Origin of the sequence: Pandoraea sp. NPDC087047 (assembly GCF_044745225.1) — a bacterium.
In the GTDB taxonomy this organism is placed as follows: domain Bacteria; phylum Pseudomonadota; class Gammaproteobacteria; order Burkholderiales; family Burkholderiaceae; genus Pandoraea.
Map to the genome: position 1 here is coordinate 1 of NZ_JBIUZU010000008.1, position 112,842 is coordinate 112,842.

A 112,842-nucleotide genomic window follows, 5' to 3' on the forward strand; every position below is an offset into this window, starting at 1 on the left:
CGCTGCGACGTCCTTTTTGCCATGCTGCGCGACGGCACTTTTTATCAACCCAAAACTGCCACCAGTGCTTGACGAACTACATAGGGGCACCCCCCCCACAGGTTTCGCCCTTTGGCACACGCCGGAGGGAAGACGCGAAAGCGCGAAGGCGCGACACTTTGCCAGGCAGCGCCTGCACCGCCGGAACCGGCGGGCGGCTGCGCGGGTCTGTAAGGTCTGCGATACTGCGCGAGCAGTGCTGGTCGCGCGGGCCTGCGGCCGCCATGGCCGCTCCCGGATGTCGTGCCAGCGCCTCGCCGATTTCCCCGTGACTTCTCAGTGATTTAGCCGAATTCGATATGCGTACTCCCAAAATCGCTTCCCACGCCCCTGTTGCCACCGGCCTGCTGCGTCGCACGACGCAAGGGCTCGCGCTCGCGGCGGCCATCGGTCTAGCTGCCGTTTCGCAAGGCGCCTGGGCGCATGCGCACATCGCGTCGAGCGAGCCGGCGGCGCAAGCCACCGTCGAAGCCCCAAAGTCGGTGCGCGCGACATTCGATTCGCCGCTCGAAGGCGCGCTCTCGAAGCTCACCGTCGTCGACGCGAAGGGCACGCCGGTCACGCAGGCCAAGCCCGAGCTGGACGCCGCACGCAAGACGCTCACGCTCACTGTCCCCACCCTGGCACCCGGTGAATATCAAGCGAACTGGGTCGCGGTGGCGAGCGACGGCCATCGCACGCAAGGCAGCTTCAAGTTCACCGTGAAGTAATGTCGGCGGACCTGGCTGCCGGGACGTGGCAACCCGCGACGGCGGGGCTGCTCGATCTCGCACTGGCGCTTGCCCTCGGCGTGTGGCTGCTGCGCAGCCCGCACGCCGTGCGACGCGGTCTCACGCTGCGCATGCTCCCGGCGTTCGCGGCAGGGTTGGCCCTGCTCGCGTGGATCGCCTACGTGCTCGCGAGCACCGAAGCGATGACCGGCGCAGACTGGGACAGCACGTCTGCCATGCTCGGCGACGTATGGCTGGTCCTCACGCAATCCCATTTCGGCCGCGCGCAGTGGGTCGCCGGGTTCGGTGCCGCGTTGCTGTGCGCGGGCGCATGGGCCTGGTACGACGCGCGGCGTCGACTGCGCGCGGTCATGCCCGTTGCCGACGATCCCCGCGACCGGCACCATCGTCGCGAGCATTTTCAGGAGCGTTACGCGCGGCGGGTCTACGCGGCAGGCGCTGTCATGCTGGCGCTCGCGCGTGCGAGTACCGGGCATGCGGCCGATGCGTCCGTGCCGTGGCTCGCCATCGGCGTTCATACGCTGCATGTCGCGGCGGCCGCCTCGTGGACGGGCGCGTTGCTGGTCGCGGGATGCGCGATCCCCGGCTGGCGTCACTGGCCGGTCGGCGCGCGTGCCGCCTATGGCGAACGGTTGTCGTCGGTTGCCACGCTGGCGATGCTCGTTGCGCTCGTGACGGGGGCGTTCAACGCGTGGCGTACGCTGGGCGAGAACGCCTCGCTGTGGTTCTCCGACCAGAACGCGCCGTATATGACGTGGCTCGTGACGAAGCTCGTGCTCGTTGCCTGCGCGGCATTGCTGGGCGCGTGGAATCGCTGGCATTTCCTGCCGCGCCTGGCGCTCGACACCGGCCAGACACCGCTCGATACGACCGCCTTCGCGCGCGTGGTCGCCATCGAAGCGCTCGTGCTGGTGATGGTGATGAGTCTTGCGGCCAAGCTCGGTACGACCATGCCGCCGGGGGTCTGACGACGCTCGTCGAATTCGATAGCAAGAAACGGAGCGCAGCATCGCGACCGTCTCCCTACACTGAAGGCAAGTCTTCAACCGTCGGGAGAACCTCACGATGCATCCCCATCCAATGACCGCCAAACGTCCGTCTCAACCACGCAGTGATCCCACCGGCCCGCGTCGTGTTCAGGCCGAGGGTCCGTCCGATTTGCCCGCAGATTTGCCTGCCGATCCGCAGTCCGGCAGCCACACCCGCCCGGCAACGTCCCGCTACGCCACCGACGACGCCAAATGGACTGCCGTCGCCACCCGCGACAAGCAGGCGGACGGCGAATTCTTCTACTCCGTGCGCACGACCGGCGTGTATTGCCGACCGTCCTGCGGCGCCCGCCTCCCGCGGCGTGAAAACGTTGCGTTCCATACGGATATGGCAGCGGCCGAGCTTGCGGGCTTTCGTGCGTGCAAGCGTTGCAAGCCGGGTCAAGGCGCGCTCGACGCGCGTCACGCTGCGCTGATAACGGCCGCCTGCCGTCGCATCGAGACGGCCGAGGTACCGCCCCCGCTCGAAACGCTCGCCGCCGAGGCTGGCCTGAGCCCGCATTACTTCCACCGGCTTTTCCGCTCGGTGACGGGGGTGACGCCGCGGGCTTACGCGAACGCCCGTCGCGCCGAGCGGGTGCGCGATGCGTTGCCCGCAGCGCAGAGCGTCACGTCGGCGTTCTACGACGCCGGCTTCAATTCCAACGGCCGTTTCTACGCCAGCGCAGACGCCCTGCTCGGCATGAAACCTGCGGCGTTCCGCGCGGGCGGCAAGGCCGAATCGATCCGCTTCGCCGTGGCGCAATGCTCGCTCGGTGCGCTGCTGGTCGCTGCGACCTCTCGCGGGCTGTGCGCGATTTCTCTGGGTGACGATCCGGAACCCCTCGTGCGCGAATTGCAGGATCGCTTCCCGAAGGCGGAACTCGTCGGGGCCGATGCCCAGTTCGAGCGCTGGGTTGCGCAGGTCGTTGGCTTCGTCGAATCGCCGCATATCGGCCTGTCGCTCCCGCTCGATGTGCGCGGCACGGCGTTCCAGCAACGCGTGTGGCAAGCGCTGCGCGACGTGCCCGCCGGGCAGACGGCCAGCTATGCACAGATTGCCGAGCGCATCGGATCGCCTCGCGCGGTGCGTGCGGTGGCGCAGGCCTGTGCGTCGAACCGATTGGCGGTGGCGATTCCGTGCCACCGGATCGTGCGCAACGACGGAGCGCTGTCGGGATATCGCTGGGGCGTCGAACGCAAGCGTGCATTGCTCGCGCACGAGCGCGACGGGCATGGCGACGACACCGGCCAGGGGACGCTGTGAGCGCTCGCGTGCAGTCGCTCGATTGGGCGGGACTCGAAGACGAACTCAATGGCTTCGGCGCGGCGCGCATTGCGCATCTGCTAAGTGAGCGCGAATGCGCCGCGCTTTGCGAGATGTATGGGCCGACGAACGGGCGCGCCAGCATCACGCCGACGTCCGCGCTGTTCCGCAGCAGGATCGTGATGGCGCGTCATGGCTTCGGACGAGGCGAGTACCAGTACTTCGCCTATCCGCTGCCATCGCTCGTCGCCGAATTGCGCGAAGGGTTTTACGCACCGCTGCGCGACATTGCGCATCGCTGGCACCAGGCCATGGGCATCGATACGCGCTATCCGCCAACGCACCGCGCCTATCTCGCGCAATGTCACGACGCGGGTCAGCGCCGCCCCACGCCGCTGCTATTGCGTTACGAAGCCGGCGACTACAATTGTCTGCATCAGGACCTCTATGGGGAACACGTCTTCCCGTTGCAGGTGGCCATTCTGCTGTCGCAGCCCGGCGAGGACTTCACGGGGGGCGAGTTTGTGCTCACCGAGCAGCGCCCGCGAATGCAGTCGCGTGCCGAAGTGGTGCCGCTCACGCGCGGCGACGCCGTGGTCTTCGCGGTGCATCACCGTCCGGTGAACGGCACACGCGGTGTGTACCGCGTGACCATGCGCCACGGCGTGAGCCGTGTGCGCAGCGGCCATCGGCACACGCTGGGCGTGATCCTGCACGACGCAACCTGACATCACGTCACATGACGCTAGACCTCTTCGGCAACGACGCCGCCGATAACGAACACGCCAGCCCGTCAGCCGACGAACTCGGACCGGGCGCGCTCGTGCTGCGTGGCTTCGCGCGCTCGCGTCTCGCAGCGTTGCACACGGATATCGACGGGGTGATTGCGCAGGCGCCGTTGCGTCACTGGCTGACGCCGGGCGGCAAGCGGATGTCGGTCGCGATGACCAATTGCGGGGAAGTGGGATGGATCAGCGACAAGATGGGATATCGCTACGGCACGCACGATCCGCTCTCGAAGCAGCCGTGGCCGTCGATGCCGGCCTCGTTCGCCGCACTGGCGCGTGACGCCTCGCAAGCCGCCGGCTATCGGGACTTCTCGCCCGACGCGTGTCTCGTCAACTGCTATACGCTCGATGCACGCCTGACGCTGCACCAGGATCGCGACGAACGCGAGTTGGGGGCGCCCATCGTCTCGGTCTCGCTCGGGTTGCCCGCGACCTTCCTGTGGGGCGGCCTGCAACGCGGCGATCGCACGCGTCGTGTGCGTCTGGAGCCGGGCGACGTTGTCGTGTGGGGCGGTCCCTCGCGCCTCGTCTATCACGGCATTGCGAGCGTCGAAGGCAGCTTCGACGCTCAGGCCGTGCGTTACAACCTCACGTTCCGGCAGGCGCGCTGATCGCGCGGGGCGTCGGCACGCGCCCGCCGTCCTGCTACGCTCAGTACCCGATCGTAAAACGCGCACGCGGGTGCTGATTCTTTTCGAGTTCGTCGACCAGCGCGATAGCGTAGTCTTCCATCGAAATCCAGCTCTTGCCATTGGCGTCGACGAGCAGCGTGTCGCCACCGAGGCGGAACTTGCCCGTGCGCTCGCCCGGCTCGAACAGCGCGGACGGCGACAGGAATGTCCAGTTCAGCGCCGAATCCTTCGGCTCGGCGCGCAGCACTTGCAGGAACACGCGGCCGGCGTTCGCTTCCGGCTTATAGGCTTGCGGGAAATCCGGCGTGTCGACCAGCGCCTTGCCCGGTGCGATCTCCAGACTGCCTGCGCCGCCCACAACGAGCAGACGCGGCACGCCTGCGCGCTTCACCGCGTCGATGAGCCTGGCGGCGTCCATCGTGACGAAGCGCCCGGCGCTGATCACGGCGTCGTGACCGGCGAGCAGCGGCGCGAGGGACGACGGATCGGCAGCGTCGCCCTTGACCACGCTCAGGCCTGACTCGGCCTCGACACGCTCGGGATTGCGGGCGATGCCCGTCACGGTGTGACCACGTTGGAGCAACTCATCGGCAACGCGCGTACCGACGCGGCCGGTGATACCAATCAATGCGACTTTCATCAGGACTCTCCTGGGGGTGAGGGGGAATGCTTGAATTCGGGACTCAGATCGCGCAGCCGTCGGGGCCGCATTGCGGCAACGCACCGGCGCCATCGCCGGGCTTGACGTTCACAGCGCTCGCTGCGAGCAGACGCTCGCGAAGCGCATCGCGCCACGCGTCGGCCTGACCGAGATAGCGCCCCGGCTCGAGACGCGCCAGTTGTCCGTCGATCTCCAGCGCGAACGTGGGGAAGCCGCTGCCGCCAACACGGGCAAGCCACGCGCGGCTGTCGCGGAAATGCGCCATGAGCGTCGCGGCGTCCTGCGCGTCGAAGGCCTTGGCGAAGGCGTCGCGGTCGACGCCAAGGTCCGCCGCGAGGCCAATGAGCACGTCGCGATCGGCAATGCGCTTGCCGTCCACATAGTGCGCGTGTTGCTCGGCGGCGAACATGTCGAGTCCGCGCCCGGCCAGCGCCTGTGCGGCCAGCACGGCGGCCGTGGGCGGCGCCGAGTCGAACACGGCGCTGCCATCGCGCAGCAACCCTTCGAAATAGGCGTCGCCGAACGGTTGCCCCGTCAGCTCGGCAATCCGGTGGTCGTGCGGCATGACGTAATTGCGCAGTTGCGGCGTGACGGGCTGTGCGTTCGGGCCGGTCATCATGCCGCCGCCGTGAAACACGACATCAAGGCCCGCCACATCGCGCGCGGCACGCACGAGGGGCGCGGCGGCGTAGCACCAGCCGCACAGCGGGTCAGCAATGTAATGCAAAGTGGCTTGCGTCATTTCGGGGGGTGTCCTGTGTGATGCAGCGCGATCGCGGGGGCGCAATCGACGCGTTCCATGAGTGCCATCGTAGTCGCGCCACTCGCGCAAAAAAAGCCCATAATGACGATCACTTTGTTGCATCGTTCGAGCAAATCATGGACCGTCTGACGGCAATGCGAGTCTTCACCGAAGTGGCTGAGCGCGGCTCGCTCACGGCGGCGGCACAGCGGCTCGATATGTCGCGGGCGATGGTCTCGCGCTATCTGGCGGAGCTCGAAGCGTGGCTCGGCACGCGTCTGCTGCATCGGACGACCCGCGCGGTCAGCCTCACCGATGCCGGTATCGACGCCCTGCCGCGCTGTCGCGAGATGCTCGGCATCGCCGACGATCTGGCCTGCGCATCGAACGCCGACAGCACGCCGCGCGGTCTGCTGCGCGTGGCGTGCAGCACTTCGCTCGGGCAGGCGTTTCTGGCGGCTGCCGTCACGCGATTCATCGTGCGGCACCCGGGCGTCGCCATCGACCTCGTGGTGGCCGATCGCACCGTCGATCTGGTGGACGAACGCATCGATCTGGCGATTCGTGTCACGTCCGATCCGTCGCCCGGCCTCATCGCCCGAAAACTCGCCACGTGCCATTCCGTCGTCTGCGCCGCCCCGGCCTACCTGCAACGTCACGGCACGCCCGAACGCGCCGAGGATCTGGCGCTGCACAACTGTCTGACGTACACCTACTTCGGCAAGAGTCTCTGGCAATTCACGCACAACGGCGCGCCCCTCGGCGTGCCCGTGGGCGGCAATCTGTCGGCCAATGAAGTGAATGTAGTGTTCGCCGCCACGCTCGCGGGTGCGGGCATTTCCATGCAACCGGTCTACTCGGCGCTGCCGCATCTGCGCGACGGCACCCTGCGCGCCCTGTTGCCGGACTACGTGCCGCGCGAGATGACGGTCTACGGCGTGTACATCTCGCGCAAGCAGATGCCCAGCGCCCTGCGCGCCCTGCTCGACGACCTGGTCGAGCAGTTCCGCACGGGCCTGTTCGAGGACACCGGCTACCCCGGACGTCAGGCCAAGCGCGCCGTCTGATTGACACGTATCGAGACACCCGGCACGCTTGCCGCGTTTCACTATGCGTGACGCTTCGACGATGTCACCGAATCGTCACAATCCCCGAGTAAAAACGTCGTCTGCCTCGCCCGCCCGGGCAAGTTTGACGAATTAGTGTGCCGACGCTGCTTACGGTCCCTGTCCGTCAGTCCTTGCCGAACGGTTGCGGGCGCCCACGCGCGCCCAACTGCCCGACACGTCAAACAAGGACATCATGACGCACGACGCCAAGCCCCAACCTCACGATCCCGCGCTCGATGCGCAGAGCACTCTCGACGACAATCCGTCGGACCCGTCGCGCCGCCGTATCCTCCAGGGTCTGGCCGCCATCGGTGCCGCTGGCGCTGCCGGCGCCACCACGGCGCTGACCGGCTGCGCCGCCGAAGGCGGTGCCGGTGCCCCGACGGCCGTCGCCGCAGGCGGCACCTTCGACGCCCAGCTCAAGGCCAATATCAAGACGGTGGTGGTGATCTATCTCGAGAACCGCAGCTTCAACAACCTGTTCGCCGACTTCCCCGGTCTGGAGAAGCCGCTGTCGAAGGTGGCCGCGTCCGCCTACACGCAGCTCGATCGCGACGGCAAGACGCCGATGTCGCTGCTGCCGCCGATCTTCGACGGTCTGGTGCCGCGCTCGCAGATGATTGGCGGCAAGAAGTACCACATTGCCGAGAAGGACATCGCGCGTCAGCCGAACGCACCGTTCATGCTCAAGGACGCCGAAGGCCAGTTGCTGCCGGCGTCCGTCATCACGCGCGATCTGTGGCATCTGTTCTGGCAGAACCAGATGCAGATCAACGACGGCGCGAACAACCAGTTCGCCGCATGGGCCGACTCGGGCGGTCTGGTGATGGGCTATTACGGCGACACCGCCAAGACGCTCGACATGTACAAGATCGCGCAGCAGTACACGATGTGCGACAACTTCTTCATGGCGGCTTTCGGCGGCTCGTTCCTGAATCACCAGTTCCTCGTGACGGGCCGTCCGCCCGTCTACCCGAACGCCTCGCAAAGCCCCGCCAAGGACAAGATCGCCGTGCTCGCCGACGGCCCGCAAGGTGTGCGTCTGGCCGTGGCGGCAGACTCGCCCGCATCGGCCGCCGACGGCAAACCGAAGTTCGTGCGCGATGGCGCCATCACGCCCGATGACTTCGCGGTGAACACAATGATGCCGGCCTACCAGCCGTCGCCGGTCAAGGCTGCGGCCACGGGCGACATGCGTCTGGCCGATGCGTCGAACCCGGCCACGCTGCCGCCGCAGAACTACGCCACCATTGGCGATCTGCTCTCGGCCAAGGGCGTGTCGTGGGCCTGGTACGCGGGCGCATGGCAGTCGGCGCTCGATCACAAGGGCGGCGCGGACAAGCCGAACTTCCAGTACCACCATCAGCCGTTCAACTACTTCGCACAGTTCGCGCCGGGCACGGCCGCTCGTGAGGAACACCTGCGCGATGGTGGTGAAGGCGACAGCCCGATCTCGAATAAATTCATCGCCGACGCCATTGCCGGCAAGCTGCCCGCAGTCACGTTCTACAAGCCCCAGGGCAACCTGAACCAGCACGCCGGATACTCGGATGTGGAGTCCGGCGATCAGCACGCGGCGAACGTGATCGCGCACCTGATGAAGTCGCCGCAGTGGCAGAACATGATGGTCGTGGTGACGTACGACGAGAACGGCGGCTGGTGGGATCACGTTGCGCCGCCGAAGGGCGACCGCTGGGGTCCGGGCTCGCGTATTCCCGCGATCGTCATCTCGCCGTTCGCCAAGCGCGGCAACGTCGATCACACGTTCTACGACACCACGTCGATCATGCGTTTCGTCACGCGTCTGCACGATCTGCCGACGCTCGAAGGCATCTCGTACCGTAACGCCGCCTTCGCTGCACGCGGTGCGAATCCGCCGGGCGACCTGACGAAGACGCTGTCGTTTGCGTGATGTGGGTGTGATGTTGGCGTGATGCGATGGCGACGCCGTCGCCTCTCGTCGAAGAAGAATGGGCACCCTCGGGTGCCCATTTTTATGGCCGTCGTGCGGTGCCGCGTGCCGGGCTCACGTCTGCTCGTCACGCCTGCTCGTCGAGTTCGTCGGAGCGCAGCAGGAGTTTGTCGAGCAGACGCTCATACACGCGCATTTCGTCGTCAGAGAGCGCTTCGAACAACTGGTCGTAATGCGTGCGTGCGGCGTCGATCACCACGCGCCACATACGCTCGCCTTCTGCGCTCAGCGTCACCTTGACGGCGCGCCCGTCGTGCTCGTCCGGCGCGCGACGCACCAGCCCGCGCGCAACCAGCCCGTCGGCGCCGCGACTCGCCTGGCTCTTGTCCAGATTCGCCCGGCGCGCCAGCTCCGAATTCGACAACGCCCCCGCCGTACCAACCGCCGCCAGCACGCGCGACTCCGCCAGGCTCAGTTGCGCCTCGTCGGCATATGTCTGCGCGATACGCCTGTCGTGCTGCTTCATCAGGCGATGCATCTTGTACGTCAGGAACTGATCGAGCGATTTGTGGGATGGCCGCATTTCAGTGTTTTCCCCTAATCGAAATGGGTCGTTATTTGGTTGCTAACGCAACCTTAGCACACGATAATGGTTGCGTTAGCAACCAACTGCTCGATGACGGCCTCCGTCATTCGCGCGCGGTGCAAGCGTCACCTCCGTGCCGATACGGGATTCGCTGCGCGCGCGTCGAGCGGCTTTTCGGGTGTCGCATCGCCATGCATCAACCAGAGACCACCGCGCGCGCGTCGCTGTATCACGCGTACCGCGTCTATCCTCACTTCGCGCCGCAAGCGCAGTCCGCCGACGTGCCCGTCACCATCGTCGGTGGCGGCCCCATTGGCATGGTCACGGCGCTCGCGCTGGCACGTCATGGCATGCGCTGCGTCGTGTTGCAAGCCGAGCAGCAAGTCTCGGAGGGCAGTCGCGCCATCGTTTTCACGCGCCGCTCGCAGGAAATTCTGCAAGCCGTGGGCGTGGCCGACGCCGTGGTCGCCCACGGCCTGCCCTGGACGAGCGGCAATTCGTACTATCGCGGCCAGCGCGTGTTCCGCATGGAGTCGCCGGTCGATGCCGACGATCGCTTCGCGCCGCTCATCAACTTGCAGCAGAACGTGCTCGAGAGCTATCTGGTGGATGCCATCGCGCGCGAGCCGCGCGTGGAGATTCGCTGGGGCAACAAGCTCGTCGGACTGACGCAGGACGATCAGGGGGTTGCGCTGCACATCGATACGCCCGAGGGCGAGTACACGCAACGCACGCACTGGCTCGTGGCCGCCGACGGCGCGCGCTCGACCGTGCGCACCGCGCTCGGCCTGCGCTTCGAAGGCGCGAGCTACGAAGGCCGCTTCGTAATCGCCGACATCCGCATCGATCTCGATCTGCCGACCGAGCGCCTTGCCTACTTCGCGCCGGACTGGAATCCCGGCAACACGGTGCTCATGCATCGCGAGCCGGGCGGTATCTGGCGCGTGGACTATCAGTTACCCGTCGACGAGAGGTCCGAACACGCCTTGCAGCCGGAGACGATTCGCGAGCGCATCGACGCACAACTCGACATGATGGGTCTGGGCGGCAAACCGTGGGAACTCGATTGGTGCTCGGTGTATTCGGCACGTGCGCTCACGCTGCCCGACTACGTGCACGGGCGCATTCTCTTCGCGGGCGACGCCGCACACCTGCTGCCGATCTTCGGCGTGCGCGGGGCCAACACGGGCTTTCAGGACGCCATCGATCTGGCGTGGAAACTCGCGACGGTGGCCCGCGGTGCCGCGCCGTCGCAATTACTCGCGTCGTACACGCACGATCGCGTGGGCGCAGCGCGCGAGATCATCGCGGAGGCCGGCAAGAGCACTCGCTTCATGACGCCCCCCTCGCATGGCTTTCGTGTCTTGCGCGACGCCGTGCTCGAACTCTCGCTCGATCACGCATTCGTGCGGCCCCTGTTTCACTGGCGCACGTCGCGCGCGCACGACTACCGCGACTCGCCGCTCAACAGTCCGAACGACGACAACGCGACGATGACGGCAGGCCCGAACGCCGGCGCACCGGCGCCCAACGTGAAGCTCGGCGAGAACGACTATCTTTACGATCACCTCGGCGCTGCCTTCCATCTGTTGACGTTCGGCGACGCGCCGCTCAGCGATGTCTTGCGTCAAGAGATCGTGGCGTGGGGCGAGCGAGGTGTGCCGGTCAGGGTCATCGCATTGGCGCTGTCTCGCGGCAGCGTTGCCGGCGTCGACCTCACGTTGCCCGACCCGGCGGGGCACGCTGCGGCGAAGTACGGCGCGGAAGATGGCACGGCGTATCTCGTGCGTCCCGACCATCACGTCTGCGCGCGCTGGCGGCAGCTCGACGCGACACGTCTTGCCGACGCCCTCGCGCAGGCAACGGCCCGCGTTTGAGCCCCGGCCGCAACGTCAGTGTCCACGCCGACACCTACCGGCACGTATTCAAGGAAGCCTCGTCATGACCGCTCAACAAACCGCCATCGCCGGACTCGAAGACATCTACGACACGCTCGCGCTGGCCATCGACGCCGCACCGCAAGACAAGCGCGAGTTGCTGCTCGCCAAAGTCGTCCTGCTGCTTGCTAACGAGCTTCGCGATCCGTCGCGAGCGATCGACCTCATTCGTCAGGCCGCCGGTAGCGTGCCGTCCTGAAGGGCCGATGCGGCGATTCGTGCGGGAAAGGCTGGCACCACGGTCGCTGTTCCGGGCCATAATGCAGGACGTCTCAAACGCCTTCGCGCGAATTAAGGAACCCCCGCCATGCCAGTGACAACACCCGTGGCCGCTCAGGGCCCCACACTCGTCGTTCTCATCGACGCCGATAACGCCGCGCCCGCCATCGTCGAAGGACTGCTTACCGAAGTTGCCAAATATGGCGTGGCGAGCGTGAAACGCATTTACGGCGACTGGACGAAACCGAATCTCGACGGCTGGAAGAAATGTCTGCTCGAATATTCGATTCAGCCGATCCAGCAGTTCCGCTACACCGTGGGCAAGAACGCCACCGACAGCGCCATGATTATCGATGCGATGGATCTGCTCTACACCGGGCGCTTCGACGGCTTCTGCCTCGTCTCCAGCGACAGCGACTTCACACGACTGGCGTCGCGCATCCGCGAGCAGGGACTGATCGTGTACGGCTTCGGTGAGCGCAAGACCCCGCAGCCCTTCGTCACCGCTTGCGACAAGTTCATCTATACGGAATTGCTGCGTCAGGACGACGAGCCCGACGACGATGAAGCCCCGGCACCGCGCAAGCGCCGCAGCGCGACGGAGCTCAAGCGCGACACGCGACTGGTGCGGCTGCTGCGCAACGCCGTCACAGGCGTGTCGGACGAAGACGGCTGGGCCACCCTCGGCGCAATGGGCAGTCACATCGCCAAGCAGGCCCCGGACTTCGACGCACGCAGCTACGGCTTCGGCAAGTTGAGCGATCTGGTGGCGACCATCGGTCTGTTCGACGTGGAGCAGCGCTCGGGCAGCGGCGGCAACAAGGGGATCTGGGTTCGCATCAAGCCGAAGCGCGGCACCTCGGAGACGGGCCGGGCCGCCACGAAACGCAGCGAATGAGCACGCCGCCAACTTTTTTCGAGAAATTCGCGCGAAACGCTTGCCAGCTTCGAAAATTGACCCTATACTCGCGGTCTTTCTAGGCTCGTAGCTCAGCTGGTTAGAGCACCACCTTGACATGGTGGGGGTCGTTGGTTCGAGTCCAATCGAGCCTACCAACGAATAAAGCACAAGGCGTCCCGCGTTTTCGCGTGACGCCTTTTGTTTTTTCCCCGCCGTCTCCACGTCGATTCGATTGACGATGCGCGCCCCCGCGACACGTCCATCGGCGTTACAAAACGACACATCCCCAACACACTGGTAGCACCTCCCGCGCGGGGCCGTCGCTAGACTGGCATCAACGGTTCGACGAAAGGCGCACAGCGACGGTAACGCGCCAGGGCCCTCGCGAATCGATCCGACTCACGGGCTTCATTGCCCACGCGCGCGCAGCCAATCGCATCCCGCACCCGCTGCGAGCGCTCATGGAGGACACCATGAAACGCATTCTGATCGTCGCTGCCCTCGGCGCAGCCGCCGCCATCGCATCGAGCGCCGCATCGGCCCACGTGGACGTTGGCGTGTACCTCGGCGTTCCCGCGCCGGTTGTGGTCGCCCCGCCGGTCTACGTGGCCCCGCAGCCGGTGTATGTGGCGCCGCGCCCGGTGTACGTCGCACCGCAGCCGGTCGTCTACTACGGTCATGATCGGTGGTCGGATTGGCGCGAGCGCCGCTGGGAGGCACGTCACTACGATCGCGGCTGGCACCGCGGCTGGTAACACGACAGCCTGATCCGACGAAGAACGAAGCGGCCCGCCGGTTGGCGTCGGCGGGCTTTTTAAGCGGGAAGCGGCTCCGTCGCTTTCCGCGTTCTTTTATCCGGCGTCCGACTTCCCTCGCGTGCGCCTCATAACATCGACACGTCGCGCAACTCCCGCTTCATCCACGCCACGAACGCCCGTGTGCGCGACGGCAACAACCGCGCATGCGGATAGACGATGTTCACCGGCCGCGCCGGTCCTTCGTAATCCTTCAATACACGCACCAGCCGTGCGTCGGCCAGCGGCCCGGCCACCTGATACGACAGAAAGCAGCCGTAGCCCATGCCGTCGATACACGCCTCGACAGCCGTCAGGCCGTGATTGATTTCGAGATTGCCGTCCACCGCAACGACAAACTCTCGCCCGCCCTCCCAGAACCGCCATTGCCCCAGCCCCCCGGCATGCGAGCGAATGCAGCGCTTGCCGACGAGCTCGCGTGGATGCGTCACCTCACCTTGCTCGGCGATGCACGCCGGACTCGCCACCACCACGCGGCGGATCGCACCGATGCCCTGCGCCACGAGCGTGGAGTCGTCCAGCGGCGAGATCCGGATACCGACGTCGATCCCCTCCTCCCACAGATTCACCACGCGATCGTTGAGCAGCAAACGGCATTTGACCGCCGGATACGCACGCAGAAAGCGATATAACGCGGGCGCCACATGAAGCTGTCCGAAAAGGACGGGGGCGGTGACGACGAGCGTGCCGCTCGGCGCCTCGTGACGTGCAGCGAGCCGGGCCTCGGCCTCGTGCAGCTCACTCAGGATCTGGCGGCAGGTGTCGAGGTATGTGCGCCCCTCTTCGGTGAGTGCAATGCGGCGCGTGGTGCGATTGAGCAGGCGCACGTCGAGCGATGTTTCGAGCGCCGCCAGCGTGCGCACCACCGCCGGGAGCGAGGAATGGAGTACGCGCGCCGCCGCGCTCAGGCTGCCCTGATCGACGATGGCGACGAACGTCTGCATAGCGCGAAGTTTGTCCATGCCGCGCATCATTACTCCGATTTATGGAGCAGTCAAATCAGGATTTCACCATTTATCCGGAAATCGGTCGGATAGAGAATGCATGTATCGCGTGACGGTTCCGACTTCAGGACCGACGCCCATCACTCGCCACCGGAGAGGCCCGATGACCCACCCCACCCACGCCCAAGCCAATGCCGTCGTCCGGCCTGCCCGTCCGATCCGTCTGTATCGTTTCGCGCTGTCGGGCCACTGCCATCGGATCGAGCTGATGCTCAATCTGCTGGATCTGCCTTACGAGAATGTGGACGTCGACCTGGCGACCGGCGAACACCGGCAACCGGCGTTTCTGGCCATCAACGCGTTCGGTCAGGTGCCGGCCATCGACGACGAGGGCGTGGTGCTCTCCGATTCGAACGCGATTCTCGTCTATCTCGCGAGCCGCTACGACGCAAACCACGCATGGCTGCCGCGCGAGCCGCTCGCCGCTGCCAACGTGCAGCGCTGGCTGTCGGTGGCGGCCGGGGATCTGGCGTTCGGTCCGGCCGCAGCGCGCGTGGCGGTAGTGTTCAAGCGGCCCGGCGATACCACCGCGATGATCGAGCGCGCGACGCTGCTGCTCACGCGCATGGAGACGCATCTCGCCGCAGCGCAAGCGTCCCCGTTCCTCACCGGCGCGACACCGACGATTGCCGATATCGCTTGCTACACCTATCTGGCCCACGCGCCCGAAGGGAACGTCTCGCTCCAACCGTATGGCGCCGTGCGAGCGTGGTTGGCGCGCATCGAATCGTTGCCGCGCTTCGTGCCGATGGCGTCGACAGCGTGCGGGCTGAACGCCGCATGAATACCCCCTAACACCAGGCAGACGACCATGAACGCGCCCGAGAATCCCGTCAGACAATCACCGTCGCTTGCCGAGTCGTCGCCATTTCACACAGGCGAGATGGCCGTGCAGACGCTGGCCGGCTCCCGGGAAGCGATGGCGGAAGTCGGGGCGCGAGTCATTCGTCTCGCGATGCCGGATCAGCATCGTCAGTTCTTTGCCCAGTTGCCGTTTCTCGTGATGGGCGCGCTCGACGCGCACGGCCAACCGTGGGCAACGCTGCTGAGCGGCACGCCCGGCTTCGCCCGGTCGCCCGACCCGACGTTGCTGCGCGTGAACGCCCTGCCGCCATCGACCGATCCGCTGCATGGCGCGGTGACGACGGGTGCGTCCATCGGCTTGCTAGGACTGGAGCCGTCGACACGTCGTCGTAACCGGGTCAACGGCACGGTTGGCGAAGTCGATGCGCAGGGCGATTCGCAAGGCTTCACGCTGCACGTCGTGCAGAGCTTCGGGAACTGTCCGCAGTACATCCGCAAGCGCGAAGTTACCCCGCAGACGCACGACGCCCCGCCGCTCGCCGAGCCGTCGCAAACATCGCTCGACGACGATGCGCAATGGCAGATCGCGAGTGCCGACACGTTCTTCATCGCCACGCATTACGCGGGAGAGGGCGCGAGCGCGCGCAGCGCAGGCACCGACGTCTCGCATCGCGGCGGCAAGCCGGGCTTCGTGCGCGTGGAAGATGCCACCACGCTGACGTGGCCCGACTTTCGCGGCAACGCCTTCTTCAACACGCTCGGCAATCTGTATGCGAATCCGCGCGCGGGAGTGGTGTTCGTCGACTTCGCCTCGGGCGACTTTCTGCACATAGCGGGCGATGCCGAGATTCTTTGGCATGACGAAGTGCAAAGCGGCTTCGAAGGCGCTTTGCGGCTCGTTCGTCTGCACGTGCGGGAAGTGCGGCGGGTGCGCAGCGCCCTGCCTGCCGCGTGGCGCGAAGACGAGGCCTCACCCAGCCTCGAACGCACGGGCGCGTGGCCAACGGCTTAGCGACACCCTTGCCCGCCGGAAAGACGGCGTGTACAGTGTGTTCACGCCCGTCGAGTAACGGGCGCCTGATATCCCTTCTTCGATCCATGACTGCTGACTCGTCCATCCGCCTCGCCGTATCGCCGCCGCAACGCGGTGTGGGCGCTCGTCTGCGCGGACGTTTTGCGGCAGTCGCGCCTCCCCCACCCGCCGGTGTGGCACCCCCCGCCGTGGTGGTCGCCGACGCCGTCGTGGTCTGACGCCACCGCTGGCGCGCCGGGTGTCTTCACCTGGCACAACACCTTTTCATCCGAATTTCAGAGTCTGTCCGCCTGTCTGTGCGCGATGCGCCTGACGCGTCGATGTGTCGACGTGTCGTCATGCAACGCAGACAGCGTATGCGATGTCGTTGCGCTGGCGACGTTAGCTACGTCATTTGCGCCACCACTCCGCACAGCAGGCCGGGGACTCCGCTCAGGGGAAGATCGATGCAAGTCGAAAGTCTCGCGTGGCGCCGTCATGGCGCGACGCTCTTGTTTGTTCTGCTATGGAGCGGCGGCGCACTGGCCGCCAAATGGGGGCTGACGCACGCGTCGGCGTTTGCGTTTCTCGTGATCCGCCTTGGCGTGGCGCTCGCGGCGCTTACGTTGATTGCGTTGACGCGCCGTCAATGGTGGCCAGCCGCCGGTACGCGATGGCAAGTCGCCGGCACCGGCGTGTTGCTCATCGGCGGCTATCAGGCAGCGTATCTGCTCGCGCTCGCGAACGGCATCACGCCTGGCGCGCTGGCGACGGTACTGGGCGTGCAGCCGATTCTCACGCTCGTGGCGCTCGAGCGCTCGCATAGCGCACGGCGTCTGCTGGGCCTCGCCGTCGCGCTGGCCGGGCTGGCGCTCGTTGTCGCGCAAAGTCTGATGTCGGCGCGTCTGTCCGCGGCAGGCTCGGTGTGGGCGCTCAGCGCGCTCGGTTGCATGACGCTCGGCACCATCGCACAAAAGGGCTCCCGGCAAACACCGCTCGACGTGCTGCCCCTGCAATACGCGGTCGGCTTGGCGCTGGCGTTGCTCGTCGCGCCCACGCAGCCATGGCATGTCGATGGAACGGCGGGCTTCTGGCTGCCGCTGCTCTACATGGCGCTCGTGATTTCCGTCGGCGCCACGCTGCTGCTCTATCGCATGATCGCCACGGGCAATCTCGTCACGGTCACCAGCCTGTTCTATCTGGTGCCCGTCGTGACGGCGCTGCTCGACTGGGGCATCTTCGGCCACCGCCCCACGGCACTCGCCGTGGCGGGCACCGGTGCGATTCTGCTCGGCCTGCGCCTGGCGCTGCGATAGCGAAGTCACGCGCCATCTCGGCTAAGATTGTCGGTCTCAGGGTGACAATGACGACGCCAGCCGGCCCATTGTCATCCATCACCTTCTTGCGACCGGGACCTTGCCGATGGATCTGCTCGACGACATGCGCATCTTCGTCACCGCCGTGGACGAGATGAGTTTTACCGGTGCAGCGAGGAAGCTTGGGCTGTCGAAGCAGTTCGTGAGCCGCCGGATCTCGTCGCTGGAGCAGGCGCTGGGCGTACGCCTGCTGCTCCGCACGACACGGCGGCTCGCCGTGACCGACCTGGGACGGACCTATTACGAGCGTGCCCGGCGCATTCTCGACGACGTGGAAGCCGCGAACCTCGCGGTGAGCAGTCAAGGGGAGCAGGTGCGCGGCAACTTGCGAGTCTCCGCGCCGATGTCGTTCGGCACGATGTTTCTGGGCTCGGTGATCCCGACGTTTCTCACGTCCTATCCGGACGTCACCGTCGAGCTGGAGTTGAACGACCGTACCGTCGACATCGTCGGCGAAGGCTACGACGTGGCGGTGCGTATCGGCGCGCTGGCCGATTCGTCCCTGATCGCCCGCACGATCGCGCCCATGCGCATGGTCACCTGCGCCAGTCCCCGCTATCTCGAAGCCCACGGCGCGCCACAAACGCCGGAAGACCTGCGCGATCACACGGTGCTGCCTTACGGCCATAGTCAGCGGGTGAGCTGGCACTACTCGCGCGACGGCCGTGCGCTGGAGATCCCGGTTGCCGGCCGTCTTCGCGTGAACAACGGCGAACTGGCGCGCGACGCCGCCATGACCGGGCTCGGGGTGACATGGCTGCCGGTGTTCATCGTCGCACCGGCCTTGCTGGGCGGGCGACTGGTGACGGTGCTCGATGAGTTCGAGCCGGCGCCGTCGTCGATTTATGTCGTCTATCCGCAGCATCGTCAGGCATCGCTCGTAATCCGGGCATTTTCGGATTTCCTGGCGTCGGCGTGCCGTGTGGCGGGCGCGCAGTGGTGATCAGACTTGACCATCCATAGCCCGGACGGGGATACTTGACAGGTTAAAAACCCAGCTTTTTCACGCCGATGACCACGATTCTGCAACACATTCCCATGGGACAACGGGTCGGCATCGCCTTTTCGGGCGGTCTCGACACCAGCGCTGCGCTGCTTTGGATGCGCCAGAAAGGCGCGGTTCCCTACGCTTACACGGCCAATCTGGGTCAGCCGGACGAACCCGACTACGAGGAAATCCCGCGCCGCGCCATGGGTTATGGCGCCGAGAACGCCCGTCTGATCGACTGTCGCGCACAACTCGTGGCCGAAGGCATCGCCGCCCTGCAATCGGGCGCGTTCCACATCTCGACCGCCGGCGTCACGTACTTCAACACCACGCCGATCGGCCGCGCCGTCACGGGCACGATGCTCGTGGCCGCGATGAAGGAAGATGACGTCAATATCTGGGGCGATGGCAGCACGTACAAGGGCAATGACATCGAGCGCTTCTATCGCTACGGTCTCTTGACCAACCCGGGCCTGCAGATCTACAAGCCGTGGCTGGACCAGACGTTCATCGACGAACTCGGCGGCCGCAAGGAAATGTCGGAATTCCTGATCGCCAACGGCTTCGATTACAAGATGTCGGTCGAGAAGGCCTATTCGACGGACTCGAACATGCTGGGCGCGACGCACGAAGCCAAGGATCTCGAGCACCTGAATTCGGGCATCAAGATCGTGCAGCCGATCATGGGCGTGCCGTTCTGGCGCGACGATTGCGCGATCAAGGCCGAAGAAGTCACCGTGCGTTTCGAAGAAGGCCAGCCGGTAGCCCTGAATGGCAAGACGTTCGCCAACGCCGTCGAACTGTTCGAAGAAGCCAACCGCATCGGCGGTCGTCACGGCCTGGGCATGAGCGACCAGATCGAGAACCGCATCATCGAAGCCAAGAGCCGCGGCATCTACGAAGCTCCGGGCCTCGCGCTGCTGTTCATCGCTTACGAGCGTCTCGTGACCGGCATCCACAACGAAGACACCATCGAGCAATACCGCGAAAACGGCCGTCGTCTGGGCCGTCTGCTGTATCAGGGCCGCTGGTTCGACCCGCAAGCGATCATGTTGCGCGAGACGGCACAACGCTGGGTGGCGCGCGCCGTGACTGGCGAAGTGACCATCGAACTGCGCCGCGGCAACGATTACTCGCTGCTGAACACCACCTCGCCTAACCTGACGTACAAGCCCGAGCGCCTGACGATGGAAAAGGGCGATTCGGTCTTCACGCCGCTCGACCGCATCGGCCAGCTCACGATGCGCACGCTCGACATCGTCGACACGCGCGAGAAGCTGATGACGTACGCCAAGGTGGGCCTCCTGACGTCGTCGAGCGACGACGCCCTGCCGCAGCTCGAAGGCAAGAAAGACTAAGTCGGCCACCCAACGTATCGCCCTTCGGGGCGGTGCAGCTGTGTTGTCTGCTGCAACAGGCGGCGCGCCCCGAAAGGAGCGCGCCGCCTTTGTTTTTGGCCTGTCACCATTGACGCGTTAAGATAGCGTCCAAAATATCCTGTATTCCAAAAAGATCCACCTCCCGAACTCGGGGTGCGTGATATTCCGGACTCACCGGGAATCGCGTATGCGACGGAGACCCTGCATTGGTACGACTGATTCTCTTATTGCTCGGCGTTGACTATTTGCGCCGCCGGGCCCGTGCGCTGATCTGGATCGGTGCGATCTTCTTCGCCTTCGGATTGGCCCTGGTCGTCGATGCACTCGACGGCGTGGTGCACTTCCCGATCAAAGTGTTCGCCTGGCTGCTGCTGCTCGAAGGGCTCGCGACGCTCGCCATCGTCGGCATCGGGGTCGGTGGCCAGCGCATCGTGCGCGCCCTCAAGGGCGGCACCTTCACCATCGCGGCGCTGCTGGTCCTTTTCTTCCATCAGTACAACGGCAACTTCTGGCTGTCGATGCTGTTCGGCACCCTGTTCCTCGCCGACGGACTGCTGCAATGCGTGGCCGCGCACGTAGTGCGCTACCCGCGCTGGAAATGGGCGGTGGGGGGCGGCGTGCTGGAGATCGCCGTCGCGATTTTCTTCTATCAGCCGTACCCCACGCACTACGCCGGCACGCTGCCGTACGCCATTGGGCTGGGCCTCATGTTCACCGGCTGGAACGTGCTTGTGCTCGCCATGCGCGCGCGACGCATGCGCGGCGACTTCCGCATCGAACAGATTCTCGGCAGCCCGCAGGAAAAGCGCCGCCTCTGGCGTCAACGTCCTGGCGCGCCGCGTTGGAACGGCCCGCCCACCGATACCGAACCGGCGCTGACGGTGCACGTCTGGACCCCTTCGGGCTCGGCCAAGGCCCCTGCACGACGTCACCCGGTGATCGATCGCTACATCGCCGCCGTCGACAAGAACGGCGTGATCTCGACCGGCCACGCCGCACTGGAGAGTCACGAGGGCGTGTATGTGAGTCTGTATCCCGCCCAAGAGATCGACCGCTCTCCGGACCAATTCGGGCAACTGCTGCGCGCCACCCGCGAGAACGACGTGCCCGGCACGTTCCAGCCGAACTACGCCACAGAGTCGCAGGCCTGGTGCCCGTCTACCGTGAAAGTGCGTATCCGCAACTACAGCCCGCAACAGCTCGCCGTCTTTTGGCAGGCGTACCAGCAGAACCCCACTTACAACCTGACGCACCGCAACTGCTCCAGCAGCGTGGCCAAGGCGCTCGAAGCGGCCATCGAAGGCCGTGTGGGCAAACTGCAAAATGGGGAGGATGCCGGCTGGTGGACATTCGTACGCCTGTGGCTCACGCCTGAACTGTGGGTCGCCGCGCAACTGCGCAAGCGCGCCAAGACAATGGCTTGGACCCCCGGTCTCGTGCTCGACTACGCTCGCGCGGTGAGTATGCTCGTCGATCCGCGTCCGTTCGGCTGGATCACGATGTCTTCGCTGGCAATGCGCCGCATGCGCCGGTCGCGCCGTGCATGGCGTGAAGCCGAGCAACAGGCCGCTGCCCAACAACTGCATGACAACACGGTGCCCGACGCACCGAAGCATTAACGCTGCGTTGATTCGCAACGATCGAGACATTCATAAGGGGACGGTGTAACGTCACCCGTATTGGCCAGAGCAATAGCAACAGGCACCCGGGCAGCGCGCGAGCGCTGCCCGTCCGAGCTTCAGCGGCAACCCCCAATACGAGGACAGTTCAACATGTTCAACCGCCTGTGGCGCTATGTCAGCGCCGCCCTGTTTGCCAGCCTGGTCATCGGACGCGCCGCACACGCGATCACGCCCGAGGCCGCTCCCGTCACCATTCCGCACGGCACCCTCGTCGACCGGCAACCGCTCGACGCCGATCACGGGCTGGCCGAAGCCGGCGAACAATTCCGCATTCGCTACAGCTCGATCGACGGCGTAGACGGCATCGAGGCCCGCGAAGACACCGGCGCCGTGTTTCTGCCCAGAGGACCGACACCGCCCGGCGGCTGGCCAGTCGTGCTCTGGGCGCATGGAACGGTGGGGATCGCCAGCGCCTGTGCCCCGTCGCTCAACGTGCGCAGCCCGCGCGACATTCAGTATCTCGACACCTGGCTCTCGCTCGGCTTCGCGGTGGTTTCCCCCGACTACGCGGGCCTCGGCTCGCAGGGACTCCATCACTATCTGAATTCGCGCGCAGAAGCCTATAGCGTGCTCGACAGCCTGCTGGCCGCACGCAGCGTCTTCCCGTTGCAGAACCGTGTGGTGCTCGTCGGACAATCGCAGGGGGCCCATGCCGCATTCGCGGCGGCGGGCTATCAACCGCAGTACGCGCCCGACGTCAAAGTGATCGCCACCGTGCTGACCGGCACGCCGTATTTCAACGCGCAGACGTCTGCCGGCATGCTGTTCGCGAGTCAGCCCGATCCGGGCGCACCGGACCCGAAGATTCCCTACGCGATGTATATCTTCCTGTCCGCCGCCGACCGCGATCCGTCGTTGCAGGCAGCGAAGTATTTCTCGCCGCAGGCACTGCCCGTCTTGAACGAAGCGCGCACGCTGTGCATCGACACGCTGACCGATCACTCGACGTCTGCCGGGCTGAACGCGGGCAACAGCATGCAGCCCGGCATCCAGAAGCTGCTCGATAGGCAGAGCGCGTCGATGCGCTATCCGACGCTGCGCATCAACCACCCGGTGTTCATCGGTATGGGATCGGAGGACATCGACGTGCCGCTCATCATGCAGCAGGCTTTCGCCCGCGATGTGACCAAGGCGGGCACGACAACGCTGGTGCGCGAGTACGAAGGGCTCAATCACGACGCAACGCTCAATCCGTCGCTTCGCGACTCCGTGCCCTTCCTCCTTCGACTGATGGCTACGGAAAAGCGTGCACACGCACAATAACTAGAGGAATGATTCGGGATTCCGGGAGGCAGCTGGGGAAGAGACGACAGGAACCGCGAGATAAGCCATTGATTCAATGTAAGTTATTCAACGTTGCAAGTACGCAACATGCAGACACTTACGTAAAAATACATATGGTGCGTCGCAACACGACGTCCTATACTGAACTCGTCTCCTCCATGTCTCCTCTTGATATGGATTAAGCCCGCAACGCGCGGGCTTTCTTTTTTTCTACGGTCGAAAAACAGTCTGCCTGCCGGCTCGGCAGGGGCTCCCGGCATCAGTCGATGGCAGCCGCACAAGCGTCCGTCGGCGCGGCCAGCACGCCACCAACGCCCGGAATGATCTTCAGCCCTGCCGATGCTACGCGGCACGGCGCCGCCAGCAGTCCACACCCCGCCACCGACGTCACGAACGGCAGAATCGCGAACAGCGTCCACCAGCGACGCAAATTGCGCGGCGCAGGCTTCGACGTGGGCCGTCCGTCATCGGCGACACCGGACTCGCGAGGGTCGTGTTCGTCCGGTTTCACAAAGCGACGGGCGTGCGAAGTGGCGATGGCCTGACGGCTCATCGTAGAAAGCGTAGTCATGGGGACGTCCTGAGTAGATCCTGAGTAGGGCTAGGTACCGGAAGGCCGGCGGTTCGGGTCAGTCGTTGCAGTCAAAAATCCGATGCGGGAGAGCGCGTGAATGCCGTCCCGGAGATGCCTCAGATGGCGGGCGTCGTGTGGCCGATGTAAGTGAAGCGCGGCACCGGGCCGCTCTCCGTCATCACCGGCGCATTCCAGATGCGTAGCAGCCGGGTGCTCATCGGCAGCCCTTCGCGCGGATAGAGTCGCGTGTAGACGACAACGGGTTCGTCCGTCTCATCCGCCCGTGCAATACCGAGCGCGAGATAGCAATTGCCCTTGTAGTGACGGTAGACACCCGGGCGGAACGCCTCGATTTCCGGCGTGGATTCTGCCGACGGCGCTGGCACATTCGAAAACATCGTCTTTCTTCTCCTGCATTCCTGCATACGACTGCCGGATTCGATCCGGCATGCAAAACCCTCACTAACCCCGCGTCTGCACGCATTCAGCGCGACACGTCAACGCGGCGCTACGATTCCTACGGCCTTCGCCAAGGGGCCAGGCGAGATGCCCGACACCCCCCGGAACGGCTCATCCAGGTTGATGATCAGCGCAACCACCATGCCGATCGCCCCCATGTGGATGGCGATGATGAAGTTACTTTTCCACGAGCCTGCGTAACGGCCATTCATCGCCATGGCCGCGAGCAGGAATAGCGAGATGACCCACCAGAACACACCGGGCACGGTCTTCGTCGCATTCTCGAAGCGCCCCTGCCGCGCCTCTTCCAAGCGATCGAGCAGCGTACGAATCGAGCTCGCACTGTCGTCATGTCGCGCGACAACCCGACGCGTTGCACCGACAAATGCGGTCAGCGCCGCCTCCGTGTCCGGCGAGAGATCCGGGTCTGCGGTGCTCAGCGTCTTCCATTCGGAAGTGACGGCAGACGTCACGTAACTACGCAGGAGCACACGCGCCGATTGCGCGTCGGCGTCTCCCACGGCCTTGAGCTCGCGGTCCAGCCGCCGCACCACGGACGCTTCGTGCAACGCCTGATCATCGGCACGGCCCAGATTCGCGCGCACGTCCGTCAACACGTGCGCGAGCACGAAAACGATGAACGCCAGCAAGCTACCGTGAACCACATCGGCAACCGTGCTCCGTACCTCCGACGGATCGCCCAGCCGGTCGAACAACCAGACACGCGCAAGCCAGGCGACGACAACGGCAAGCACCGCCGTGCCGACCGCCATGCTGACGAGCAAGAGCGCCGTCGGCATCAACGTCATCTGGTCAACCAGCCATTGCATCCCTTTCTCCCCGCAGTCTTTTCAACGCGTCTCAATGGGCGTCGATGCGCTTTTACGAAACCTTCCCGGCGACGGAAAACACAATGATCCGCCGCCGATGCGGCGACTATACCTGATGCACGAAAGACAGCAACTTTAGAAAGTTTCCGCGCCTGACAACGGAAACGCGATGTAAGTTTTCCCGATTCGGCGCGACCCGGCGAAAGCGCGCCATGCGGCGTCAGGACCACGCGTTGCGAAGTTTCCTCGCCACGTCGATATGCACGGTGACGTCACCCGCCGGCCCCCGCGGCACATCGTCCTCGCGCGGCTTCGGGAAGATCTCGTAAAGCGGCAGCATGCGCTCGGAGACGAAGCGGCTGCGTGTGCCGTACACATGACGATCGCCCATGCCCGTTTGTTGATGGACGTAGAAGCGTTGCGGCACGACCAGTTGCAGTGACACTTTCGCGCGCGTCATTGCGACATACAGTAGCCGTCGCTCTTCCTCGATGTCCTCATCGTCGCCTGTGCTCATGTCGGAAGGAATGCAACCGTCGACCACGTTGAGCACATACACCGAGTGCCACTCCTGTCCTTTCGCGCTGTGAATCGTCGACAGAATCAGATAGTCCTCGTCGAGCAGCGGCGGCCCCGATTGCGCACTCGTGGCATCGGGCGGATCGAGCGTCAGCTCGGTCAGAAACTGCTCTCGGGAACCATAGGTGCTCGCAATGCGCGCGAGTTGTTCGAGATCGGCCTGACGCACGGCTGCGTCGTCGAAACGCTGTGCGAGCAGCGGCCCATACCAACGCAGCGCGAGATCCACATCGGCCGGCCATGCGAGACGCGTGTCGTGCAGCGTCATGAAGACGTCGACGAACGCGCGCCACTCGGTCGCAGCGGCGGACGGCGGCTTGAAGTCCGCAAGCACTTGTGCGGGCGTGGCGGATTGGGCCATGGCGTCGAGCACACGCGTTGCACTCACCGGGCCGATGCCGGGAATCAACTGCGCGACGCGGAACCCCGACAACCGGCTCGCGGGGTTATGCGCCCAACGCAGAATCGACAGCATGTCCTTCACGTGCGCCGCTTCGAGAAACTTCAATCCGCCGAACTTCACGAACGGAATGTTGCGGCGCGTGAGTTCCAGCTCAAGCGCCGCGCTATGGCTGCCGGTGCGAAACAACACGGCCTGCTGCATCAACCGCGTACCCGCCTCGCGCTGCTCAAGTACCTGATCGGCGACCCAGCGCGCCTGTCCCGACTCGTCGCTCACATTGACGAGCTGGGGCAGCCGCGTCGATTCCCGGTCCGTCCACAGCGCCTTTGCATAGCGCTCGCTCGACTCGGCGATCACGGCATTGGACGCGTCGAGAATCGGCTGCGTCGAGCGGTAGTTGCGCTCGAGCGTGACCACATGCGCGGGCACCGCAAACTGACCGGGGAAGTCGAGGATGTTACGGATCGTGGCCGCGCGAAAGGCGTAGATCGATTGCGCGTCGTCACCCACCACCGTGAGGCCGCGCCCCTCGGGCTTCATCGAGAGCAGAATCTGCGCCTGAAGCCGATTGGTGTCCTGATACTCGTCGACGAGCACGTGATCGAAACGCGCGTCCAGTTCGCGCGCGAGTTCCGGTGCCCCCATCGTCTCTGCCCAGTACAGCAGCAGATCGTCGTAATCGAGCACGTGTTGCGCTTGCTTTGCGCCGACATAGGCGCCGAAAAGCGTCTTGAGTTGCGCCTCCCACTGCGCGCACCACGGGAAATGCTTTGCAAGCACCTCGGCCAGCGGCGCCTGACTGTTCACCACGCGCGAGTAGATCGACAGACACGTGCCCTTGAGCGGGAAGCGCGATTGCGTGGCGGAGAATCCGAGGTCGTGGCGTACCAGCCCGAGCAGATCCTCCGCGTCGCTGCGGTCGTGGATGGTGAACGCCTCCGACAACCCGATGCGCGGGGCGAACTCGCGCAACAACCGTGCGCCGATGGCGTGGAACGTCCCCGCCCATGGCAGCGATGGCGGCTGCGTCGACGGCAGCCCCAGCACTTTTTGCAGCACAGCGCCCACGCGCCGTTCCATTTCTGCGGCAGCGCGCCGCGAGAACGTGAGCAGCACAATGCGGTTGGGGTCGGCCCCGCGCGCGATCAGGTTCGCTACGCGGTGTGCGAGGGTGCTCGTCTTGCCCGAGCCCGCGCCGGCAATGACAAGCAACGGACCGCCGGGCGAGCCATCGTCACCGACGCCAAAATCGACCGCCTCGCGCTGGCGGTCATTGAGTTCGGCCCACGGATCGCGGGCGGGGGCAGCCGTCTGTTCTGACATGCAAGATAAGGGGAGAACCACGGAAATGCGCAAACTAACGCGCCGATTGCCCGTGGGTACGCTCGAAAAGTACTGTATATTTATACATTATAACGATGGGTTAGACGCCCATCGAGCCCCTTTCAAATTTGAGACGAATCCCTCGCTGTCACCCCGTCGACAGCGTTGCGTCCAGCTTCCCATGACGATCCGCACTGGCACATCGTCCTGGACCGACCCGACGCTTATCGCGTGCGGCCGGTTCTACCCGCCGGGCGTCAAAACGCCCGAGGGGCGCTTGCGCTACTACGCATCGGCGTTCGATCTGGTCGAGGTCGACAGCAGCTACTACCGTCTGCCCGACGCCGCCGTCGCCTGGCGATGGACGCAACGCACGCCGCCGTCGTTTCGCTTTCATATCAAGGCGTTTCGCGCCTTCACCGGACACACGACACCGCTCGCGGCGCTGCCGCGGGACATCGCACAGGCGCTGCGCCCCTCGGACGATCTGCCCGCGAGGCAGGAGACTCAGCTCGCACCGGACGATATTCCCGCCGAGTTGCGTGACGAACTCTGGCGACGTTATCTCGAAGCCATCGAGCCGTTGCGCCAGAGCGGGCAGCTCACCGCCATCCACTTTCAGTTCTCGCCGCGCGTGCAAAACAATCGCGCGGGGCGCGCGCTCGTCTTCGAGACAGCGCAACGGCTCGCGGGCGAGCGTCACGCCGTCGAGTTCCGTCACCGGAGCTGGTTCGACTCGCCGTCGCGCGAAGCCGCCACGCTGGCCATGCTCAGGGAGACGGGCGCGGCGCACACGATCGTCGACAGCCCGGCCGGGTTCGATAACACCGTCCCCGCCGTCTGGGCGACGACACGCGACGACCTCTGTGTCGTGCGTCTGCATGGCCGCAATACTGCGGCGTGGAACCGCCGAGGTCTCGCGGCTTCGTCGGGACGCTTCGACTACGAGTACAGCGAGCGCGAGTTGATCGACATTGCGGCCCGCGTTCAGCGCATCGCTGCGCAAGCCGACGATACGCACGTGCTCTTCAATACCAATTACGAGGACCAGGGCATGAAAAACGCGTCGGAATTTCAACGCGCGCTCAACGATCTGGCTCGCGGCGGAACTTAGCGGTGACGGGTATCGTCGGACGGCGCCGACGGCGGCGGCGAACTTGCCCGAACCGCCTTGCGCCACGCGGGCACATCGGCCAGCCGCGTGCCTTCCGGCACCGCCCCGTGCTTGCTGTGCCCGACGCGCTGCGCGCGGTAGATGCCGGTGTGTCCCGAGCACAGATACGCCAGCACGCATGCGATGGCCGCGTAGCCCCCGATCTGGGGACCGAAGATCTCGATCGCCATCAGCGTCGACGCAATCGGCGTATTCGCCGCCCCGGCGAACACCGCCACGAAGCCGATGCCTGCGAGCACCGCAGCCGGTAACGTCAGCACATGAGACAGCGCGTTGCCCATCGTCGCACCGATGTAGAACAGCGGCGTAACTTCGCCTCCCTTGAACCCCGAGCCGAGCGTGATGACCGTGAAGAACGTCTTGCCGAGGAAGTCGTACCACGGCAGCGACGTGTGGAACGCGTCGACAATGGTCGGGATGCCGAGCCCGAGGTACTGCGGCGTGCCCAGCACCGTGGCCGCAACCGCCACCAGCACGCCGCCCGCAAACGGACGCAGGGGTGCATACCCGATGCAACGCTTCATGAACGCGGACATCGCGTGCGTGGCTTGCGCGAAGACCATTCCGACGAGTCCGCAAAGCACGCCCGCCGCCGCGGCACTGAGCGCCCCCGAGAGCGTCATCGACGCCGCGAACGCCGGGGGCGCAATCGTATAGGGGGTGTGATGCACGCCCCACGCGCGCGTGACGGCGTCTCCCACAAGGGCCGCCACCAGACATGGCAGCAGCGCGTCGTAGCGCAGCCGGCCGATGGCGAGCACCTCCAGCCCGAACACAGCGCCTGCAAGCGGTGTGCCGAAGACCGAGGCGAAACCCGCCGCGATCCCCGACATCAACAGCACACGACGCTGCTCACCGGACAGCCCGAACACATGCGTGAGCTGATCGGCCAGCGCGCCGCCCATTTGCACGGCGGTGCCTTCCCGTCCGGCCGAACCGCCGAAGAGATGCGTCATGACCGTGCCGAAGAGCACGAGCGGCGCCATGCGCAACGGCACCACGCGCTGCGGGTCATGAATTTCGTCGATCAGCAGGTTGTTGCCCGCCTCGACGCGTGCACCGAGCCGCAAATAAAGCCAACCGACCGCGAAACCGGCAACGGGCAGCAGCCAGAGCAGCCAGGGGTGAGCGAGGCGGGTATCGGTCGCGAGATCGAGCGCGACGAGAAACAGCGCCGAGGCGCTGCCGGCCATGACGCCGACGAGCGCCGCAAGCCCGCTCGCATGGGCCGCGCGCGGCAACACGCCGAACAGATCACGCAATGGGGAATCGTGGAACATCTTCATGAGGTTCAAACATCGGGACGAGTGACGCCGTCGACAAATTGCCTGAACACGACAGGAGAGAGATCGAGATTTCGAGGGGACGAGAGAATCGCCCGTTCGCATAGCCCGCAACCTCCCGGCACGCCAGGATCTTGCAGGCATCATCAGCCCCGGGGAGGGGCGGTTTGCGAAACGAACGCCGGAGGTATGCCATCTCCGTAAAGCAGTCGTCATGCTATCAGGAAGCACGCGCACTCACAATGCGTGACATTTTTTGCGCCCAAATACCGAACGGTATCGGCGCATTCCGATAAATCGGCGCTTCCGCGTTCTTGCCCGAGGCACGCCTCTAGAATCGGGGCGTGGCTGAAGGAAGACAACACGGCATGACCTCTTCGGCTTAAGGAGATCCCCACATGGAATTACGGAGCATCATTTGCCCGTCGATGGACGGCATTGCGTTTCTTCGGGCGTGGCTGCCCCCTGCGGTTGCCCACTCATCGCGCTTCTTTTGTCCGTCCAACCTGAGCGATGTCCCGTCTACCGCGCGCGACGTCATCTACGTACACCAGCTTCAAACGCTGCTGATTCACAACGCCCACACAACCGATCCGGACCTGGCCGGTGAGCGAGACGTATGTGCCGAGGAGGTGCTGTCAATCAATGCGTCGACCGAACAGTTCGAGATCGCGGTCGTCACGCCCACGCTGTTCGTGATGCTGTTTGAAACGCCGGAGATATTCAAGACGATCTTCGGCGACCGAGCCACCGAATACCTGCATCTGATGGGGAGCTACGATCCCGAGCGCGCGATTCGCGAGGCGGGCATGACTGTGGCCGACATCATCCGTCATCTGAACGACGCCACGCGCGAACGGCTGCGAGCCACCCCCACTGCGCAGAGAATTCTGGAGCGTATCGCCATACTCGACGCGAAGCCGTTCTCAAATGAAAACGGCGGGGACCATGCCGTGCATCGTCGCCCGCCGCAATTGATACGCTGGGATTAGAACACCGACTGCTTCGCGTCCTTCACCGTCTTCTCGATACGCGCCCCGACCTCCGGGTCGATTTGCTTCCAGTACTCGAACGCGCGCTCCAGCACCGGGCTGCGCACGCCGCCGAGCAGCGCGCCGGACACCGTCTCGACCAGACGCGTGCGTGCCGCGTCGTCGAACACGTGACGCACGAGAGCGCCCGGCTGCGAGAAGTCGTCATCGTCCTTGTGCAGCGTGTAGGCACTGCGCACCATGGCGCCATCCGACTCCCAGCCGTCCTCGGCCGCACCGGTCTGATCGGCGTACGGACGGCCACCGCTGTTCGGCACATACACCGGCGCATTGCCGCTGTGCTCGAACGCCATGTGTCCGTCGAACATGTACGTTTGCACCGGCACCTTTGGACGGTTCACCGGCAGTTGATGGAAGTTCGTGCCGATGCGATTGCGCTGCGCGTCGTTGTACGCGAAGGCGCGACCGAGCAGCATCTTGTCCGGCGACAGGCCAATGCCCGGCACGGTGTTGCCCGGCGAGAACGCGGCCTGCTCGATCTGCGCGAAGAAGTTCTCCGGATTGCGGTTGAGCGTCATCTTGCCCACTTCGATCAGCGGATAGTCCTTATGCGACCACGTCTTCGTCAGGTCGAACGGGTTGAAACGATAGTTTTTCGCATCGGCATACGGCATGACCTGCACCGACATGATCCAGCTCGGATGCTCGCCGCGAACGATGGCGTCGAACAGGTCGCGGCGGTGAAAGTCGGCGTCCTGACCGGACATCTTCGCCGCTTCGGCATTAGAGAAGAACTCCATGCCCTGCTGCGTGTGGAAGTGATACTTCACCCAGAACTTCTCGCCCTTCTCGTTGACCCACATGTAGGTATGCGAACCATAGCCGTTCATATGACGCCAGGTACGCGGCAGCCCACGATCGCCCATCAGATAGGTCACCTGATGCGCCGACTCCGGATTGTTCGTCCAGAAGTCCCATTGCATGTGGTTGTCGCGCAGTCCCGAGTCCGGCAGACGTTTCTGACTGCGGATGAAGTGCGGGAACTTCATCGGGTCACGCACGAAGAAGATCGGCGTGTTGTTGCCGACGAGGTCGTAGTTGCCTTCGTCGGTATAGAACTTGAGGGAGAAGCCGCGCACATCGCGCCAGGTGTCGGGGCTACCGGATTCGCCTGCGACCGTGGAGAAACGCGCGAGCATGTCGACCTTGGCGCCCTTCTGGAACAACGACGCCTTGGTGTAACGGCTCACATCTGCGGTGGTTTCGAAAATGCCGAAGGCGCCTGCGCCCTTGGCGTGAGGTTGACGCTCGGGGACTTTCTCCCGATTGAAGTGCGCCATCTGCTCGAGGAAGTGAACATCGTGCAGCAGGAGAGGGCCGTCCGGGCCGACCGACAGCGTGTTTCGGTCGCTTGCCGCCGGTGCACCTGCCCCGGTTGTCGAACCGGTGTCCAGACGTTCTTTCTCTTTGCTCATATTGACCTCCGACATGAAGGTGGGTGGGGAGAGGGAGAGAATAAGAGTCAGTAATTCCGCAAGTCGTTCAAAGCATAATACAAGACGTCGGGACGCACTCACCGGCATCCGGCGCGTTGAATATTCGTCAACTTGCGATGGGTCCATCGCGACCCGGCCTCGCCCCTTCGCCTCCGCTCCCCCTTCCCAACTGCCAGCGTTACAGCATCGAGAAGCCTCCGTCCACCGCGATTTCGGCGCCGAGCATATAGCGCGACTCGTCGCTCGCCAGGAACATCACAGCACGGGCGATGTCCTCCGGCGCACCGAGGTGTCCCACGGGAATGCGCGACGCGATCTTCTGTTTCCTCTGCTCGATTTGCGCCTGCGTGGCGCCCGCGCGCGCATGAATCGGCGTGTCGATCGCGCCCGGGCTGACCGCGTTCACGCGAATCCTGCGCGCCAGCAGTTCGCTCGACCACGTGCGCGCCAGCGAGCGCACGGCCGCCTTGGACGCCGAGAGCAGCGATAACCCCGGCGGGCCGACCTCATGAAGCCACGACGTATTCAGAATGACCGACGCCCCATCGCGCAACACCGGGGTGACCGCCTGCATCGATAGAAACACGCCTTTCACGTTGATATCCATGAGCGTGCCGTATTGCTCGGGTGTCGTACCGTCGAGCGGCGTTGCGTAAGCCACGCCGGCATTGGCGAAGAAGACGTCAAGCTCGCCGAACCTCTGCTGCACGACATCGCGCATGCGCTGGAGATCGTCGACGTTGCGCACATCCGCACGAATCGGTCACACGTGCTCGCCGAGCGCCGCCCCTGTGGCGTCCAGTTTCACCGCATCGCGCCCGACGATGGCCACGCGCGCGCCCTCCTCCACGAACAAACGCGCCGTCGCCAGACCAATGCCACTTGTCGCGCCGGTGATCAGCGCCGTTTTGCAAGCCGCCATCGATGGACACGGCATCGCGCTCGCACGCAGTGTGCTCGCGCGCGACGACCTCGCGGCGAACCGTCTGGTACGGTTCTACCCCGAGGTCGATTGCTCGTCGCCGCTCGCTTACTACGTGGTGTATCGGGCAGAGTGCGCCACGCTGCCCCGGCTCGCGGCGTTCAGGGAGTGGTTGCAGCAGGAGACCGCCGCCACGCCCGATATGGACACGAACACCATCACGGACATCACGCCGCCAACGCCCGGCACTGGCAAACGACGCGCTCAAAGCAAGCCATCGCAAAGTCGACGGACGCCTCGGAAGTAAAACGTCCCAGGCTGAGCCGCACCGTGCGGCTCGCGGCTTCGCTGTCGAGCCCAATCGCGCTCAACACGTGCGACGGTTGCCCCGACGCCGAATTGCACGCCGATGTCGACGACACCGCCAGATTGCCATTGAGCATGAACGTGAAGAAGCCCGAGTGCTTCACCGTAAGACTGAGCGTATGCGGAATCCGCTGAGCGTTCGCTGCGTTGAGCACCACACCGTCGAGCCCCAGCACGCCATCGAGCAGACGCTGACTCAATTGCGCAATGCGCGCGTTGTCGATCGTCATGCCCTTCATGGCCAGCTCGCACGCCGTGCCCATGCCTACGATCTGATGCGTCGCCAGCGTACCGGAGCGCAGGCCGCGCTCGTGTCCGCCGCCGTGCATCTGCGGCGCAATGCGCGCCATCACGTCCTTGTTCACATACAACGCCCCGATCCCCTTCGGGCCGTACACCTTGTGCGCCGACATCGACAACATGTCGATGCCCATAGCCTTCACGTCGATGGGCGTCTTGCCGAGCGCTTGCGCGGCGTCCACGTGCAGCAGCGCGCCCGCTGCGTGCACCACCTTCGAGATGGCGGCGACATCGGTCAACGTACCGAGTTCGTTGTTCACGAGCATGAGCGACACCAGGCCCGTATCGGGACGCAGCGCTGCCGCAACAACCTCCGGCGTGATCTCGCCGGTTGTCGACGGCGTTACGAACGTGACGGGCACACCGCGCGTCTCCAGACACGCCATCGTGTCGAGAATCGCCTTATGTTCCAGGACACTGGTGATCAGATGCGCTCGCGCCTGCCCGAACTCCGCATAGCCCTTGAGGGCGAGATTGTTCGATTCGGTGGCACCGGACGTCCACACGATCTCGGCCGCATCGGCGCCAATAAGGGCTGCGACCTGCGAGCGCGAGCGCTCCACGAGACGACGCGCACTCACCCCCGCCGCATGCGAGCTAGACGCGGGATTGCCGAAAACACCGTCGACCCCCAGGCATTCGGACATGGCGGCGATCACGGCAGCGTCTGCCGGCGTCGTCGCCGCGTAATCGAAGTAATGGAGTGGTTCGTTATCGCGCATGATCGGCCCTTGCTCAAAAAAGTGCATCGATCCTACGCGCCGCGATCGAGAAAAGGCTTGCGAAATCGCTTATGAGAATGACGTTTAAGGGAAAATTTATCCCAGAAAATAAGTAATTATGAAAATTCCTTCTCGTGGCGATCACTCGTCGCCACGAATCGAAAATCGGACGGTGACGGCGAGTCCGCCGCCGGGCGCCTCGCCCAACGTCACGCGGGCGTGATGCTTGCGGGCGATTTCCTTGACGATGGCCAGCCCGAGCCCGGAACCGTCGACCGCTTGCGCCGTTGCACCGGTGTGTTCGCGACGATAAAAGCGCTCGAACACCGCCTCCCGTTCATGCACGGGAATGCCGGGTCCGTTGTCGATCACCTGAAGCACGGGCGTAGCGCCGCCGGCTTCGTCCTCTACCGAGCCCGCACTTTCCGTGCCGAGCCACGTGCGCACCGTAATGACCGCGCCATCGCCGGCATAGCGAATGGCGTTGTCGATCAGATTGCCGCACAACTCCGCCAGCAACTCGCGTTGTGCGAGTACCTCCACCGGGCCGTCGTGCTCGAATCCGAGATCGATCTGTCGTGCGCGCGCCACCGGCGACCAATCGAGCGTGACGTTGCGCGCCACCTCGTCCAGACGCATCGGCACCATCGCCACAGGCGGTCCCCCCTCTGCCTCCAGCCGCGACAACGAGAGCAACTGACGAACGCTCTTCGCGGCCTGCTTCACCGCGTGGTTGAGTCGCTCGACACGCTCGCGCGCCTGCGCGCTGAGCGACTCTCGCAGCGTCAGTTCGGACTCGGCCTGAATGATCGCCAGCGGCGTCTTGAGTTGATGCGCGGCGTCGGCGAAGAAACGTTGACGCGATGCCTGCATGCGCCCCACGCGTCCCACGTATTGATTGATCGACTCGACGAGCGGCTTGACCTCGGTCGGCAGATCGACGTTGTCGAGCGGCGTCGTGTCGCCCTCCTCTCGCGCGGCGACCTTGGCGGAAAGCCGATTGAGCGGACGCAGGCCGCGTGTCACGCCAAGCCACACGATCGCCAGCGCCAGCACCACCAGCAACACCTCTTGCTGAAGCGCGCCGGTAAGAATCTGCCGGGCGAGCTCGTGACGCGACTCCGTCGTCTCCCCGACCACGATCCACACGACACGCGTCTTCGCATTCGGCACGTCGTGCACCGGCAACTGGAGCGCGCCCATGCGCAGTGTTTCGCCGCGATACGTCGCGTCGTAGAACGCGGTCTGGTATGGCTCCGGCGCGAGCCGTTCAGGCGGCATGGGCAAGTCGTGATAGCCCGTCACGGCGCGTCCTTCGCCCTCGCTTGTTTCAGCGTGCTCTCCAGCGCCTGCGCCCTCACGAATCACGTAGTAGATCTTGCCGCCGCGATCCGACTCGAACATTTCCAGCGCGAGATACGGCAGATTGACCTGCACCTCGCCGTCGATCAGTTGCGTACCCTCGCGAATCGACTTGATCGAGAACTCCAGCGAGCGGTCGAACGCCGAATTGGCCGCGCTCATCGCGCGTTGATAAGTCAGCCAGGTGTCGAGTGCGAGCAGTCCGAGCAGCGGGAACAGCAGCCAGAGCGCCAGTTGGCGGCGAAGATTCGGTTGCAGCATTGGGGGGCGGGTGACGGAAATGGCGGTGGGCAGACGTGAGACGTCCCAATCAACCGGCGGACTGCGCCGCGTTGGCCTTCTCTTCGAGCAGATAGCCCAGCCCGCGCAGCGTGACGATCGCGACGCGACTGCCTTCGAGCTTCTTGCGCAGACGATGGACGTAGATTTCGATGGCGTCCGGATTCACTGACTCGTCGATGCCGAAGAGCTTCTCCGAGAGGGCTTCCTTGTTGATCGCGCGTCCACCGCGCAGGATCAGCACTTCGAGCACGGCGCGCTCGCGTTTGGTCAGCGCGAGCAACGCTCCGTCAAGACGAAAGCTGCGCTCCACGCCGTCGAACACCAGCGGTCCGCAAGCCACATCGGCACTCTCGTGATGCTGCGAGCGACGAATCAGCGCGCGGGCGCGCGCCTCCAGTTCGTCGAGTTCGAACGGCTTGGAAAGATAGTCGTCCGCGCCGAGATTGAGGCCTTTCACTCGGTCTTCGAGCGAGCCGTGCGCGGTGAGGATCAGGACCGGCACACGATTACGACGAGCACGCAGCCTGCGCAGTATCTCGAGGCCATCCAGACGCGGCAGTCCCAAATCGAGAATCACGAGCGAATACTCCTGCGTGCGCAATACATGGTCGGCCGCTTCGCCGTCGTGCATGCAATCGACGGCGAAGTTCGCCTGTGCCAACGCCTCGGAAAGCGATTTGGCCAGACTCGGATTGTCTTCGACTAGCAGGATGCGCATTAGGGAAATCCATGACCCGAAAAAGGGGCTTCAGGCCGGATTCGACACGAAATCGAAAGCGAATTGAAAGTTCCGGCAAATTAACATGCGCCACGCGAAAACGACAAACCCCACTCAAGGGGGCATCCGGAGGACGACATGAAGCAAAAGACAACGCTCGGCGCGACGCTCGCGTGCGCGGCGCTTTTCGCAGCGGCCACGCCCGCAGCACACGCGCAGGTGCCCGCCGGCTATCCGGCGAACTATCAGGCCACCATCGACGGCGCGAAGAAGGAAGGCAAGCTGATCGTGTACTCGGTGACCGACACGGCGCTCGTGCGCCCGCTCATCAAGGATTTCGAGTCGCTGTACGGCATCAAGGTCGAGTACAACGACATGAACAGCACCGAGCTGTACAACCGCTACATCAGCGAGTACGCCGCCAACAGCACCAGCGCCGACGTGCTCTGGAGTTCCGCGATGGACCTCCAGGTCAAGCTCGTGAACGACGGCACCATGGCGAGCTACGAGTCGCCCGAGTCCGCCCACATCCCCCAATGGGCGCAGTACCAGAAGCAGGCCTACGGCACGACGTACGAGCCACTCGCCATCGTCTACAACAAGCGTCTGCTGCCCGCGAACGAAGTGCCGCAAACGCGCATGGAGCTGATCAAGCTGTTGCAGGCGAACCCGGCCAAATTCAAGGGCAAGGTCACGACGTACGACATCGAGAAGTCGGGCGTCGGCTTCAACTATCTGACGCAGGACGCGCGCGTGAACCCGGAAGTGACGTGGGAGCTCGTCGGCGCCATGGGCGCGCTCAACCCGAAACTGCAATCGAGCACGGGCGCGATGATGGAGCGTATCTCGTCGGGCGAAAACCTGATCGGCTACAACATCCTCGGCTCGTACGCATTCGCCAAGGCGAAGAAAGATCCGTCCATCGGCTACGTGTATCCGCGCGACTACACGCAGGTCGTGAGCCGTCTGGTCACGATCTCGAAGAAGGCGAAGAACCCCAACGCGTCGAAGCTGTGGGTCGACTATCTGCTCTCCAAACGCGGCCAGACCCTGCTCGCGAATCAGGCCAACCTGTTCTCGATTCGTGCCGACGTGGATGGCGAGACGTCGATGGCGAACCTCACGCAGCAACTCGGCGCGGCGCTCAAGCCGATTCCGATCGGTGCGGGGCTGCTCGTCTATCTCGATCAGGCGAAGCGTCTCGAATTCCTCAAGCGCTGGCAGCAGTCGATCAAGCGCTGAGCGCGGCGCTACCGAACGCGCTGGCACGCTGAGCTGACACGCCGGGGCGTCCCCTCCCCGGCGTCATCGCATCACCCGCAACACCCTTAAGCCCGGCGGCCGCACGAGCGGCCCGCCTCTCCCCAGGCCTTTCTCGACATGCACCCCGCGCGGTGCAGGGAGACCCTCATGCTGTCGTCTTCTACCGCCAACCGCTCTGCGGCGCCCGCCGGACGTTCCAGCGCCGGTGCGGCGCCCCACGTGGCGTCGCCCTGGCGCGCGCTCGCGGCCACCTCGCGGTGGCTCGTCATTGCCGTGCTTACGATTGCGGTACTGCTGCCGCTGTCGTTCATCGTCTTGCAGAGCCTGCTCTCCGCGCCGTTCTTCGACGCCAGCCGCACCTTCGGCATCGACGGCTACCGCTTCATCTTTACCGACCCCGACTTCTGGTCGGCGGTGAAGAACTCTTTCATCATTGCGTTCGGGATGCTGTTCATCTCGATCCCGTTCGGCGGCATTCTCGCTTTCCTGATGGTGCGCACCGACCTGCCGGGACGCCGCTGGCTCGAACCGCTGCTGCTCACGCCGGTGTTCGTCTCCCCGATGGTGCTCGCGTTCGGTTATGTCGTGGCCGCCGGCCCCGTGGGCTTCTACTCGGTGTGGTTCCGCGAACTCACGGGCCTCGACGCCCCGTGGTCGATCTACTCGGTGCTCGCGATCACCGTGATCGTGGGGCTCACGCACGTGCCGCACGTCTACTTGTACTCGTCGGCCGCGTTGCGCAATCTCGGCTCAGATGTCGAAGAGGCCGCCCGCGTGGCCGGTGCGCGCCCTTTTCGCGTGGCGCTCGACGTCAGCCTGCCGATGACCATGCCCGCCCTGCTGTTTGCCGGCGTGCTGGTGTTCTTCCTCGGCTTCGAAGTCTTCGGCCTGCCACTGGTGCTTGGCGATCCGGAAGGCCACCTCGTGCTCGCCACGTATCTCTACAAGCTCACCAACAAGCTCGGCGTGCCGTCGTATCACCTGATGGCTGCGGTGGCCATGTGCATCGTCGCGATCACGTTCCCGCTCGTGCTGCTGCAACGCCATCTGCTCAAGCGCGCCAACAAGTTCGTCACGGTCAGGGGCAAGGCGGGACGTCAGACGGTGCTGCCGCTGGGCGTGTGGCGCTGGATCGCGCTGGCCATCGTCGCCGCATGGCTGATCGTGACGGTCTTCGTGCCGATCTCGGGCATCGTGCTGCGCTCATTCGTCACGCACTGGGGGGAAGGCGTTGCGCTGGTGGAAGTGCTCACGCTGGAGAACTTCACCGAGCTGTTCGAGCAGGACAACCTCGTGCGCGCCATTCTCAACACGCTGGGTATCGGCGTGATCGGCGGCGCAATGGCCGTGGGCTTCTACTCGCTCGTGGCGTTCGCCGGGCATCGTCGCAACGACTGGGCCGCGAAGCTGCTCGACTACCTCGTGCTGTTGCCGCGCGCCGTGCCGGGCCTGCTCGCCGGTCTGGCGTTCCTGTGGATCTTCCTGTTCGTGCCGGGACTGCGCGAACTGAAGAACTCGATGTGGAGCATCTGGGTGGCCTACACCGTGGTGTGGCTCGCCTACGGCATGCGCCTCATCCAGAGCGCGCTGCTGCAAGTCGGCCCCGAACTGGAAGAAGCGGGCCGCAGCGTCGGCGCCACGCGCAGCCGCGTGAGCCTCGACGTCACGCTGCCGCTCGTGCGCTTCGGTCTGCTCGCCGCATGGCTGCTGATTTTCATGATCTTCGAGCGCGAATACTCGACAGCCGTCTACCTGCTCTCGCCGGGCACGGAAGTCATCGGCTCGCTGCTCGTGTCGCTGTGGGCGACCGGTGCGGTCGATCAGGTCGCGGCGCTCTCTGTCATCAATATCGCGATGGTCGGCGCCGGTCTGGGCGTGGCGTTGCGCTTCGGAGTCAAATTGCATGGATAAGCTCATCGTCGACAACCTCTTCCTGAGCTACGGCGCCAACCCCATCCTCAAGGGCGTGTCGTTCGAACTCAAGGCCGGTGAAGTCGTGTGTCTGCTCGGCGCATCGGGCAGCGGCAAGACCACCTTGCTGCGCGCCGTGGCGGGGCTCGAACAGCCGTCGCAAGGCCGTATTTCGCTCGACGATCAGGTCTTTTTCGACGGCGAGCGCGCCATCGACTGTCCGGTCGAACAGCGCTCGCTCGGTCTGGTGTTCCAGTCGTACGCCCTGTGGCCGCATCGCACCGTGGCAGAGAACGTCGGCTATGGCCTGAAACTGCGCAAAGTGGGGGCTGCCGAGCGGCGCGAACGCGTGCAGAACGCGCTCGACCAGTTGGGCCTCGGCCATCTCGCGCAACGCTTTCCGTTCCAGCTCTCCGGCGGTCAGCAGCAGCGCGTGGCGATTGCCCGGGCACTGGTCTACAACCCGCCCGTCATTTTGCTCGACGAGCCGCTATCCAACCTCGACGCCAAGCTGCGCGAAGAAGCCCGCGCGTGGCTGCGCGAGCTGATCGTCTCGCTCGGACTGTCGGCGCTGTGCGTCACGCACGATCAGACCGAAGCCATGGCGATGTCGGATCGCATTCTGCTGCTGCGCAACGGACGCATCGAGCAGGAAGGCACGCCCGCCGAACTCTACGGCTCGCCGCGCTCGCTCTACACGGCGGAATTCATGGGCAGCAACAATCGGATCGACGCGACGGTGAGCGCGGTCGAGGGCGATCTCGTCACGCTCGCCGGCGACGGCTTCGCGCTGCAAGCCCGCGCCCGCGACACGCTCGCACCGGGCCAGGACGCCCAGGCCGTGATCCGTCTGGAGCGCGTGCAAGTCGCCGACGGCCCGGGCCACAACCGCGTGAACGCACAACTCGTCACATCGATGTACCTCGGCGACCGCTGGGAATACCTGTTCCATTGTGGCTCGCTGCGCTTTCGCGCATTCGGTCACGTGCCGCGCGAGCCGGGCGAGCACTGGGTGGAGTTCCCCGCGAACGATTGCTGGGCGTTTGCGCAATCGCTCGCCTGAGGCAGACCCGGCACCGGTTTTTCACGCGACGCGCGGGCGCTCTCCCGCGCAACACCAAGAGAAACAAAAAGAGAGGAGACAGCAATGAAACGAAGCAGTATCGGTCTGGCCGCGCTGGTCGCAGCCGGGACGCTGGCCGGGCAGGCGCAAGCGCAATCGAACGTCACGGTCTACGGGATCGTCGACGCGGGCGTCGAATATGTGAATCACGCGGCCGACAACGGCGGCGCCATGCGCGCGATCTCCGGTGGCAAGAACACGTCGCGCTTCGGCTTCAAGGGCACGGAAGACCTCGGCGGCGATCTCAAGGCCGTGTTCAACCTGGAGAGCGGCATCAACGTCGTGAACGGCCAGTTCGACGACGGTCCGGGCGCGATCTTCGACCGTCGCGCCACGGTCGGTCTGTCGCACAAGCAGTGGGGGCAGGTCACGCTCGGGCGCACGTTCACCACGACCTACGACTACATGCTCCAGTTCGACCCGATGGGCTACGCACCGAACTACTCGTGGGCGACCAGCTCGACGGCGACCGGCGCGCGCAAGGACGGCCTGTTCTCCCGCTCGGCCAACGCCGTGCGTTACGACGGCGAGTTCAACGGCCTGAAGTTCGGGGCGATGTACGGCTTCGGCAACGTGGCGGACAGCATGAAGACGGCGTCGAAATACGACTTCGCCGTCGGCTACGAGAATGGCCCGCTGGCCCTGGTCGCGACGTATGACCGTCAGAACGGCGCGGGCAGCAGCGTCACACCGGCGGACACGACCGACTACATCCAGGGGATTCATGCGGGCGCCAGCTATCGCTTCGGCGGCGCGAAGGTGATGGCGGGCTATCGCAACTACAAGAAGACCTTCGTGACGGCGGGCACTGCGGCGCTGCGCAGCGACATGTACTGGCTGGGCGCGTCGTACGACTTCACGCCGGCGTTCACGCTGTACGGCGCGCTCTACCATCAGAACATCAAGGACGCGAGCGACGCCGATCCGACGCTCATCTCGCTGCGTGCGCAATACGCGATGTCCAAGCGCACGGCGCTGTACCTGTCCGGTGGCTATGCGTTCGCGAAGCACGGTCAGAAGGTCAGCCTCTCGCGTGACCTGACGGGCGCCGCCGACACGCAGATCGGCATGACGGCAGGCATCCAGCACCGCTTCTGATCCGGACAACCAACCGCTGACGCGTTTCCTCAGCGACGACCCGGTGGTTGCGGGGGTGAACCGCCTGTGCCGGGTCGTCGTGTTTTTCGAGTGTCCTCTCTGGCGTCAGGAGAGGGACTCGATACGCGTGGAATGCGCGTAGACCTGACCGAACCGGTTCGCCAGAAAGTCCGGCAGCGCAATCTGTTCCTGACGCACGAAGCCGCGCTGCGGCAGCAGGCCGGCGAAGAACATGTCGACGGCGGCGCAAATGGCCGACGCCGTCGTGATCTGGATCGCACTGGCGCTGTGACCGTTGTTGCGCTGCGCGAAAATCTTGCGTGCAAACACTTCCTGCGTCAGCACGCCGCCGCGCAGCCCGCTCACCACCACGAAGATGAGCACCACGTCCTGCAAGGTGCTCGGTATCGCCCGCTTGAGAATCGTCTTGATCGTTTCCCGATCGTCCTTCAGACGCAGCTCGTTCAACAGCACCTTCATCAACGCCCCGTGACCCGGATAGCGTACCGACTTGTAGTCGAGATCGCGCACACGTCCCGCCAGCGTCTCGCACAGCGTTCCCAGCCCGCCCGAGGTGTTGAACGCCTCGTACTCCACGCCGTCGAGCGAAAAATGCTCCAGGTCTTCTAGCGGCTGTACGGTGAGCTGCACCCCGTCGCGAATCGCTTCACATGGCTGACAATACTCGTTGATGAGACCGTCGACGCTCCACGTCAGGTTGTATTTCAGCGAATTCGTCGGGTACACCGGGAGTGCGCCAACGCGCATCTTCAACGAATCGACCTGATCGAACGCGGCCGCGAGATGATGCGCCGCGATGGCGATAAAGCCCGGCGCCAGCCCGCATTGCGGCATCAGCGCCGTCGACGCCCCCTCGGCGAGTTGCTCGATCGCGTGCGTTGCAGCAACGTCTTCGGTCAGATCGAAATAGTGGCAGCCCGCCGCCACCGCGGCCGTCGCAGCGCTCGTCGCCATGGTGTATGGCAGCGCATTGACCACCGCATCGAAGCCGGAAACCGCGCGTTGCAGCGAGCCGGTGTCATTGTCCGGGAGTTCGACGAACGCGTGCGAGCACTCGCGCACGACGTCATAGGATCGCGCGTTTCGGTCGAACACCGTCACCCGGTAATCGCCACTGTCGTGCAATAAGCGCGTAATGGTCCGACCAATGTGTCCCGCACCCAGCAAGGCGATCTTTTTCATGTTTTTCCCCATTCAGGAACATCGGTCCCTACATCGCCCAGGCATTCGAGCGATGCGCCAATGATTCAATTCTAGAGAGGGGAATGGATGAAATGTAGCGTGACTTCGTCGAAAAGCCAGCGATTATCGTCATAACGACGGAATCCAAAATCGATATGACGCGACACTTCCGGCGAGGTCGATTGGCGATTCACGAGAGCGAGACAGGCTGAGGGGCGTTTGCCGACGACGTCGAAGATCGCCGCCCCGACCACTGCCGGACTTTGCGACCACTTCGTTTATACGACAGTCATGTGTCATCAAAATGAAATTGACGACATTCGCCGCAAAGTCGTGCGATGCGTTGCAATGGCAATACATCCCACGCGTCTTTTCGTTAATACACCTATGGAATTTCGGCGTCGTTCGATATAGTTCGGCCCGAACCCACGGGGCGCCCGTCCACAGGCGAAGGGTTCGATTTGATCAATAGGTTACCGAAATAGGAATCGACCAATGAAAAAGACGCAACTGGCCGCCGCACTGTGTGGCGCTATCGCAGCCGCAGCAGCAGGTGCTGCACACGCACAAAGCAACGTCTCGCTGTACGGTATTCTCGACGGCGGTCTGTCGTACGTGAGCAACGTCGGCGGCAACAAGAACTTCACGACGGCTGACGGCCTGCAATCCGGCAACCGTTGGGGCCTGAAGGGCTCGGAAGATCTGGGCGGCGGTCTGTCGGCCGTCTTCACCCTGGAGAACGGCTTCAACCTCACGAACGGCGGCCTAGGTCAGGGCAGCCGTGAGTTCGGCCGTCAGGCATTCTTCGGTCTGTCGAGCAAGTCGTTCGGTAGCGTGACCATCGGTCGTCAGTACGACTCCGTGGTCGACTACGTGAGCGGCCTGACCTCGGCCAAGCAATTTGCAACGAAGCTCGGCGCACACGTCGGCGATGTGGACAACCTGTACAACTCGTTCCGCATCAATAATTCGATCAAGTACACGAGCGTCAACTACGCTGGCTTCACGTTCGGCGGCCTGTATGGCTTCTCGAACCAGGCCAACAACGGCTCGGCAGGCACGGGCTTCGCGAACAACCGCGCATGGAGCCTGGGCGCCAGCTACGCCAACGGCCCGTTCAAGTTCGGTATCGGTTACCTGGAAGTCGGTGCACCGAACGGTGCGAACACCGGCGGCGCAGTGTCCGGCGACTACAGCGGCGACTTCTACTCGACCAAGATCGGCTCGACGACGTACGGCGTGGACAAGCAGCGCGTGTTCGCCACGGGCGGCAGCTACAAGTTCGGCCCGGCAAACGTCGGCTTCGTCTACAGCAACACGCAGCTCAAGTACGTGACCGGCACCGGCGCACGTGTGTCGAACTACGAACTGAACGGTACGTACAACCTGACGCCGGCACTGTTGCTGGGCCTGTCGTACACGTACACGGACGCCAGCACGCGTAGCGCCACGCTCGCCGACCTGAGCCCGAAGTACCACCAGGTCAACGCCGCAGTTGACTACCTGCTCTCGAAGCGCACCGACGTGTACCTGGTCGGTATCTATCAGAAGGCAGCAGGCGACGCCACGGGCGCTTCGATCAATGGCGCCGGCGGTGCTTCGAGCACGAAGACCCAGACGGCCGTGATCTCGGGTCTGCGTCACAAGTTCTAAGCACAAACGTCTTCGCGAGACGTGCAATACTGATTTGAGTGCTCCAGTATTTAAGGGAGTCCCGAAAGGGGCTCCTTTTTTTATTGGGATGCGAGCCGCGCCCTATGCGTGAACCAAGTATGCGCCGCGAAATTTAACCTATTCAACACTTGGCGTGGCCTATGCCGGCGGGTCGGCCATCCTGCTCGCGTTGCTTCTCGGCTCCCTGTGGCGTTAGTACCGGACGATGGGGTCGGTATCGGTCCACGCCATCCACTCTCCCAAGGCGGAAGCGTTCTACTGGGTCACGATCATGGTCTCGCAGACACTGGGCACCGCGCTGGGCGACTGGACCGCGGACACTGCGGGACTCGGATACACCGCCGCGACCGTGCTGTTCGGCGCATTGCTGCGGGTGCTGGTACGGCAGCGCGCTGCGACAAGAGCCCACTAGCCTCCCGCCGGCGTGTGCCCAATGTCCTCGGGCAACGCAATCCGGCCTTGCATCCTGACGGGGTTTGACTACACTCGATACTGTACAAAAATACAGCACCAAAAACCCAATGGAGGACCAGACAATTGAACCATTCTGCGAAAGGGCTTTTCGACGTTCAGCTCGCACCGGAGCGCTTGAGCGCGGTGGCCGAACACACCGGCCTTGGCCGTCTGTCGCTGGACAAGACGTATCACGGCGATCTGACGGGGACCAGTCAGGGAGAGATGCTGTCGTTTCGTGGCAGCACGCCAGGCTCCGCCGGTTATGTCGCGATGGAGACCGTGCGAGGCACGCTTCATGGCCTTAGCGGCACCTTCGTGCTGCAACATAGCTCGACGATGACACGCGGCATACCCGCGCAGTCGATCACCGTCGTCCCGGACTCCGGCACCGAAGCATTGGCGGGCATTACCGGTAATCTAGTCATCATGATTTCCAACGCGCAGCATGCTTACGAATTCACCTACGCGCTGCCCGAGGGCCAGACCGAAGCTCACGCCTGATCCGTCAATGGCAGCGCGACCGTAAGCGTTCGACGCTGCCCCTGTTGTCTGGACGTCACTTGCGCGCGTTGAGCTTGTCGTCGATCTGCGGCACGAACTCCTGCTCGAAGAGCCCGCGCATGACGCTTACGAAGTCGTTGACGATCTTCGATCGCTGTTGGTGCGCGGGAAACACCATCGAGACCTGAAAGGGGATCTCGGGCACCAGTCGGCGCCAGACAGCGCCCGGGAACTTCGTGTACGTCGCGGTAAACGGATCGAGCACTGCGATGCCGAGGCCGCCTGCGACCATCGTGCACGCCGAGTGGGCCAGCGTTGTCTCCACCGGATACTCGCACGTCACGCCTGCGGCATCCATCGCCATCTCCAGACGCAATCGCAGCGGATTGTTCGCGCTCAACGCGATCACGGGCTGATCCTGAAGCTGACGAATACTGACCGACTTCTTTCGCGCGAGCGGGTGGGCGGACGGCAGCACGCACACCGCGTCGACACTCGGCAGCGCCGTCACATCGACGCCCGGATACTCCGTGCCGAGGATCTGCACGAAGCCGATGTCGGCCTGGTTCGCGGCAATCAACTCGAGCACGCCCATCGAGTTCCTGACGTCGAGCGACGTTCTCACGCCGGGACGTGCGTGCGAAAACCGTCGAACGCCTTCGGTCACCACGCTTAGCCCCAACGCCGTCATCGATGCGATACGCAGCGTGCCTGTGCGCATCGACTTCAGGTCTTCTGCGACCTGTTCGATGCGCTGAATGCCTTTGTAGAACCGGTCCACTTCATTGAAGAGCCGCTGCGCTTCCGCACCGGGAATCAACCGGTTGCCTTCCCGACGAAACAAGCGCAATTCCAGCGCCTGCTCCAGATCCTTGATCAGGCGGCTGACCGCCGGCTGACTCACTTTGAGCATCTCGGCGGCGAGCGTCATGCTGCCCGTGACCATGACGGCGCGAAACGCTTCGAGTTGTCGAGGATTGAGCTGCATAGGCCCCCTTGGAACGCAAACGCACGCAGCATAACATTTCCTTATGTGCGTCCAACGCCATGGGGGTTTGATTGTTGATTTTTGGAGCGCAATCATCCCGGTCATTAGCTGGACATTATTTTGGAGGCGCTTTGCTGAACTTCGCTATTCGACGGCTGCTGCTGTTACCGCTGATGTTGCTGGGGGTATCGGTCGCAGTGTTCGTCATGCTGCATGCCATTCCAGGCGACCCGGCGCGCATGGCCGCGGGCCCTGACGCGTCTGAGGAGGACGTCCAACAAATTCGCCTGAATTACGGACTCGACAAGCCCCTCACCACGCAATACGTCATCTATCTCAAGAAGATTCTGCACGGCGATCTGGGCGATTCGTTTCAGACGTACTCGCCCGTGATCGAAGGCATCGAGATCACGCTTCCGGCAACGCTCGAACTGACCGCCGCCGGCATGCTCATCGCCGTGCTGCTGGGCATTCCTTTAGGCATCTTCGCGGCGATGCGTCCCCGCGGGCTCGTGGATAACGCGCTCACCTCTCTCGCGGTATTGGGCATCTCGATGCCGGGCTTTTTTCTCGGCCTGCTGCTGATGATGTTCTTCTCGCTGCGCCTGGGATGGTTGCCGCCGACCGGCCGCGGCAGTTGGCAGCACCTGCTGCTGCCGGCGTTCACGCTCGGCCTGCCCTACGTTGCCACGTTCTCCCGCCTCGCGCGCTCGACCATGCTCGACGTGCTGGGCGAGGATTACATCCGCACCGCTTACGCCAAGGGCGTGCCGCGTTACAAGGTCGTGTTCAAGCATGCACTGTCGAACGCCGCGATTCCGCTTGTGACCGTCTTCGGCATGGACTTCGGCCGGTTGCTCGGCGGCGCCGTGATCGTGGAAAAAGTGTTCGCATGGCCCGGCATGGGCCGCTTCATGATCGACGCCATCGTGGCTCGCGACATCTACGTCGTACAGGGGACCATCCTCGTTTTCGCAGCGATTGTCGTGCTCGTTAATCTCATCGTTGACCTCGCCTATGGACTCCTCGATCCTCGCATCGCCTACGCCTGAGACGGCGACCCCGACGACCCGGGGGCCGCGCGGCGGCTTTGTCGGCTATCTCTTCGCCCAACGGCGCTGGATCGCGCTGCTCGCACTCGCGGTCATCGTCGCGGTGCTTGTCGCCGCCGCACTGGCACCATGGCTCTTCGACTGGAACACCGTGACACGCGTGAACCTGGCGACATCGCTCACGTCACCGAACGCCACCTTCTGGCTCGGCACCGACCAGATGGGACGCGATCTGTTGGGACGCGTGATGTGGGGCGCCCGCATCACGCTCACCGTCGCCTTCGGCAGCGTGGCGATTGCCGTGGCCGTCGGCCTGACGCTCGGCGGCATCGCCGGCTATTACTCGGGCATCGTGCCGGGCGCGATCCTGCGACTTACCGACTTCATGATTGCGTTCCCGCGCACGCTCGTCGCCATCATGGTCATCACGGTTGCCGGCAATAGCGTGCTCAGCCTCACGCTGGCCATCGCCATCTCCACCATCCCGATTTACGTGCGCTTTTTCGCCGCACCGGTCAGAACGCTCAAAGCGCGCGAGTTCGTACTCGCATCGAAGTCGATTGGCGTGGGGGATACCGGGCTGCTGCTCACGCACATTCTGCCGAACGTGGCATCGCTCGTGATCGTTCAGGTGACGGTCTCGATTGCGGAGGCCATTCTCATCGGCTCCGGGCTGAGCTTCCTCGGACTGGGTCCGGCACCGCCCACGCCGGAATGGGGCGCGATGATCGCCGAAGCCCGTCCGTTCCTGTCGAGTCATCCGTATGTGCTGGCAGCCCCCGGCGGCGCACTCTTCTTTGTGATTTTGAGCTTCAACCTCGTGGGTGACGCCCTGCGCGACTACGTCGACCCGAAGTCCCGTCAGGGTCGTTCGTGACCACGCCCGCGACGCCTACCGTACCCAGCATCGGAGTTATTCAAGCTATGAAGCGGTCTCGAAACAAGGCAATGCCCGGCGCCCTGCTTACCGGCGCAGCATTGATTGCCCTGGGGTGCCTCGCGCCCGCAGTGAGCCACGCCACCGACAGCGTGACCTATGTGCAGGGCTCGGATCTCGACACGCTCGACCCCGCGGTGACCCGCAGCACGCCGTCGAAGATCGTGATTGCGCACATCTTCAATCAGTTGGTGAAGTGGGATGGCCCCGACATGAAACAGATCGTGCCGGATCTCGCTGCGTCGTGGACGACGTCGCCGGACGGCATGACCTGGACGTTCAACCTGCGCCCGAACGTCAAGTTTCAGGACGGCACGGCGCTCGATGCCAACGCCATCAAGTTCAATCTCGACCGCATCCGCGACCCGAAACTAGGCTCGCCGAACCGCTCCTACTACGCCGACATTCAGTCGGTTCAGGTGATCTCGGAACTCGTTGTGCAGATAACGACGAGCCATCCGTCGCCCACGCTGCTGGAGATTCTTGCCGACGGATGGTCCGCGATCAGCAGCCCGACGGCGATCAGGAAGTACGGCCGGGGATATGGCCATCACCCGGTCGGCACCGGCCCTTACAAGTTCACGCGCTGGATGCTCAACGACCGCGCGGTGGTCGAGCGCAATCCGTCTTACTTCGGCACACCGCCAAAGCCCGACAAGCTGATTTTCCGCCCCGTGCCGGAAGACTCGGCGCGTGTCGTGGAACTGCAAACCGGGAACGCCGACGTCGCGGGCAATCTCTCGCCCGAGTCGGCGGCCTCGGTCAAAGGCAACAACAAGGTCGAACTGCTGCGCGCGCCCAGCTCGTTCCAGGTGTTCTTCGAGATGAACGTCACGAAGCCGCCTTTCAACGATGTGCGCATGCGGCGCGCGGTCAATCTCGCCATCGACCGGCAGGCCATCGTCGACAAGTTGCTGCTCGGCTATGGAAAGGTGCCGACGAGTCCGTTCGCAAGCGGCGTGCAGGGCAGACGAACGTTCAAACCGTTCGCTTACGACCCCGAAGCCGCCAAGCGACTCATCAAAGCGGTGTATCCGAACGGCTATCCGGGCGTCGTGGTGATCTGGACGACCGCCGGGCGCTATACCAAGGACCGGGAAGTCGCCGAAGTGGTGCAGAGCTACCTGAATGCGGTGGGCCTCAAGACCGAATTCAAGGTCTGGGAATGGGCCTCGTACCAGAAGACGCTGTATCGCCCGCAGCCCGGCGCCGGCACCGGACGCGGCACCAACGACGCGAACATGTGGCTGCTCGGCACCGGCATCACCAGCGCCGACATCCGCCTGCGCCGCAAGCTCAGAACGGGCGATCCGTCGAACCTCACCGGCTACAGCAATGCCCGGGTCGATCAGTTGCTCGGCCTCGCGGCATCGGAAATGAACTACGACAAGCGCATGGGCTATTACGGCGACATCCAGCGCATTGTCTGGGACGAAGACCCCGCGAATATCCCGCTCTTCGATCAGGAACAAGTATTCGGCGTTCGCAAGAACTTGAAAGGTCTGGTTGTTTTCGACGACGGCATCGTCGACTTCAACGGGACGGTATTGACGAGGTAATCACCAATGACTGCACACACCATGCAAAACGAAATGCTCCTGACCGAGGCGCGTCTGAGCGCCCCGCCCTCCAATCGTCTGGTCAAGTATCACGACATTCCGGCGTTGGAGCACGAGCGCCGCCAGTTCCGCGAGTTCGTCGCCGTCGACCGCGCGCATACCGCCATGATCGTCGAGACGGGCATCATCAGCCGCGAAGTCGGCCGCTCGATTCTGAAGCAACTGGAGACGTTGAAAACGCTGCGTCCGGAGGACTTCTCGACCGACGTCATGAAGGGCAGCTTCCTGCTCCAGGTCGAATCGTTCCTGTTCGACGCCATCGGTGAAGACTTCGCCGGCCAGATGCACACGGGCCGCAGCCGCATCGATCAGGGCGCGACGGTGCGACGTCTGTACGATCGCAATCGCATGCTCGACGTGATGGACCGCATGAACGAGCTGCAAGCGGCACTTGCCACGCAGGCCGCCCGCCACGCCCGCACGATCATGCCCGGCTACACCCACATGCAGCACGCGCAGCCGTGGGTCTTCGGCCACTATCTGCTCAGCTTCAGCGCGCGTTTGCACGACAGCTTTGCGCGTCTCACGGAGGCGTATGCACGCGTGAACCGCAATCCGCTGGGCGCCGTGGGTCTGGCGGGCACCTCGTGGCCGCTCAACCGCGAACGCACCACGGCGCTGCTCGGCTTCGACACCGTGCTCGAGAACTCGAAGCTCGGCCGCGAGGCCTGGTACGCCGCCGAGACCATCGGCGCCCTGTCCTTCGTGATGGCCGACCTGAACGACCTCGCCACCGACCTGCACGTGTGGTCGAGCATCGAGTTCGGTCTGGTCGAGAGCGACGACAGCTACAGCGGCACCAGCAGCATCTTCCCGCAGAAGAAGAACCCGACCGCGCTGGAGACGATCAAGAAGGCCGCCGGCGGCGCCGTGACGTGGCTCTCCACGGCACTCGCCACGTTCCGCGCGGAAGGCACGGGCGATCAGGCGATGCGCGACCTGCCGCTGATTCACTCGGCGCTCGAGACCACCGAAGGCATGGTGGATCTGCTCACCGGCGTGATCGAGACGCTGATCGTTCACGAAGACCGCATGGCGTCGCTGCTCTCCGGCAGTTGGGCCACCGCCAGCAATCTCGCCGACGTGATCGTGCGCGAGAGCGGGCTGTCGTTCCGACAAGTGCATCACATCGTCGCGCGACTGGTTCGCAACTGTCTGCGCGCGGGCGTGAGGCCGGATCAGGTCACGGGCGAGTGGCTGGACGAGGCCTCGGTCGAGACCACCGGCGAGAAGCTGGGCTTCACCGACGCGATGGTGCGCGATGCACTCGATGCGCGCCGCTTCGTCGAAACGCGCGTTACGGTGGGAAGCGTGGCGCCGGCCGAGGTCGACCGCATGCTGACGCGCGCCGTGGCGGAAGCCGATGGCGACCGCGCGTGGGTGGCGCAGGCACGCGGCCGTCTGCTGCACGCCGAGCAGGCTCTCGACAGCGCCGTCACGGCGATTGTCGGCTGACGAGAAGGGAACGGGACAAGACATGAGCGAAAACCTCGTAGCCCGGGTCCGGAACCTCAGCGTCGCCTTCGGCCGCGACAAGACAGCGCTGCCGGTCGTGCGCGACGTCTCGTTCGACGTGCGACGCGGGCAGACGCTGGCCATCGTCGGCGAATCCGGCTCGGGGAAGTCGGTGACATCGCTGTCGATGATGCGACTCATCGAGCTGGGCGGCGGCCGCATCGTCTCGGGCAGCATGCATCTCCATACCCCCTCGGGCGAGGTGATCGACCTCGTGCAGGCGCCCGAGGAAAAAATGCGCCGACTGCGAGGCGCCGCGATCGGAATGATCTTCCAGGAACCGATGACGTCGTTGAATCCCGTCTTCAAGATCGGGGCGCAACTGATCGAGGCGATCCGGCTGCACCAGCCGGGCAGTCGAAGCGCGACGCAGGCGCAGGCATTGCGCATGCTCGACCTCGTTCGCATTCCGGATGCGCGGCAGGTGATGGGGCGCTATCCGCACCAGTTGTCGGGCGGCATGCGTCAGCGCGTGATGATCGCCATGGCGCTTGCGTGCGAGCCCGCGCTGCTGATTGCCGACGAGCCGACGACAGCGCTGGATGTCACGGTGCAGGCGCAGATCCTGCAACTCATTCGTCAATTGCAGGACGACATGGACATGGGCGTGGTCATCATCACGCACGACATGGGCGTGGTCGCGCAGGTGGCCGACGACGTCATGGTGATGCGGCACGGCGAAACGGTCGAGCGCGGCACGGCAACGAGCATCTTCAGTTCGCCACAACACGACTACACCCGCGCTTTGCTGGCCGCAGTGCCGCGATTGGGCGCGATGACCGGCACGGATTCGCCGGCCAAGTTTGCGTTGGTCGGCGGCGACGCGCACAACGATCGAGCGACGAAGCCGGCTCCGGCATCGACGCCTGCGGCAACGCCGCGCGACGCCGCGCAACCATTGCTTCGCGTGAAGGATCTGGTGATTCGATATGACCTGCGCGGCGGGATCTTCGGCGGCGTCAAGAAACGCGTGCACGCTGTCGAGCGCATCGACTTCGAACTCAATGCCGGAGAGACGCTCGCGCTAGTCGGTGAATCGGGCTGCGGCAAGTCGACGACGGCGCGAGCCGTCGCAGGACTGATCGATACGCAGGGCGGCAACATCGAATTTCAGGGACGCTCGCTCGCCGACCTGAAGGGCGCCGAGCGCAAGCAGTTGCGACGCGATATCCAGGTCGTCTTTCAAGACCCGTACGCCTCGCTGGACCCGCGTCGAAGCATCGAAGACACGTTGCTGGAACCGTTGCGCGTGCACGGCATCTGCGATCGCTCGCAAGCGCGCCGACGTGCCGGTGAATTGCTGGAACGCGTTGGTTTGCCTGCCAGTCACGCACAGCGCTATCCCCATCAGTTTTCCGGCGGACAGCGTCAACGTATCTGCATTGCGCGCGCGCTGGCGTTGTCACCGAAACTCGTGGTGGCCGACGAGTCGGTGTCCGCGCTCGACGTTTCCATTCAGGCGCAGATCGTGAACCTGCTGCAAGACCTGCAACGAGACCTGGGCATCGCGTTCCTGTTCATCTCGCACGATCTGGCGGTGGTCGAACGTGTCAGCCATCGTGTTGCGGTCATGTATCAGGGGCGAATCGTCGAGATCGGCACGCGTCGACAAGTCTTCGAGACACCTCGCCATGCCTACACGCGCAAGCTGCTCGACGCCGTGCCTCATGCGGACCCGGGCGCACGCAAATCACGCATCGAAGCCGTGCCCGGCGACATGCCCAGCCGCGTATTCGATGTGAGCTATCAGCCTGAGCCGATGCCGCTCAAACAAGTGGCACCGGGACACTTCGTAGCCGACGCGGCGTAACGCACGGACGGTCTTTCACTACAGGGGAAATCGAAAGGGGGTTTGCTAGAGGACTCCCCAGGAGGTGGCAAAAGCGAAAGGCGTCTTTCGTTTTTTCTGGAGACAGCCGTAGGGATACGGCTCATTAAATTAGTACAACTAATATAAATTCAATGAAAAACAAAATCTGTTTCGCCGCGGTGATCGCCGCATGTTCCGGCATGGCTCAGGCCCAGAGCCACGTGAGCCTGTACGGCATCGTCGACAGCGGGCTGACGTACGTCTCCAACTCCGGGGGGAGTCGCCTGTTCGGCCTGGCGAGCGGCGGCATGCAGGCGGCGCGCTGGGGCATGCGTGGTGTGGAAGATCTGGGCGGCGGCCTGAAGGCGACATTCCGGCTGGAAAACGGCTATGACCTAAATACCGGGAAGTTCGGTCAGGGCGGGCTGGAATTCGGTCGGCAGGCGAATGTCGGGCTTTCCAGCCGTTACGGATCGGTACTGCTCGGCCGCCAGTACGACTCGGTGATCGACTATGTCGGACGGTTTGCCTTTTCCAATACGTTCGGGGCGTCCATCAACGCGCATCCCGGAGATATCGACAACTTCAACAGCAGCAATCGCGTCAACAATGCCGTGAAGTTCCAGAGCGCGGATTACGCCGGGTTCAGCGCTGGCGGGCTGTATAGCCTGGGCGGCATCGCCGGACAATCGGGACGCAATCAGATCTACTCTTTCGGGGCCGCTTATGCACGCGGGCCGTTTAGCGTCGGGATGGGTTATCTCAACGTGCGCAATCCGAATGTGAGCTTCTTCGGCAACAGCACGTCAGGGACGGTGTCGGCAACGACGTCCAACATTACCTCGCCGGTGTATGCCGGTTTCGGCTCCGCGAACACTTATCAGGTCTTTGCGGCGGGGGCGAGTTATGTCGTCGGCGATGCAACGCTTGGCGCCACGTATTCGAACGTCCGCTTCTCGAATCTCGGTGCATCGTACGCATCGCCGTTTGCCGGACAGTCGCAAACCTTCAACAATGGCGAAGTGTCGCTCATCTACCGCCTGAACCCCGCACTGCTGCTTGGTGCGACGTATAACTACACGCGCGGCAACAGCCTGGGTGGCAGGTCGGCGGCACAGTACCACCAGGGAGCGCTGGGCATCGACTACTTCCTCTCGAAACGCACGGACCTGTACGCCGTCGGGGTGCTTCAACATGCGAGCGGAGAGACGCTGTCGAGTAGCGGCACGGGTTTCGTGCCCGCCGTCGCGTCGATTGGCGGACTGACAGCGTCGTCAAACCAGAATCAGGTAGCCGTGCGCGCAGGGATACGAACGAAGTTCTGAGCGGCGTCGCCTGCGATACTCCACCGTCACCCATGGTTCTCGCTGGGGGTCACGTTGGCCTGCGTTCCGGTCATCGAGAATTTTTGAACGTCACGGTGGAGGTTCGTTTTCCCTTCGCGGACGAACTTGCCGGCAATCAACTCGTTACCCTTCAACGCTCAAGACGAAAGACGTAGTATTGGTACACCTCGTCTTCCGAATCGAGTTCAAAACCGGATTTCACAAAGCATTTGATGCTGGCCAGATTTTCCTTCTTGATCGTGGCCACCAGATCCACCGATCGCTCGGCAAAAAAGGCTTTCATCGAATCGGAAAGCAATGCGCTGGACAAACCCAGCCCTCTTAGCGCGGGATTCAGGTTGATTGAAACTTCAGCAACCTTCTTGTCGACATCAACGTCATATCGGCACATTCCAACCTTGGTCTGATCTGCCTCAAGCCATCCGACATACAAAAATCTATTCGGATTCAGCAGAGACTTCTCAAACCAGGAACTGTGTGAGTCCCAAGCAACGCTATGCGTAGATATGGACATCGCCCTGGTGGCCTCATCATTCCTCCAGCGCCAAAGGTCTTTTGAGTCATCCAGAGTGGCTTCTTTTATCAGCACCTTTCTCATGTTCAACTCTCACGACTCATATAAAAAGACGGCGTTAAATTCCATCTGTGCACTATAGCAGCCATGACGGCGCAGCATGCCTGGCTGAGCCAGGCACATAACGCGGGGATAGCGGAAAGATCGCCCCGAACGCCGGGGGATTCCGAGGGCGTGCCGCGCATGAAAAAAGCCAACGAGCGAATGCGTCGTTGGCTTCGTAGCGCGCGCCTCTCCGGGAAGAGAGGGCCCTATCCTTTCAGGCGCGTTGAGCCGCGTTTGATGACGCGTCCATTCGTTCCGGAAACCGCCCCCGCGCCTCCTGGCGGGGATTACTCCACTGTCACCGACTTCGCCAGATTGCGCGGCTTGTCGACGTCGGTGCCGCGTGCGCAGGCGGTGTGGTACGCGAGCAGTTGCAACGGCACCACGTGCAGGATCGGCGACAACTGGCCGTAGTGCTCCGGCATGCGAATCACGTGGAGGCCTTCGGCGTTGGCGATCTCCGTGTCCGAGTCGGCGAAGACGTACAACTGACCGCCGCGTGCGCGCACTTCCTGCATGTTCGACTTCAGCTTTTCCACCAGCGCGTCGCGCGGCGCCACCGTGACCACCGGCATCTGCTCCGTCACCAGCGCCAGCGGGCCGTGCTTCAGTTCGCCCGCCGGATACGCCTCGGCGTGGATGTAAGAAATTTCCTTGAGCTTGAGCGCGCCTTCCAGGGCAATCGGGTAGTGCAGGCCGCGTCCCAGGAACAGCGCGTTCTCGCGACGGGCAAACTCCTCCGCCCACGCGATGATCTGCGGCTCCAGCGCCAGCACGCTATTGAGCGCCGCCGGCAGGTGACGCAGTTGCGTCAGATAGTCAGCCTCCTGCCCGGCAGACAGACGACCGCGCAGCTTCGCAATCGTCAGCGTCAACAGGAACAGCGCCGTGAGTTGCGTCGTGAAAGCCTTCGTCGACGCCACACCGATTTCCGTTCCTGCGCGCGTGAGGTAATGCAGCGCCGTCTGACGCACCATCGCGCTCGTGCCCACGTTGCAGATCGCCAGCGTGTTCGTCATGCCCAGCGATTGCGCGTGTTGCAGCGCCGCCATCGTGTCGGCCGTCTCGCCCGACTGGGAAATCGTCACCACCAGCGTCTTCGGATTCGGCACGCTGTCGCGATAGCGATACTCGCTTGCCACTTCGACCTGCGTCGGAATCTGCGCCAGCGACTCCAGCCAGTACTTGGCCGTCATGCCCGAGTAGTAGCTCGTGCCGCACGCCAGAATCAGAATCGAGTCGATGTTGCCGAACACCGCTTCGGCCTTCTCGCCGAACAGCGTCGGCGAAATGCCTTCCACGCCTTCCATCGTGTCGCCAATCGCACGCGGCTGCTCGAAGATTTCCTTCTGCATGTAGTGACGATACGGACCCAGCTCCACCGCGCCCGTATACGCCTGCACCGTGCGCACTTCGCGCTCGACAGCCGCGTCGTTGCGATCCACGATCTTCACGCCATCGAGCGTGAGTTCGACGACATCGCCTTCTTCCAGATAGATGAACTGGTCGGTCGTGCCGGCCAGCGCCAGCGCGTCTGACGCGAGGAAGTTCTCCCCCTCGCCCACGCCTACCACCAGCGGCGAGCCCGCTCGCGCGCCCACCACACGATGCGGCTCCTGCTTGCGGAATACGGCGATGGCGTAGGCGCCGTGCAGACGACGCGTCGCCAGGCGCACGGCCTGATACAGATCGCCCGCCGCGCCGTTCGACAAAATGTGATGAATCAGATGGGCGATGACTTCGGTGTCGGTCTGCGACACGAACTCGTAACCGAGGCCGCGCAACTCGTCGCGCAGGCTCTCATGATTCTCGATGATGCCGTTGTGCACCAGCGCCACTTCGTCACGCGAGAAGATCGGGTGCGCGTTGTTCGTGACGGGAGCCCCGTGCGTCGCCCAACGCGTGTGAGCAATGCCCGTCTCGCCAGCCAATTGGGTCTGCGCGAGCTGCGCGTCGAGATCCGCTACGCGCGATACGCTGCGCGCGCGCTGCGGCACACCGTCTTTCAACACTGCAACGCCGCACGAGTCGTAACCGCGATACTCCAGACGGCGCAGCCCTTCGACCAACACCGGTACTACATTACGTCGCGCTACCGCGCCGACAATGCCGCACATATTCGCTTCCTTCCGTACCGGAAATTCCGGCTCATTCGATCGCTTGAGATCCGTTTTGACTCGCCGGTGCGCACACACGTGTCGCGCACTGGCACTTTGACGCCGATTTTACTGCTTCTGCTTGCGCGGACGGACATAGCCCGCCTTCGCTTGCTGTGTCTTGCCGTTGAGCACCAGCGAATCTTCCGGCGTGTCTTTCCACACGGTCGTGCCGGCGGCAATCGTTGTGCCGCGGCGCACCGTCACCGGTGCGACAAGCTGGGTGTCCGAGCCGATGAAGACGTCGTCTTCGATCACCGTGCGATGCTTGTTCGCGCCATCGTAGTTGCACGTGATCGTGCCCGCGCCGATATTCACGCGCGCGCCCACGGTCGAGTCGCCGACATACGCCAGATGGTTGGCCTTCGAGCCCTTCGCCAGCGTGGCGTTCTTCACTTCCACGAAGTTGCCGATGTGTACTTCGTCAGCCAGATCCGCGCCCGGGCGCAGACGTGCATACGGTCCCACGTGGGCGTCGGCACCGACCACGGCGCCGTCCAGATGGCTGAACGCCTCGATACGCGTGCCTGTGCCGATGGTGGTGTTACGGATGACGCAATTCGCGCCGATGGACACGCCATCGCCAATCGTCACCTTGCCTTCGAACACGCAATTCACATCGATGCAGACGTCGGTGCCGCACTCGATCTCGCCGCGCACATCGAAACGTGCCGGATCGATCAGCGTGACGCCTGCCGCGAGCAACGCGCCCGCCGCATTGCGTTGATAGTCTCGCTCCAGCGCGGCAAGCTGTGCCTTGTCGTTCACGCCATTGGGCTCCCACGCGAACGCGGGTTGCGTGGTGACGACGGGCACGCCGTCCGCGACTGCGCATGCGATCACGTCGGTGAGGTAATACTCGCCCTGCGCGTTCTGATTCTTCAGACCGCCGAGCCAGCCCTTAAGGGCGCGCGTCGGGGCCACGATGATGCCGGTGTTGATCTCGCGAATGGCCAGCTCAAGCTCGTTCGCGTCTTTCTGCTCGACGATGCGTTGCACATTGCCCGCTGCGTCGCGCACGATCCGCCCGTACCCGGTCGGGTTGTCCAGATCGACGGTGAGCACGCCCAGCTTGTCGCAGCCTGCCGCGTCGAGCAGCCCCTGCAACGTCTCGGCACGCGTGAGCGGCACATCGCCGTACAGCACGAGCGTCGGCACCGACTCGTCGAGCAACGATGCCGCCTGCTGCACCGCGTGGCCGGTGCCCAACTGCTGCGCCTGCTCCGCGAAGTCCACACCCTCGCCCGCCACGGCGTCGCGCACGGCGTCGCCGCCGTGTCCGGTCACCACAATGAGCTTGCCCGGTGCGAGCTTGCGGGCCGTCGCAATCACATGCGACAGCAGCGGACGGCCAGCCAGCGGCTGCAACACCTTGGGCAACTTCGAGCGCATGCGCTTACCCATGCCGGCGGCGAGAATCACAATATTCATGGCGTCGTGACGATTCGAAAGTGAGATGCGTGTATTGGGATCTGGCGCCTCCGCCCGATCACGGTGCGGGGGGCGCTGGTAGATAGCGGGTGTGCGACGGTCGAGCGGTCGTCTTAATCGTCTTAGTCGTCGAATTGCGTGATGCGGATGATGCCCGCATCGCTCTCATCGCCGCAGGGCGCTTCGTCGAACGCAATATCGCCGAGCGGATCGGGCTGCCCCGTCGCGCGCAGATTCTTGAAGTCGTGCAGGTTCGTATCCATCAGATGCGACGGCACGACATTCGACAACGCGCTGAAAATCGACTTGATGCGCCCCGGATGCTGCTTCTCCCACAGACGGATAAGCGACTTCATCTCGGCGCGCTTCAGGTTCGGCTGGCTGCCGCACAGCGTGCACGGAATGATCGGGAACTGCTTGTATTCGGCGTAACGCTCGAGATCCGGTTCGCGCACGTACGCGAGCGGGCGGATCACCACGTTCTTGCCGTCGTCCGATTGCAGCTTGGGCGGCATGCCCTTGAGCTTGCCACCGTAGAAGATGTTCAGGAACAGCGTCTCGATGATGTCGTCGCGATGGTGGCCCAGCGCGATCTTGGTCGCCCCGAGTTCGCCAGCCACGCGATAGAGAATGCCGCGGCGCAGACGCGAGCACAGCGAGCACGTGGTCTTGCCTTCGGGCACCACGCGCTTGACGATGGAGTACGTGTCCTGATTTTCGATGTGGAAATCGACACCGATGGCGCGGAAGTAATCGGGCAGCACATGCTCCGGGAAGCCCGGCTGCTTCTGGTCGAGGTTGACGGCAACGATCGAGAAGTCGATCGGCGCGCGCTCACGCAGCTTGAGCAGAATGTCGAGCATGGCGTAGCTGTCCTTGCCGCCGGACATGCACACCATCACGCGATCGCCCTGCTCGATCATGTTGTAGTCGCCGATGGCCTGCCCCGTCAGGCGGAACAGGCGCTTTTCGAGCTTGTTGTTCTCGAACGCGAGCTTCTGCGCCTTCTTCACGCTCTCCGCGGCGGCGTTTCCGGTCGCGGCAAGCGGCGCACCGGTCTCGGGCATGACGGCACTCATCTCACGCATCCTTCATCTGGAACACCTCGATGCCGACCGAGTGGCAATCGGGGTAGACGTCCGGCTTCTCGGTCGACACACCCACCGCGCGCACACGCGGGTGCGCCAGCAGCGCACGCGCGACGTCGTCGCAAAGGGTTTCCTGCAGGTGAATATGGCCCTGCCCCACGCGCTTGGCGATGGTCTCGCGCATGAAATCGTAGTCGACGACTTCGTCGAGCTTGTCTGCCGTGGGCGTGCTCTCCGCGAGCGGGACGAACAACTGCACGTTGATCAGCACGCGCTGCTCGCCACGCTTTTCGTGATCGTGCACGCCAATGTTGATGAAGACCTCGTAGTCGCGCAGGAACATGCGACGGCAGTCCATCAGGCGGGGGTGGGAAAGAGCGCTATGCATTTTGAAGACTCGTAATGACAATCAACGAGACCGGTCGGCATCGGCCGGCTCGGTCAGAAATTTCACGTCGCGCGATGAACTCGCGAGATGCTGTCCGCCATCGACATACAACACCGTGCCAGTGACAGCAGGGGCCTCGGCCAGATAGGCCACGGCCTGGGCAATGTCCTCCGGCGTCGACGACGCGCCCAGCGGGGTCGACGCATGGGCCGCTGCAAAGCCCGCAGGGGTCTGGTCGACGGACAGAAGCGTGACGCCCGGCGCCACCCCGACCACCCGCAGACGCGGCGCAAAGGCCTGGGCCAGCAAGGTCGTCGCTACGTCGAGCGCGGCTTTCGACAGCGTATACGACAGGTAATCCGGGTTCGGATTCGCCAGCTTCTGATCGAGCAGATTGACGACGACACCGCGTCCCGATTCACCCAGCGCTGCGTGCATCTCGCGCGCGAGCACGAGCGGCGCGCCCGCGTTCACACGCATGTGACGCTCCAGCGCCTTGTAGCCGAAATCGCCGGCGCTATCGTACTCGAAGCGCGAGGCATTGTTGACGAGGCACGACGGCACGCCGAGCGCCTCGCTACACCGTGCGATCAGGCCGACCGTTGCGGCTTCGTCGGCCAGCGACGCTTGCAGCGCCACGGCCCGGCGTCCCAACGCCTCGATGGCGGCCACGGTCTCCAGCGCCTCGTCGTGCGAGCGCTCGTAGTGAACGGCCACGTCCCACCCCGTGCCGGCGAGCCGCAGCGCGATGGCGCGGCCGATGCGACGCGCGCCACCGGTCACGAGCGCTACGCGCGGCGCAGTGAGCGTGCGGGCGGCGTCGCTTGCGGCGGATGCGGGGCGTGGCGTCGATGCAACGGTCATGCGGCGAATTCCTGTCAGAGGGCGGCTGGATAGCGGAATGTCGGGCGGCTTAAAACTCGGCCTGTTGCGCGTCTCGATTGTTCGCAGACATCTGACACGCCTCCAGACGGAGGACTCGCGTTGCGCAAATTGGCGAAAAACACGCAAAAGCGATCGAAAACCGGCAAAAATCGGCGGAAAACACGCCGAATTCGCCCGCAGACGCGCTTATATCAACCATAGCAGCCAGTCTGCACTGTCTCCGTTACAATGCCCGCATGAATCAGGCCGCACCGAAACCCCATAGTTTACCCGTTCCGGAGACGGACGCGCTCGAACACTCGCGCCGTCTCACGGCATCTCTCGCCGACGCCATCAACGCGCACGGCGGCTGGCTGCCGTTCGATCGCTTCATGGAACTGGCCCTGTACGCGCCCGGCCTCGGCTATTACGCCGCCGGTGCCGCGAAATTCGGGCGTCTGGCCGCCGACGGCAGCGACTTCGTCACCGCGCCGGAACTCACTCCGTTCTTCGCCCGCACACTGGCCCGTCAACTCGGCGAGATCTTCGAAGAAACGGGCGACGCCCAGGTGCTGGAATTCGGTGCCGGCTCGGGACGTCTGGCTGCTGACCTGCTGCTCGCGCTCGAAGCCGAAGGCACGCCCTGCGAGCAATACTCGATCATGGAACTCTCGGGCGAACTTCGTGCGCGCCAACGCGAGACCATCGAGAAGGCCGCACCGCATCTGCTCGATCGTGTCACGTGGCTCGACCAGTTGCCCGACGCCTTCCACGGCGTGATGCTCGGCAACGAAGTCCTCGACGCCATGCCGGTGCGCCTGTGGGCGCGCCGTCCGGACGACAACCGTCAGCCGGTGTGGTTCGAGCGCGGCGTCGTGCTCGCGCAAGACGGCTTCGCGTGGGAAGAGCACCGCCACATCGGCCCGCTGCCGGAGGCCCTTGAGCACCTCACCGATCTGCCACCGACGCAGGAATATCTGACGGAAACTCACGAAGCCGCTTCGGCCTTTGTACGCAGTGTGGCGCCGCTGTTGGCACGCGGCGTGCTGCTGTTGATCGACTACGGCTTTCCGGCCCGCGAGTATTACCATCCGCAGCGCGCCAATGGCACGCTGATGTGCCACTACCGCCATCACGCGCACGACGACCCGTTCTATTACCCGGGCTTGCAGGACATCACCGCGCACGTGGAGTTTTCCGGGATTGCCGATGCCGGTGTCGACGCGGGGCTCGATCTGCTGGGCTTCACGTCGCAGGCGCGATTCCTGATGAACGCGGGCATCGTCGAGTTGATGAGCGCACTCGATCCGACCGATCCGAAGACGTTCCTGCCCGCGGCGGCGGCGGTGCAGAAGCTGCTCTCCGAAGCCGAGATGGGCGAGCTTTTCAAGGTGATCGCGTTCGGACGCGGCATGGACGAGTGGGCCGGCCTGCGCGGCTTCGCCACCGGCGACCGCAGTCACGCGCTTTGAACCCCGCTTTGAACCCTTTCCCCGGATATTGAGGCCACGCCGATGTTTCGCTGGATGTTCACCATCTTCTTCGCGATCTGCGTCCTCTCGGCGGCCGCCCCCTGGCTCACCAAGCTCGGCATCGGTCGCCTGCCCGGCGACCTGCGCCTGCGCTGGCGCGGCAAGGAGATGGTCTTCCCGTTCGCCTCGACCATCGTGCTCTCGCTGGTCTTCAATCTGCTGATTCGTCTGCTGTAATTCTTCGCCGTATCCGGTCGCCGCATCCGTTTGCTGTATTCACCCGAGGCAGCCTTCTGCCGCGACCTTCGTACGGCACCGCAACACCTGCTGCAACGTCCGCCCCCTCTTCGTCTCCTCATTCAGGCCGCACCGCGCCGTTGCCCCGCTCAAGGCCAGCGGGACTCCACGCGCACGTCCATCGCTCATTCGCCTCAAAACCCTGACGTCGCTAGGGTTAACAATGATTTGATCGTTTGTTGCAAAAAAATTACTATGAAACAAATGATTCAGAAACAAATCAGAGTGAGACCATTTCAGGAGCAGGACATGACCAAGATCCGATTGACCGGGGTGATGCGTGGGGCGCTGTGCGTAGCGATGAGTTTGGCGGCGGGTGCCGTGCTGGCGCAGAACACGTCGGAGACGCTGCAAAAGATCGAGGGCAGTGGCGTGATCTCGATTGGCCATCGCGAGTCGTCAATTCCATTCTCGTACTACGACAACAATCACAACGTCATCGGCTATTCGCAAGACCTGTGCAATAAGGTCGTCGATGCCGTGAAGACCCGCCTGAAGAAGCCCGATCTGCAAGTGCGCTTCATTCCCGTCACGTCGCAGAACCGCATCGCGCTGGTGCAGAACGGCACGGTGGACATCGAGTGCGGCGTGACCACGAACCTGAAGGCCCGTCAGGCGCAGGTCAATTTCTCGAACACCTTCTTCGTCGCCGGTACACGTCTGCTCGTGAACAGGAACTCGGGCATCAAGGACTTCCCGGATCTGGCGGGCAAGCCGGTGGTGACCAATGCCGGAACCACGTCGGAGCGCATCCTGAACAAGATGAACAACGACAAGAAGATGAATATGAGCGTGATCTCGGGCAAGGATTACGGCGAGTCGTTCACCATGCTCCAGGGCGGTCGCGTGCAGGCGTTCATGATGGACGACGTGCTGCTCGCCGGTGCGCGCACCATGGGCCGCAACCCCGACGAGTGGGTCGTGACGGGCACGCCGCAGTCGTTCGAAGCGTACGGCTTCATGATGAAGCACGGCGACACGGAGTTCAAAAAGCTCGTCGACGACACGCTGGCCGGTGTGATGAAGAGCGGGGAAATCAACGGGATGTACAAGAAATGGTTTGAAGCGCCGGTGCCGCCGAAGAACACCAGCTTCAACTTCCCGATGAGCGAGCAGCTCAAGCAGCTTTACGCGAATCCGAACGACAAGGCGTTCGAGTAAGTCGCTCCCGTCACTCAATCGCCCTCGCCGCCCAGTCCTGCGGCTTCGACGGCGTCGATTCGCGCGGCCTGCACCGCCTCGCGAATCTTCGCCGGATGGTCCGCGTACTGACGCGCCACCGCCCCCGCATCGATGCCGCGCGCCGCATCCAGCGCCGCCATCAACCGGTCTCGCTGCGGATAAGACGCCGTGGCGAAGTCGCCGCCACGGCCGCGCGCATCCGCCTCGCAGGCCTGAAGCACTTCGACGAAGCGTTCCGGTTTGCGCAGCGCGTCGCACCGCTCCAGCAAACGCACCAGCGCCCCCGCTCCGAACTTCTGACTCGCATGGATGTTGCCGTGCTCGCGCGCCACGACCTGCGCCAACTCACGGCATTCGACCGGCACACGCAGGCGCACACACAGCGGCCCGAGCAACCCGACGCTGCGGCCCTCATGACCGATGTGACGCGGCAGCACATCTTCCGGCGTCGTTCCCTTACCGAGATCGTGCGTGAGCGCAGCAAAGCGCACCGGCAGCGAGAAACCCTGCTTCGCGGCGTAGTCGAGCACCATCATCACGTGCACGCCGGTATCCACTTCGGGATGGAAGTCGGCACGCTGGGGCACGCCCCACAACTGGGCCAGTTCGGGGAGAATGCGCTCGAGCGCACCCGCCGCGCGCAGCACGTCGAACATGCGCGACGGCCGGTGCTCCATCAATCCGCGCGAGATTTCCTGCCAGACGCGCTCGGCCACAAGCGCATCGACCTCGCCGTTGGCCGTCATCTCGCGCATCAGCGCGAGCGTTTCGTCGGCAACGGAGAAATCGGTGAAGCGCGCGGCGAAACGGGCGCAACGCAGAATCCGGACCGGGTCCTCGGCGAAAGCCTCGCCGACATGACGGAACAGCCTCGCCTCCAGATCGCGCTGGCCGCCGTACGGGTCGACCAGAACGTCCGACAGGCTGTCGTCCGGCAGCACCTCGCGCGCCATCGCATTGATGGTGAAATCGCGCCGGACCAGGTCTTCTTCCAGCGTGACTTCCGGAGCGAAATAGAACGAAAAGCCGTGATAGCCGCGCGCCGTCTTGCGCTCGGTGCGCGCGAGCGCGTACTCGGCCTGGGTCCTGGGATGGAGAAACACCGGGAAGTCGCGGCCTACCGGTCTGAAGCCGCGCCGCACCATTTCCTCGGGCGTCGCACCGACCACAACGTAGTCGCGATCCTTGACGGGCAGTCCCAGCATGGCGTCGCGAATCGCACCGCCGACAGCGTAAATCTTCATGGACGCACGTCGTAGAAAGCGACGCTTTGCGTCTCGGCGCGCCCGGCGGCGACCCACGCCTGCACAGCCGGCACCTCCCGAATGCGATCGGCATAGGCCTGCGCATGCGCCGACAACGCGGGCTCGAAGGTCGCGAATCGCAGCACGACGGGCGCGTAGAACGCGTCGGCCATCGTGAAGTCGCCAAACAGGAACGGACCTTCGTGGCGCGCGAGGCAATCCTCCCAAATCGCCTCGACGCGGCGAATGTCGGTGAGCACCTCGGGCGTCACCCCGGCACCCGGCCAATGGGCCGCCACGTTCATCCACATATTCGTGCGCAGCGCCGTGAAGCCGCTGTGCATCTCGGCGCAGATACTGCGTGCATGAGCGCGCGCCGCGAGCGACTTCGGCCAGAGCGGCAAATGCGGATAAGCATCGGCGAGATATTCGCAGATCGCGAACGAGTCCCAGACCGTCACACCGTTATCGATCAGACAGGGGACTTTGCCGGTGGGCGAATAACGCAGAATCTGCTCGCGCGAGTCGGGCTGTGCAAGCCAGACATTCTTCTCTTCGAACGCGATGCCGAAGTGCTTGAGCACGACCCAGGGACGCATCGACCACGAGGAGTATTTCTTGTTGGCGATGATGAGTTGCATGAGACCTTTCCTTGCACGCGCCACGCGGGGGCGTTGCGCGTCTGAATGGATGTGGCGAGGCCGGTTGGCCGCGCCCGGACGTTACCGTCCGGCGTAGCGACGATAGCCCGCCATCCGCTTCTCCCAATTGCCGCCGTTCAGATAATCGACGGCGATCTCCAGCCCGTTCGGCGTGAGGTCGAGTTCGGGCGCGAGGGGGCCGCTCATGACGTTGTCGACTTGCATCGAATCGAGATTATCGCGCGTGATGATCGGCTCGCCAGGCAGCCTCTCGAAAATCGCCGCCTGAAGACGCGCGGTGCTCTCGGGCAGCGCCAGAATCGGACGCTCGCAACCACACGCGGCGCCAGCGAAACGCACCAGCGCTTCCAGCGTGAAGACTTCCGGGCCGCCGAGCTCGTACGTCTTGCCCATGGTCACGTCGTTGTCGAGCGATTGCGCGAAAGCCTGCGCGACGTCGCCCACATAGATCGGCTGGAAGCGCGCCGTGGCGCTCGCCAGCGGCACGACAGGCAAACGCCGTTGCAGCTTCGCGAAGGTATTGAGGAAGTTGTCGCCCGGGCCGAACACGACCGACGGGCGGAAGATCGTCGCGGCAATCCCGGTCTCGCGAATGGCCACCTCGCCGTCGCCCTTCGAGCGCTGATACATGCTCGGGCCGTTCGAGTCGGCACCCAGTGCGCTCATGTGCAGGAGCCGGGTAATGCCCTGATTCTTGCAGGCCTGCGCGATCTTGCGTGGCAGTTCCACATGGGCGCGCGCGAAAGCGCGACCGTAAGGCGCGCCGCGATCACTGTGCAGAATGCCGACAAGATTGATGACGGCGTCGCAACCGGCGATCACGCGCTCCAGCGCGCGCGGGTCGTGAACATCGCACTCGACGAGCTCCACGCCGGGCAGCACGCCGAGGGCCTTGGCGGCCTCGACGCGCCGCGTCGGCAGGCGCAGGACATGCCCCATCGTCACCAGCCGTGCGACCAGATGGCTGCCGATAAAGCCGGTGCCACCGAGGACACAAACGTTATAGCGCATGCGTCACCTCCGCGTCAGACTGTGGGTTCGCGGCCCCGGTCGCCCCATCACTGCGGCAGAATTACGCCGAGCCGCTCCTTGAGCGATTGCGGACGGCCCGTGATGATGGCCGAGTAATACGTCGTATTCGACAACACGTTCTCGACATACTGACGCGTCTCGTTAAACGGAATCGTCTCCGCGAAGATCGCGCCCTCGACCGGGCGGTCGAGCGTGGCGCGCCACGTGCGCGGACGCCCCGGTCCCGCGTTGTATCCGGCCGACGCCAGCACAGCGGAGCCGTCGAACTTATTGTAGATATCCGACAGGTAACTCGTTCCCAAACGGATATTGGTATCGATGTCGTGCATCATGCCCGGGCTGTAATCCATGCCGATTTGCTTGGCGACCATCTTCGCGGTCGCGGGCATGACCTGCATCAGACCACCGGCACCGGCGGACGAACGGGCATTGATGATGAAGCGCGATTCCTGACGGATCAGGCCATACGCCCACGCTTCGTCGAGATCGACGGCCGCGGCCAGCGGCTCGACCTTGGCGCGGAACGGCATCAGATAGCGCAGCGTGAAGTCGTGCTCGACCTTCGTGCGATCCGCCGTGTTGACGGCGCGATCGAACAGTTCGATGCCATTGGCATACTGCGCGGCGGCGATCAACTGACGGTCCGTCATGTTGCGCAGTTCCCAATTCCACTCGCGGTTGCCTTCGAAGCGCAGGCCCAGGTCGTAGAACTTGGCCGCGCGCAGGAAACCGGCGTTCGAACGGTTGGCGTCGATCTCGGCCTTGGTGACGGTCGTGCGCGGCGGCAGCGACGTCTTGTTGCCCAATTCCTCGTTCGCCAATTGGCCGTAGAAGTTCGGCTGCGACGCGATCTTCTGGAACTGCGCACGCGCGGCGTCCCCCTGCCCGGCTTCACGCAGTGCGCGACCGTACCAGTAAGTCCAGACCCCGTCGTCGCGCAACGACGCCGGCATCGCTTCGATACCCGTGCGCACGAGGTTCCAGTCACCCGCGCGCAGCGCTGCACGGATCTTCCATTCCTGCGCCGTATTCGAGAGCTTGGCGCTGCCCGCCTGGCGATACCACGTGATCGCCATCGGGTTCTGCGACAGCGCGCCGCGCATGCCGATCGCACCCCAGCCGATGGCGCGCTCGTCCGGCGACAGGGTGCCGGCAATGCTGCTGAAGCTGTTCGCGGCGAGCATGGCGTCCGAGCGGGCCATGCGAACGACGGCGAGCAACGCGAGCTGACGCGACGCCTCCGAGCCGTCTACCCCGCGCGCGAGGATCTGCGCCGGGCGCGTCGCCGCCATATCGAGCAGGCTGTCGTCCGGACGCACGGCGCCGAGCGCGTCGGCAATCTGCTTGCCGAGCGAGGTGTAGTTTTCCTCGTAAGCCAGACGAATCTGATGCCAGACTTCCTTGCGCGGCAACTGACCACTCGCGGCCAGTGTATTGATCATGTCGACGCACCCCTCGCCGTAATACTTCGGCGTGGTGAGCAGATCGGTCGCGGCCTGGGTGACGTTCTCGCCGCGCGACGCCCGCGACATCAGCGAGTAGCACTTGACCTGCGTGTCGTCGTCGAGCACGAACTTCGGGTATTCCGCGTCGAACGTCTGCCAGTCGTGCCGCTTGCCGAGCACCAGCAGCCAGTCGTTACGCATGCGATCGGCGATTGCCTGACCGTCATACGTTCGCAAGAAGGCGCGGATATCGTCGTCGGGCGTGTCGATGAGCGCCTTGCCCGAACGGTCGAACATGCGCGACTTGATCTGGAAGTACTGGACGTACGACGGCACGTCGTAGTCCGAGAGCATGGCGGCGAGCGCGGTGGCGCGCGGCGCATCGTTGGTGCGGGCGGCTTCGCGCAACTGGACGAAGATGTCGTCCGGCGAGCGCTGGGAGAGCGTGTCGGCAGACGGGGCCGAACGGCTTGCCGCCGACTGCGCCTTGGGACGACCGGTCGCCTGCGTCGTACTGCACGCCACCAGCGCGGCAGCGGTCAGGGCAAGCGCGGCGGCGCGATATACTCGGGTCAAACGTTCGGACATCTTCGGGGGAGCGTCGGGTAAAAAGTGAATCCAAGCATAGCACGGGACCCCGCCCAATCGGCGGTCGAAACATCCGGAAATGGCGCCGCAGGCGGGGCACAAAACGGAGGGGATGCCGGTGCCGCGAAAACCCGTCTGCGCAAGGCGTTGCTCGACGCCCGCAGCACACTCGCCGAACGCGCCACGCGCGACGCCGCACTCGCCACCCGCCTGACCGCCGAACTGGCGCGCCGCGCGCCGCGCTGCATTGGCTTCTACTGGCCGATTCAGGACGAATTCGACGCCCGCGAGCTCATCTGTGCATGGCTCGCCCAGACGTCGCCCGGCCAGCCGTCCGACGGGCCGCGGCAGGCCGCGCTACCGGTCGTCATCGCCCGCAACGCCCCGCTCGTCTTCCACCGCTGGACCCCCGACACGCCCATGACCGAAGGCCGCTACCGCATTCCCGTGCCCAGCCGCACCGAAGTGCTCACGCCCGACCTGCTGCTGGTGCCTTGCGTGGGTTTTACCCGCGAGGGCCTGCGACTCGGCTACGGCGGCGGCTTCTACGACCGCACCCTGCATTCGATGACGCCTGCCCCGCAAACGCTCGGCATCGCCTACGATTGCCTCGAAATCGAACACCTCAGCGCCGAGGCCCATGATCTGGCCCTCGACGCCATCGTGACGGAATCCGCCACCTTTGTGCGCCCTTGCGGCACCCCACGCTAATTCATGACAACGCTCAAGATCCTGCCGCTCGGCGACAGTGCGCTCGTGTGCGAAGCGGGCGCAACCCCCACGCTCGCCACGCAGCGCCGTGTCTGGCACGTGGCGGCCCTCGCCCGCGACTGGCCCGACGTGCGCGAAGTCGTCCCCGGCATGAATAACCTCACGCTGCTCTTCGACCCGCTCGCCACCGATATCGAGGTGCTGAGCGAGCGTTTGCGCGACGCCTGGCAGACCCAGCCGTCCGCCAGCGAGGTCGGCCGCGACATCGAGATCCCCGTCCACTATGGCGGCAAGCACGGTCCGGACCTCGCTGACGTCGCCAAACACCTGCGTCTGCAACCGAAGACGGTCGTGCAACGCCACACGGCGCCGGAGTACATCGTCTACTTCCTGGGCTTCCAGCCGGGCTTCGCCTATCTGGGCGGGCTGGACGATACGATTGCCACACCCCGGCGCGCGGAGCCGCGACTGTCCGTGCCGGCCGGCTCCGTGGGTATCGGCGGCAATCAGACCGGCGTCTATCCGCTCAATTCGCCGGGCGGCTGGCAGATCATCGGCCACGCCACCTGCGCCCTGTTCGACCCCGCCGCGACCCCGCCCGCCCTGCTGGCGCCGGGGGATCGCGTGCGCTTCACCATCGCGAGTCTCGACCTGTGATCGATATCCAGCGTGCCGGCCTGCTCACTACCGTTCAGGATCTGGGCCGAACCCGTCAGCGTGAATTCGGCGTCGCCAGCGGCGGCGCCCTCGATCCTCTCGCGTGCACGGTCGCCAATCGTCTCGTCGGCAACGAACCGAACGCCGCCACCCTCGAAATCACCATGGGGACGTGCGTGCTGCGCTTCACGTCCGCCACGCTTGTCGCGCTGACCGGCGCCGACTGCCATGCCGATCTCGACGGCACGCCGGTGTGGTCGTGGTGGCGCTTCCCCGTCACGCGCGGCCAGACCTTGACGCTGCGTCCCTCGCGTTTCGGCATGCGCACCTATCTGGCGCTCGCGGGCGGCATCGACGTGCCCGAAACCCTCGGCTCGCGCAGCACCGACCTCGCCGCGGGCTTCGGCGGCTTCGAGGGACGCGCCCTGCGCGACGGCGACCGCATCGCCATCGGCCACCCAAGCGCCGCCGCGCGCAATGTCGAGCCGCTGGGGGTGCGTCCGCCCCTATGGCTGTCCGACCCGCTCGCACAGCGCGTGCGCGTGCTGCCCGGCCCGGAATACGACGACTTCACGGCCGCCACGTACAAGAGCTTTTGGGAAAACCCTTGGCAGGTCACGCCCAACAGCAACCGCATGGGCTATCGCCTGTCCGGCCCGGAGCCGCTCGCACGCAAGAAGAACCGCCTGCACGAGCTGCTCTCGCACGGCGTGCTGCCGGGCGTGGTTCAGGTGCCACCGTCCGGACAGCCGATCATTTTGCTGGCCGACGCGCAGACCACCGGCGGTTATCCCAAGATCGGCACGGTCATCAGCGCCGATCTGTGGCGTCTGGGTCAGGCGCGGCTCGGCAGCACGCTGTATTTTTCGGAATGCACCGCGGCCGAAGCGCGCGAAGCGTTGCGCGAACAACTGCGCTATCTTGACCAGATCGAGCGCGCCCTCGCGTGGCACGATCGCGGCATTCTGAATACGCCGAAGGTGCCGGCCATTACCCGCAAGCGCTGATATCGCGACCGCGCGCAAGCGAGTGAAATGAGTGAAAAAAGGCTGTCCCCGCAGGAGAACACCCCATGAAGATTGATCTGAACGTCGACCTCGGAGAAGGTTGCGATTACGACGAAGCTCTGCTCGCGCTCGTGAGCTCCGCCAATATAGCGTGCGGCTGGCACGCGGGCGACGCAGGCACGATGCAGCAGGTCGTGCGCTGGGCGCTGGCGAACGGTGTGGCCATCGGCGCGCACCCGAGCTTTCCCGACCGCGATAATTTCGGACGCACCGAAATGCAACTCCCGCTCGACGACATTCGCGCAGGCATGCTCTACCAGATCGGTGCGCTCGCCGCGATCGTGCGCGCGCAGGGCGGCTGGCTCACGCACGTCAAGCCGCACGGTGCGCTCTACAATCAGGCCGCCCGCGATCCCGCCCTGGCTGAAACGCTTGTCGAAGCGATCCGCGCGTTCGACACCGACCTCGCGATCTTCGGTCTGGCAGGCGGTGAACTGGTGAAAGCGGCGCGCGCGGCGGGCATGCATGCCGTCGAGGAAGTCTTCGCCGACCGCGGCTACAACCCGGACGGCTCGCTCGTCAAACGCGGCACGCCCGGCGCGCTGATCGAGCGCGAGGAAGATGCGCTGGCGCAAACGCTGATGATGGTGCGCGAGCAGCGTGTGCGCGCCGTCGACGGGACGGTCGTGCCAATTCAGGCGCAAACCGTCTGCCTGCACGGCGATGGCGAACATGCACTCGAATTCGCGCAACGTATCCGCCGCTTTTTGCTGGACGAAGGCATCGAAATCGCCCCGGTGCGGTAACTCGGCACAGGGGCAACGTCCCAAAACAAGAACGCCGTCCGAGGGCATCCCCGGACGGCGTTTTTGCATTCAGCATCGGGGGCCAGTGACCTACACCGGCACCTTTGCACCTCTTACTGACCCAGCGTCGGCATGACGAGCGACGACGTGGCATTGGCGGGACGTCCCTCCGACCAGCGACGCGTCACGACCTTCGAGCGCGTATAGAAACGCACCGACTCCGGCCCGTAGATATGCTGATCGCCGAACAGCGAATTGCGCCAGCCGCCGAACGAGAAATACGACACCGGGACCGGAATCGGCACGTTCACGCCGACCATGCCGACTTCGATTTCGTCTTCGAAACGGCGAGCCGCACCGCCCGACGTCGTGAACACCGCCGTGCCGTTGGCGTACGGATTGCGGTTGATGAGCGCAATCGCCTCTTCCAGCGTATTCACGCGCAGCACCGACAGTACCGGCCCGAAGATTTCGTTGCGGTAGATCGACATCTCCGGCGTCACGTTATCAAACAGGCACGGGCCGATGAAGAAGCCGTTGTCGCGTTGCGCAACCTTCAGGCCACGACCGTCGACCACGAGCTTGGCGCCTTCATCCACACCGGCATCGACAAAACCCTTCACCTTGTCGCAATGCACGCGGGTAATCAGCGGGCCCATTTGCGCGACGGGATCGGTGCCGTCGCCAACCGGCAGCGCCTTCGCTGCCTGTGCGAGACGTGCCACCAGTTCATCCGCCACATCGCCCACGGCGACCGCCACCGAGATTGCCATGCAACGCTCGCCGGCCGAGCCGTAGGCCGCGCCGATAAGAGCGTCGACGGTGAAGTCGAGATCGGCGTCGGGCATCACCACGCCGTGGTTCTTCGCGCCGCCGAGCGCTTGTACGCGCTTGCCGTGTGCCGAGGCCGTGCTGTAGATGTATTGCGCGATGGGCGTGGAGCCGACGAACGACACGGCGTTGACGTCCGGATGCGTGAGCAGCGCATCGACGGCCGCCTTGTCACCGTTCACGACATTGAGCACCCCGTCCGGCAGACCGGCATCCTTGGCCAGACGCACCAACAGCAGCGCCGCCGACGGCACCTTCTCGGAGGGCTTAAGTACGAACGTGTTGCCGCAAGCCACCGCCATCGGGAACATCCAAAGCGGCACCATCGCCGGGAAGTTGAACGGCGTGATGCCTGCGCAGACGCCGACCGGCTGGTGGATGGAATACGTGTCGACGCCGGTGCCGACCTGCGGGGCGATCTCGCCCTTGAGCAGATGCGGAATGCCGATGGCGAACTCGACCACTTCGATACCGCGCGTGACTTCGCCGCGGGCGTCGTCGAGCGTCTTGCCGTGTTCCTGCGTAATCAATTGCACGAGCGCTTCGCGATTCGTCTCGAGCAGTTCGCGGTACTTCATCATCACGCGGGCGCGCTTCATTGGCGGCGTGGCGCGCCAGCCGGGCAATGCGGCACGGGCGGCGGCCACGGCGCTGGCGACGTCCGACGCACCGCCCAAGGCCACCTGACGGATCACCTCACCGGTGGCCGGGTTCGTCACTTCGCCGAAACGCAATTCGGTTTCGCCCGACGCCGCGCTTGCGCCGCCAATCCAATGCTCGATACGTTCGGTGCTCACTCGTTGATTCATGTCGATTTCCGTGAAAACTCTGTCGTTGGCAAACGCCCGCCGTGGCGGGCATCCACCGTTGTTTTACCGTTGACGGCGCAGTGCACTCGCCCTGCACGCCGCCCGTATCTACCGATGCGCCAGCGACGCTTATGCCGTCTCGCGAATGGCTTGCGCCACGATGCCGAACAGCTCGTCGATCTGCGCTTCGCTGATGATGAGCGGCGGCGAGAACGCCAGAATGTCGCCCGTGTAGCGCACCAGCGCGCCCTTCTCGAAGCACTTAACGAACACTTCGTGCGCCCGCGCGCCCGGCTTGCCGTCGCGCGTCGACATTTCGATGCCGCCGACCAGCCCCAGATTGCGGATGTCGACGACATGCGGCAGGTCGCGCAGCCCGTGAATGGCCTTCTCGAAGTGCGGGGCGAGTTTCGCCGCGCGCTCGAACAGGCCATCGTTCTTGTAGACATCGAGCGCGGCGCAGGCGGCGGCCGCGGCCAGCGGATGGCCCGAGTACGTGTAGCCGTGGAAGAACTCGATGGCGCCCGCGTTACCGGCGTCGACGATGGTGTCGTGCACGCTCGTCTTCACGGCGACAGCGCCCATCGGGACAGCCGCGTTGTTCACGCCCTTGGCCATCGTGATGATGTCCGGCGTCACGCCGAAATACTGTGAGGCGAACGGCTTGCCCAGGCGGCCGAGGCCCGTGATCACTTCGTCGAAAATCAGCAGAATGCCGTGCTTGTCGCAGATCTCGCGCAGCTTTTGCAGATAGCCTTGCGGCGGCACCAGCACGCCGGTGGAGCCGGCAAGCGGCTCGACGATCACGGCGGCAATGGTCGACGCGTCGTGCAGCGTGACCAGACGCTCGAGCTCGTCTGCCAGATGCGCGCCCCACGTCGGCTGGCCCTTCGTGAAGGCCGCTTCCTTGATGTTGAGCGTGTGCGGCAGATGATCGACCGCCGGCAGCAACTGGCCCGAATACGCCTTGCGGTTCGGCGAAATGCCGCCGACCGAGATACCGCCGAAGCCCACACCGTGATAGCCGCGCTCGCGACCGATCAGACGCGTGCGCTGCCCTTCGCCACGAGCGCGGTGGTAGGCGAGCGCCATCTTCAGCGCGGTATCGACCGACTCCGAACCCGAGTTCGTGAAGAAGATGCGATCGAGGCCCTGCGGCGTGATTTCGGCGATCTTGCTCGCGGCTTCGAACGCCTTCGGGTGCCCCATCTGGAACGTGGGCGCGAAGTCCATCTCGCCAGCTTGCTGACGAATCGCCTCGACGATCTCGGTGCGGCAGTGACCGGCGTTCACACACCACAGCCCGGCGGTGCCATCGAGGATCTGGCGATTGTCCGACGACGTGTAATGCATGCCCTCGGCCTTGACCAGCAGGCGCGGCGAGCTTTTGAACTGACGGTTGTTGGTGAACGGCATCCAGAACGCCGTCATGTCGAGATTCAGGTCTTTCATGTTCATCGCGGGGGGCTCCAGGGCTTGGCTAGATCGGGATGTCCCGGGTCGGCAACGCTTAGCAACCGCCAGCCATACGCCGCGCCACGGGTGGATGAGATCGATCCTACGAGAGCCAGACCGATACAGACATGTACAGTCACCCGGAAAATGTATATTCTGTATCGGTCAATTGCTTCAACTGTATTGGCAACAGCCGATGCAGCGGGCACCCGGCAGTCCCGCACCACACGGGAAGCGGCCGAAGGGGGTGGCACCGGGATTTACCCGTACACCGCAATTCGACGCATGCTGTCTGTACTGAATTGCGTTGCTGAGCGTTGCTCCCTTCGCCAGCGAAGTCATTGCCGATCGCTTCACGCGCGTCGAGCGAATTGCCGGGCGAGGCATCCGGATCGATTCGACGACACGTTCGTCATTACCACTACGTCCGTTCACGCCATGGTCCAGCCGCTCGCCTTTTCCCTGAACCGCGCCCAGCCGGAAGCGCTCGTCGACCAGATCGTGCGGGAGGTCGAGCGCGCGCTACAGCGTCAGACGCTGCACGCGGGCATGCGCATGCCGTCGATCCGCTCGTTGGCCAAGGCGCATGGCATCAGCACGTTCACGGTGGTGGAGGCTTACGACCGTCTCGTCGCGCACGGCACGCTGGTGGCCCGGCGTGGCGCGGGGTTCTTCGTGGCAGGCGCGGCGGACGCGCACAACGACGGCCCGGCCAGCCCCGGCGGCAAACTGGCGACGAGTGCGACGGCGAGTGAAGTCACCAATGCATGGCTGCTCTCGGAAATCTTCGCGGACGACTCCATCGCCGTGAAAAGCGGCTGCGGATGGTTGCCCGACAGTTGGCTGGACGAAGACGGTCTGCATGGCGCGCTGCGCTCGCTCTCGAAGGGGCCGGGCGCGCATTTCGCGCACTACGGGCATCCGCATGGGTATGGACCATTGCGTCAATGGGTGACGCGACGCCTCGGCGAGTTGTCCATCGACGCGCCGCCCGAGCAGATCGTGCTCACGCACGGCGCGACGCAGGCGCTCGACCTGGTCGTTCGCACGTTGCTCAAGCCGGGCGACACGGTACTGGTCGAGGCCCCGGCGTATTGCAATCTGCTGGCGGTGTTGCGTCTCGCGGGCCTGAATGTCGTGGGCATTGCGCGCACGGAAGCGGGGCTGGACCTTGCCGCGCTGGAGCAGGCGGCACAGACACATCGTCCGCGCGCATTGTTCGTGAATCCGGCGTTGCAGAATCCGCTGGGGACATCTCTCACGCCTTCGTCGGCCCATCGCATTTTGCAGTATGCCGAGCAGTACGGCTTCTGGATCGTCGAGGACGACATCTATCGCGAGTTGGCCCCCGCCGGCACACCGTCGCTGGCCGCGATGGACGGCCTCTCGCGAGTGATCTACGTCTCCAGTTTCTCGAAGACGATTTCGCCGTCGGTGCGCGTGGGTTATCTGGCGTGCTCGCGCGATTTGGCGCATGAGATTGCGCGCAGCAAGATGGTGGCGGGGCTGACGTCTTCCGAGATCAACGAGCGCATCGTGCACGCGATCCTCACCGAGGGGCGTCACCGCAAACACATCGAGCGGCTCTCAGACCGGCTGACGCGTTCGCGCGCGCGTCTCATCACGCAATTGCAGTCGCACGGCGTGACGCTACTGGCGCAACCGGAAGGCGGAATGTTCGTGTGCGGCAGCTTGCCGGACACAACCCAGCCGGCCCGCGAACTGGCCGAAGCCGCACTGCTCGAAAGCATCATGCTGGCCCCGGGTGAATTCTTCCTCGCGCACAACGACCCGTGCCACTGGTTCCGCTTCAACGTCGCGTACTCCGACGATGCGCGTCTGTTCCGCTTTCTCGATCGAGCGGCGGCGGGGAAATTGGCACTCACGTTGGCCTGATGTCCTTCGTGATGATCTTCGTGAGGCCGCTTCTGCCTGAAGGATCGTGGGTACCCGCGCCGGTCTTATCGACGCGATTTTCATCGTGATAGATCTTGGGACCATCGATACTCACACCGACATAAACGCCCAATCGCGACAGCAAATCGAGCCATGCCTCGTCGACGAGTAGCGCGTTGGTCTGCACCGTGAATTGCACTGCTCCGGCATCCCGCAGCCCGGTTTTCAGAATCGTGACGATCTCCTCGAACCGCTCGCGCTTCATCATCAACGGTTCGCCACCGTGAAGATCGATCTGAAACGTCGTCCCCCGGAAATTGGGGGCCGATTGAAGGAACTGCACGAACGCCCTTGCCGTTTCGCTCGACATGTACGGCGGATTCGACAAGTAATCTTGATTTTCCTTGTTGAAGAAGTAGCAATACTTGCAGTCGATATTGCAACGCTCCGAGATTTTCAGGATGACTTCGACGTACTGTTTCACGACACCCTCCTGTAGAAAACGGGCACACGCGAGATGGCGCGTGCTCCGTTCCGAACAGATAACGCCGCGCCTTAGATGGCTCGGCTCCACGTCGCGTTCACGACGCGCTGCGCCATGCGGAGCGCTCCTAACGCCAATCAGGTGCGGGTGGGGAAGAGTAAGAGTATTGACCGCAAGAGGTCCGTTTTGAAATTGGAGAATTCCGAAAGAATGCGGGCGCAGTGCTACGCAACTTGCAGTAGCCGGCCGGGATGAACACTCCCTTGACGATTTTCAGACGCTCACGCCAAACCTTTCCCGATACGCCACCGGCGTCACACCGTATTGACGTTGAAACGCGCGGCGCAGGTTTTGTTCGTCGCCGAAGCCAACGCGCGCGGCAATGCGTTTTAGCGGCACATCCGAATCGAGCAGTGCGAAGCGGGCGGCTTCCAGACGCATGCGTTCCACCGCTTTCGCCGGGGTCGATCCGGTTCGCGCGAGATAGCTGCGTGCAAACGTCCGGGGGCTCATATTTGCCTGCTCGGCCAGTCGTATCACCGACAGATCGCCGTCCAGCCGCTCGGACATCCACGCATGCAAATCGCCGAACGGGGCACCCGCCGCAACCTGTTCCTGCAACGGGGGACTGAATTGCGATTGCCCGCCTGCGCGCTTGAGAAACACCACCAGCCGGCGCGCGGCCTGCAACGCTACGTCGACACCGCAATCGTCCTCGATCAGCGCAAGCCCGAGGTCGATGCCCGCCGTGATACCGGCCGACGTCCACACCGGTTCGTCGCGCACGTAAATCGGATCGGACTCGACCCGCGCCTGCGGAAAACACGTCTGCAACATCGCCGTGTCCAGCCAGTGCGTTGTCGCGCGACGTCCGTTCAACAGCCCCGCCGATCCCAGAATGAACGCCCCCACGCACACCGAACACACGCGTCGCACGTTTGGCGCGTAGTCGCGCAACCAATCGCCCACTGCCCCCGGCACCGCCGGACGATGCGCCACCGCACCGCCCACCGCGACAAGCGTGTCGACCTGCATCTCATTCAGCGCCCGCATCGGCTCCGTATGCAGTGTGATGCCGGACCCCGTCTCCACCGGGCCGCCGTGCTCGGACACCACGACAGTGCGATACGGCGCCTCCTGCCCCCGCTCCGAGAAGTTGCGGATGACGGCGTGGAACGCGTCAAGCGGTCCTGCCAGATCCAGCAGCACAAACGGCGGCACGATGAGAAAGGCAACGAGACGGGGTTGGCTCATGATGAATGGGGTTCCTGACGTCACGCCGCCGCTTGCACCGGACGGCGCTTCGCTTCGACGGCGTACCACACAGTCGCCAGCGCCGCGATCGCCAGCAACGGGAAGGTCGCCTGATTGATGGTGGCCCAGCCGAAGCGAGCGAGCAGTTGCCCCGCGAACAGACTCGAGATCGCGGTCCCGGCGAAGGTGATGAATTCATTCGCAGCCTGAGCCCGCGCCCGCTCCGCAGGTCGATACGACATGGTGAGCAACGTCGTGCCACCGACAAACATGAAGTTCCAGCCGACGCCCAGAAACGCCAGCGCCGCATAGAAGTACGGCAGACTGGTCGACATCAGCGCCAGCACGCCGCACAGGGCGCTCATCGCAATGCCTGCCAGCAGCACCGGCACCACACCCCAGCGTTTGACGAGATATCCCGAGAAGAACGACGGCGCATACATTCCGACCAGATGCCACTCGATGATGTGCGCCCCATCGTCGATGCTGTGTCCGCACGCCACGGCCGCAATCGGCGTCGCCGTCATCACGAACATCATCACCATGAAGCCGATCAGGTTGTTGGCCAACGCGGCCATATAGATGGGCTGACGCATGATCTCGCCGAGCGGACGCGCAGGTAACTCGGCAGCGTTGCCCGTCGCCCCGCCCGCCGCATGCACCGGCAAGTCGCGCAGAAAGCCGACGAGCAACAGCAACGATATTCCCGAGAGCAGCGTGACGACGAGATACGAGCCCGCGAACGTCACCGGTGCGAGCCAGTCCTTGCTGCCCGCCGCCAGCGCCGGTCCGATCACTGCGGCAATCACCCCGCCCGTCAGCACGATGGAGATCGCACGCGGCTTGTCCTCGACAGGCACCACGTCAGCCGCCGCCAACCGGTAGTAACGCGCAAACGCCTGAAACACCCCCACACACGCCGTGCCAGCGCAGAACATCGCGAAATGCCGCTCGTAGATCGCCATCACCGACACCAGCCCGCCGACCGTGCCGAACAACGCCCCCAGCGCGAAGCCCATGCGTTGGCCGAAACGTTGGATCAGTATCGACGCGAAGATCGTCGTGATGGCCGAGGCGACGGTAATCAAGGAGAACGGCAGCGTCGCGTAGCCTTTATCGGACGCCAGCATGTAGCCCACGAGCCCGGTCAGCGTGAGATCGACGGACAACGCCGCGGTGTACAGCGCCTGACAAGCGGCGAGCACGGCGGCGTAGCGCCGGCCCAGACGACGTCGCAGATGCGATGCCTGTTCGGGATCGCTGGGTTCGGAAGGTGGCGCGGCGCGCCCGGCAACGAGATCGGTCATGAGTGTGTTGTCGAACAAGTCGGGAATCGTTGGGAGCCCTCATCTTGCCGTCGGCCGTTTTGGCACGAATGCCAATCATGCATCAAAAAATGCCACGCCGCGAAGCTCAACGCGCCCTCAAAACGCCGTCAACACGCATCACCCCGGCCGATACCCCCATGCACCGCCATGCCCCCCGGCCGCCCCTTCGACGCGAGCGGCCGCGCGCTCACACGGAAGTCGCGCCAAATCGGTGCGCACCAACACAGCGCGCCACCGCACCATCGTGTTTCGCGCGCGTCGTGCCGGCCTCGGCCGAACGGACGATGCCTCGTTCTCGTCACCGCGTCATTGCACGGATGCAAACTTGGATGCAAGTCTGAATACCAAGGTGAATTCAGGGCTTTCCGGGGGCACGCGTCACGTCGGTCAAGGCCGTCTGAAGCTGCCGTCCGTACGGGAGCAAGCGACGCTGGCACGGCCCTTGCGTTAGTCAGTGGATACCGGATCCACCGGTCTAACCAGGAAAGGGGAAGACGTACCATGAAACGACGCACGCTACTCCAGATGGCGGCCCTCTCGGGCGCCGCATCGCTTACCGGCATGGCACCCAACTTGTTCGCGCAGAGCAAGCAGCCCATCAAGATCGGTATCCTGCACTCGCTCTCGGGCACCATGGCTATCTCGGAGACGTCGCTCAAGGACGTCGCCCTCATGACCATCGCCGACATCAACGCCCGCGGCGGCGTGATGGGCCGCCCGCTCGAAGCCGTCGTCGTCGACCCGGCATCGAACTGGCCGCTCTTCGCTGAGAAGGCCCGTCAACTGCTCACCAAGGACAAGGTCGCCGCCGTATTCGGCTGCTGGACATCGGTGTCGCGCAAATCGGTTCTGCCGGTCTTCGAAGAACTCAACGGCCTGCTCTACTACCCGGTGCAGTACGAAGGCGAAGAGATGTCGAAGAACGTCTTCTACACGGGCGCCGCGCCGAACCAGCAGGCGATCCCCGCCGTGGAATACCTGATGGGCAATGAAGGCGGCAGCGCCAAGCGCTTCTTCCTGCTCGGCACGGACTACGTCTACCCGCGCACGACCAACAAGATCCTGCGCGCCTTCCTGCACTCGAAGGGCGTGGCCGACAAGGACATTCAGGAGGTCTACACGCCGTTCGGCCACAGCGACTATCAGACCATCGTCGCCAACATCAAACAGTTCGCACAGGGCGGCAAGACCACCGTCATCTCGACCATCAACGGCGATTCGAACGTGCCTTTCTACAAGGAACTGGGCAACCAGGGGCTCAAGGCCACCGACGTGCCGGTCGTCGCCTTCTCCGTCGGTGAAGAGGAGCTGCGCGGCATCGACACCCGGCCGCTCGTGGGTCACCTCGCCGCGTGGAACTACTTCATGTCGGTGAAGAACCCGACCAACGATTCGTTCAAGAAAGAGTGGTTCGCTTACGTCAAGGCCAAGGGCTTGCCCGGCGGCGACAAGCGCGTGACGAACGATCCGATGGAAGCCACCTACGTTGGCATGCATATGTGGAAGCAGGCGGTCGAGAAAGCCGGCAGCATCGACGTCGACAAGGTGCGCACCGCAATGATCGGGCAGTCCTTCAAGTCGCCGGACGGCTTCGACATGGTCATGGACGGCAACCACCACCTGCACAAGCCGGTGATGATCGGCGAAATCCGCCCGGACGGTCAGTTCAACGTCGTGTGGAAGACGAAGTCGACCGTGCGCGCCCAACCGTGGAGCCCGTTCATCGCGGGTAACGAAAGCAAGCCCGACAAGGTCTGATCCCCCCTTCCATTCCATGCGCCGGAGCCGCATCACCGCCCTCCGGCGCATGTCGAGGTTTCGCATGATAACGATAAGACGCTGGACCGCCGCCGCCCTTGTCCTGCTTTCGCTGGGCGCTGCGCTGACGATATCCTCCGTGGCCCGTGCGGCGCAACCGGGCATAAGCGACACCGATCTCACTGCGCTCGCGGGCGACGATTTCGACGCCAAGGCGCAAGCCATCGATCATCTCGCAGCAGACGGATCGCCACAGGCTGTTGCACTCCTCAAGGCACTTGCCAACGACTCGGCCGTGATCGTGGGTGAGCGCATTGCCATTCAGAAGGACGACAAATACGTCGATCCGATCACGGGCGCGCCGGTCAAGGCCGATGACGCCGGATCGCTCACGCTCAATAACGTGCTGCGCGCGAAGGTCGCCACCGCAGCCGCCGCCGGCGCCCTGCTCTCGCCGGATCACGACACCCGTGCGCAGGCCATCGATACGATGCTGCAAAACCCGTCGCCCGCCTTCAAGGCGATCATCGAACAGGCGCGTCAGAAAGAAACCGATCCGGCGCTGCGCAAGCGTCTCGATCAGCTTTGGGCGCAAACGGCGCTGCACGATGCCGATCCGAAGAAGCGTCGCGAAGCCATCGATCTGATCGCCGCCGCAGGCGACCCGCAGATGCGCGATCTGCTGCTGCCCATCGTCGCCAAACAGGCTAACGGCACCTATGCGGAGCCCGACGCCACCGTGCGCAGCGCCGCCGACATCGCCCTCACACAGTTGGCATCGGCGCAGCGTCGCAGCGAGTTCTTCGGCACGGTGTTCGCCGGACTGTCGCTCGGCAGCGTGCTGTTGCTCGCCGCGCTGGGGCTGGCGATCACCTATGGTCTGATCGGCGTCATCAACATGGCGCACGGCGAGTTTCTGATGATCGGCGCGTACGCGACTTATGTGGTGCAGACGCTCTTTCAACGTTTTTTACCGGGCGCATTCGACTTCTATCTCGTGGCCGCCGTACCCGTCGCGTTCCTCGTGGCCGCCGCGCTCGGCTTCGTGCTGGAGCGCACCGTCATCAAGCATCTGTACGGCCGTCCGCTCGAGACACTGCTCACGACCTTCGGTATCAGTCTGCTGTTGATTCAGGGGGTGCGCACACTGTTCGGCGCGCAGAACGTGGAAGTCATCAACCCGTCGTGGATGAGTGGCGGCATCGCTGTGCTGCCGAATCTGATGCTGCCGTACAACCGCATCGTGATTCTCGTATTCGCGCTGGTGGTCGTCGCGCTCACGTGGTCGGTGCTCAATCTCACGCGCCTCGGTCTGTTCATTCGCGCGGTGACGCAGAACCGCGCGATGGCCGCGTGCGTCGGCGTGAAGACGGGACGCGTCGACAGCTACGCCTTCGCCTTCGGTGCGGGCATTGCCGGGCTGGGCGGCTGCGCGCTCTCGCAGATCGGCAACGTCGGCCCGGACCTCGGGCAGAACTACATCATCGACTCGTTCATGGCCGTGGTGCTCGGCGGCGTGGGCCAACTCGCGGGGACGATCGTCGGCGCATTCGGTCTGGGCATCGCCAACAAGCTACTCGAACCGGTGTGGGGCGCCGTGCTCGCCAAGATCGCCGTGCTGATCCTGATCGTCCTGTTCATCCAGAAACGCCCGCAGGGCATGTTTGCGCTCAAAGGGCGCAGCGCGGAGGCCTGAATGCAGACGTCGAACTTTTTGCCGGAAGGGACCGTGCCCTCGACACCGCTGGATGTTCCGGCGCGCGCCCGGCTTCTGCCGAAGCACGTTGCCCCGGTGCTCCTCGCGTTCGTGCTGGCCGTGATGGTGATCGTGCCGGTGTGCGCGCTGGTGCTGCCGGCCACGCACCCGTTGCACCTGTCGGCCTACGCCATGACGCTCGTCGGCAAGATCATGTGCTACGCCATCGCGGCACTCGCGCTCGATCTGGTGTGGGGCTACTGCGGCATTCTGAGCCTCGGCCACGGCCTGTTCTTCGCGCTCGGCGGCTATGCGATGGGGATGTATCTGATGCGCGGCATCGGTCGCGACGGCGTGTATCACAGCGATCTGCCGGACTTCATGGTGTTTCTCGACTGGAAGTCTCTGCCGTGGTACTGGACCGGTACCGAGCATTTTGCCTGGGCGATGTTTCTCGTCGTGGCGCTGCCGGGTGTCGTCGCGTGGATCTTCGGATATCTGGCCTTCCGCTCGCGCGTGAAGGGCGTGTATCTGTCGATCATCACGCAGGCGCTCACCTTCGCGGCGATGCTGCTGTTCTATCGCAACGAGACCGGCTTCGGCGGCAACAACGGCTTCACCGATTTCAAGCGCATTCTCGGCTACTCGATCACGTCCGCGAACACACGCACGGTGCTGTTTCTGGTGACGTTCGCCGTGCTGGTCGGCGCGTTCCTGCTGTGCCGGGCGCTGGTGGTGTCGAAGTTCGGGCGTGTCGTCACCGCCATTCGCGATGGCGAGTCGCGCGCCATGTTCCTCGGCTACCGGCCGCTGAGCTACAAGCTGTTCGTGTGGACGTTGTCGGCCATGCTGTGCGGTATTGCCGGGGCGCTGTACGTGCCGCAGGTCGGCATCATCAACCCGAGCGAGATGGCGCCGGTCAACTCCATCGAAATGGCGATCTGGGTCGCCATTGGCGGGCGCGGCTCGCTCATCGGCGCGATTGCCGGGGCGTTCATCGTCAACGGGGCCAAGAGCTTCTTCACGGCTTACTTCGCGGAGTACTGGCTGTTCTTCCTCGGCGCGATGTTCGTGCTCGTACCGCTGCTGCTGCCGCAAGGCGTGTTCGGCCTCGTCGCACAACTCACGCGCAAGCGCGCTCGGCACGCCCCGGCCGCAGCCGAAGGCGATGTGCCCCATCCCGTTTCCGGAGACCGCGCATGAGACCCGATACCGACATCAGTTGGCAGATGGCCGACGCACCGGACGCCTCCGTCACCGTCAATGTCAGCGGCGACACCACGGGGATGTCGCACCTCGTGGTGCCCGGCGAGATCGATACGTCGCACGGTCTCATCCTCTACGTGGAAAACATCTGCGTTTCCTTCGACGGCTTTCGCGCGCTGAACGATTTGTCGCTCTCTATCAAGACCGACGAACTGCGCTGCATCATCGGCCCAAACGGCGCTGGCAAGACGACGATGATGGACGTGATCACCGGCAAGACACGTCCCGACTCGGGACGCGCCTTCCTCGGCCAGACGCTCGACCTCACACGACTGGACGAACCCGCCATTGCGCAGGCGGGCGTTGGCCGCAAGTTTCAGAAGCCGACGGTGTTCGAGCAGCACAGCGTGTGGGAAAACCTCGAACTCGCCTGCGCGGGCGACAAGCGCTGGTTCCGCGCGCTGTGGGCCATGCTCACGCCGGCGATGCGCCATCGCATCGAGGAAGTGCTGGCGCTCACGCATCTGGCGCATCAGGCGCACGTGCGCGCAGGCCAGTTGTCGCACGGCCAGAAGCAGCGGCTGGAGATCGGCATGCTGCTCATGCAGCAGCCGCAACTGCTGTTGCTCGACGAACCCGCCGCCGGCATGACCGATGAAGAGACGGCGCAGTTGGCCGAACTGCTGGGTCGTCTGCGCGGGCATTGCTCGATGATGGTGGTCGAGCACGATATGGCGTTCGTCGCCGCGCTGGCGGGAGAGACGGGACTCGTCACGGTGATGGCCGAGGGACGGGTACTCGCCGAGGGCACGCTCGACGCCGTGCAGCGCGACGAGCGCGTGATCGAATCGTATCTGGGACGCTGACCATGCTGGAAATTCACGCACTCAATCAGTACTACAGCGGCAGCCACATCCTGCGTAACGTGGAATTCACGGTGCCCGATGCGCAACTCACCGTGCTGCTCGGGCGCAATGGGGTCGGCAAGACCACGCTGCTCAAATGCCTCATGGGCGTGGTGCCGGTGAAGTCCGGCAGCATCGCGTGGCGCGGCACGACGCTCACGTCTGCCCCCTCCTACGCCCGCGTGTCGAGCGGACTGGCGTATGTGCCGCAGGGACGCGAGATCTTCCCGCGGCTTACCGTCGAAGAGAATCTGCTGATCGGTGCGGCGAGCCGGCCGTCAAGCGAGGCCAAACGCGGCGTGCCCGACGATATCTACGAACTGTTTCCCGTGTTGCGCGACATGAAGCAGCGGCGCGGCGGCGATCTGTCCGGCGGCCAACAGCAGCAACTCGCCATCGGACGCGCCCTCATGAGCGACCCGCAACTGCTGATTCTCGATGAGCCGACGGAGGGCATTCAGCCGTCGATCATCAAGGACATCGGCCGAACGCTGCGGCGTCTCGTGGACGAGCGCGGCATGACGGTGCTGCTCGTCGAGCAGTATTACGACTTCGCGCTCGAACTGGCGGATCACTATCGCGTGATGAGCCGCGGCGCGATCGTGGCGAGCGGTCTGGGCAAGGACATGGAAGCCGACGGCGTGCGGCATATGGTGGCGGTGTGAGGTAGCACGCCGTGCTACATCCGTCACTCTCTCCGTACGCCTGAATTTCATGTCCAACGCTGGCTTTTCCGCCCCCTCGTCAACGTCCGAGACGACGCAGGCCCCCTCCGTCTCTCAGGGATGGAACGCCTCGCTCACGCTCGGCTTCGAGCTTCGCGGCGAACGCTCGACGTTGGCGACACGACGCCATCAGGGCCCGCTCGTCGTGCAGAAGTCTTTGCACCCGGAAGGCCCCGGCATTTGCCATGCCGTGGTCGTGCATCCGCCCGGCGGCATTGCGGGCGGCGACGCCCTGTCCATCGAGATCGACGTCGGTCGCAACGCCCATGCCGTGCTCACCACGCCCGGCGCGACGAAGTGGTACAAGTCGCAAGGCCGCTTCGGCACGCAGGACATTACGCTCACCGTGCACGACGGCGCAAAGCTCGACTGGCTGCCGCTTGAGAACATCGTGTTCGAACACGCCGACGCGCGTCAGCGCATCACCGTGCGACTCGGTGAAAACGCCACGGCAATCGGCTGGGATGCCACGCTGCTCGGCCGTCAGGCCGCAGGGGAGCAATGGACGCAAGGCCGCTGGCGCTCGAACTTCGAATTGCGCGACGCGCAGGATCGTCTGCTGTGGGCAGAACAGGCCGTGCTCGGCGCAAATGATGCGCAGCGCACCGGCGCGACCGGCCTCGCAGGCTTCCCCGTCTTCGCGGCGCTGTGGGCCGTGGGGCCGGCATGTACGCGCGAGCTGGCAGAGTCGCTCGCCGAAGGGCTGCCGTTCGACGACAACGTTCGCTCGGGCATCACCTGTCTGCCGGGCAATGTGCTCGTGCTGCGCGTGCTGGGCCATGACATGGAGACAGTGCGGCAGTTGCTGATCGCGCACTGGCTCAAGCTGCGTCCCCTCGTTCACGGCGCACCCGCCGAGCCACTGCGCATCTGGTCGACGTGATCTGATCGACGGGAGCATGAAAAAGGGCGGAACCCTTCCGCCCTTCGTGCGCTCGGGGTATTCGCGCCCCTCGCACCTCTTCGCAGCACCAGCCCCCTTCGGGTCAACGCACTGACTTGAACGCCTCACGCAGATCCTTCGTCAACGTGTCCGGCTGTTCCCAGGCGGCGAAGTGCCCCCCTTTGGCGGGACGGCTGTAGTAGATCAGGTTCGGAAAGGCCTGTTTGACCCAGCGCTCCGGTGCCTGATAGAGCTCGTCGGGGAACGCGCTGACCGCGACCGGGATCTTGATGCCCTTGGGCGCGAAGAAAGCGAATTTATTCTCCCAATACAACCTGGCGGACGACACGGCCGTATTCGTGAGCCAGTACAGCGTGATGTTGTCCAGAATGTCGTCGCGCGTCAGACCCTCGCGCTTGCCATCGAACACCCGGGCAATCAGTTGATAACTCCGCGCATCATGGTCGAGCATCCACGCGGCCAGACCGATCGGCGAATCCTCGATCGCGTACAGCGTCTGCGGGCGCGCCGTCATTTCCTGCGCGTATCCCAGCCCGTGCGAGTAGAAGAAATCGAGCTGTTCATAGGCGCGCTTTTCATCGGCCGATAAATCGGCGGGTGCCGGTTTGTGGGCATCGAGCGACTTTTGAATCTCGTCCGGAACGGCACCCGGCATGTTCGTATGGATGGCGAGCAACGCCGGCGGTGCCTGAACTGCCATCTGTTCGGTCACCGCGTCGCCCCAGTCGCCTCCCTGCGCGACAAAGTGCTGGTAACCCAGCCGGCGCATCAACTCCGTCCACGCACGGGCGATGTGCGCAGGATCCCAGCCAAGCTCGTTCGGTTTGCCGGAGAAGCCATATCCCGGCAGCGAAGGAATCACAACGTCGAATGCCTCATCCGCGCTGCCGCCATGCGCCGTCGGGTTGGTGAGCGGATCGATGAGCTTCATCTGCTCGACGATCGACCCGGGCCAGCCGTGGGTGATGATGATCGGCAATGCATTCTTGTTCTTCGAGCGCACATGGATGAAGTGGATGTCGACGCCATCGATGTTCGTCACGAACTGCGGCAAGGCGTCGAGCTTAGCCTCCACGCGACGCCAGTCGTAGTCGTTCGCCCAGTACTGCGCCAGCTTCTTCATCGTCTCCAGTTGCACGCCCTGCGAGTCGTCGCTGACCAGTTCGCGGCTGGGCCATTTAGTCGCGGCAATGCGCTGGCGCAGATCTTTCAGCGACTGCGCCGAGGCGTGGAAGTGAAACGGCCGAATGGACGTGTCGACGGCTTGCGCAGCCGCCGTAGCCGTCGTAGCGGCGCTGGCGGGCTGCGCAGCATCGGCCCATACGGACGTGAACAGCCCCATGGACATGAGCGCGGCCGAGACGGCAATAAGACGGGTGGGACGGACGCGACGCGAGCGTTTTGCGGGTTGCATTTCGATGTCTCCGGAAATTGCGGCAACTGATGCGTTAAACGAGGTTGAGCTCGACGTCGATGTTGTTGCGGATTGCCTTGGAGTAAGGGCAGGTCTGGTGAGCGGCGTCGATGAGCGACTGCGCGACATCGCGCTCGAGACCCGGCAGTCGGACGTTCAGACGCGCCTGAAGGAAGTAAGCACCGTCGGTATTGACCAGGTCGACCTCGGCGTCGACGGCGGTGTCGGCGGGCAACGGGATCTTCAGCTTGGCCGCGGCCAGCCCCATGGCGCCGATGAAGCAGGCGGACCAGCCTGCGGCGAAAAGCTGCTCGGGGTTCGTGCCGACGCCACTTGAGCCGGGCGCGGACAGCTTGATGTCGAGCTTGCTATCGGAACTTCGGGCCCAGCCGTCGCGGCCGCCGGTGGTGTGGGTCTTGCCGGTATAGAGAACTTTGCTTGCCATGATGATTTCCTCTCGGGTGTTGATTTTATTATCATCCGATTAAATCGGATGCGATGCATGTTGCGCCAAGAGAAATCGAAAGTCAACACCTTCCGATTAAATCGGATACGATACATGTCGGAGAACGATCAAGGACACCGGACCATCATGAGCAAATCGAAGACTGCCGACGCCAAGCTGCCTAACCTTTCCGACTTCTTGTGCTTCGCGGTGTACTCGGCCAACCTGGCCTTTGGCCGCGCCTACAAGCCCATTCTGGAAGCGCTTGGCGTGACCTATACGCAATGGATCGCGATCGTCGCGCTCTGGGAAGACGACAATATTTCCGTGAAGCAGTTGGGCGAGAAGCTGTTCCTCGAATCGAACACGCTCACGCCCATCCTGAAGAAGCTCGAAGAACTCGGCTATTTGCGTCGACAGCGCGATCCTGCCGATGAGCGACAGGTCATCGTCAGCCTGACTGAAGAAGGCAAGCGCCTGCGCCAGAAAGGCGCCCAGCGCGATCTGGTCGCGGCGACCGGGTTGAACCCCGAAGAGTTTGAGCGCACGCAAAAAACCATCGCGAAATTGCGCGACAGCCTGCTCAAGCACACCAGCCCCGATCGATAGCTTGCCGCGCGGGAACCGCGAGGATCGGTGCGCCGCGCATCGCAATCCCCCGGTAGTCGAGAGCGAACGCCTGGCGCGTCGTCGACAGAACCACCCCGCTCGTCGCTCCCCCTCCCCGCGAGCACGAACGGTCGCACCCACGAAATGGCGAGTTGGCGCACATCGGCGTCGCGCACCAATACGGTGACGTCCATCGCGCTGCGCCCGGAGCGCGCTTCCGATTTCGCACCAACATCGGGCATACCGCAATCGTCATCGCGTCTGGCAGCCCTTCGGCCATCCTTGGCTGACGTGCCCTTGCGCCTTATCCCGTAAGCCTGCGCACCGGTCGGCAGCGTCGGGCACGATTCCTGCTACTTCACTGTATCGACCGGTCAGACCAGATGAGCCGGCCGCCGGAACACTCCTGTTACCGGAATGCTTCGCCCCCGATTTCCGAGGTTGCCGCCATGCTGCCGTTCACCCGTTCTGTCCCGCCGCTCCTTCGTCATAGCGTCATCGTTGCCACGCTCGGCGCGCGTGCCCGCGCCCGCCGTCTCTTCACCACGTTGATGCTCGCCGCGGGCACCATCGCCGTCGTCGCCGTGGCGATGCCGCGCGCCGCGCACGCCGACGGGCTCGACGACATCGTCAAGCGCGGCACGTTGCGTGTGGCCGTGCCGCAGGACTTCCCGCCGTTCGGCTCCATCGGCCCGGACATGAAGCCCGCGGGCTACGACATCGACACCGCAGCACTGCTCGCCAAGGGCATGGGTGTGAAGCTCGAACTGGTGCCTGTGACCAGCGCCAACCGTGTGCCGTATCTCACGACGAACAAGGCCGACCTCGTCATCTCCAGCCTCGGCAAGAACGCTGATCGCGAGAAAGTCATCGACTTCTCCGACGCTTACGCCCCGTTCTACAACGGTGTGTTCGGACCGAAGGACATCGCCGTATCCAAGCCCGCCGATCTGTCGGGCAAGACCATCGGCGTGACGCGCGGCGCCGTGGAAGACCTCGAACTCTCGAAGGTCGCACCGGCCGACGTCACGATCAAGCGCTTCGAAGACAACAACGGCACGATCTCGGCGTTCCTCTCGGGTCAGGTGCAGCTGGTCGCCACGGGCAACGTCGTGGCCGCCGCGATTCTCGCCAAGCATCCGCCGAAGCTGCCCGAGCCGAAGTTCCTCATCAAGAACTCGCCGTGCTTCGTGGGCCTGAACAAGAACGAGCCGCGTCTGCTCGCCAAGGTCAACGCGATCATCGCGGCCTCGAAGAAAGACGGCTCGCTGGGCAAGGTCTCGCAGAAGTGGCTCGGTATGCCGCTGCCGGCCGACCTCTGATCGCCGACGTCGCGCCGATATCTCCGACTTTCCTGACTTGCGAAGCGTCGCGTCTCACTGACCGCCCCCAATGCATTACGTCCTCGACTTTGCCGATCTGCGGCAATACTTCATGCTGTTCGTACGCGGCGCCGCGCTGACGATCGCGCTCACGGCCATCTCGACGGTCATCGGCGTGATCGTCGGCGCGCTGTGTGCCGTCGCCCGCGAGGAAGGTTCGAACTGGTCCAAGCTCTTCGCGGGCCTGTATGTCGAACTGATCCGCAACACGCCTTTCATCGTTCAGCTTTTCTTCATCTTCTTCGGCCTGCCCAGTCTCGGCATTCATATCGACGAGACGACCGCAGCCATCATCGCCATGAGCCTTAACCTCGGCGCGTACGCGACCGAGATCATCCGCGCGGGCATGCGCGCCGTGCCGCGCGGACTCTCCGAAGCGGGACTCTCGCTCGCCATGACGCGTGGCCAGATCCTGCGTCACGTGATCCTGCCGCAAGCGTTCGCCAAGGTGTTCCCCGCGCTCGCCAGCCAGATCGTGATCGTGATGCTCGGCTCGGCCGTCGTCTCGCAGATCTCGGTGCCCGATCTGTCGTACGCCGCCAACTTCGTGCAGTCGCGCACGTTCCGCGCCTTCGAGAGTTATCTGATCGTCACGGCGGTGTATCTCGTGCTCGCCATTGCGCTGCGTCGTGTGCTGATGCGATGCGCAAGGCGTCTGTTCCGCGGTATGACCAAGGCAGGCGCGCGATGATCGAGTTCTCCACATGGGACATGCTGCGCGGCCTGTTGCTCGCCGGACGCTGGACGCTCGCGCTCTCGGGTATCGCTTTCGTTTTCGGTGGACTGGTCGCGCTGATGCTGCTGGTGGTGCGCGTCGGACGCGTGCAATGGGCCGCGCGCGCCGTAGCGCTTTACATCGAAATCTTCCAGGGCACGCCGCTGCTCATGCAGTTGTTTCTGGTGTTCTTCGGCCTGCCGCTGCTCGGTCTGGAAGTGTCGCCGTGGGTCGCGGCAGCCGTGTGCCTCACGCTTTATACGAGCGCCTATCTGACGGAAATCTGGCGCGGCTGCGTCGACGCCATTCCGCACGGTCAGTGGGAGGCGTCGTCCAGTCTCGCCATGCGCTACGGCGAACAATTGCGCCACGTGATCCTGCCGCAAGCGCTTCGCATCGCCATCGCGCCGACGGTCGGGTTCTCGGTGCAGGTCGTCAAGAGCACGGCGCTCGCATCGATCATCGGCTTCGACGAACTCACCAAGACCGGCACCATGCTCACCAACGCGACATTCCAGCCGTTCACCGTGTACGGCCTCGTCGCCCTGCTCTACTTCGCTGCCTGCTATCCGCTGTCGCTGTGGGCGCGTCATCTCGAAAGGAAACTCCATGTCGCTAATTAAAGTCAGGGGCATGCAAAAGCGCTTCGGCGAGAACCCCGTGCTGCGAGGCATCGACATGGAGGTCGAGCGCGGTCAGGTCGTGTCGATCATCGGCAAGAGCGGTTCGGGAAAGAGCACGTTGCTTCGCACACTCAATGGCCTCGAACGCTTCGACGCGGGTAGTGTGGACGTGGACGGCGTGCTCGTCGGCGCGCGCAACACCGATCTGCGCGCACTGCGTCTGAAGGTCGGCATGGTGTTCCAGCAGTACAACCTGTTTCCGCACCTGACGGCAGGCGAAAACGTGATGCTCGCGCAGAAGGTCGTCAAGAAGACGTCGAAGGCCGAGGCGCGCGAAGTCGCCCGCACGATGCTCGCGAAGGTCGGGTTGTCCGACAAGTTCGACAGCTATCCGTCGCAACTCTCGGGCGGCCAGCAGCAGCGCGTGGCGATTGCGCGCTCGCTGGCCATGCATCCGGCCGTGCTCCTGTGCGACGAAATTACGTCGGCGCTCGATCCGGAGCTGGTCGCCGAAGTCCTCAAGGTGCTCGAAGACCTCGCCGCCGAAGGCATGACGCTGATTCTCGTCACGCACGAGATGCGCTTCGCCCGTCATGTCTCGGACCGCGTGGTATTCATGCATCAAGGCAAGATCTGGGAATCCGGCGATCCGGAGCAGCTCTTCACGCAGCCCGCGACGCCGGAATTGCAGCGGTTCATCTGCCAATGAAGCGGATCGGTGCCGCTGCGCGAAACCAACTCGCACAGTGCGTTTTTTCGCACGCTTGTGGTGCATCGCGCAGCACATACAAAACCCGTTGGCGCGACGTTGAACTCGTGCTTATGATGAGCGGCAGCGGCGTCCGTCCCATGAACCCTTCGCATTGAAATTCACCCCCCACGATGAAGCTCACTCCGCGCGAAAAAGACAAGCTGCTCATTTTCACCGCCGCCCTGCTCGCCGAACGCCGGCGCGCACGCGGCCTGAAACTGAACTACCCGGAGGCCGTGGCCTTCATCAGTGCCGCACTCATGGAGGGCGCGCGCGACGGACGTACCGTTGCCGACCTCATGCACTACGGCACGACGCTGCTCACCCGTGACGACGTCATGGAAGGGGTGCCCGAAATGATTCCGGATATTCAGGTCGAAGCCACCTTCCCCGACGGCACCAAGCTCGTCACCGTGCATCACCCGATTCCCTGAACTTCATACGCGCGTTTGCGTTGCGGGGCTCTACCTTTCGCAACCCACGCGCGTGAGTCATTCGAGTGAGTCAATCGATTTACCTGCCATCGATAACAACACGCTTAGGACGCCCCCCATGGCCCGCCACCAAAACACTCACGACCGCTGCGAAGCAACCCCCGCTTGCGCAACGCCCGCCACCGACTCGCGCCGACGCCTCGCCCGCGCAGCGACCGGCCTCGCACTGCTGGCGACGTCGGGTGTCGCACTCGCACACCCGGGGCATCCGGGACACGATGCCGCCAGCAGCTTCGCCGCCGGTTTCCTGCATCCGCTCACCGGTGCCGATCACCTGTGCGCGATGATCGTTGTCGGCCTGTGGAGTTCGCTCACGTCCAAGCGCGTGTGGGCTGCGCCGCTCGCCTTCGTCGCCATGCTCGCCGCCGGTGGTCTGCTCGGCATGGCGCATTGGTTTGCGCTGCCGGGCGTCGAGCCGATGATCGCCGTCTCGTTGCTCGTACTCGGCCTGATGCTCGCCACGCGCGCGCAATTGCCGGGCTGGGCGGGTGCCGCCATCGTGGGCGCGTTCGCGGTCTTCCACGGCTTCGCGCACGGCGCGGAATTGCCCGCAGAAGCGAGCGCCATGCACTACATGGGCGGCTTCCTGGTCGCGACCGGCATGCTGCATTGCATCGGTATCGCCGCCGGGGTGGCGCTGCGTCATCGCACGGTGTGGGTGCCACGCGTGCTTGGCGCCGGTGTGCTCGCCTACGGCGTGACGCTGCTCGCCGCCGCGACCTGACCCCGGCATTCGCCCCCCCTCTCAGAGACGGAGACGCAGATGATTCCCGGAGAATTGCTACCCGCCGCAGGCGAGATCACGTTGAACGCGGATCGTCCAACCCTCAGCGTGACCGTCGCCAACACCGGCGACCGGCCGATTCAGATCGGCTCGCATTTCCACTTCTATGAAGTCAACGACGCCCTGCAATTCGACCGTGAGGCAACGCGCGGCTTCCGTCTGAACATTGCTGCCGGTACGGCGGTGCGCTTCGAGCCGGGACAACAACGTACGGTCGAACTGGTGGCGCTGGCGGGAGATCGTCGCGTCTATGGCTTTGCGGGCCGTGTCATGGGGGCGCTATGAAGATTTCTCGCCGCGCGTATGCGGAAATGTTCGGCCCCACCACGGGCGACCGGCTGCGTCTGGCCGACACGGAACTTGTCGTCGAGATCGAGCGCGACTACACGATCTACGGCGAAGAGGTGAAGTTCGGCGGCGGCAAGGTGATTCGCGACGGCATGGGGCAATCGCAACGCACCCGTGCCGACGTGGTGGATACCGTCATCACGAATGCCGTCATCATCGACCATTGGGGCATCGTCAAAGCCGACATCGGCCTCAAGGACGGACGTATCTGGGGCATCGGCAAAGCGGGCAATCCCGATATCCAGCCCGGCGTGACGATCCCGCTGGGCGGTGCGACGGAAGTCATCGCCGGCGAGGGCATGATCGTCACGGCGGGTGGCATCGATTCGCACATCCACTTCATCTGCCCGCAGCAGATCGAAGAAGCGCTGTCGTCCGGTGTGACGACGTTGCTCGGCGGCGGCACCGGCCCCGCCACCGGCACGAACGCGACCACCTGCACGCCGGGTCCATGGCACATGGAGCGCATGTTGCAGGCCGCCGACGGCTGGCCGATCAACCTCGGCTTTCTCGGCAAGGGCAACGTCAGCCAGCCCGAACCGTTGATGGAGCAGATCGAGGCCGGCGCCATCGGCCTGAAGCTGCACGAAGACTGGGGCTCCACGCCGGCGGCCATCGACGCCTGTCTGTCGGTGGCCGACGCCACCGATACCCAGGTCGCGATCCACACCGACACGCTCAATGAAGGCGGCTTCGTCGAAGCGACCGTTGCGGCCATCAAGGGCCGCACGATCCACACGTACCACACCGAGGGTGCCGGGGGCGGTCACGCACCGGACATCCTGAAAGTGTGCGGCGAGGCAAACGTGCTGCCGTCGTCCACCAATCCGACACGGCCTTACACCATCAACACGCTCGACGAACACCTCGACATGCTGATGGTCTGCCATCACCTCGACCCGGCCATTGCGGAAGACATCGCGTTTGCCGAGTCGCGTATTCGCCGCGAGACGATTGCCGCCGAGGACATCCTGCACGACCTGGGCGCGCTGTCGATGATTTCGTCGGACTCGCAGGCCATGGGACGCGTTGGCGAAGTCGTCATGCGCACCTGGCAGACGGCCCACAAGATGAAGGTGCAGCGCGGCACGCTCGGCACGGATTCCTCGCAGTCGGACAACTTCCGCGTCAAGCGCTATGTGGCGAAGTACACGATCAACCCGGCGATCACGCACGGCATGGCCCATGAAATCGGCTCGGTCGAAGTGGGCAAGTGGGCCGATCTGGTGTTGTGGGAGCCGGCGTTCTTCGGGGTCAAACCGTCGCTGATTCTCAAGGGCGGCATGATTACGACGGCGCTGATGGGCGACCCGAATGCGTCGATCCCCACACCTCAGCCGGTGCACTACCGCGAGATGTTCGGCGCGCGTGCCGGTGCGCTGGCGCGCACGTGCCTGACGTTCGTATCGCAAGCGGCGTACGATGGCGACGTGGCCGGCCGTTTCGGTCTGGCCAAGCGCATCGTGCCGGTGCGCAATATCCGGCAGGTGACCAAGGCCAACATGATCAACAACGACTGGCTGCCGCAGATCAGCGTCGACCCCGAGACCTATCAGGTCATCGCAGACGGTCAATTGCTGACGTGCGAGCCAGCGACCGTGCTGCCGATGGCGCAACGCTACTTCCTCTTCTGAACCATGCCGCAAGATTCCGAATCGCCCGCGTCTGCCGACAACACCTCGTCTTCGACGGCCCTGCGTCGCGTCGAGAAACGCCTCGACGCCGGACGCATCGCCGCGCCGCTCGCCCGCCGTGCACCTGCCCTGGTGCTGCCGTTCGACGCGCGCAGCAAGAGTCGTCTTCGCGCAACGCTCGCCACCGGTGAAGACGTCGCCCTGTTCCTGCCGCGCGGCACCGTGCTGCGCGGTGGCGACGTGTTGGTTGCCGACGACGGCGGCCTCATTCGCGTGGAAGCCGCGCCGGAGACGGTGCTGCTCGTGACGGCCGCCGCGCCGCTCGCGCTCACGCGCGCAGCGTATCACCTCGGCAACCGTCATACGCCGGTCGAAGTGGGCGACGGCTATCTCAAGCTCGAATACGATCCGGTGCTGCGCGACATGCTGCTGCGGCTCGACGTCGACGTTGCCGAAGCGTTGATGCCGTTCGAACCCGAAGCGGGCGCCTACGGTGGCGGCCATAAACACGGCCACGACGCGACCTATGAGGAGGACTTCGCCCTGGCGCAGCGGGTGTTCCACGAACACCACGGGCATTCGCACGATCACGAACATGGTCACGACCACGAGGGCGGCAACGGACATGTTCACGGTCCGGACTGCGGCCACGATCATTCGCACTCTCACGGCCACGTTCACGGTCCCGGCTGCGGTCACGATCATTCACACGATGCCTTGCACGATCGCGCGCACGGTCCCGGCTGCACGCATGCGCATTCGCATGACGACGGTCACGGCCACGTGCATGTGCACGGCCCCGAATGCGGACACGCCCCGTCGACCGATGCGGGCAGCGCGTCCCTCCCAACGAGTGCGAACGATGACGGCAAGTCTGGCCAGTCCTCTCACTGAGCCGGTCGCAGCGGCGTCGCTCCAGTCGCTCGCGGCGCTGCTGCATCTCGCCTCGCCGGCACTGCCGATCGGCGCCTTCAGCTATTCGCAGGGCCTCGAGGCGGCGGTCGAACACGGCATCATTCACGATGCCCCCAGCGCCGAGCACTGGATCGCGAGTCAGCTCGACGGCGTCTTCACCACCGGCGAAATGGCCCTGCTTGCCCGACAGTGGCGTTACTGGCAGGCGGGCGATGTCGCAGCGCTCAGGCATGCGAACGACTGGTTGCTTGCCAGCCGCGAAGCCGCCGAGCTACGCGCCGAAACCGAACAGATGGGCTGGTCGCTCACGCAACTCGCCCTGTCGCTCGAATGGGGCGACGCTAGCCAGCGCGAGCATCTCGCGGCCATCAAGCCGATTGCATTACCGACGGCGTTCGCCTTCGCGGCGCTGACGCACGGCGCACCGCTGGCGGACACGCTCGTCGCCTACGCATTCAGCTGGCTGGAGAATCAGGTGGCCGGTGCGCTCAAGGCGGTTCCGCTCGGACAGCTTGCCGCGCAACGGGTGATCGTCGCGCTACGCCCTCGCGTGGTCGAGGCCGCGCATCGGGCAGCATCGCTTCCCGATGCGCGGATCAACACGTTTTCCCCGGCGCTCGCCATTCTGGCGTCGCGTCACGAGACACAGTACTCACGGCTGTTCCGTTCGTAGGACACTGGACGTCGCGTCTTCCGTTTTTTGCTGTTTCGTCATTTCGCCATTTCGCTATTTCACCGCCACCCACGACATTCGCCATGACGACATCTGCCAACGCCCGTCGTACCAAGAAGAATCCGCCGCTGCGTGTCGGCATCGGAGGCCCGGTCGGCTCCGGCAAGACCACCCTGACCGAGATGCTCTGCAAAGCCATGCGCGAGCGCTACGATCTCGTCGTCATCACCAACGACATCTACACGAAGGAAGACCAGCGGCTTCTGACGGTCGCCGGTGCGCTGGAGCCTGAGCGCATTCTCGGCGTCGAGACCGGCGGCTGCCCGCACACGGCCATTCGCGAAGACGCTTCGATCAACCTCGAAGCCGTCGAACGGATGCTGGAGCGCTTCCCCGACGCCGACGTCGTCTTCATCGAATCCGGTGGCGACAACCTCGCCGCGACGTTCAGCCCGGAACTCTCGGACCTGACGATCTACGTGATCGATGTGGCCGGCGGCGAGAAGATTCCGCGCAAGGGCGGACCCGGCATTACCAAGTCGGACCTCCTGGTGATCAACAAAACGGACCTGGCGCCGTACGTCGGGGCGTCGCTCGACATCATGCGTTCGGACACGCAGAAGATGCGCGGCATGCGTCCGTTCGTGATGGGAAATATGAAGGAAGGCAAGGGCCTTCAGGAAATCATCAGCTTTATCGAGGCTCGAGGCATGCTGGCTTGAGGAGATGCGTGGGGCGAGGCGTTGCAGCGATGCCCGCTTCCCCCTACCGCTGCGCGACCGAGAAGCCGTGCTCGCGCAGCAGTTGGAGCACCCCGTGCGGGCCACCCAGATGCAACGTGCCGACGGCGACGAAAACCGGCTTGCCCGGGTCCGCCAGGAACAGCATGCGCGCCAGAAAACGCCGGTTGCGCGAGTAGAGAATGCGCTCGTCGATGGCGTCGGCCAGCGCCACGTTGCGACGCACTTGTGCGGCCTTGGTCTGCGACCAGTCGAATACCAGTTCCGCGTCGCCCGCGCGCCACAGGCGGTGCAACTCCTGCACCTGTGCCGTCGCCGTTTTGGGCGTCAGCACCAGTTCCTGTGCGAGCAGTTCATTTTGCTGGGCCGCTGTCAGCCCGGTAAACGCATCCATCTGCTCGGCGAGCGACTCAAGGCCCACAATGCGGCCGCGATAGATGTTCTCCAACTGGTTTTCGGTGCCGTACTCCGTTTGCAGATCGGCACCCATCGAATCGAGTGTCTCGACGAGCAGCGCCGCCAGCCACGGCCGCATATGGCGAATCTCGGAGAGCATCGCCGGGTTGCCCTTGAGACGGTCGCGCAACTGGCGCCATAGCGGCGCCGGGATCAGCCTCGGCAGACAGGCGCGCGCACACATGCCGTATTTCTGCACGTCGTCCTGAGACATCGTCAGATCGTCAGGCGACAGCTCGAACGCCACCACCTTCGACACGCGCAACGCATCGACCACCACTTTGCGAAACGGATAGTCGTCGGGCTTGCCGACGTGCAGGGTGCCCATCACGTAGATGGTCATGTCGCCCTTGCGGGCTTCGTAGAACGGGAGATTGGCGCCCGGCGGCGGCTCGCCGGGCTCCGGTACCACCAGCGGGAAGGTTCGCGGCACCATCGCGCGCGGCGTCGCGCTCGACGCCGCGTCCAGCGTGACGGCAAGCGTCATCAGCAAGCAACCCAGCAGCCAGCCGGTCAATGCAACGCCCCGGCGCACATGCGTCGCGCGTGGTGGTCCACCCAATCTCGTCATCCCTCAATGTCTTCAACCCGATGGCACGCCACCAGACGTCCTTCGAGTTCGCGCAATTGCGGCACTTCCTCACGGCAACGGTCGATGGCATACGGACAGCGCGGTGCAAACGCACACCCGGGCGGCGGACGCAGCGGCGACGGCAGTTCGCCAAACAGCGCAATCTTCACGCGCCGCTCGGACGCCTTGATCGCCGGTGTCGCCGACATCAACGCCTTGGTGTACGGATGCAGCGGCTTGCCGAACACGGCGGCCTTGGGACCGTGTTCGACCGCGCGGCCGAGATACATCACCATGACGTCGTCGGCCACATGCTCAACTACCGCGAGATTATGCGACACGAATACGTAACTCGTCGCGTATCGGTCCTGCAAATCCATGAAAAGATTCAGGATCTGTGCCTGAATTGAGACATCCAGGGCCGAAACGGGCTCGTCGGCCACCACGATGGCCGGCGACAGGATCATCGCCCGGGCAATCGCCACGCGCTGGCGCTGACCGCCCGAGAACATGTGCGGATAACGGGCCACATGCTCGGGACGCAGGCCGACGGTGCGCATCATCGCGGCGACCTTCTCGCCCCGCTCGGCGCGGCTGAGCGACGTATTGATGGCCAGCGGCTCATCGAGCGCCTGCCCTACCGTCTTGCGCGGGTTGAGCGACGCATACGGGTTCTGAAACACCATCTGGATACGCGTGCGCAGCGGCGCCAGTTCGCCCGCCGACGCCGACGTCGTCTCGACCGCGTCGACAAAAAGCCTGCCGGACGTGGGGGTTTCGATCAACGTCAGCACCCGCGCCAGCGTCGATTTGCCGCACCCCGACTCGCCGACGACGGCCAGCGTGCGGCCGGCCTTGAGCTCGAACGACACGCCATTGAGCGCCTTGACACTCGCCTGCCCCCGCATGAAACCGCGGTTCACCGTGTAGAAGCGCGCCAGATCCTGCGCGGCCAGCACCACGCGGCCATCCGGTGCGCCGGCCTGCGGGGCTTCCGGAGGCGTCGCGAAAACCGTTTCACTCATAGCGCCCCTCCCATCGTCTGTCCACCCGCCACCGCATGCGGCAGCGGTTTGAAGCATCGCACCAGCGGCGACCCCACGGCGCTCGGCCCAACATAGGGCGTCAGCGCGGGCCGCACCTCGCGACAGTGATCGTCGGCGTAGGGACAGCGCGGCGAGAGCAGACAACCCGCCGGACGGTCGTCGCGCCCCGGCACCACCCCCGGCAGCGTATGCAGACGGCGCACACCGCGGTTGTGCTCGGGAATCGCGCTGAGCAGCGCTTCCGTATAGGGATGGTGCGGCGCGTCGAACAATGCCGGCACCTGCTGGACTTCGATCACCTGCCCTGCATACATCACGGCCACCCGGTGCGCGACTTCGGCCACGACCGCGAGATCGTGCGAAATCAGCACGAGCGACATGCCGTAATCCTTCTGCAATTGCAGCAACAGCGCCATGATCTGCGCCTGAATGGTGACGTCGAGCGCGGTCGTCGGTTCGTCGGCAATCAGCAGCTTGGGGCGACACGCAATCGCCATCGCGATCATGACCCGCTGGTTCATCCCGCCGGAGAGCTGATGCGGATAGGCGCCGAGCCGGTTCGCGGCGTCGGGAATCTCGACTTGCGCCAGCAGCTCGACGATACGGTCTCGCAGCGCCCGTCCGCGCAGTCCCATGTGACGGCGCAGCACCTCACCGATCTGATAGCCGATGGTGTAGCTCGGGTTCAGGCTGGTGAGCGCGTCCTGAAAGATCATCGATACGTCGCGCCCGACGATATTGCGACGCGCGCGATTCGACGCGTGCAACAGGTCTTTGCCGTCAAAGGACACCTGGTCGGCGGTGACACGGCCGGGTGCGTCGATCAGGCCCATGAGCGCGAGCATCGTCACGCTCTTGCCCGAACCGGATTCGCCGACCACGCCGAGAATCTCGCCCTGGCCGACGTCGAGGTCGATGGCGTCGACCGCGCGTGCGCCGTCGAAGTCGACCGATAGATTTCGAATGGAGAGCAGACTCATGCGATTCGTTTCAGTTTGGGGTCGAGTGCATCGCGCAGGCCGTCGCCGACCAGGTTGATGGCAAGGACCGAGATGACGATCGCAAGTCCCGGCAGCGTCACGATCCACCAGGCACTTTCCATATAGTCGCGCGCAGACGCGAGCATCGAGCCCCACTCGGCGAGCGGCGGTTGCACGCCGAGGCCGAGAAAGCCGAGCGCTGCCGCATCGAGAATGGCCACCGAAAAACTCAGCGTGGCCTGCACGATGAGCGGCGCCGCGCAGTTCGGCAGCACCGTTGAGAACATCAGCCGCAACGTGCCCGCCCCGGCCATGCGCGAGGCGACAACATACTCGCGCTGCAACTCGCCGATCGCTGCCGCACGCGTCAGACGCACGTACGCCGGCAACGTCACAATCGCGATGGCGATGGTCGTGTTGGCGAGCCCCGGGCCGATAACCGCCACCACGGCCACGGCCAGCAGCAGCGACGGCAGCGCCATCATCACGTCCATCAGACGCATGATCGGCGTGTCGAGCCAGCGCTGGAAGAACGCGGCCAGCAGCCCGAGCAGAATCCCGGGAATCAGCGATAGCACCACCGACGACAGGCCAATCCAGAACGACAGACGCGCGCCGTAAATCAGACGCGAAAGCATGTCGCGCCCGGCCTCGTCGGTGCCAAGCAGGAACCTCGCATTGCCGTCTTCGAACCAGGCGGGCGGAATCTTCACGAAGTCGCGATATTGCTCGATGGGGCTGTGCGGTGCGATCAGCGGCGCGAGAATCGCGGCCGCGAACATCAGCAACAGGATGATGGCCGCGGCGGTCGCGCCACGGTTAGCGGTGAAGCTGCGCAGAAACTCCCGGATCAGACGCCCTCGGGGCGTGGCCGTCACAGCGGCGGGAGGCGGCAGCGTAGCAGGCGTGTCACTCATCGTTGACCTCCCTCAGTGCCGAATGCGCGGGTTGACGACGCCATAGAGCACGTCGACCAGCAGGTTAACCAGAATCACGCCCGTCGCGATGAGCAGAATGCCACCCTGCACCACCGGGTAGTCGCGTCGCAAAATGGCGTCGATCAGCCACTTGCCGATGCCGGGCCAGGAGAAAACGTTCTCCGTGAGCACCGCACCGGCGAGCAGCGTGCCGACTTGCAGCCCGATCACCGTGATGACGGGAATCAGCGCGTTGCGCAGCGCATGCACGACAATCACGCGCCACGGCGACAGCCCCTTCGCGCGCGCGGTGCGAATGTAGTCCTCGCGCAGCACTTCGAGCATGGCCGAGCGCGTCATGCGCGCAATCACCGCGAGCGGCACCGTGCCGAGCACGATGGTCGGCAGAATCAGGTGACTGAGCGCCGACCCGAAGGCCCCTTCCTCGCCCGAGAGCAGCGTGTCGATGAGCATGAAGCCGGTCACGCTCGGCACGTCGTACTCCACGCCGATGCGCCCGGACACGGGTGTCCATTGCAGATCGACGGAGAACAGCATGATGAGCAGCAGACCCCACCAGAAAATCGGCATGGAGTAGCCGGTAAGCGCCGCCCCCATCGTGGTGTGATCGAGCATCTTCCCGCGGCGCAGCGAGGCGGCCACCCCGGCCGGCAAGCCGACAACGAGCGCGAAGATCATGGCGCACAGGGCCAGTTCCAGCGTGGCGGGAAAGCGCGCGAAGAACTCGTGAAGCACACCCTCGTTGGTGACGATGGAGCGGCCGAGGTCACCCTGCGCCGCGTGCTTCAGATAGACGAAATACTGCGTGGTGAGCGGCTGATCGAGTCCCAGTCGCTTCATCGCTTCGGCGTGCATGACGGGATCGAGATTTCGCTCGCCTACCAGCACTTCGATCGGATCGCCGGGAATGAGGTGAATGAGCGCGAACGCGAGGATGGTGATACCGATGAACGTCGGGATCACCATGCCTAGTCGTCTCAGGACGAATCTCAGCATAGGAATGTTCCGTGGGGGCTTCGCACGCCGCGCGTCCCCGGCGCAGGAACGAGTGGCGCTTTGCCGCGTTAATCAATCGTGGACAAACGTCTGTCCCGGTGCCGCAAACACCCCCGGGCGCGGCGGCCGGGTCTGTCTGCTTGATACCAACTTGCGCTTCACTTGCCACCAACCGGCTTTCCGTCGCCCGTGCCGGCCCGGTCTTGTGAACCGGGTCGGCACGCCCGACACGTTGCGAGACTGACCTGGTTTTACGTCAGTCGAGTGAAACGCCGGCGAAGCTGTTACGGCTGAACGGGCTGAGCTTGAAGCCCTTCACGTTCGTCGCCATGGGTTTGTACTGCGTGGAGTGCGCAATGGGCGAGAACGGCAGTTGCTGCGCGAAGATGTCCTGCGCCTGTGTGTACAACTTCGTACGCGTTGCCACGTCCGTCGTCTGACGCGCCTGCTTGATGAGGTCGTCGAACGGCTTGTAGCACCACTTCGAGAAGTTGTTGCCGTTCATCGAATCGCAGCCGAGCAGCACGCCGAGCCAGTTGTCCGGATCGCCGTTGTCGCCGGTCCAGCCGATGAGCATCGCGTCGTGCTCGCCCGCCTTGGCGCGCTTGATGTACTCACCCCATTCGTACGTGACGATGTTGGCCTTCACGCCGATCTTCGCCCAGTCGGCCTGAATCATCTCGGCCATCAGCTTGCCGTTCGGGTTGTACGGACGTTGCACCGGCATGGCCCACAGCGTGATCTCGATCCCCTTTACGCCCGCCTTGTCGAGCAGCGCGCGCGCCTTCTCGGGATCGTAGCTGGCCGACTTGATGTTCTTGTCGTAGGACCATTGCGTCGGCGGCATCGGCGCGCCGTTCGACAACTGCCCGGCCGAGCCGTACACGGACTGAAGAATTGCCTTCTTGTTGATCGCCATGTCGAGCGCCTGACGCACTTCCACGCGATCGAGCGGCTTCTTCTGCACGTTGTACGCCACGTAGCCGAGGTTGAAGCCGACCTGATCCGGCATCTTCAGCTTCGACCCCTTGCCTTGCGCTTCGATATCGGCCTTAAGCGCATCCACGTCCGCCGGTCGCGGATAGGTCGCGACCTGGCACTCGTTGCGCTTGAGCTTCTGGATACGCACATTGGCGTCGGTCGTGATCGCGAAGACCAGCTTGCCGACCTTCGGCGGCAGATTCGTATTCCAGTACTCCTTGTTACCGTCCATACGCAGCGTGGCGTCCTTCGTGTAGCTGCGGAAGATGAACGGACCGGTGCCGACCGGCTTGAGCGCAATGTCGCGGGGGTTGTTCGCCGCGAGCAGCTTGTCCGCGTACTCCTTCGAGAGGATCGACGCGAACGACATGGCCAGGTTCTGGATGAACGGCGCGTCGACCTTCTTCAGTACGAAGCGCACGGTGTACGGATCGACGATTTCGATACGGTCGATGTCCGCCTGCAGGCCCATGTCCACGTAGTACGGGAATTCCGCCGGATACGCCTTGCGGAATGGCATCTCGCGATCGCCCATGCGCTCGAACGTGAACTTCACGTCTTCGGCGTTGAAGTCGCGCGTGGGCTTGAAGTAATCGGTCGTGTGGAACTTCACACCCTTGCGCAGGTGGAAGGTGTAGATCTTGTTGTCCGGCGAGATATCCCACTTCTCGGCCAGCGACGGCATGACGCCGGTCTCGCCCGGTACGAAGGCAATGAGGCGGTTGTAGATGGCGTCGGCAGGATCGAAATCGGTGCCCGTGGTGAGTTGCCCCGGATCGAAGCCGGCAGGGCTGCCCTCGGAGCAGTACACGAGGGTCTTGTTCGGGAGTTCGACGGCTGACGCGGGCGGGATCACGGCCGCACCGGCTAGCAAGGTCGCAGCCAAAAGCAAACGCAGGGTGTGGGTCTGTTTCATAGGCTCCTCGGGATTTGAGATGACGCCCGGCGGTGGTTCGCCGCCGAGCCCACGAGGGATATTACTGAAGCTTCACCCATGGAACAACACGCCAAATCCCTAGAGAACCGCCTATTTGTGGTGTTTTTGGTTGGGAAAACACTTAATTATGATCAGGATTGACTTCCTAACCGCCGATCCTTTGGCAAGCGATTGCGCGACGCCTTACAGTCCGAGGCGCTGCCACATCGCTTTGGTCGCCGAAGCGGCGTTGAGCGTGTAGAAGTGCAAACCCGGTGCGCCTCCGGCGAGCAGTCGCTCGCACAGCGCCGACACCACGTCGAGGCCGAAAGCACGAATCGATTCGCGGTCGTCGCCAAACCCTTCGAGACGCTTGGCAATCCAGCGCGGCACTTCGGCGCCGCACATTTCCGAGAACCGCATCATCTGCGAGTAATTCGTGATCGGCATGATGCCCGGCACGATCGGCACCGCCACGCCCAGACGCGAAGCGTCGTCGACAAAACGGAAGTAAGCGTCCGCGTTGAAGAAGTATTGGGTGATGGCCGAGTCGGCGCCCGCCTTCACCTTGTTGGCAAAGTGCTCGAGATCCAGACGCGGCGACTTTGCCTGCGGATGGTATTCGGGGTAAGCCGCGACTTCGATGTGGAACCAGTCGCCCGTCTGCGCGCGAATGAACTCGACGAGCTCCGACGCGTAGCGAAACTCGCCGATCTCGCCCATGCCCGACGGCAGATCGCCGCGCAGCGCCACGATGTGACGAATGCCGTTATCGCGGTACGTCTTGAGAATGTCGCGAATGCTCTCTTTGGTTGAGCCGACGCACGACAGGTGCGGTGCCGCATCCACGCCTTCGCGCTGGATTTCGATGACCGTATCGAGCGTACCCTGCTGCGTCGAACCACCGGCGCCGAACGTCACCGAGACGAACTTCGGGCCGAGCGGGAACAGTTGCTGTCGCGTCGCGCGCAGCTTCTCCGCGCCTTCGGCGGTCTTGGGCGGGAAGAATTCGAAACTGAAAGAAGGTTGCGTCATGATCGTCTGGTTATCGAGAGAGCCGCTCATGCCGCACGCCTGGCGTGCACGAAGAACTCCCGGTTGCCGTCACCCCCGGCGATGGGACTGTCGAGCCATGCGGCGAGCGTCAGTCCGAGCGCTTCGCAGGCGGTGCGGATCTTTGTCTCTACTTGCGCGTATTGCGCGGAATCTTTCACGAGGCCACCGCGTCCGATGTGCTCGCGTCCCACCTCGAACTGCGGCTTGACCAGCATCAGCAGATCGCCGCTCACGCTCAGCAGCGGGACCAGCGCAGGCAGCACCAGCGTCAGCGAAATGAACGACACGTCGCCCACGATCAGATCGAAGCCCGGCTCGGGGACTGCACTGAGTGCACTGAGTGCGGCAGCTTCCGTCAGACGCGCGTCCAGCATCTCTCGCGACAGATGCCGCGCGTTGATGCCTTCGAGCGACACGAGCCGCGACTCGCCGGTCAGACGTTGATGCAACTGCCCGTGACCGACGTCCACCCCGACCACCTGCGCTACCCCGGCCTGCAACAGGCAGTCCGAGAAGCCACCGGTCGAGAGGCCGACGTCGAGCGCCACACGGCCCATCACGTCGAGTCCCGTCTGCGCCAGCGCACCGGCCAGCTTCAGGCCGCCGCGCGACACATAGCGGTCTTCGCCCGGCAAACCATCGGCCGCCGCACGCACTTCGAGGTCTTCGTCGCTGGCCACCGGCTGGCTGGCCTTCTTGAGCGCCGTTTCGGTGCCCGCGTAATACACGCGTCCGGCATCGATAAGACGTTGAGCGACGGTGCGCGATGCGGCCAGTCCTCGCGAAACGAGCGCCTGATCGGCACGAAGAGCTTGCGACATGACTACAGGTTTCCTGCGAAGAACCGTCGACGATCCGGCGTCGACACTTACACGTTGGTGGCGCGATCGCCGCCGAACACCAGCGCCGACAGAATCCACGAGATCAGGCTATACAGCAGCGAACCGAAGAGCGCCGCCCAGAAGCCCGAGACTTCAAATCCCTTGACGACATGCGAAGCCAGCCAGAACAGCAGTGCGTTGATGACGAAGATGAACAGCCCCAGCGTCACTACCGTGACCGGCAGCGTGAGCACAACGAGCAGCGGACGCAGGAACGCGTTGATCAGGCCAAGCACGACCGCAACGATCAGCGCCGTGCCGATGCCCCTGAGCTGAACGCCCGACACGATGTACGGCAAAACGAGAAGCGCGATGGCATTGATGAGCCAAATCAGCAGCAGACGCATGGCGAGCTCCGAAGAACAGGCCGGTGCAGGATTGACGGTCCGGCACCGGCGGTGACAAAAAGCGAACGCGGCGACACTGGGCGACATTGGAGAACACGCAGCGCCACCGAGTTATTGCGTCGCGCTTTACCGGCACATCGCACCCCTCCGTGCTCCGTACCGGCTTAGCGCGGCGGTCCATCAATAACGGTAGTGCGCCGGCTTGAACGGACCGTTCTTGTCGACGCTGATGTACTTCGCCTGCGCGTCGGAGAGCACGGTCAGCTCGGCGCCGATACGGCCCAGGTGCAGACGCGCGACCTTCTCGTCCAGATGCTTCGGCAGCACGTACACGCTGTTCTTGTACTTGGCGCCGTGCACGAACAGTTCGATCTGTGCGAGCGTCTGGTTGGTGAACGAGTTGCTCATCACGAACGACGGGTGGCCCGTGGCGCAGCCCAGGTTCACGAGGCGGCCTTCCGCCAGCAAGATGATGCGCTTGCCGTCCGGGAAGATGATGTGATCGACCTGCGGCTTGATGTTTTCCCACTCGTACTGACGGGTCGACGCCACGTTGATTTCCGAGTCGAAGTGACCGATGTTGCACACGATAGCCTGATGCTTCATGGCGGCCATGTGGTCGTGATCGATCACGTGGAAGTTGCCCGTGGCGGTCACGAAGATGTCGGCCTTGTCGGCAGCGTATTCCATCGTCACCACACGGTAGCCTTCCATCGCGGCTTGCAACGCGCAGATCGGATCGATTTCCGTGACCCACACCGTGGCGCCCAGACCCCGCAGGCTTTGCGCGCAGCCCTTGCCCACGTCACCGTAACCGGCCACGAGCGCGATCTTGCCCGCGATCATGACGTCGGTGGCGCGCTTGATACCGTCGACCAGCGATTCACGGCAGCCGTACAGGTTGTCGAACTTCGACTTGGTGACCGAGTCGTTCACGTTGATGGCCGGGAACGGCAGCACGCCGTCTTTTTCCATCTGATACAGGCGGTGCACGCCCGTGGTGGTTTCTTCGGTCACGCCCTTGATCTGCGACAGGCGCTTGCTGTACCACTGCGGATCGACTTTGATGTGATCCTTGATGGCGGCGTACAGCGCGTCTTCTTCCTCGTTGGTCGGGTTGGCCACGACCGACAGATCCTTCTCGGCCTTGCTGCCCAGGATCAGCAGCAGGGTGGCGTCGCCGCCGTCGTCGAGAATCATGTTGGCGAACTCGCCGTTCGGCCATTCGAAGATGCGGTGGCTGTATTCCCAGTATTCCTTGAGCGATTCGCCCTTGTAGGCGAACACCGGCACGCCAGCGGCGGCGATCGCGGCGGCGGCGTGGTCTTGCGTCGAGAAGATGTTGCACGAGGCCCAGCGCACTTCGGCGCCCAGCGCGGTCAGCGTCTCGATGAGCACGCCCGTCTGGATGGTCATGTGGAGCGAGCCGGCGATACGGGCGCCCTTGAGCGGCTGGCTCGCCTTGAATTCGGCGCGCGTGGCCATCAGGCCCGGCATTTCACTCTCGGCGATGGTCAGCTCTTTACGGCCCCAACCAGCGAGATTGATATCGGCAACGAGGAAATCTTTTGAGTCGACTACGGCGTTCATCACGCCTCCTTTCTCTAAATAAAGACTAGATAGTGGGACGTGAGCGCCGTTCTTGAGGCTCACACGCCATGCGATCCGGGGAAAACCGGCGGCCGGCGCGGCCAATAGGAAGGATCTTGAGCCTGGCAGCACTTCGGCTGTCGCAACGCTCCTCAAGACCACGGCATTGTAGCAAAACTGATACGCGCCGTAGCAGCAGGGGCGACGCGCGAAGGGTTATTTTTTCGTCACACGGGAAGGTGCGCGATCAACGGCGCGGCGAGCACCATGAGCACCCCGTTGATCATCATGACAAGGCTGGCGACCACACCTTCTTCGCCGCCGATCTGGCGCGCCTTGGCCGTACCGAAGCCATGCGCGCCCGCGCCGAACGGTGCGCCACGCGCCATGCGCGTGCGCAACGGCAGCCACGAGAGCAGCGCCTCGCCAAGGAGCATGCCGATCAGTCCGGTAATGATGACGAATAGCCCCACGAGGTCGCGCGAGCCACCGACCTTGTCGGAGACGACCAGCGCGAACGGCGTCGAAATCGAGCGCGCGAGCAGACTGCGCGCCATCTCCGGCGGCAACTCGAAGAGCCGGGCGAGCACGTACGAACTGCTCACCGCCACCACCATCGCCACCACCACACCGAACGTCAGCGCAAAGGCGTGACGGCGAATGATGTCGCGATGCTCGTAGATCGGCACCGCGAAGGCAATCGTCGTCGGGCCGAGCAGCCACACGAGCCAGCGCGAATCGGAAATGTACGTCGTATAGGAGATATCGCCGCCGATCATCACGCCGATGACCAGGATCGGCGCGAGAATCGCCGGGCCGAGCCACACCTTGCCGAAGCGCGCATAAAGACGCTTCGACACGTAATAGAAAAAGACGGTAAGAACGAGCAGCAGGAGCGCCGTATGATTCATGACAAGGCCCCGCGAGCGGTGAGCGCAATGAGAGCGGCGTCAACCCCCGTCATGAGGATGACGCCAGTAGCCATAGTGACGATGGCGTCGCGACGCATCAGCGGGCATCGTGCGCATGCGCACGGCGGGCCGGAATGCGGGCGAACGCGAGCTTCAGACGGCGTTCGGCACGGCAAGCGAAGTCGACCGCCAGCGCCGTCGAGACCATCACGAGCACCGTGCCCACGCCGATCACGGCGAGCAATTGCAGGCCTTCCTGACGCAGCACGTCGGTGTATTGCATGACCGCAGCGACCAGCGGCACGAAGAAGAGAATCATCTCGGCCAGAAACCAGTCGGCGCCGCGCTTGATCTTCTCCGTCTTCAGCACGCCGCTCATGAGCAGCGCCACGACAACGAGCAGGCCCAGCACACCGCCCGGCAGGGGCAGATGGAAATGACGCGATGCAGCATCCGCTGCCAGATAGATCCCCGTCAGGAGCGCAATCTGCCAGAGCACGTCGAGAACGCGCTTGCTGCGGCTGTACAGACGGCTGGCGATCATCTTGGTCATGGCAGACTCCCTAGGGGTTTTCATCAATATGAAGACGAGTATAGGAAGCGGCGCAACATAAATATAATGAATTAGTCGTATCAAAACGATTCCAAATTGGAATAATTTAAGTATTAACCCTAATAGTGCATGAGGAAGCCTTACGGGACGGGGCTTTCCGCCTGATCGCACCATTCGGGTGCAAACGAGAGAACCAAAATGGAACTGCGCGCGTTGCGAGGATTTGTGGAAGTTGTGCGACAGCAGAGCTTCACGGCGGCGGCCGAAGCGCTGTTCGTGACCCAGCCGACGGTGAGCAAGATGGTCAAGGCGCTGGAGGACGAACTGGGCACCCCGCTCATGTTGCGCGAAGAACGCGGCATGGGCCGGCGGCTTCAGTTGACCGATGCGGGACGCGTCGTCTTCGAACGCGGTCAGGATGTGCTCGCCGCCTACGCCCGGTTGCAGCAGGAGCTGGCCGATCTGGAGACAGTTTCTCGCGGCGAATTGTCGATCGGCATTCCGCCGCTAGGCGGCGACCTGTTCATCCCGGTGATCGGCGCGTTCCATCAGCACTATCCGGATATCGAGATGAAGCTCTTCGAGACCGGCTCGCGCGCCATCGAGCAGGCGCTGCTGGCCGGGGAAATCGAGTTGGGCGCGGTACTGCTGCCGGTCGATCCCACGGTACTCGACGTGCTGCAGGTGTGCCATTACCAGTTGCGTCTGATTGCACCGCGCGAATCGCGCTGGGAGGGGCGCGCCTCCGTCGGCCTCGGCGAACTGCGCGACGAACCCTTCGTCTTCTACGGCGAAGGGTTTGCGTTATCGGAGTTCGTGATCGCCGCCTGCCGGCGCGCGGGCTTCACGCCCAAGATTGCGGGACGCTCCAGCCAGTGGGACTTCATTGCGTCGATGGTGGACAACGGCGTAGGGATTGCGTTGCTCCCCGAGCCGTTCTGCGCGCGCCTGGACCCGAAGCGCTTCGTGATGACGGACGTGCGCGATCCGGAGATCCCGTGGGATCTGGCGATGGC

General features: G+C 64.1%; 102 protein-coding genes, 1 tRNA gene, 5 pseudogenes and 2 riboswitches (1 of these 110 only partly in view). Of the genes and pseudogenes, 63 read left to right on the top strand and 45 right to left on the bottom strand.

From position 1 onward, the window contains the following. Positions 1-338: 338 nt before the first annotated feature. The 5 genes from ACIPHM_RS16150 to alkB all read left to right on the top strand — a co-directional run bounded on the left by ACIPHM_RS16150 (position 339) and on the right by alkB (position 4,464). Positions 339-749, top strand: coding sequence for a copper resistance protein CopC (locus ACIPHM_RS16150; protein WP_400330037.1), 411 nt, complete (start codon positions 339-341; stop codon positions 747-749). Beyond that, positions 749-1,738 carry a copper resistance D family protein gene (locus ACIPHM_RS16155; RefSeq protein ID WP_400330040.1) on the top strand — a complete coding sequence of 330 codons (990 nt, stop codon included), beginning with the start codon at positions 749-751 and terminating at the stop codon, positions 1,736-1,738. Before ACIPHM_RS16150 ends, ACIPHM_RS16155 begins: the two co-directional genes overlap by 1 nt. 97 nt (positions 1,739-1,835) lie before the next feature. Then, positions 1,836-3,065, top strand: a complete 1,230-nt coding sequence (gene ada / locus ACIPHM_RS16160) for a bifunctional DNA-binding transcriptional regulator/O6-methylguanine-DNA methyltransferase Ada (RefSeq protein WP_400330043.1) — start codon at positions 1,836-1,838, stop codon at positions 3,063-3,065. Then, on the top strand, positions 3,062-3,793 hold the full coding sequence (locus ACIPHM_RS16165) for a 2OG-Fe(II) oxygenase (protein ID WP_400330046.1): 732 nt from the start codon (positions 3,062-3,064) through the stop codon (positions 3,791-3,793). Before ada ends, ACIPHM_RS16165 begins: the two co-directional genes overlap by 4 nt. Positions 3,794-3,804: 11 nt before the next feature. Further along, positions 3,805-4,464: a DNA oxidative demethylase AlkB gene (alkB, locus tag ACIPHM_RS16170; protein ID WP_400330049.1), complete on the top strand. Its 660-nt coding sequence runs from the start codon at positions 3,805-3,807 to the stop codon at positions 4,462-4,464. A gap of 40 nt (positions 4,465-4,504) precedes the next feature. Here the strand turns inward: alkB and ACIPHM_RS16175 are convergent, their stop codons facing one another. Both ACIPHM_RS16175 and ACIPHM_RS16180 read right to left on the bottom strand, forming a co-directional pair. Beyond that, a complete protein-coding gene (locus ACIPHM_RS16175) occupies positions 4,505-5,125 on the bottom strand; it encodes an NAD(P)-dependent oxidoreductase (protein WP_400330052.1) in 621 nt (206 codons plus the stop codon). A 43-nt stretch (positions 5,126-5,168) separates the two neighbouring features. Then, complete coding sequence (locus ACIPHM_RS16180) at positions 5,169-5,888, bottom strand: DsbA family protein (protein WP_400330056.1); 720 nt, start codon at positions 5,886-5,888, stop codon at positions 5,169-5,171. Between the two features lie 137 nt (positions 5,889-6,025). On the opposite strand from ACIPHM_RS16180, the gene ACIPHM_RS16185 reads away from it, so the two are divergent. Together ACIPHM_RS16185 and acpA are read left to right on the top strand one after the other, a co-directional pair. After that, a complete protein-coding gene (locus tag ACIPHM_RS16185; RefSeq protein ID WP_400330058.1) occupies positions 6,026-6,955 on the top strand; it encodes a LysR family transcriptional regulator in 930 nt (309 codons plus the stop codon). Between the two features lie 235 nt (positions 6,956-7,190). Next, positions 7,191-8,909, top strand: a complete 1,719-nt coding sequence (gene acpA / locus ACIPHM_RS16190) for an acid phosphatase (protein WP_400330061.1) — start codon at positions 7,191-7,193, stop codon at positions 8,907-8,909. A gap of 127 nt (positions 8,910-9,036) precedes the next feature. Here the strand turns inward: acpA and ACIPHM_RS16195 are convergent, their stop codons facing one another. After that, positions 9,037-9,492, bottom strand: a complete 456-nt coding sequence (locus ACIPHM_RS16195) for a MarR family winged helix-turn-helix transcriptional regulator (protein WP_400330064.1) — start codon at positions 9,490-9,492, stop codon at positions 9,037-9,039. 194 nt (positions 9,493-9,686) lie between these two features. Between ACIPHM_RS16195 and ACIPHM_RS16200 the strand changes: the two genes are divergently transcribed. The 5 genes from ACIPHM_RS16200 (at position 9,687) to ACIPHM_RS16220 (ending at position 13,307) form a co-directional block, all read left to right on the top strand. Next, the gene (locus ACIPHM_RS16200) at positions 9,687-11,372 is read left to right on the top strand and encodes an FAD-dependent monooxygenase (protein WP_400330067.1); all 1,686 of its coding nucleotides are present in this window, start codon (positions 9,687-9,689) and stop codon (positions 11,370-11,372) included. A gap of 64 nt (positions 11,373-11,436) precedes the next feature. Continuing rightward, entirely contained in the window at positions 11,437-11,631 is a 195-nt protein-coding gene (locus ACIPHM_RS16205) for a DUF2783 domain-containing protein (protein WP_400330070.1), read from the top strand. A gap of 108 nt (positions 11,632-11,739) precedes the next feature. Continuing rightward, positions 11,740-12,549, top strand: a complete 810-nt coding sequence (locus ACIPHM_RS16210) for an NYN domain-containing protein (RefSeq protein WP_400330073.1) — start codon at positions 11,740-11,742, stop codon at positions 12,547-12,549. An 81-nt stretch (positions 12,550-12,630) separates the two neighbouring features. Continuing rightward, positions 12,631-12,707: transfer RNA gene (locus ACIPHM_RS16215), tRNA-Val, on the top strand. A 318-nt stretch (positions 12,708-13,025) separates the two neighbouring features. Continuing rightward, entirely contained in the window at positions 13,026-13,307 is a 282-nt protein-coding gene (locus ACIPHM_RS16220) for a PXPV repeat protein (protein WP_400330076.1), read from the top strand. Between the two features lie 128 nt (positions 13,308-13,435). On the opposite strand, the gene ACIPHM_RS16225 is transcribed toward ACIPHM_RS16220, so the two are convergent. Then, positions 13,436-14,329, bottom strand: coding sequence for a LysR family transcriptional regulator (locus tag ACIPHM_RS16225; protein ID WP_400330079.1), 894 nt, complete (start codon positions 14,327-14,329; stop codon positions 13,436-13,438). Positions 14,330-14,474: 145 nt separating this feature from the next. On the opposite strand from ACIPHM_RS16225, the gene ACIPHM_RS16230 reads away from it, so the two are divergent. The 8 genes from ACIPHM_RS16230 to ACIPHM_RS16265 all read left to right on the top strand — a co-directional run bounded on the left by ACIPHM_RS16230 (position 14,475) and on the right by ACIPHM_RS16265 (position 22,875). Next, a complete protein-coding gene (locus tag ACIPHM_RS16230) occupies positions 14,475-15,155 on the top strand; it encodes a glutathione S-transferase family protein (RefSeq protein WP_400330081.1) in 681 nt (226 codons plus the stop codon). A gap of 27 nt (positions 15,156-15,182) precedes the next feature. Then, positions 15,183-16,187 carry a pyridoxamine 5'-phosphate oxidase family protein gene (locus ACIPHM_RS16235; RefSeq protein WP_400330084.1) on the top strand — a complete coding sequence of 335 codons (1,005 nt, stop codon included), beginning with the start codon at positions 15,183-15,185 and terminating at the stop codon, positions 16,185-16,187. A gap of 86 nt (positions 16,188-16,273) precedes the next feature. Beyond that, positions 16,274-16,426, top strand: coding sequence for a hypothetical protein (locus ACIPHM_RS16240; protein WP_400330087.1), 153 nt, complete (start codon positions 16,274-16,276; stop codon positions 16,424-16,426). 228 nt (positions 16,427-16,654) lie between these two features. Continuing rightward, a complete protein-coding gene (locus ACIPHM_RS16245; protein WP_400330090.1) occupies positions 16,655-17,503 on the top strand; it encodes a DMT family transporter in 849 nt (282 codons plus the stop codon). A 106-nt stretch (positions 17,504-17,609) separates the two neighbouring features. Beyond that, on the top strand, positions 17,610-18,506 hold the full coding sequence (locus ACIPHM_RS16250) for a LysR substrate-binding domain-containing protein (RefSeq protein ID WP_400330092.1): 897 nt from the start codon (positions 17,610-17,612) through the stop codon (positions 18,504-18,506). A gap of 68 nt (positions 18,507-18,574) precedes the next feature. Further along, entirely contained in the window at positions 18,575-19,909 is a 1,335-nt protein-coding gene (gene argG, locus ACIPHM_RS16255; protein ID WP_400330095.1) for an argininosuccinate synthase, read from the top strand. A gap of 227 nt (positions 19,910-20,136) precedes the next feature. Next, the gene (locus tag ACIPHM_RS16260) at positions 20,137-21,549 is read left to right on the top strand and encodes an HdeD family acid-resistance protein (protein ID WP_400330098.1); all 1,413 of its coding nucleotides are present in this window, start codon (positions 20,137-20,139) and stop codon (positions 21,547-21,549) included. Positions 21,550-21,702: 153 nt separating this feature from the next. Continuing rightward, complete coding sequence (locus ACIPHM_RS16265) at positions 21,703-22,875, top strand: alpha/beta fold hydrolase (protein ID WP_400330101.1); 1,173 nt, start codon at positions 21,703-21,705, stop codon at positions 22,873-22,875. Between the two features lie 280 nt (positions 22,876-23,155). On the opposite strand, the gene ACIPHM_RS16270 is transcribed toward ACIPHM_RS16265, so the two are convergent. The 4 genes from ACIPHM_RS16270 to ACIPHM_RS16285 all read right to left on the bottom strand — a co-directional run bounded on the left by ACIPHM_RS16270 (position 23,156) and on the right by ACIPHM_RS16285 (position 27,064). Then, the gene (locus tag ACIPHM_RS16270) at positions 23,156-23,326 is read right to left on the bottom strand and encodes a DUF6726 family protein (protein WP_400330832.1); all 171 of its coding nucleotides are present in this window, start codon (positions 23,324-23,326) and stop codon (positions 23,156-23,158) included. A 260-nt stretch (positions 23,327-23,586) separates the two neighbouring features. Continuing rightward, the gene (locus ACIPHM_RS16275) at positions 23,587-23,868 is read right to left on the bottom strand and encodes a DUF1653 domain-containing protein (protein ID WP_400330104.1); all 282 of its coding nucleotides are present in this window, start codon (positions 23,866-23,868) and stop codon (positions 23,587-23,589) included. Positions 23,869-23,967: 99 nt separating this feature from the next. Next, a complete protein-coding gene (locus tag ACIPHM_RS16280; RefSeq protein WP_400330106.1) occupies positions 23,968-24,759 on the bottom strand; it encodes a hypothetical protein in 792 nt (263 codons plus the stop codon). Positions 24,760-24,979: 220 nt separating this feature from the next. Beyond that, on the bottom strand, positions 24,980-27,064 hold the full coding sequence (locus tag ACIPHM_RS16285; protein WP_400330109.1) for an ATP-dependent helicase: 2,085 nt from the start codon (positions 27,062-27,064) through the stop codon (positions 24,980-24,982). A 181-nt stretch (positions 27,065-27,245) separates the two neighbouring features. On the opposite strand from ACIPHM_RS16285, the gene ACIPHM_RS16290 reads away from it, so the two are divergent. After that, entirely contained in the window at positions 27,246-28,178 is a 933-nt protein-coding gene (locus tag ACIPHM_RS16290) for a DUF72 domain-containing protein (protein ID WP_400330112.1), read from the top strand. On the opposite strand, the gene ACIPHM_RS16295 is transcribed toward ACIPHM_RS16290, so the two are convergent. Then, positions 28,175-29,524 (bottom strand): voltage-gated chloride channel family protein, encoded by a 1,350-nt coding sequence (locus ACIPHM_RS16295; protein WP_400330115.1) that lies wholly within the window; start codon positions 29,522-29,524, stop codon positions 28,175-28,177. The two genes, ACIPHM_RS16290 and ACIPHM_RS16295, sit on opposite strands and share 4 nt — an antisense overlap. A gap of 127 nt (positions 29,525-29,651) precedes the next feature. Beyond that, positions 29,652-29,730, bottom strand: a riboswitch (Fluoride riboswitch). 189 nt (positions 29,731-29,919) lie between these two features. Here ACIPHM_RS16295 and ACIPHM_RS16300 point away from each other — a divergent pair. Continuing rightward, entirely contained in the window at positions 29,920-30,513 is a 594-nt protein-coding gene (locus tag ACIPHM_RS16300; RefSeq protein WP_400330118.1) for a hypothetical protein, read from the top strand. Here the strand turns inward: ACIPHM_RS16300 and ACIPHM_RS16305 are convergent. Together ACIPHM_RS16305 and ACIPHM_RS16310 are read right to left on the bottom strand one after the other, a co-directional pair. Continuing rightward, entirely contained in the window at positions 30,510-31,988 is a 1,479-nt protein-coding gene (locus ACIPHM_RS16305; protein WP_400330120.1) for a catalase, read from the bottom strand. The two genes, ACIPHM_RS16300 and ACIPHM_RS16305, sit on opposite strands and share 4 nt — an antisense overlap. A gap of 199 nt (positions 31,989-32,187) precedes the next feature. Further along, a pseudogene (locus ACIPHM_RS16310) lies at positions 32,188-32,946 on the bottom strand (SDR family oxidoreductase). On the opposite strand from ACIPHM_RS16310, the pseudogene ACIPHM_RS16315 reads away from it, so the two are divergent. Continuing rightward, positions 32,909-33,124 (top strand): annotated as a pseudogene (locus tag ACIPHM_RS16315) (LysR substrate-binding domain-containing protein); the annotation flags it as partial. The pseudogenes ACIPHM_RS16310 and ACIPHM_RS16315 sit on opposite strands and share 38 nt — an antisense overlap. Before the next feature lie 37 nt (positions 33,125-33,161). Here ACIPHM_RS16315 and ACIPHM_RS16320 read toward each other — a convergent pair. The 3 genes and pseudogenes from ACIPHM_RS16320 to ACIPHM_RS16330 form a co-directional block, all read right to left on the bottom strand. Beyond that, positions 33,162-34,319 (bottom strand): annotated as a pseudogene (locus ACIPHM_RS16320) (cysteine desulfurase family protein); the annotation flags it as partial. Between the two features lie 141 nt (positions 34,320-34,460). Continuing rightward, a complete protein-coding gene (locus ACIPHM_RS16325) occupies positions 34,461-35,942 on the bottom strand; it encodes a sensor histidine kinase N-terminal domain-containing protein (RefSeq protein ID WP_400330123.1) in 1,482 nt (493 codons plus the stop codon). Between the two features lie 49 nt (positions 35,943-35,991). Continuing rightward, entirely contained in the window at positions 35,992-36,681 is a 690-nt protein-coding gene (locus tag ACIPHM_RS16330) for a response regulator (RefSeq protein ID WP_400330126.1), read from the bottom strand. Between the two features lie 138 nt (positions 36,682-36,819). On the opposite strand from ACIPHM_RS16330, the gene ACIPHM_RS16335 reads away from it, so the two are divergent. The 4 genes from ACIPHM_RS16335 (at position 36,820) to ACIPHM_RS16350 (ending at position 42,076) form a co-directional block, all read left to right on the top strand. Continuing rightward, positions 36,820-37,923 carry an ABC transporter substrate-binding protein gene (locus tag ACIPHM_RS16335; RefSeq protein WP_400330129.1) on the top strand — a complete coding sequence of 368 codons (1,104 nt, stop codon included), beginning with the start codon at positions 36,820-36,822 and terminating at the stop codon, positions 37,921-37,923. Positions 37,924-38,091: 168 nt separating this feature from the next. Continuing rightward, a complete protein-coding gene (locus tag ACIPHM_RS16340) occupies positions 38,092-39,855 on the top strand; it encodes an ABC transporter permease (RefSeq protein WP_400330132.1) in 1,764 nt (587 codons plus the stop codon). Further along, positions 39,848-40,918, top strand: coding sequence for an ABC transporter ATP-binding protein (locus ACIPHM_RS16345; protein ID WP_400330133.1), 1,071 nt, complete (start codon positions 39,848-39,850; stop codon positions 40,916-40,918). Before ACIPHM_RS16340 ends, ACIPHM_RS16345 begins: the two co-directional genes overlap by 8 nt. Positions 40,919-41,002: 84 nt before the next feature. Beyond that, complete coding sequence (locus ACIPHM_RS16350) at positions 41,003-42,076, top strand: porin (protein WP_400330136.1); 1,074 nt, start codon at positions 41,003-41,005, stop codon at positions 42,074-42,076. A gap of 105 nt (positions 42,077-42,181) precedes the next feature. Here ACIPHM_RS16350 and ACIPHM_RS16355 read toward each other — a convergent pair whose 3' ends face one another. Then, entirely contained in the window at positions 42,182-43,279 is a 1,098-nt protein-coding gene (locus ACIPHM_RS16355; protein WP_400330138.1) for a saccharopine dehydrogenase C-terminal domain-containing protein, read from the bottom strand. Between the two features lie 495 nt (positions 43,280-43,774). Between ACIPHM_RS16355 and ACIPHM_RS16360 the strand changes: the two genes are divergently transcribed. From ACIPHM_RS16360 to ACIPHM_RS16370, 3 genes and pseudogenes are all read left to right on the top strand, one after another. Then, complete coding sequence (locus ACIPHM_RS16360; protein ID WP_400330141.1) at positions 43,775-44,932, top strand: porin; 1,158 nt, start codon at positions 43,775-43,777, stop codon at positions 44,930-44,932. A gap of 145 nt (positions 44,933-45,077) precedes the next feature. After that, a pseudogene (locus tag ACIPHM_RS16365) lies at positions 45,078-45,335 on the top strand (hypothetical protein); the annotation flags it as partial. A gap of 155 nt (positions 45,336-45,490) precedes the next feature. Then, a complete protein-coding gene (locus ACIPHM_RS16370; RefSeq protein ID WP_400330143.1) occupies positions 45,491-45,910 on the top strand; it encodes a DUF3224 domain-containing protein in 420 nt (139 codons plus the stop codon). A gap of 55 nt (positions 45,911-45,965) precedes the next feature. Here the strand turns inward: ACIPHM_RS16370 and ACIPHM_RS16375 are convergent, their stop codons facing one another. Further along, on the bottom strand, positions 45,966-46,898 hold the full coding sequence (locus ACIPHM_RS16375; RefSeq protein WP_400330146.1) for a LysR substrate-binding domain-containing protein: 933 nt from the start codon (positions 46,896-46,898) through the stop codon (positions 45,966-45,968). Positions 46,899-47,029: 131 nt separating this feature from the next. Here ACIPHM_RS16375 and ACIPHM_RS16380 point away from each other — a divergent pair, with 131 nt between their 5' ends. The 6 genes from ACIPHM_RS16380 to ACIPHM_RS16405 all read left to right on the top strand — a co-directional run bounded on the left by ACIPHM_RS16380 (position 47,030) and on the right by ACIPHM_RS16405 (position 55,156). Next, positions 47,030-47,950, top strand: a complete 921-nt coding sequence (locus tag ACIPHM_RS16380) for an ABC transporter permease (protein WP_400330149.1) — start codon at positions 47,030-47,032, stop codon at positions 47,948-47,950. Beyond that, positions 47,916-48,827, top strand: coding sequence for an ABC transporter permease (locus ACIPHM_RS16385; protein ID WP_400330151.1), 912 nt, complete (start codon positions 47,916-47,918; stop codon positions 48,825-48,827). The genes ACIPHM_RS16380 and ACIPHM_RS16385 overlap by 35 nt, the downstream gene beginning before the upstream one ends. A gap of 47 nt (positions 48,828-48,874) precedes the next feature. Then, positions 48,875-50,446 (top strand): ABC transporter substrate-binding protein, encoded by a 1,572-nt coding sequence (locus ACIPHM_RS16390; RefSeq protein ID WP_400330153.1) that lies wholly within the window; start codon positions 48,875-48,877, stop codon positions 50,444-50,446. Between the two features lie 6 nt (positions 50,447-50,452). Next, positions 50,453-51,961 (top strand): argininosuccinate lyase, encoded by a 1,509-nt coding sequence (argH, locus tag ACIPHM_RS16395; protein WP_400330155.1) that lies wholly within the window; start codon positions 50,453-50,455, stop codon positions 51,959-51,961. A 22-nt stretch (positions 51,962-51,983) separates the two neighbouring features. Next, on the top strand, positions 51,984-53,831 hold the full coding sequence (locus ACIPHM_RS16400) for a dipeptide ABC transporter ATP-binding protein (RefSeq protein ID WP_400330158.1): 1,848 nt from the start codon (positions 51,984-51,986) through the stop codon (positions 53,829-53,831). A gap of 152 nt (positions 53,832-53,983) precedes the next feature. Further along, the gene (locus tag ACIPHM_RS16405; protein WP_400330160.1) at positions 53,984-55,156 is read left to right on the top strand and encodes a porin; all 1,173 of its coding nucleotides are present in this window, start codon (positions 53,984-53,986) and stop codon (positions 55,154-55,156) included. 151 nt (positions 55,157-55,307) lie between these two features. Here ACIPHM_RS16405 and ACIPHM_RS16410 read toward each other — a convergent pair whose 3' ends face one another. The 6 genes from ACIPHM_RS16410 to ACIPHM_RS16435 form a co-directional block, all read right to left on the bottom strand. Next, positions 55,308-55,775, bottom strand: coding sequence for a GNAT family N-acetyltransferase (locus tag ACIPHM_RS16410; protein WP_400330162.1), 468 nt, complete (start codon positions 55,773-55,775; stop codon positions 55,308-55,310). A gap of 308 nt (positions 55,776-56,083) precedes the next feature. Further along, a complete protein-coding gene (gene glmS, locus ACIPHM_RS16415) occupies positions 56,084-57,913 on the bottom strand; it encodes a glutamine--fructose-6-phosphate transaminase (isomerizing) (RefSeq protein WP_400330164.1) in 1,830 nt (609 codons plus the stop codon). 108 nt (positions 57,914-58,021) lie between these two features. Beyond that, entirely contained in the window at positions 58,022-59,383 is a 1,362-nt protein-coding gene (gene glmU, locus ACIPHM_RS16420; protein WP_400330166.1) for a bifunctional UDP-N-acetylglucosamine diphosphorylase/glucosamine-1-phosphate N-acetyltransferase GlmU, read from the bottom strand. 122 nt (positions 59,384-59,505) lie between these two features. Next, the gene (gene ttcA, locus ACIPHM_RS16425) at positions 59,506-60,450 is read right to left on the bottom strand and encodes a tRNA 2-thiocytidine(32) synthetase TtcA (protein WP_400330835.1); all 945 of its coding nucleotides are present in this window, start codon (positions 60,448-60,450) and stop codon (positions 59,506-59,508) included. Between the two features lie 13 nt (positions 60,451-60,463). Beyond that, positions 60,464-60,859, bottom strand: a complete 396-nt coding sequence (locus ACIPHM_RS16430; protein WP_400330168.1) for a dihydroneopterin aldolase — start codon at positions 60,857-60,859, stop codon at positions 60,464-60,466. 21 nt (positions 60,860-60,880) lie between these two features. After that, positions 60,881-61,723 (bottom strand): SDR family oxidoreductase, encoded by an 843-nt coding sequence (locus tag ACIPHM_RS16435; RefSeq protein ID WP_400330171.1) that lies wholly within the window; start codon positions 61,721-61,723, stop codon positions 60,881-60,883. Between the two features lie 257 nt (positions 61,724-61,980). On the opposite strand from ACIPHM_RS16435, the gene ACIPHM_RS16440 reads away from it, so the two are divergent. From ACIPHM_RS16440 to ACIPHM_RS16450, 3 genes are all read left to right on the top strand, one after another. After that, a complete protein-coding gene (locus ACIPHM_RS16440) occupies positions 61,981-63,195 on the top strand; it encodes a class I SAM-dependent methyltransferase (RefSeq protein ID WP_400330174.1) in 1,215 nt (404 codons plus the stop codon). Positions 63,196-63,237: 42 nt separating this feature from the next. Beyond that, positions 63,238-63,432, top strand: a complete 195-nt coding sequence (locus ACIPHM_RS16445; RefSeq protein WP_400330177.1) for a DUF2905 domain-containing protein — start codon at positions 63,238-63,240, stop codon at positions 63,430-63,432. A gap of 309 nt (positions 63,433-63,741) precedes the next feature. Next, a complete protein-coding gene (locus ACIPHM_RS16450) occupies positions 63,742-64,653 on the top strand; it encodes a glutamate/aspartate ABC transporter substrate-binding protein (protein ID WP_400330180.1) in 912 nt (303 codons plus the stop codon). Positions 64,654-64,667: 14 nt separating this feature from the next. On the opposite strand, the gene ACIPHM_RS16455 is transcribed toward ACIPHM_RS16450, so the two are convergent. The 4 genes from ACIPHM_RS16455 to ACIPHM_RS16470 form a co-directional block, all read right to left on the bottom strand. Next, positions 64,668-65,918 (bottom strand): multifunctional CCA addition/repair protein, encoded by a 1,251-nt coding sequence (locus ACIPHM_RS16455; RefSeq protein WP_400330183.1) that lies wholly within the window; start codon positions 65,916-65,918, stop codon positions 64,668-64,670. After that, complete coding sequence (locus ACIPHM_RS16460; protein WP_400330186.1) at positions 65,915-66,559, bottom strand: glutathione S-transferase family protein; 645 nt, start codon at positions 66,557-66,559, stop codon at positions 65,915-65,917. Before ACIPHM_RS16460 ends, ACIPHM_RS16455 begins: the two co-directional genes overlap by 4 nt. A gap of 81 nt (positions 66,560-66,640) precedes the next feature. After that, on the bottom strand, positions 66,641-67,591 hold the full coding sequence (locus tag ACIPHM_RS16465) for a complex I NDUFA9 subunit family protein (RefSeq protein WP_400330189.1): 951 nt from the start codon (positions 67,589-67,591) through the stop codon (positions 66,641-66,643). A gap of 47 nt (positions 67,592-67,638) precedes the next feature. Then, the gene (locus tag ACIPHM_RS16470) at positions 67,639-69,645 is read right to left on the bottom strand and encodes a transglycosylase SLT domain-containing protein (protein WP_400330191.1); all 2,007 of its coding nucleotides are present in this window, start codon (positions 69,643-69,645) and stop codon (positions 67,639-67,641) included. A gap of 135 nt (positions 69,646-69,780) precedes the next feature. Here ACIPHM_RS16470 and ACIPHM_RS16475 point away from each other — a divergent pair, with 135 nt between their 5' ends. The 4 genes from ACIPHM_RS16475 (at position 69,781) to pxpA (ending at position 72,826) form a co-directional block, all read left to right on the top strand. Continuing rightward, positions 69,781-70,356 carry a 5-formyltetrahydrofolate cyclo-ligase gene (locus ACIPHM_RS16475; RefSeq protein ID WP_400330838.1) on the top strand — a complete coding sequence of 192 codons (576 nt, stop codon included), beginning with the start codon at positions 69,781-69,783 and terminating at the stop codon, positions 70,354-70,356. A gap of 3 nt (positions 70,357-70,359) precedes the next feature. Next, complete coding sequence (gene pxpB / locus ACIPHM_RS16480; protein ID WP_400330193.1) at positions 70,360-71,013, top strand: 5-oxoprolinase subunit PxpB; 654 nt, start codon at positions 70,360-70,362, stop codon at positions 71,011-71,013. Further along, entirely contained in the window at positions 71,010-72,020 is a 1,011-nt protein-coding gene (locus ACIPHM_RS16485) for a biotin-dependent carboxyltransferase family protein (RefSeq protein ID WP_400330196.1), read from the top strand. Before pxpB ends, ACIPHM_RS16485 begins: the two co-directional genes overlap by 4 nt. A gap of 65 nt (positions 72,021-72,085) precedes the next feature. After that, complete coding sequence (gene pxpA, locus ACIPHM_RS16490; protein WP_400330199.1) at positions 72,086-72,826, top strand: 5-oxoprolinase subunit PxpA; 741 nt, start codon at positions 72,086-72,088, stop codon at positions 72,824-72,826. 113 nt (positions 72,827-72,939) lie between these two features. Here the strand turns inward: pxpA and ACIPHM_RS16495 are convergent, their stop codons facing one another. Beyond that, positions 72,940-74,466: a CoA-acylating methylmalonate-semialdehyde dehydrogenase gene (locus ACIPHM_RS16495; RefSeq protein ID WP_400330202.1), complete on the bottom strand. Its 1,527-nt coding sequence runs from the start codon at positions 74,464-74,466 to the stop codon at positions 72,940-72,942. Between the two features lie 129 nt (positions 74,467-74,595). Beyond that, positions 74,596-75,924 (bottom strand): aspartate aminotransferase family protein, encoded by a 1,329-nt coding sequence (locus ACIPHM_RS16500; RefSeq protein ID WP_400330205.1) that lies wholly within the window; start codon positions 75,922-75,924, stop codon positions 74,596-74,598. A 435-nt stretch (positions 75,925-76,359) separates the two neighbouring features. Between ACIPHM_RS16500 and ACIPHM_RS16505 the strand changes: the two genes are divergently transcribed. Further along, a complete protein-coding gene (locus tag ACIPHM_RS16505; protein WP_400330208.1) occupies positions 76,360-77,817 on the top strand; it encodes a PLP-dependent aminotransferase family protein in 1,458 nt (485 codons plus the stop codon). On the opposite strand, the gene ACIPHM_RS16510 is transcribed toward ACIPHM_RS16505, so the two are convergent. From ACIPHM_RS16510 to ACIPHM_RS16520, 3 genes are all read right to left on the bottom strand, one after another. Beyond that, the gene (locus ACIPHM_RS16510; RefSeq protein ID WP_400330211.1) at positions 77,804-78,301 is read right to left on the bottom strand and encodes a radical SAM protein; all 498 of its coding nucleotides are present in this window, start codon (positions 78,299-78,301) and stop codon (positions 77,804-77,806) included. The genes ACIPHM_RS16505 and ACIPHM_RS16510 overlap by 14 nt on opposite strands. A 273-nt stretch (positions 78,302-78,574) precedes the next feature. Then, entirely contained in the window at positions 78,575-79,555 is a 981-nt protein-coding gene (locus ACIPHM_RS16515) for a GlxA family transcriptional regulator (protein WP_400330213.1), read from the bottom strand. Between the two features lie 20 nt (positions 79,556-79,575). Further along, positions 79,576-80,862, bottom strand: a complete 1,287-nt coding sequence (locus ACIPHM_RS16520) for an MFS transporter (RefSeq protein ID WP_400330216.1) — start codon at positions 80,860-80,862, stop codon at positions 79,576-79,578. Positions 80,863-81,444: 582 nt separating this feature from the next. Between ACIPHM_RS16520 and urtA the strand changes: the two genes are divergently transcribed. The 6 genes from urtA to ACIPHM_RS16550 all read left to right on the top strand — a co-directional run bounded on the left by urtA (position 81,445) and on the right by ACIPHM_RS16550 (position 88,056). Beyond that, entirely contained in the window at positions 81,445-82,641 is a 1,197-nt protein-coding gene (gene urtA / locus ACIPHM_RS16525) for an urea ABC transporter substrate-binding protein (RefSeq protein ID WP_400330841.1), read from the top strand. 64 nt (positions 82,642-82,705) lie between these two features. Beyond that, positions 82,706-84,337 (top strand): urea ABC transporter permease subunit UrtB, encoded by a 1,632-nt coding sequence (urtB, locus tag ACIPHM_RS16530; protein WP_400330219.1) that lies wholly within the window; start codon positions 82,706-82,708, stop codon positions 84,335-84,337. Beyond that, a complete protein-coding gene (urtC, locus tag ACIPHM_RS16535) occupies positions 84,338-85,540 on the top strand; it encodes an urea ABC transporter permease subunit UrtC (RefSeq protein ID WP_400330222.1) in 1,203 nt (400 codons plus the stop codon). 83 nt (positions 85,541-85,623) lie between these two features. Next, positions 85,624-86,409, top strand: coding sequence for an urea ABC transporter ATP-binding protein UrtD (gene urtD, locus ACIPHM_RS16540; RefSeq protein WP_400330844.1), 786 nt, complete (start codon positions 85,624-85,626; stop codon positions 86,407-86,409). Between the two features lie 2 nt (positions 86,410-86,411). After that, complete coding sequence (gene urtE, locus ACIPHM_RS16545) at positions 86,412-87,113, top strand: urea ABC transporter ATP-binding subunit UrtE (protein ID WP_400330224.1); 702 nt, start codon at positions 86,412-86,414, stop codon at positions 87,111-87,113. A gap of 49 nt (positions 87,114-87,162) precedes the next feature. Next, on the top strand, positions 87,163-88,056 hold the full coding sequence (locus ACIPHM_RS16550) for an urease accessory protein UreD (RefSeq protein ID WP_400330227.1): 894 nt from the start codon (positions 87,163-87,165) through the stop codon (positions 88,054-88,056). Positions 88,057-88,159: 103 nt separating this feature from the next. Here the strand turns inward: ACIPHM_RS16550 and ACIPHM_RS16555 are convergent, their stop codons facing one another. Together ACIPHM_RS16555 and ACIPHM_RS16560 are read right to left on the bottom strand one after the other, a co-directional pair. Continuing rightward, positions 88,160-89,491: an epoxide hydrolase family protein gene (locus ACIPHM_RS16555; RefSeq protein ID WP_400330230.1), complete on the bottom strand. Its 1,332-nt coding sequence runs from the start codon at positions 89,489-89,491 to the stop codon at positions 88,160-88,162. 34 nt (positions 89,492-89,525) lie between these two features. After that, positions 89,526-89,936: an organic hydroperoxide resistance protein gene (locus tag ACIPHM_RS16560; RefSeq protein ID WP_400330232.1), complete on the bottom strand. Its 411-nt coding sequence runs from the start codon at positions 89,934-89,936 to the stop codon at positions 89,526-89,528. A 147-nt stretch (positions 89,937-90,083) separates the two neighbouring features. Between ACIPHM_RS16560 and ACIPHM_RS16565 the strand changes: the two genes are divergently transcribed. From ACIPHM_RS16565 to ureG, 12 genes and pseudogenes are all read left to right on the top strand, one after another. Next, positions 90,084-90,545, top strand: a complete 462-nt coding sequence (locus ACIPHM_RS16565) for a MarR family winged helix-turn-helix transcriptional regulator (protein ID WP_400330846.1) — start codon at positions 90,084-90,086, stop codon at positions 90,543-90,545. Between the two features lie 551 nt (positions 90,546-91,096). Beyond that, positions 91,097-91,867: a transporter substrate-binding domain-containing protein gene (locus tag ACIPHM_RS16570; RefSeq protein WP_400330849.1), complete on the top strand. Its 771-nt coding sequence runs from the start codon at positions 91,097-91,099 to the stop codon at positions 91,865-91,867. A 70-nt stretch (positions 91,868-91,937) separates the two neighbouring features. Beyond that, a complete protein-coding gene (locus tag ACIPHM_RS16575) occupies positions 91,938-92,618 on the top strand; it encodes an amino acid ABC transporter permease (RefSeq protein WP_400330234.1) in 681 nt (226 codons plus the stop codon). Next, positions 92,615-93,265, top strand: a complete 651-nt coding sequence (locus ACIPHM_RS16580) for an amino acid ABC transporter permease (RefSeq protein WP_400330237.1) — start codon at positions 92,615-92,617, stop codon at positions 93,263-93,265. The genes ACIPHM_RS16575 and ACIPHM_RS16580 overlap by 4 nt, the downstream gene beginning before the upstream one ends. Further along, on the top strand, positions 93,252-93,974 hold the full coding sequence (locus tag ACIPHM_RS16585; protein ID WP_400330239.1) for an amino acid ABC transporter ATP-binding protein: 723 nt from the start codon (positions 93,252-93,254) through the stop codon (positions 93,972-93,974). The genes ACIPHM_RS16580 and ACIPHM_RS16585 overlap by 14 nt, the downstream gene beginning before the upstream one ends. A 173-nt stretch (positions 93,975-94,147) precedes the next feature. Continuing rightward, positions 94,148-94,450, top strand: coding sequence for an urease subunit gamma (locus ACIPHM_RS16590; RefSeq protein WP_039394912.1), 303 nt, complete (start codon positions 94,148-94,150; stop codon positions 94,448-94,450). Between the two features lie 118 nt (positions 94,451-94,568). After that, a complete protein-coding gene (locus ACIPHM_RS16595; RefSeq protein ID WP_400330242.1) occupies positions 94,569-95,234 on the top strand; it encodes a HupE/UreJ family protein in 666 nt (221 codons plus the stop codon). 39 nt (positions 95,235-95,273) lie between these two features. After that, on the top strand, positions 95,274-95,579 hold the full coding sequence (locus tag ACIPHM_RS16600) for an urease subunit beta (protein WP_400330244.1): 306 nt from the start codon (positions 95,274-95,276) through the stop codon (positions 95,577-95,579). Continuing rightward, positions 95,576-97,276, top strand: coding sequence for an urease subunit alpha (gene ureC / locus ACIPHM_RS16605; RefSeq protein WP_400330247.1), 1,701 nt, complete (start codon positions 95,576-95,578; stop codon positions 97,274-97,276). The genes ACIPHM_RS16600 and ureC overlap by 4 nt, the downstream gene beginning before the upstream one ends. Before the next feature lie 60 nt (positions 97,277-97,336). Next, positions 97,337-97,987: pseudogene (ureE, locus tag ACIPHM_RS16610) on the top strand (urease accessory protein UreE); the annotation flags it as partial. Positions 97,988-98,138: 151 nt separating this feature from the next. Then, a complete protein-coding gene (locus ACIPHM_RS16615; RefSeq protein ID WP_400330250.1) occupies positions 98,139-98,864 on the top strand; it encodes an urease accessory protein UreF in 726 nt (241 codons plus the stop codon). Positions 98,865-98,947: 83 nt separating this feature from the next. After that, the gene (gene ureG, locus ACIPHM_RS16620) at positions 98,948-99,586 is read left to right on the top strand and encodes an urease accessory protein UreG (protein ID WP_150689638.1); all 639 of its coding nucleotides are present in this window, start codon (positions 98,948-98,950) and stop codon (positions 99,584-99,586) included. A gap of 43 nt (positions 99,587-99,629) precedes the next feature. Here the strand turns inward: ureG and ACIPHM_RS16625 are convergent, their stop codons facing one another. The 12 genes from ACIPHM_RS16625 to ACIPHM_RS16680 form a co-directional block, all read right to left on the bottom strand. Further along, positions 99,630-100,631 carry a TraB/GumN family protein gene (locus ACIPHM_RS16625; RefSeq protein ID WP_400330253.1) on the bottom strand — a complete coding sequence of 334 codons (1,002 nt, stop codon included), beginning with the start codon at positions 100,629-100,631 and terminating at the stop codon, positions 99,630-99,632. Then, positions 100,628-101,656 (bottom strand): peptide ABC transporter ATP-binding protein, encoded by a 1,029-nt coding sequence (locus tag ACIPHM_RS16630; RefSeq protein WP_400330255.1) that lies wholly within the window; start codon positions 101,654-101,656, stop codon positions 100,628-100,630. Before ACIPHM_RS16630 ends, ACIPHM_RS16625 begins: the two co-directional genes overlap by 4 nt. Continuing rightward, positions 101,653-102,657 (bottom strand): ABC transporter ATP-binding protein, encoded by a 1,005-nt coding sequence (locus ACIPHM_RS16635; RefSeq protein ID WP_400330258.1) that lies wholly within the window; start codon positions 102,655-102,657, stop codon positions 101,653-101,655. Before ACIPHM_RS16635 ends, ACIPHM_RS16630 begins: the two co-directional genes overlap by 4 nt. Continuing rightward, entirely contained in the window at positions 102,654-103,574 is a 921-nt protein-coding gene (locus tag ACIPHM_RS16640) for an ABC transporter permease subunit (protein WP_400330261.1), read from the bottom strand. Before ACIPHM_RS16640 ends, ACIPHM_RS16635 begins: the two co-directional genes overlap by 4 nt. 12 nt (positions 103,575-103,586) lie before the next feature. Beyond that, positions 103,587-104,591 (bottom strand): ABC transporter permease subunit, encoded by a 1,005-nt coding sequence (locus ACIPHM_RS16645; RefSeq protein WP_400330264.1) that lies wholly within the window; start codon positions 104,589-104,591, stop codon positions 103,587-103,589. A gap of 256 nt (positions 104,592-104,847) precedes the next feature. Next, the gene (locus ACIPHM_RS16650; RefSeq protein WP_400330266.1) at positions 104,848-106,488 is read right to left on the bottom strand and encodes an ABC transporter substrate-binding protein; all 1,641 of its coding nucleotides are present in this window, start codon (positions 106,486-106,488) and stop codon (positions 104,848-104,850) included. A 204-nt stretch (positions 106,489-106,692) separates the two neighbouring features. Continuing rightward, a complete protein-coding gene (gene metF / locus ACIPHM_RS16655; protein ID WP_400330852.1) occupies positions 106,693-107,523 on the bottom strand; it encodes a methylenetetrahydrofolate reductase [NAD(P)H] in 831 nt (276 codons plus the stop codon). Between the two features lie 26 nt (positions 107,524-107,549). Further along, positions 107,550-108,365, bottom strand: a complete 816-nt coding sequence (locus tag ACIPHM_RS16660; RefSeq protein ID WP_400330269.1) for a TlyA family RNA methyltransferase — start codon at positions 108,363-108,365, stop codon at positions 107,550-107,552. Positions 108,366-108,412: 47 nt separating this feature from the next. Then, positions 108,413-108,772 (bottom strand): phage holin family protein, encoded by a 360-nt coding sequence (locus tag ACIPHM_RS16665; RefSeq protein ID WP_400330271.1) that lies wholly within the window; start codon positions 108,770-108,772, stop codon positions 108,413-108,415. Positions 108,773-108,952: 180 nt separating this feature from the next. Then, positions 108,953-110,362, bottom strand: coding sequence for an adenosylhomocysteinase (gene ahcY / locus ACIPHM_RS16670; RefSeq protein ID WP_400330274.1), 1,410 nt, complete (start codon positions 110,360-110,362; stop codon positions 108,953-108,955). A gap of 34 nt (positions 110,363-110,396) precedes the next feature. Further along, a riboswitch (S-adenosyl-L-homocysteine riboswitch) is annotated at positions 110,397-110,522 on the bottom strand. 67 nt (positions 110,523-110,589) lie between these two features. Beyond that, complete coding sequence (locus ACIPHM_RS16675) at positions 110,590-111,273, bottom strand: LrgB family protein (protein ID WP_400330276.1); 684 nt, start codon at positions 111,271-111,273, stop codon at positions 110,590-110,592. Between the two features lie 97 nt (positions 111,274-111,370). Next, complete coding sequence (locus tag ACIPHM_RS16680) at positions 111,371-111,826, bottom strand: CidA/LrgA family protein (RefSeq protein ID WP_400330279.1); 456 nt, start codon at positions 111,824-111,826, stop codon at positions 111,371-111,373. 198 nt (positions 111,827-112,024) lie between these two features. Between ACIPHM_RS16680 and ACIPHM_RS16685 the strand changes: the two genes are divergently transcribed. Further along, positions 112,025-112,842 carry the 5' portion of a LysR substrate-binding domain-containing protein gene (locus ACIPHM_RS16685; RefSeq protein WP_400330282.1) on the top strand. It continues 127 nt past the right edge of the window, so only the first 818 of its 945 coding nucleotides appear in the window; its start codon is at positions 112,025-112,027; its stop codon lies beyond the right edge, outside the window.

What these genes read in the sequence shown, in the direction of transcription:
- ACIPHM_RS16150 (WP_400330037.1), top strand. Translation starts at nt 339, where the DNA reads ATGCGTACTCCCAAAATCGCTTCCCACGCCCCTGTTGCCACCGGCCTG.
- ACIPHM_RS16155 (WP_400330040.1), top strand. Translation starts at nt 749, where the DNA reads ATGTCGGCGGACCTGGCTGCCGGGACGTGGCAACCCGCGACGGCGGGG.
- ada (WP_400330043.1), top strand. Translation starts at nt 1,836, where the DNA reads ATGCATCCCCATCCAATGACCGCCAAACGTCCGTCTCAACCACGCAGT.
- alkB (WP_400330049.1), top strand. Translation starts at nt 3,805, where the DNA reads ATGACGCTAGACCTCTTCGGCAACGACGCCGCCGATAACGAACACGCC.
- ACIPHM_RS16175 (WP_400330052.1), bottom strand. Translation starts at nt 5,125, where the DNA reads ATGAAAGTCGCATTGATTGGTATCACCGGCCGCGTCGGTACGCGCGTT.
- ACIPHM_RS16180 (WP_400330056.1), bottom strand. Translation starts at nt 5,888, where the DNA reads ATGACGCAAGCCACTTTGCATTACATTGCTGACCCGCTGTGCGGCTGG.
- ACIPHM_RS16185 (WP_400330058.1), top strand. Translation starts at nt 6,026, where the DNA reads ATGGACCGTCTGACGGCAATGCGAGTCTTCACCGAAGTGGCTGAGCGC.
- acpA (WP_400330061.1), top strand. Translation starts at nt 7,191, where the DNA reads ATGACGCACGACGCCAAGCCCCAACCTCACGATCCCGCGCTCGATGCG.
- ACIPHM_RS16195 (WP_400330064.1), bottom strand. Translation starts at nt 9,492, where the DNA reads ATGCGGCCATCCCACAAATCGCTCGATCAGTTCCTGACGTACAAGATG.
- ACIPHM_RS16200 (WP_400330067.1), top strand. Translation starts at nt 9,687, where the DNA reads ATGCATCAACCAGAGACCACCGCGCGCGCGTCGCTGTATCACGCGTAC.
- ACIPHM_RS16205 (WP_400330070.1), top strand. Translation starts at nt 11,437, where the DNA reads ATGACCGCTCAACAAACCGCCATCGCCGGACTCGAAGACATCTACGAC.
- ACIPHM_RS16210 (WP_400330073.1), top strand. Translation starts at nt 11,740, where the DNA reads ATGCCAGTGACAACACCCGTGGCCGCTCAGGGCCCCACACTCGTCGTT.
- ACIPHM_RS16220 (WP_400330076.1), top strand. Translation starts at nt 13,026, where the DNA reads ATGAAACGCATTCTGATCGTCGCTGCCCTCGGCGCAGCCGCCGCCATC.
- ACIPHM_RS16225 (WP_400330079.1), bottom strand. Translation starts at nt 14,329, where the DNA reads ATGGACAAACTTCGCGCTATGCAGACGTTCGTCGCCATCGTCGATCAG.
- ACIPHM_RS16230 (WP_400330081.1), top strand. Translation starts at nt 14,475, where the DNA reads ATGACCCACCCCACCCACGCCCAAGCCAATGCCGTCGTCCGGCCTGCC.
- ACIPHM_RS16235 (WP_400330084.1), top strand. Translation starts at nt 15,183, where the DNA reads ATGAACGCGCCCGAGAATCCCGTCAGACAATCACCGTCGCTTGCCGAG.
- ACIPHM_RS16240 (WP_400330087.1), top strand. Translation starts at nt 16,274, where the DNA reads ATGACTGCTGACTCGTCCATCCGCCTCGCCGTATCGCCGCCGCAACGC.
- ACIPHM_RS16245 (WP_400330090.1), top strand. Translation starts at nt 16,655, where the DNA reads ATGCAAGTCGAAAGTCTCGCGTGGCGCCGTCATGGCGCGACGCTCTTG.
- ACIPHM_RS16250 (WP_400330092.1), top strand. Translation starts at nt 17,610, where the DNA reads ATGGATCTGCTCGACGACATGCGCATCTTCGTCACCGCCGTGGACGAG.
- argG (WP_400330095.1), top strand. Translation starts at nt 18,575, where the DNA reads ATGACCACGATTCTGCAACACATTCCCATGGGACAACGGGTCGGCATC.
- ACIPHM_RS16265 (WP_400330101.1), top strand. Translation starts at nt 21,703, where the DNA reads ATGTTCAACCGCCTGTGGCGCTATGTCAGCGCCGCCCTGTTTGCCAGC.
- ACIPHM_RS16275 (WP_400330104.1), bottom strand. Translation starts at nt 23,868, where the DNA reads ATGTTTTCGAATGTGCCAGCGCCGTCGGCAGAATCCACGCCGGAAATC.
- ACIPHM_RS16280 (WP_400330106.1), bottom strand. Translation starts at nt 24,759, where the DNA reads ATGCAATGGCTGGTTGACCAGATGACGTTGATGCCGACGGCGCTCTTG.
- ACIPHM_RS16285 (WP_400330109.1), bottom strand. Translation starts at nt 27,064, where the DNA reads ATGTCAGAACAGACGGCTGCCCCCGCCCGCGATCCGTGGGCCGAACTC.
- ACIPHM_RS16290 (WP_400330112.1), top strand. Translation starts at nt 27,246, where the DNA reads ATGACGATCCGCACTGGCACATCGTCCTGGACCGACCCGACGCTTATC.
- ACIPHM_RS16295 (WP_400330115.1), bottom strand. Translation starts at nt 29,524, where the DNA reads ATGAAGATGTTCCACGATTCCCCATTGCGTGATCTGTTCGGCGTGTTG.
- ACIPHM_RS16300 (WP_400330118.1), top strand. Translation starts at nt 29,920, where the DNA reads ATGGAATTACGGAGCATCATTTGCCCGTCGATGGACGGCATTGCGTTT.
- ACIPHM_RS16305 (WP_400330120.1), bottom strand. Translation starts at nt 31,988, where the DNA reads ATGAGCAAAGAGAAAGAACGTCTGGACACCGGTTCGACAACCGGGGCA.
- ACIPHM_RS16325 (WP_400330123.1), bottom strand. Translation starts at nt 35,942, where the DNA reads ATGCTGCAACCGAATCTTCGCCGCCAACTGGCGCTCTGGCTGCTGTTC.
- ACIPHM_RS16330 (WP_400330126.1), bottom strand. Translation starts at nt 36,681, where the DNA reads ATGCGCATCCTGCTAGTCGAAGACAATCCGAGTCTGGCCAAATCGCTT.
- ACIPHM_RS16335 (WP_400330129.1), top strand. Translation starts at nt 36,820, where the DNA reads ATGAAGCAAAAGACAACGCTCGGCGCGACGCTCGCGTGCGCGGCGCTT.
- ACIPHM_RS16340 (WP_400330132.1), top strand. Translation starts at nt 38,092, where the DNA reads ATGCTGTCGTCTTCTACCGCCAACCGCTCTGCGGCGCCCGCCGGACGT.
- ACIPHM_RS16345 (WP_400330133.1), top strand. Translation starts at nt 39,848, where the DNA reads ATGGATAAGCTCATCGTCGACAACCTCTTCCTGAGCTACGGCGCCAAC.
- ACIPHM_RS16350 (WP_400330136.1), top strand. Translation starts at nt 41,003, where the DNA reads ATGAAACGAAGCAGTATCGGTCTGGCCGCGCTGGTCGCAGCCGGGACG.
- ACIPHM_RS16355 (WP_400330138.1), bottom strand. Translation starts at nt 43,279, where the DNA reads ATGAAAAAGATCGCCTTGCTGGGTGCGGGACACATTGGTCGGACCATT.
- ACIPHM_RS16360 (WP_400330141.1), top strand. Translation starts at nt 43,775, where the DNA reads ATGAAAAAGACGCAACTGGCCGCCGCACTGTGTGGCGCTATCGCAGCC.
- ACIPHM_RS16375 (WP_400330146.1), bottom strand. Translation starts at nt 46,898, where the DNA reads ATGCAGCTCAATCCTCGACAACTCGAAGCGTTTCGCGCCGTCATGGTC.
- ACIPHM_RS16385 (WP_400330151.1), top strand. Translation starts at nt 47,916, where the DNA reads ATGGACTCCTCGATCCTCGCATCGCCTACGCCTGAGACGGCGACCCCG.
- ACIPHM_RS16390 (WP_400330153.1), top strand. Translation starts at nt 48,875, where the DNA reads ATGAAGCGGTCTCGAAACAAGGCAATGCCCGGCGCCCTGCTTACCGGC.
- argH (WP_400330155.1), top strand. Translation starts at nt 50,453, where the DNA reads ATGACTGCACACACCATGCAAAACGAAATGCTCCTGACCGAGGCGCGT.
- ACIPHM_RS16400 (WP_400330158.1), top strand. Translation starts at nt 51,984, where the DNA reads ATGAGCGAAAACCTCGTAGCCCGGGTCCGGAACCTCAGCGTCGCCTTC.
- ACIPHM_RS16405 (WP_400330160.1), top strand. Translation starts at nt 53,984, where the DNA reads ATGAAAAACAAAATCTGTTTCGCCGCGGTGATCGCCGCATGTTCCGGC.
- ACIPHM_RS16410 (WP_400330162.1), bottom strand. Translation starts at nt 55,775, where the DNA reads ATGAGAAAGGTGCTGATAAAAGAAGCCACTCTGGATGACTCAAAAGAC.
- glmS (WP_400330164.1), bottom strand. Translation starts at nt 57,913, where the DNA reads ATGTGCGGCATTGTCGGCGCGGTAGCGCGACGTAATGTAGTACCGGTG.
- glmU (WP_400330166.1), bottom strand. Translation starts at nt 59,383, where the DNA reads ATGAATATTGTGATTCTCGCCGCCGGCATGGGTAAGCGCATGCGCTCG.
- ttcA (WP_400330835.1), bottom strand. Translation starts at nt 60,450, where the DNA reads ATGCCCGAGACCGGTGCGCCGCTTGCCGCGACCGGAAACGCCGCCGCG.
- ACIPHM_RS16430 (WP_400330168.1), bottom strand. Translation starts at nt 60,859, where the DNA reads ATGCATAGCGCTCTTTCCCACCCCCGCCTGATGGACTGCCGTCGCATG.
- ACIPHM_RS16435 (WP_400330171.1), bottom strand. Translation starts at nt 61,723, where the DNA reads ATGACCGTTGCATCGACGCCACGCCCCGCATCCGCCGCAAGCGACGCC.
- ACIPHM_RS16440 (WP_400330174.1), top strand. Translation starts at nt 61,981, where the DNA reads ATGAATCAGGCCGCACCGAAACCCCATAGTTTACCCGTTCCGGAGACG.
- ACIPHM_RS16445 (WP_400330177.1), top strand. Translation starts at nt 63,238, where the DNA reads ATGTTTCGCTGGATGTTCACCATCTTCTTCGCGATCTGCGTCCTCTCG.
- ACIPHM_RS16450 (WP_400330180.1), top strand. Translation starts at nt 63,742, where the DNA reads ATGACCAAGATCCGATTGACCGGGGTGATGCGTGGGGCGCTGTGCGTA.
- ACIPHM_RS16455 (WP_400330183.1), bottom strand. Translation starts at nt 65,918, where the DNA reads ATGAAGATTTACGCTGTCGGCGGTGCGATTCGCGACGCCATGCTGGGA.
- ACIPHM_RS16460 (WP_400330186.1), bottom strand. Translation starts at nt 66,559, where the DNA reads ATGCAACTCATCATCGCCAACAAGAAATACTCCTCGTGGTCGATGCGT.
- ACIPHM_RS16465 (WP_400330189.1), bottom strand. Translation starts at nt 67,591, where the DNA reads ATGCGCTATAACGTTTGTGTCCTCGGTGGCACCGGCTTTATCGGCAGC.
- ACIPHM_RS16470 (WP_400330191.1), bottom strand. Translation starts at nt 69,645, where the DNA reads ATGTCCGAACGTTTGACCCGAGTATATCGCGCCGCCGCGCTTGCCCTG.
- pxpB (WP_400330193.1), top strand. Translation starts at nt 70,360, where the DNA reads ATGACAACGCTCAAGATCCTGCCGCTCGGCGACAGTGCGCTCGTGTGC.
- pxpA (WP_400330199.1), top strand. Translation starts at nt 72,086, where the DNA reads ATGAAGATTGATCTGAACGTCGACCTCGGAGAAGGTTGCGATTACGAC.
- ACIPHM_RS16495 (WP_400330202.1), bottom strand. Translation starts at nt 74,466, where the DNA reads ATGAATCAACGAGTGAGCACCGAACGTATCGAGCATTGGATTGGCGGC.
- ACIPHM_RS16500 (WP_400330205.1), bottom strand. Translation starts at nt 75,924, where the DNA reads ATGAACATGAAAGACCTGAATCTCGACATGACGGCGTTCTGGATGCCG.
- ACIPHM_RS16505 (WP_400330208.1), top strand. Translation starts at nt 76,360, where the DNA reads ATGGTCCAGCCGCTCGCCTTTTCCCTGAACCGCGCCCAGCCGGAAGCG.
- ACIPHM_RS16515 (WP_400330213.1), bottom strand. Translation starts at nt 79,555, where the DNA reads ATGAGCCAACCCCGTCTCGTTGCCTTTCTCATCGTGCCGCCGTTTGTG.
- ACIPHM_RS16520 (WP_400330216.1), bottom strand. Translation starts at nt 80,862, where the DNA reads ATGACCGATCTCGTTGCCGGGCGCGCCGCGCCACCTTCCGAACCCAGC.
- urtA (WP_400330841.1), top strand. Translation starts at nt 81,445, where the DNA reads ATGGCACCCAACTTGTTCGCGCAGAGCAAGCAGCCCATCAAGATCGGT.
- urtB (WP_400330219.1), top strand. Translation starts at nt 82,706, where the DNA reads ATGATAACGATAAGACGCTGGACCGCCGCCGCCCTTGTCCTGCTTTCG.
- urtC (WP_400330222.1), top strand. Translation starts at nt 84,338, where the DNA reads ATGCAGACGTCGAACTTTTTGCCGGAAGGGACCGTGCCCTCGACACCG.
- urtD (WP_400330844.1), top strand. Translation starts at nt 85,624, where the DNA reads ATGTCGCACCTCGTGGTGCCCGGCGAGATCGATACGTCGCACGGTCTC.
- urtE (WP_400330224.1), top strand. Translation starts at nt 86,412, where the DNA reads ATGCTGGAAATTCACGCACTCAATCAGTACTACAGCGGCAGCCACATC.
- ACIPHM_RS16550 (WP_400330227.1), top strand. Translation starts at nt 87,163, where the DNA reads ATGTCCAACGCTGGCTTTTCCGCCCCCTCGTCAACGTCCGAGACGACG.
- ACIPHM_RS16555 (WP_400330230.1), bottom strand. Translation starts at nt 89,491, where the DNA reads ATGCAACCCGCAAAACGCTCGCGTCGCGTCCGTCCCACCCGTCTTATT.
- ACIPHM_RS16560 (WP_400330232.1), bottom strand. Translation starts at nt 89,936, where the DNA reads ATGGCAAGCAAAGTTCTCTATACCGGCAAGACCCACACCACCGGCGGC.
- ACIPHM_RS16565 (WP_400330846.1), top strand. Translation starts at nt 90,084, where the DNA reads ATGAGCAAATCGAAGACTGCCGACGCCAAGCTGCCTAACCTTTCCGAC.
- ACIPHM_RS16570 (WP_400330849.1), top strand. Translation starts at nt 91,097, where the DNA reads ATGCTCGCCGCGGGCACCATCGCCGTCGTCGCCGTGGCGATGCCGCGC.
- ACIPHM_RS16575 (WP_400330234.1), top strand. Translation starts at nt 91,938, where the DNA reads ATGCATTACGTCCTCGACTTTGCCGATCTGCGGCAATACTTCATGCTG.
- ACIPHM_RS16580 (WP_400330237.1), top strand. Translation starts at nt 92,615, where the DNA reads ATGATCGAGTTCTCCACATGGGACATGCTGCGCGGCCTGTTGCTCGCC.
- ACIPHM_RS16585 (WP_400330239.1), top strand. Translation starts at nt 93,252, where the DNA reads ATGTCGCTAATTAAAGTCAGGGGCATGCAAAAGCGCTTCGGCGAGAAC.
- ACIPHM_RS16590 (WP_039394912.1), top strand. Translation starts at nt 94,148, where the DNA reads ATGAAGCTCACTCCGCGCGAAAAAGACAAGCTGCTCATTTTCACCGCC.
- ACIPHM_RS16595 (WP_400330242.1), top strand. Translation starts at nt 94,569, where the DNA reads ATGGCCCGCCACCAAAACACTCACGACCGCTGCGAAGCAACCCCCGCT.
- ACIPHM_RS16600 (WP_400330244.1), top strand. Translation starts at nt 95,274, where the DNA reads ATGATTCCCGGAGAATTGCTACCCGCCGCAGGCGAGATCACGTTGAAC.
- ureC (WP_400330247.1), top strand. Translation starts at nt 95,576, where the DNA reads ATGAAGATTTCTCGCCGCGCGTATGCGGAAATGTTCGGCCCCACCACG.
- ACIPHM_RS16615 (WP_400330250.1), top strand. Translation starts at nt 98,139, where the DNA reads ATGACGGCAAGTCTGGCCAGTCCTCTCACTGAGCCGGTCGCAGCGGCG.
- ureG (WP_150689638.1), top strand. Translation starts at nt 98,948, where the DNA reads ATGACGACATCTGCCAACGCCCGTCGTACCAAGAAGAATCCGCCGCTG.
- ACIPHM_RS16625 (WP_400330253.1), bottom strand. Translation starts at nt 100,631, where the DNA reads ATGACGAGATTGGGTGGACCACCACGCGCGACGCATGTGCGCCGGGGC.
- ACIPHM_RS16630 (WP_400330255.1), bottom strand. Translation starts at nt 101,656, where the DNA reads ATGAGTGAAACGGTTTTCGCGACGCCTCCGGAAGCCCCGCAGGCCGGC.
- ACIPHM_RS16635 (WP_400330258.1), bottom strand. Translation starts at nt 102,657, where the DNA reads ATGAGTCTGCTCTCCATTCGAAATCTATCGGTCGACTTCGACGGCGCA.
- ACIPHM_RS16640 (WP_400330261.1), bottom strand. Translation starts at nt 103,574, where the DNA reads ATGAGTGACACGCCTGCTACGCTGCCGCCTCCCGCCGCTGTGACGGCC.
- ACIPHM_RS16645 (WP_400330264.1), bottom strand. Translation starts at nt 104,591, where the DNA reads ATGCTGAGATTCGTCCTGAGACGACTAGGCATGGTGATCCCGACGTTC.
- ACIPHM_RS16650 (WP_400330266.1), bottom strand. Translation starts at nt 106,488, where the DNA reads ATGAAACAGACCCACACCCTGCGTTTGCTTTTGGCTGCGACCTTGCTA.
- metF (WP_400330852.1), bottom strand. Translation starts at nt 107,523, where the DNA reads ATGACGCAACCTTCTTTCAGTTTCGAATTCTTCCCGCCCAAGACCGCC.
- ACIPHM_RS16660 (WP_400330269.1), bottom strand. Translation starts at nt 108,365, where the DNA reads ATGTCGCAAGCTCTTCGTGCCGATCAGGCGCTCGTTTCGCGAGGACTG.
- ACIPHM_RS16665 (WP_400330271.1), bottom strand. Translation starts at nt 108,772, where the DNA reads ATGCGTCTGCTGCTGATTTGGCTCATCAATGCCATCGCGCTTCTCGTT.
- ahcY (WP_400330274.1), bottom strand. Translation starts at nt 110,362, where the DNA reads ATGAACGCCGTAGTCGACTCAAAAGATTTCCTCGTTGCCGATATCAAT.
- ACIPHM_RS16675 (WP_400330276.1), bottom strand. Translation starts at nt 111,273, where the DNA reads ATGAATCATACGGCGCTCCTGCTGCTCGTTCTTACCGTCTTTTTCTAT.
- ACIPHM_RS16680 (WP_400330279.1), bottom strand. Translation starts at nt 111,826, where the DNA reads ATGACCAAGATGATCGCCAGCCGTCTGTACAGCCGCAGCAAGCGCGTT.